Below are 113,125 nucleotides of genomic sequence, written 5' to 3' on the forward strand. Positions count from 1 at the left end.
TGGCGCTGCATCTCACTGGACGGCGCGGTCAGCCGGGTGGCCTGGCCGTCGTTGTTGACGGCGCTGCCGCGGATCACCGCGAGCACCCGGTCACCGGCGCGGCGCGCGTCCGGCAGCCGCTTCAGGAGCAGCGCGCCCGCGCCCTCACCCCGCACATAGCCGTCGGCACGGACGTCGAACGCGTGGCAGGCGCCCTGCCGGGACAGCAGCAACGGCGCCTCCATGTAGTGCGTCTGCGGCGCGACCATCAGCAGCACACCACCGGCCAGCGCCATGTCGCACTCCCCGAGCGACAGCGCCCCACAGGCGGTGTCCAGGGCCACGATGCCCGACGAACAGTGCGTGCTGACCACCATGACCGGGCCGCGCAGATCCATCGCGAACGCCACCCGGCCCGCCGCGCCCGCGGTGTAATTGCCGAACAGATAGGGGCTGTTGGGCGCGTCCTCGACCGGCCGGGCCTCCCGGAACAGGTTGTCCGGCGCGTAGGTGCCGACGTACACGCCGGTGCGTGAGCCGCGGATCCGGTCCAGCGGGATGCCCGCGTGCTCCACCGCCTCCCAGGCGACCTCCATCATCACCCGTGACTGCGGGTCGACCCACTCCCGTTCGGCCGGAGCCACGGACAACGCCTCCGGCTCCCACGCCCATAAGTCCCCGTCCAGGAAGCTGCCGACAGCGGCCCGCTCCCTCAACTCCGGTTCCTGTAGAGCCGATAACCGCTCGGCGTCCCACCGGTCGGCGGGCACCGGCCCCACGGTCGAGCGGCCGTCGGCCGCCAACTGCCACAGCCCGCCCGGGGTTTCCACCCCACCGGGGAACCGGCAGCCGATCCCCACCACCGCGATCGGGATGTCATTGTTCGCGGACATGCCTCATCACTTCCTCACTACCTCTGAACTGGACGTCTCCGGGCGGGACTTGCCTCGGACTACTCGGCGATCGCCGTGCTGTAGGTGAAACGGAACACCGGCACCGGCCGGTCCTCGACCAGCTCGGTCGTACCGGTCCGCTCGAAGTGCTGGTGCCGGCCGTAGTAGGCCACCACCCACCGGTCCGGAATCCCCCGCACGTCGATCCGGCGGACCCGGGCCATGCCCTCGGGGCCGCCGTCGACCACGATGGTGATCACCGCACACCACATCCTCGTCGTGTTGGGCCACCGCTCCCGGACACCGACGGCATCCGGTCACGCCGTAGCAAACACGCCTGGGGGCAAGCGAGTTAAGGGTGTGCGGGCGCCTACTGCGGGGAACCTGTTCACACCCTCGGAGCCCGTTCACACCGCGTCCCCGAACCCGGAGGCTCCGGTTCACGCACTGATCTGACGGTCCGTCAAGCAGCGGGATCGGAAGGGACTCCGGCGGTGGCAACGGGGTCCTGCACGCTCGCGGCGGGGACGAGATGGTGGGCGACGCTGCGCAACTTCTCACAGGTTTCCTCGTGTTCGCGTTCGGGCCGGGACTGCCCCACGACTCCGGCCCCGGCCTGGATCCAGCACCGGCCGTCCTGTCGGAAGACGCTGCGCAGCACGAGGGCGGCGTCGAGGGTGCCGTCGGCGTCGCAGGTCAGGACCGCGCCCGCGTACAGGCCCCGGGGCCTGCCTTCGAGGGACCGGATCAGGGGATAGGCCGGAGCCTTGGGGATGCCGGTCGCGGTGACCGCGGGGAAGAGGGCCGCGAACGCGTCCCAGGGGCCGCGGCCGGGGCGGAGCCGGCCGGTGACGGTGGAGGCCAGGTGCTGGACGGTGCCGCGGTCGAGGACGGTCATGTATGCGCTGACATGGGTGTCGTCGCACACCGTGTCGAGCTCTTCCAGCGCGAGCCGGACCGAGATGGCGTGCTCGTGGATCTCCTTGGGGTCGCCGAGGAGGGCGGCGCGCAGCCGGGCGTCGTCGGCGGCCGTTCCGGTCCTGGCCCGGGTGCCGGCCAGCGGGCGTGTGGTGACACGGCCGTCGGCGGTGACCTCGGCCACCGTCTCCGGACTGAACCCGGCCGCCTGGATGCCGCCGAGGTCGAGCAGGAACGAGCGTGCGGGGGTGTTGGCCCGTCGCCCCGCGACATAGCTGGCGACCAGATCCACCGCGGTCGGCACGGGGACCTGCCGGGAGAGGACGACCTTCTCCAGCGGGCCCCGCCGCCGCAGTTCCACCAGGGCCGCCGCGACCGCGGCCCGGTAGTTGCCGGTGTCCTCCAGGGGGAGCGCGATCCGTCCGGCGGGTTCCGGCGGCGTGCCCGTGCCGGGGGACCGGACCAGGTCGGCGATCAGGTCCAGCCGTTCGGGGGCGACGGACCGGACGAGGACCTCGGTCCCGTCGGTGCGCACCTCGTCGGTCGGCACGATCAGGTGCAGCAGGGGCCGCGCGGCGGGGTCCGGGTCTCCTCCGGACAGTACGGCGCCCAGTTCGAACGCGGCCCAGCCGTACGCCCGCCAGCCCCGCACCGGAGTCTCGGCGAGACGCGCTCCCAGGTGCCGGAGGTCCGCGGCGTCTTCCCCGGTCAGCCGGACCGAGGCCAGGACGCCGCCGGCCAGGGACCAGCCGGCACCGCTCTCGTACACGACGTACGGGTCGAACAGGCCGCTGCGGACCAGCCGGGCCATCAGCGCCGGCGGCTCCTCCCGCAGTGGCAGGCGCAGTTCCCGGTAGGCGTTGCCGGTCATCGGGGTCCGTCCTTCTCGCTCTCGTGCGAGCGGCGGCCCCGCGCGCTGATCAGGGGGTAGGAGTTGACGACGAATTCCGGGTGCCGCAACAAGGCCTGGAACCGGGCCAGTTCAGCGGCCGGCACACCGGACCGGGCCAGCCCGTCGGCGACCTGGTCGGCGTTGTGCCGGTGCAGGGCGATGCCCGTACCGCCGCCCGGCCAGGCCTCGGCGTAGGTGCCGGCGGCGATCTCGCGCAGCCCGGCGGCCGCCATCGCGCCCAGCGTGCGGCGCCCCCAGAGCGGATCGGCCCCGGCCTCCGCCAGCAGGCCCAGCAGGGCCGTGTGGACCCGCTCGAACAGGGCCGCCGACGAGGCGTCGGGCGCGGCCAGCACCGGTGTCCAGCCGCAGTCGAACTCCTCCAGCACCAGCCATCCGCCCGGTCGCAGAGCCGCCACGAGCCTGCCGAGCACCTCCAGCCGCTCCGGCAGGTGCAGCAGTACCAGCCGGGCGTGGACCAGGTCGTAGTCCGTGCCCGGCAGCGGATCGTGGACGATGTCGTGCCGCAACAGCCGTACGTGACCCGGACGGTGGCGTGACGCGGCCCAGCGCGGTTCGAGTTCGGTGACCGTCACCTCGCCCCGCGGTCCCACCCGCTCCCCGAGCCAGTCGCCCAACGAAGCGCTGCCGCCGCCGACTTCGAGGCATCGCCAGCCCGTGGCGAGCCCGGTCAGTTCCAACTGACGGCGGGAGACGGGGTCGTAGCACGACTCCAGAGCCGAGAAGCGGCCGACGGCCTGCGCGGCGGCGCTGTCGAAAAGGTAGTGGGACACGGACTGCCTCCACGTACTGGGTCCCGCACTGGAGGGAACAGTGCGCTCCCATGGTCACGGAGTGAGTGGGAGTCAAGACACGGCGCTCAAGGGGCCGCCCGGTCGGCAGGCGCACCCCAGCTCACTCGGACGAGCGGTTGGTAACAACTGGGCCTCCCGGTAACTGTGTGGTCACGGATCGCTTGACGTGTCCGTGGCCGGAGTTCCATGCTGGGGGCGAAAGAGTAGACTGATCAGTCTCGATCGACGTCTGAAGTATAAGAAAATATCGGACATTTAGCCCCACGTGAGATGAAGGTGCCGACATCAATCACCATTCAGCCCACCTTTCGGTCGAGGGAATAGCCTGTTTTTGTACGGGATATGGAGTATTGCGCCATGCCGGGATGTGGTCGATGGCCGCAGAACCGGATGAGACTACTCAGTCTCCTTGAGACGGAATAGTCTCCTAGTGAGGAGCCGACCATGACGGTCGTCCCGGCGCACCTGCGGCGGCCCCACGGCCGAGGCCCCCGGACCGCGACCCCATTCCGCCGGACCTGCCCGGCACCGCACGAACACACCCCCCGCACCCAGGAGACCGCCGTGCCCTCGCCACCCACCGACCGAGACCACGACACCCTTTCCAACCAGCCCACCACCGACATCGCGTACCGGACTCGCCCGGCCCGGCACGGCACGAACCGCGGACGGCAACGCGTCGGCCGCGAGCCGCGCCGCCCCGCACGGACGGCACCGGCACCGGCACCGGGATCAGGCAACAGCGGGGCCACCGTCCGCATCCCCGGCGCGCAGTCAGCACCCGAGACACCCGAGACACGTGTGGCGCCGGTTCACCGTCGCGCCAACGCCCCGGACGCTCCCGCCGACCTGCCTCCGTGACGCGGTCGCCGACTCCCCCTGTCCACACCCGCCCTTCCGTGCCGGAACCCACGGGCGGATCGACCTCCCGCTCAGCCGACCCCCATCCCGCACCCTCCACCCCAGTCCGCCGATCACCCCCACTCCAAGGACGACGATGGCACCCACCGCAGCAGCTCACCCCCTCCTGGTCCCGGGGCCGGGTCTTCAGGCCCACGGCGACAGTTCGTGGCGATCGATCCCGCGGACCGGGAGGCCGCCGCGGCGGCCGTCGACCAGGTCGCCGAACACACACCGCTCGCCGGAGTCCGCACGCGCACGGAGGACCACGTGGAGGTGACGGCACGGGCGGCGACACAGCCCCGGTTATCCAGTGGTTGCCCGTTGTCGGCGGCAGTCTGCCGACACAAGGACCACGGGCGTTCCAGTGACCATGGCGTGTTCCACGTCCGGTCCGCCCCGGCCCGTGACGAGGACGCGGCGGTCGAGCAGGCCCGGCGGCTCGGCTATCCGGTCGTCGTCAGGCCCGGAGGACAGGTGGGCGATGCCGCGACACTGCGGGCGGACAACGACGCGGAGGTCCGCGAGGCCTACCGCCAGGCGGGCTGGGAGACGCTCTTCGGGCTGGAGGACCCGGGTGTCGTCGGGGTTCTGATCGAGGAGTGCCCGGCCGGATCGGCGATCGGCGCCGAAATCGTCGTCCTCGACGGTGACTTCCACATCGTCGCGATCACGCGCGCACAACTGGGCCCGGAACCGCACTACTTGAAGACCGGCTGCACCGTCGACGCACGCGATCCACTGCTCGACGCCCCTGAGGTGACGGAGGCGGTCGACCACGCCGTGCGCACCCTGGGCATCGAACGCGGCGTACTGCACGTCGAGTTGGGGCCGACCGTGCCAGGGCCCGCGGTGACCGAGGTCGACGCGAACCCGGACGGCGACCTCGTCCCGCTGCTGGTGCAACTGGCCACCGGCATCGACCTCCCGGCGGCGACCGCCGCCCTCGCCACCGGCACCAGGCCCAATCTGACCCCGACCCGCAGGCGGGCCGCCGCCGCGTACTTCCTCCACCCGGCAGCCGCCGGCCGCCTCGGCCCCGTCCCGCCCCTGACCGCGCCGCGCACCCAGCCGTGGCTGGAGCGGCTCGTGTGGACCCGTCGCACGGGCGAGCGGGTCACCGCCCCGCCGCACACCTCGGTCGCGGACCGGTCGGCCCACTGGGTGGTCACCGGCGACACCACGACCGAGTGCCGGCAGCGCCTCGCCGACGTGCTGTCCCAGGTCGCCGATCCCGTGGGACGGACCACTCCGCACTGACCCGCCCACGTCACGTCTTCCCGCTTGTCGGAGCACGCCTTCATGGCCATCACCACCCAGGCCGCCGTCCCGCGGAACGGCGCCAGCCCGTCCCCGCTGCCCTTGGCCCGGCACGACTCGCGGACGACCGCCGACCTCCCGGCGACCGCGCGTCCACGTGCCCACCCGGACACAGCGGCGGCTGATCCACACACCGGCCCGGTCGTGCACCGTCGTGCGCTGCCGCCGATACGCCCGGAACCGGCTTCCGACTCCGTCGACACCCGCATGCGAGGTTTTTGATGAGCTTTTGGATACAGGCCGGCGCGACAGCGGTGCCGTGGGTGGCGGCCCTGGCAGGCGGTTCCGCGGCCTGGCACTACCGTGGCAGCGCCGCCGCGCACGAGCGTGCCGCGGAACGGTCGCGCAGGCAGGGCCAGTTGCTCGCCGAACAGCTGCGTGCCGTGGAGGAGACGGTCGGGACGCTGGCCCGGGACGTCGTTCCCGCGCTACAGGCGCGGGCCGCGGGCGGGGGGCGGCAGGACGGCTTCCCGATCTCGCTGCCGGGCGAGCTGATCGGCTCGGCCGTCGCCGACCAGCTGGGAAAAGTGGCCGAGGCGATGGCCCAGGCCGTTCGGCAGGTGCGGCACGAGTCGGACCTCGCCGGCAGCGCGCAGGTGGCCGAGGTGCAGCGGGCCGCCGAGGCCGCGGCCGCCGAGGCCCGGCGGAGTGCCGAGGAGACCACCCGGGCGGCCGTGCGCAGCGTGGCGTCCTCACTGGTCGCCATCACCTCCCGGCTGAGCAGGCAGGTCAGCGCGGGAGTTCGCAAGCACGCCGGTGACGAGGCGTACGAATCCCTGGTGACCATCGACCGGCACGGGCAGCAGCTGCTGCTCGCCGCCCAGAGCTATGTGGTGCTCAGCGGCGGCAAGTTGTCCCGCCGCTGGCCGGACTCCTCGGTCACCGACGTGGTGCGCGCCGCCATGGGACACCTGGACCAGTTCGAACGGATCGAGCACGAGGAGTCCGCCACCGCGGTGACCGCCCGTGCCGTGGGTCCGGTCATCCACGCGCTCGCGCTGCTCCTCGACAACGCCCTGAGGTATTCGCCGCAGACGGCCCGGGTGGAGATCCGGCTGCACGAGGGACATCACGGCATGACCGTGGCCATCGACGACGCCGGACTGGGCATGAGCCTGGAGCAGTTGCGGGCCGCGCGCCGGATCCTGTCGGCGGACCAGCTCAACGACGTCACCCGGCTCGGCGCACAACCGAGCATCGGATTCCGCGTGGTCGCCGCCCTGGGCCGCGACTACGGATTCCAGGCCGACGTGGAGGCGCCCAACCACTACCACGGGGTGCGCGCGCTGCTCTTCCTGCCGAACGCGCTGCTGACCACGCTGACCCCGGACACCCCCGCGGCCCCGGTGTCCCCGGCCCCGGCGGCGACTCCGGCGGTCACCACCGCGAACGGCCTGGTGGTACGACAGCGCCGCACACACGCGAGTACGACAGGCCCTGCCATCGAGCAGGACGAACACACCCCTGCCCAGCCGGGCCGTCCCGACGTGGCCGCGGCATGGGCGCGGGGCATCGCCCGGGCGCGCAGCGCTTCGACGCCGACAACAAGTAACGGGGAACGTCCTTCATGACCTACTTCACGTCCACGCACGCCAACGCTCTCGGCTGGCTGCTCGACGCCGAACTCGGCAGCCTCGACGGGGTCAGGTGCGCCGTCCTGATCAGCTCCGACGGTCTGCTGTTCTCCCGGACGGACTCCCTGACGCAGGAGGAGGGCGAGAAGCTGTCCGCCATGGGGTCCGGCTTCCTCGCGATCGCGCGGGAGTACGACAACTACTCGGACGGCGGCGGCGTCCGCCAGGTGCTGGTCGAACTCGACGCCCACCTCTGCCTGATCGGACAGGCCGGGACCAACATGCTGCTGCTGGTGGAGACCTCCGGCCCCGACGCCGACATCGCCACGATCGCCCAGCAGATGGCGGCGCTCGCCCAGCGCGTCGGCCACGAGATGGCGGTCGCCGACAGGCAGCCGGTGGAGGCCCCACGGACATGACCGGTCCGCGGCGAGACCCGGACATGATCCGGCCCTACGTCCGTACCGGCGGGCGAGTACGCCCCACCCGGCCGGACGTACGGCTGGAGACCCTGGTGAAAGCCGCCGGTGTCCCGAACAGCACGCTGCCGCCGGACGCCCGCCAAGTGATGACCCTGGTCGGCGACGCCCAGGGCGCGCTCGCGGTGGCGGACATCGCCGCGGTCCTGGACCTGCCCCTGTCCACGGTCCGCATCCTCGTCTCCGACCTGCTCGACAGCCGCGATCTGGCCACCCCGATCAGCGTCCGGTCCGACCAGCCCGACATCAGCGTCTTGCAGGAGGTACTGCGTGGGCTCCGCGCCAAGGTATGAACCCGTCCCCACGACCGCCGTGCGCTCGGCGAAGATCGTCGTGGCGGGCGGCTTCGGGGTGGGCAAGACCACCTTCGTCGGTGCCGTCACCGAGGTGGCGCCGCTGCGCATGGAAGAGCCGATCACCGAGGCCAGTGCCGGAGTGGACGATCTGCGCGGCACGCCCCACAAGACCACCACCACCGTCGGGCTGGACTTCGGCCGCGTCCACATCAACGACGACCTCGTGCTCTACGTGTTCGGCACGCCCGGACAGGCCCGGTTCAGATGGCTCTGGGCCAGCCTGACCGAGGGCGCCCTCTGCGCTCTCGTCCTCGTCGACACCCGCACCCTTGAGGCCTCCCACGAGGTGCTCGACCTCGTCGAAGAACTCGGCGTGCCGTACGCGGTCGCGGTCAACCGCTTCGACGGCGCACCCGGTTACCCGGCCGGGGAGGTCCGCCAGGCCCTCGCCCTGGAGGACGGCATCCTGCTCACCGAATGCGACGCCCGCGACCGCCGCTCAAGCCTCCTCGCCCTGATCGAACTCATCGAGCACCTGACCGCCCGTCATCTGGAGCCCCAGCCGTGACCCCGCCCCGCGCACAGACCGACACGTCCCTTCCCCCTCAATACCCGCTGTACGAGGAGGAGTTCGCCGCCGACCCGCACAGCGCCTACGCCCGCATGCGCACCGACCACGGCCCCCTCGTCCCGGTCGAACTGGCGCCGGGCGTGGCCGCGACGCTGGTGATCGGCTACGCCGAGGCCCTCCAGGTCCTCCGTGACGAATACCGCTTCCCCGCCGACCCGCGGGTGTGGCAGCGGACGGTCCCCGACAGCTGCCCGGTCAAACCGATGATGGAGTGGCGCCCCAACGCCATCCGCTCCCAGGGGGCGGAGCACGCCCGCTACCGCGAGGCGAACACCGCCGCCATCGACGCCGTCGACGAGCACAGGTTGCAGGACCTGGTCGAGCGGATCTCGCACCGCGCCGTCGCCGGGTTCCGCCAGGCCGGCCGGGCCGATCTGCTGACCCAGTTCGCCTGGCCGCTGACCTTCCAGGTGCTGAGCGACCTCCTGGGCTGCCCCGACTCCATCGGGCACCGCATCGCCGACGGCATGAACAAGCTCTTCGACGGCGGCGAGACCGCCCTCCGCGGCAACGAGATCCTCGGCCGGGCGGTGGCCGAACTCGTCGCCCTCAAACGGCACAGTCCCGGACCCGACATCACCTCCCGCCTCATCGCGCACCCCGCCCGGCTCGACGACACGGAGATGAGCCACCAGATCGTCACGCTCTACGGCGCCGGCATCGAGCCCGTGGTCAACCTGATCACGAACACCGTGCTGAGGCTGCTGACCGACGCCGACTTCTCCGGAGACGTCCACGCAGGCGACGCCTCCGTCCGCGAGGCCCTGGACTTCGTCCTCTACCGGGACCCTCCGCTGGCGAACTTCTGCTTCGCCTACCCGCCGCACCCGGTCAGTCTCGGCGGCTACTTCCTGCCCGCCCACCAACCGGTCGTCATCTCCATGGCCGGCTGCAACAACGACCCCGCCCTGGGCGACCCGCACAACGCCTCCGGCAACAGGGCCCATCTCGCGTGGAGCGCGGGACCGCACGCCTGCCCCGCCCGCTCCCAGGCCTACCTCATCGCCGAGAGCGCCATCACCCACCTGCTCGACGCCCTGCCCGAGATGGAACTCGCGTGTGCCCCGCGGGAACTGACCTGGCGCCCGGGTCCCTTCCACCGGGCCCTCTCCCACCTGCCCGTCGTCTTCCCCCGCGTCAACCAGTGAGGACCGTCATGCCGCCCCAGCACTCCGAGCCCCTCGTCCTCGACCCCACCGGCGCCGGCCGGCGCGCCGAGCACGCGCTGCTGCACGCCCACGGATCCGCCGCCCTAGTCGACATCCTCGGCGTGACCGCCCACGCCGTCAGCGACCCGGCCCTGCTGAAGGAACTGCTGACCAGTCCCGACGTCTCCAAGGACGGCCGCGCGCACTGGCCGCGCTTCGACGAGGTCGTCCGGACGTGGCCGCTCGCCCTGTGGATCAATGTCGAGAACATGTTCACCGCGGCGGGCGGCGATCATCGCCGACTGCGCCGGATGATCGCACCGGCCTTCGCGGCCCGCCGTATCGCGGCCCTCACCACCATCGTGGAGAGCACCGTCGACGGCATCCTCGACACCCTGGAGACCCGTCCCGCCGGCGAGATCACCGACCTGCGCCAGCGGCTCGCCTACCCGCTCCCCATCACGGTCATCGGCCACCTCCTGGGCCTGCCCTCCGACCGGCTGGACGGCTTCCGGACCATCGTCGACGGCGTCTTCGACACCACGCTCACCGGCGTTCAGGCGGACGACAACAACCGCGCCCTGTACGGGGTAATCACCCAACTCGTCGCCGCCAAGCGGGCCGCGCCCGGCGAGGACCTCATCTCGCACCTGATCGGTGTCCGCGACAGCGAGGGCGACGGTGACGGTCTCACCGAGGCCGAACTGCTGGGCACCATCGTGCTGGTGCTCAGCGCCGGCTACGAGACCACCGTCAACGTCATCGACCAGGCCATCAGCCTGTTGCTGACCCACCCCGAACAGCGGGCCCACCTCGCCGCGGGCGACGCCGACTGGACCGACGCCGTCGAGGAGACACTCCGCCTCGAACCGCCCGTCACCCACGTGCCCCTGCGGTACGCGATCAACCCCATCGACCTGCCGGACGGGACGTCCATCGCGCGGGGCGACGCCATCCTGGCCTCCTTCGGCGCGGCCAACGTCCACCCGAACTGGCACGGCACGACCGCGGGCGACTACGACATCACCCGCGCGAGCAAGGACCATCTGGCCTTCGGCCACGGCATGCACTTCTGCCTGGGCGCGACGCTGGCCCGCCTGGAGATCACCACCGTGCTGCGGGCGTTGTTCGACCGGTTCCCCGAGATCGAACTCGCCGTGCCCGCCGCCGAGTTGAAACCGCTGAACTCCCTCATCAGCAACGGACACCAGTCACTGCCCGTCCGCCTCCGCCCGGCCACGGTGTGAGATACATTTGCCCATTCCGATAAGGCTCACCGGCGGCAACCCTGCGGGTGGGGGAGAGGGGGAGACCGATTCAATGACTGAACAGCCCGAGCAGCAGAAGCCGCCTCGAAAAATCCAGAAGCGCACGATTGACGGCAGACAGCGCATCATCAATTCTGCGGCACGGAAATTCGTGGAGGAGGGCTACAGAGGGGCCAGCCTCAGCGACCTCATTCTTGATGCGGATTCCAATAAGAGGTTCTTTTACAATCAGTTCCCCGAAGGGAAAAGAGGCGTAGCCAGAGAAATCATGGCGAACACTCTGACCATGAACGGTCTGGTGCCGCAGCGATTGAAAGTCCAGGAAATCTACGATATCGGCATGATTTTAGCGTACAGAGTGGCCCGCGAGGACGCCCTGCTCGCCGCCGTGAAGCTGTCGTTCGAGTTCGGCTCCTACGAGGAGTACGGGACTCCGTGGGGCGACTGGGTCGCATTCAATACCGGCCAGCTTGAGGACGCCCAGCGACGGCAGGAGATCCGGCCGCATGTCGTTCCGGCGGACCAGGCCCGTCAGGTGTCCGGATTCTGGTCCGGTCTTGTGCTCACCGCGATCGTCGTCGACGGAGGTCTTCACGAGGTCGAGACGCACATATCGCGCGGGTATCAGAACCTGATGGCCGCGATCGCGGTACCCGAAGTCCTCCCCTTCGTCGACTTTTCGGTGGACCGGGGCGAGAAGCTCTATGTGAACTTCCTTGAAAGCCAGGCGCAGAAGGAGTCCGCCGAGGAGTGAGACGACGCCTGGATCGAGTGTGCCGTCATTCCCACTCCCCGGACGGAACGGTCTCGTGGCCTCAGAACCCCCGCCGCACTCCGCCGTCCACCGACAGCATCACCCCGGTGACGTACGAAGCCGCCGGTGACAGCATGAACGCGCCCGCGCGGCCGAACTCCTCCGGGGCTCCGTAGCGGCGGAGCGGGATCGCCGACTCGTTGGCGGCGCGCTTCGCGGCGGGGTCGGGGGCGAGGCCGTCGAGGTCGCGCATACGGTCCGTGCCGATGCGGCCGGGGAGCAGGCCGAAGACGCGGATTCCGCGGGGGCCCAGTTCGTCCGCGAGGGACTTGGCGAAGCCGGCGAGTCCGGGGCGCAGACCGTTGGAGATGGTCATGCCGGGGGTCGGTTCGTGTGCCGTGACGGAGAGGACGAGGCCGATCGCGCCGCCTTCCCGCAGTTCCGCGGCGGCTGCCCGCGCCAGGCGTACCGCGCCGAGGAACACCGACTCGAACGCCTCCTGCCACTGTTCGTCGGTGTTGTCCGCGACCCTGCCCGCGGGCGGTCCGCCGACGCTGACGAGGATGCCGTCGAACGCGCCGAACAACTCCCTTGCGGTGGCGATCAGTTGCCGCGGTGCCCGCGGGTCGGCGTTGTCGACGCCGACCCCGGCCGCGTTCGGGCCCAGTTCGGCCGCCGCCTCGACCGCGCGCTTCTCGTCGCGGCCGGTGATCACCACCTTGGCGCCGTCGGCGACCAGTTCACGGGCGACGGCGTGGCCGAGGCCGCGCGTCCCGCCGGTGACGACGTACACCCTGTCCTTCAGTCCGAGATCCATGAGTGCGGTCCTTTCCGTGTGACTAGCGGCCGAGGGTCGTGGCGACGACCGTGTCGACCTGTGCCGCCAGCTTGATGTCGTCCTGTTCCGTCCAGGCCCACGCGACATGCCCGTCGGGGCGGATCAGCGCGGCGCGTACGTCCTCCCAGGCGTCCCGGGTCTGCTCGGGCGCCCCGCCGTGCACGGTGATCCGCTGCTCGGCGCGGTCGGCGAGCGCGCCGTCGGCCGTGAGGTCGAGCAGGACGTACGAGTCCGCCCGCAGCGCGCCGAACAGGGTGCTGTCCGTGCCGGGGAGGGCGAGGTCGGGGGCGCGGGTGCCGGTCACCGGGTGGGCCGCGGGGTCGGCGCTCGGGTAGGCGACGTCGAGCGCGGTGAGCCGGCCGGCCAGTACGTCGCTGAACTCCCTTGATTCCGGGACCATTCGGCTCAGCAGGTCGCGCAGGGCGAGGCCCTCGGGCGTGAACGCGTGGAACAGGTAGGTCTGCGCGCGGCTGTGCTCCATCAACTGCTCGCCGACCGGATACCGGTCGGTGTGGTAGCTGTCCAACAGCCCCTCCGAGGCCCAGCCGTCGATGGTCGCGGCCAGCTTCCAGCCGAGGTTGAAGGAGTCCTGGAAGCCGACGTTCATGCCGACGCCGCCGGTGGGGTAGTGCTGGTGGGCGGCGTCGCCCGCGAGTACGACGCGGCCACGCCGGTAGTGGGAGGCGAGGCGGGTGGCGTTGCCGTAGCGGGAGAGCCAGGACGGGTCGTGCATGCCGAAGTCCTCGCCCGCGATGTCGACGACCTTCTGGCGCAGTTCCTCCAGTGTGAAGTCGCCGGGCCACTCGGTGGTCGCGCTGTCGGGGCTGGTGCCGGCGATGCGCCACCGGTTGTCGGGCAGCGGCACGATCATCAGGCCGCCGCGCTCGGTGAAGCGGTTGAAGCCGGGCGCCGGCGGGTTGTCGAAGAGCACGTCGCCGAGCCAGCCGAGGTAACGGGACTCCGTACCCGGGAACTCGATCCCGGCCGCCTGGCGCACGGTGCTCCGGGTCCCGTCGCAGCCCGCGAGGTACTCGGTCCGGATCTCGTACGGCCCCTGCGGCCCCTCCACTTGGACGGTCACCGAGTCCGGGTGCTCGGTGAGGCCCGTGACGCGGTGGCCGCGCCGGATGCTCGCGCCGAGCCCGAGGGCGTACTCCTCGAAGAGGGCCTCGGTGCGGGCCTGGGGGATGAAGAGCGTGTAGGGGAAGGGGGTGTCGAGGACGGAGAAGTCGAGCCGGTCGGCGAGGTTGGCGAAGTGGCCGGTGGAGATCTTCAGGCTCTCGTCGAGGAAGCGCTGATGGATCCCGCGTGAGGCAAGTACCTCGATGCCGCGCGGGTGCACGGTGAGCGCCTTGGAGCGCTGGTCGATGTCGGCGCGCGTTTCCAGGACGGTGACGGAGATGTTGTTCAGCCGCAGTTCGGCGGCGAGCCAGAGCCCGACGGGTCCGCCTCCGGCGATGACGACCTGCTGTGTTTCCACGGGACCACCCACTTCTTGGTCGCTGACCAATGCTTGTGGATGCAGTAAACTAGGTCGGTGACCAATAGGCAACAGAGCGACCGGCTGGATCCGGCCACGGTGATTCGCGCGGGACTCGACCTCCTGGACGAGAAGGGCCTCGACGCGGTGTCCACGCGCGCGGTCGCCGACCGGCTCGGCGTGCGGATCAACACCGTCCAGTGGCATGTGAAGACCAAGGCCCGGATGCTGGACCTGATGGCGGACGCCGTACTCGGCGAGATCCCGCTGACCGACCTGCCGGCCGAACCCGCCGAACGGGCCCGCGAGTTGGCCCGCCGCTTCCGCCGCGGCCTGCTGTCCCACCGTGACGGCGCGGCCCTGGTGGTCGGCACCTACCCCGCCGAACCGGGCACCCTCGCCTTCGCGGAGGCGCTGGTCGAGGCGCTGCTCGCGTGCGGCCTCGGTGACCGTGAGGCGGCCTGGACCTCGTGGGCGGTCATCTACTTCGCCCTGGGCCTCACCCAGGAGGAACAGGCCGTCGACCACCGTCCGCTGGGCGACATCCTGGCCCGCGCGATCTCCGACGCGACCCACCCCGCACTGCACCGCGTGGCCGGACACCTCGCGCCGGGGTCCTTCGACGAGCGGTTCGAGTTCGGGGTGGCGGCGATCCTCGCGGGGCGGTGAGGGGCGCAGGTCGGCGAACGGGCTTCGAAACATTCGCTCGAAACATTCGAGGACGGGCTCGTTCGGCTGTGTGAGCTGCTGATTGACAGTGATCCCACCTGCCCATACGTCAGCGAATATTTCGCACCTGCGACCGAAACTATTGACAGTTGACAGGGACGTACCAACACTGACGCGGCATGGAGAACACACCCGCACGCACGACAAACCGCTTACGGCTGTCGATCAGCGGTGCCTGCACCCTGCTGCTGGCCCTCCTCGCGGCGATGACCCTGCCCGGCACCGCCCGTGCCGCCACCGTGATCACCACGAACCAGACCGGCACCAACAACGGCTACTACTACTCGTTCTGGACCGACTCCCAGAGCACGGTCTCCATGACCCTCAACTCCGGGGGCAACTACAGCACCACGTGGAAGAACACCGGCAACTTCGTGGCGGGCAAGGGCTGGAGCACCGGCGCCCGCCGGACCGTGACGTACTCGGGCAGCTTCAACCCGTCCGGCAACGGCTACCTGTCGCTCTACGGCTGGACGTCGAACCCGCTCGTCGAGTACTACATCGTCGACAACTGGGGCACCTACCGGCCCACGGGCACGTACAAGGGCACCGTCACCAGTGACGGCGGCACCTACGACATCTACAGGACCACGCGGTACAACGCCCCCTCGGTCGAGGGCACGAAGACCTTCGACCAGTACTGGAGCGTCCGGCAGACTAAGCGCACCGGCGGCACCATCACCACCGGCAACCACTTCGACGCCTGGGCCCGCGCCGGAATGCCGCTGGGCAACTTCAGCTACTACATGATCCTCGCGACCGAGGGCTACCAGAGCAGCGGCAACTCCAACATCACGGTGGGCTGAACCAGTTCGGGAGGACACCTCGCATGAAGTCCGCACCGCACATCTCGTTACGATCCCGGGTGACCACGCCGGTCACCACGCTCGCCGTCGCCGCCCTGGTCGCCGCGGGCACCCTCGCCGTCGGCGTCAACACCCCGGCGCAGGCCGCCACTTGCGGCGGTTACGTCGGGCTCACCTTCGACGACGGTCCGTCCGGCAACACCCCCGCCCTCCTCAACGCGCTGAAGCAGAACGGCCTTCGGGCCACGACGTTCAACGAGGGCCAGTACGCGGCCGCTTACCCCGCACAGGTCAGGGCCGAGGTCGCCGCCGGCATGTGGGTCGGCAACCACAGCTACACCCACCCGCACCTCACCCAGCAGACCCAGGCGACCATCGACTCGGAGATCTACCGCACCCAGCAGGCCATCGCGGCCGCGGGCGGCGGCACGCCCAGGCTCTTCCGCCCGCCGTACGGCGAGACCAACGCGACGGTGAAGGCCGTAGCGGCCAAGTACGGTCTGACGCAGATCATTTGGGACGTCGACTCGCAGGACTGGAACGGCGCGAGCACCGACGCGATCGTCGCCGCGGCCGGACGCCTCACCGCCGGCCAGATCATCCTCATGCACGACTGGCCGCCCAACACGGTCGCGGCGATCCCGCGTATCGCGCAGGGGTTGGCCGCCCGAGGCCTGTGCGCCGGAATGATCTCCCCGGCGACCGGCCGCGCCGTCGCCCCCTGACCACGGCGCCAGTCGACCCCGCCCTCCCTAGGGGGCGGGCGGAGCGAGGGCCGTGGTGATCTCGGGGGTGACCGGGTGTCCGGCGAGGACGTGGCGGACGGCGTCGAGGGGGACGGCACGCTCGTAGTAGTCCTCGAAGTGGGCCCGGACGGTGTCGGGGGAGCGGTCGGTGAGGAGGTGGAAGAGGGAGTCGGACCCGTCCGGGTGCTCGTTGCCGACGGGGAACTCGATGGCCGGACCGGCGCGCCAGGCGGTGTCGCCGGTCTCGCGCCACAGGCAGACGGTGATCGGGTGGACGCCCGAACTCTCGTCGTGGAAGGCGGGGTCGTCCAGGAGCGGGCGCAGTGCGGCGGGCACGTCGTCGATGACGCCGGGCCAGACCTCCTCGTCGTCCGTCCCGTACGGGCTCATCTCCGACTCGTGGGCGAAGCCGAACACGAGCACACCGGCCGGGGTGAACAGGACGGCGAACTCGTCCCCCGAGCCGGTGACCATCCGGGCCGCCTCCGCCTCGGGGCCCCAGTCCGCGTGGAAGGTGTACTGGAGGAACTCCTCGTCGTCGCCGATCGTGCTGTCCAGGTCGGCCAACGCGCGCAGGTGGACGCGGAGTTCGGCGGGGTCGGGGAGGAGGGCGGCGGTGTCGTGCACGGTGTTCATGACGTCATGGAAGCAGCCGCCACCGACAATCCGGTGCCTCGGCTACGAGTTGATCCCGGGCAGTGCGATGCCCGCGTCCGCCAGGAGCCGTCGCTCCCCGGCCGTGAACGTCGGCCCGTCGAGCCGCGGTCGCAGCGGTCCGAGCAGCGCGGCCGTGACGACGCCGGGCCGCAGCAGCACCGTGCCCGGGGACTTGAGCGTCAGGACCTCCGTCATCGCCGTCGCCACGTGGTACGAGCCCGTCGCGGTGTGGGAGAGGCGGCTGACGTAGCGCTGGAGCAGCCGGTCGGCCGGGCCCGCGGTCCTGCCCTGGGTGGTCGCGTAGTGGATGTCCTGGCCCACCGCGAGACTCCAGGCGAGTTCGACGGGACCGGCGATGGCCCGCTGGGCCGCGCGGGACAGACCGTGGCCGAGGCCCAGGGAGGACAGCTGGGTGCGCAGGGCCACGGCGCCCAGGGCCGCCACCGACATGCCGTGGCCGTAGACCGGGTTGAACGCGGCCACCGAGTCGCCGAGGGCGATCAGGCCCTCGGGCCAGGACTTGAGGCGTTCGTAGTAGTAGCGGCGGTTGACCGTGCTGTGGGTCATGACGACGTCGGTGAGCGGTTCCGCGTGGGCCAGGAGGTCGGCGACGAGCGGGTGGCGCAGTGTGCGGGCGTAGGTCTCGAACTCGGCCGCGTCGCGCGTGGGTTGGCCGCCCGGGGTGCCCATCAGGCTGACGTGCCAGCGGCCGTCCTCGATCGGGACGATGCCGCCCGCGCGGCCGGGTCCGCCGCTCCGCGGGTCGGCCTGGACGTTGATCAGGGGCCAGTTGCGGGTGGGGACGGGGGCGCGGTAGATCCGGCTGGCGTAGGCCATGCCGGAGTCGATGCGGGCCTCGGCCGGGGCGGGGACGCCCAGTTCGGCCAGCCAGTGCGGAGTGCGCGCCGCCTTTCCGGAGGCGTCGACGACCAGGTCCGCGGTCAGTTCGCGCTCGGTGCCGTCGGCCGCGCTCAGCCGTACCCCGGTGACCCGGCGCGAACTCCCCAGCAGGGCCGTGACCTTGGTGTGCGGACGGACCCGGATGCGCGGGTCCTTCAGCACGTGCCGGCGTACGACGGAGTCGGTGAGGTCCCGGCTCGCGGCGATCAGGTAGTGGCTGTCCCGCTTCCAGCGGCGGTACCAGCCTTCGGGGGAGAACAGCACCATGTTGGTCGTCATGGGTACGCGGTTGGCGCCCGCGGCGAGCAGTTCGGCGATCGAGCCGGGCAGCAGTTCGTCGATCGCGTCCGCTCCGCCGGACAACAGGACATGGAAATGCGCCGCTTGGGGCACGCCCGGGCGTGACTCGGGGCCCTCCGGCAGCTCGTGCGCCTCGATGATCTCGACGCTGTCCACGTGGTCGCGGACGGCGGCCGCGGCGAGCATCCCGGCGAGACTGCCGCCGACGACCACGGCACGGGTGGACGTCCGGGACATCTGGGGCGGCCGCTGCGGCGATTCACTCATGAAGGGACGATAACAAGCCCAATTCGCCCGCCACAGAGGGCAGTTGGCCCACCGGTCCGGCTCCCGCGTCATGCGCCGTCGAGCAGCGAGGCGAGTCCTCGGTCGAGGGACGGCTCCAGGGCCTCCCGGCCCGGTTCGGTCACCCGGTAGGTGCGGCGCAGGAAGTGGTGCAGGGCGACCGAGTCGAAGCGGATCATCGCGATGCCCTCCGGCGAGTGGAACTCGACCGCCGTGTGGGCGGGGCCGTACGGCCTGATGTGCACGTTGCCCATCCCGGCGGGGGTGTCGAGACCCTCCTCAAGGAGTGCCCGCGCGAAGGTCCAGGTCACCTTCTTGCCGTCGAGCGATATCCAGGCGGGGAACAGGAGTTGGACGGCGAAGGGATCGCCGGAGGAGTAGCGGAGCGTGACCGTCACGGCCAACTCCTGGTCGTCGTCGGCGAGCAGGCGGGCGCCGGTGGGCTGTTCCAGGGTGACGGGGCTCATGGGCGGTCTCCGATTCGGGCGGGGGCGGCGGCCGTTGTGCCGACGCACCCTCCTTGATCTCGCGGAGGGGTCTTTGATTACGCCGTCGCACAAGGCAATTCATGTGACCTGTGTCACCTTGGGGGGCGGCTGCAACTTTAATTGAAAGTTTTGCCATCTAGGGTACAAGCCCATTCCCCCGCCCCACTGGCAACTGGAGCGTTGCTGCCATGAACGACGGCCCCACCGCCGCATACGCCCGGATCTACGAGGAGCAGCAGCCGCGCCTCGTCGCCTACGCCCGCTCGCTCACCCGCAACACCTGGGTCGCCGAAGACCTCGTCGCCGAGGCGCACTTCAGGGTGTGGCGCAGGCTGTCCGCCGGGCACGAGATCGACAACGTACCGGCGTACCTCATGACCACGGTGAAGCACCTCGCGAGCGCGGCGGGCAGCGCCGTACGCGAGACGCCGCTCGATCCGGAGGTCGGCGAGCGGGTCGGCGCTCAACGGGCGCACGACCAGGTCCATGGGGGCGATCCGGCCGAGCAGGTGTCCTCAACAGACTTGCTGGTGCGGGTACTTGAGCAGTTGCCGGAGCGCTGGGTGAAGGCGCTGTGGCTGGCCGAGGCGGAGGGGCTGCCGCTGGCGGCGATCGGACCCCAACTCGGCACCAAGCAGGGGGCCACGGCCGTACTGCTGCACCGCGCGCGGGAGGGCATGCGGCAGGCGTTCCTGCGGGCGCAGACCGGGGCTCCGGACGATCCCGCGTGCCAGGTGCACTGGGCCCGGATGCCCGCGTATGTGCGCGGCGGCGCCACCGAGCGGCAGTCCGAACGGCTCCTCGGCCATGTCGACGGGTGCGACGACTGCCGGGCCCGGCTCGCGGCCCTGATGCGCGCCAACGACCGGCTGCCCGCGCTCGTGGCACCGGCCCTGCTGGTGTTCGTGCTCGGCGGCGCGGGCAAGTTCCTGCTGGCCTTCGGTGCGGGGTCCGCGGGCGCGGTCACCGCGGCGAGCGGGCACGGCGGACTGCTGCACGGCGTACGGCACGCGGCGGTCGGCGCCTCCAAGACCCAGGTGGGGGCGGCGGTCGGCGCGGCCGTCGCGGGCGCCGTCGCGGTGATCGTCGTGCTCGGCGGCGGTGACTCCGCCGAGGTCCCGGTGGCGAAGGGCCCGGTGGCCGAAGTCCCGGTCACCCAGGCGCCGATGGCATCGCAGCCGGGGGCGGGAAAGCCCAAGAAGACGCCGGGCGGCGGCAGTTCGACCGCACCGGCACCGGACGGGTCCGCAACCGCCGTACCCCCGGCCGTACTTGGCGACCGCGGACCCGTGACGGTAGCGATACCGGTGGGCGACAGCAGTCCAACACCGGCTCCTACGCCCCCGGTTGCGACGCCGGCTCCCACGCCCGAGCCCACGCCGCCGGTGACTCCGGAGCCGTCGCCGACTCCGACGTCACCGGCTCCCTCGGATCCTGAGCCGACGCCCAGCTACCCGGCTCCGAGCGATCCCGTGAAGGAGCCCCCGGAGAGCCCGGAGCCCACCACCCCGTCCGAACCGTCACCGGAACCCTCCGCGGTGGCCCCGACTCCCGCCGAACCCACACCTGTTGAGACCCCGGGCGGCGGTGGCGGCCGTCCCTGTGGCCGGATGGCCGAGGTGGATCAGCCGATCGCGTAGGCGCGGTAGACCGTCTCCGTCGACGTGCCGCCGGCGGAGTCGGTCACCTGCGAGCGCAGGGCGACCGCGCCGGAGGCCGGGTTGTGCACGGCGGCCTTCCAGGAGGACCCGGAGCGGGTGAGGGACACGGCCTTCCAGGTCGTACCGCCGTCCGAAGACGCCCAGACCTTCAGGGACTTGACGGTCGACTTGGTGAACTTGACGTCGGGGAACTGGGATCCGCGGCCCGCGCTCACGGTGACCGACGTAATGCCGCTCGCCTTCGCCCGGTTGCGGCTGTCGAGGCCGGCCGGCAGGAAGCGGGTCATGAAGACGGGGGCGACCACCGACTTGGCCGGGTCCGCCTTGAACCGCCAGTCGAGCGTGACGCGCGACGACAGCATGCCGGACGGGAAGGTGATGCCCGGGCGGTAGCGGTGGGCGTCCACGGTCAGCCGGTACGAACCGGCCGAGTGGATCCGGGCCGTGAAACCGCTGTCGGAGGAAGCCCAGTTGGTCAGGGTCTGCTTCTTGACGGTGGTGCTCCCCTTGTACAGGACCACCGTCTCCTTCGTCGGATCGGCTCCGCTCGGGCCCACGTCGGGGTCGCCGATCAGCGCCCCCGGGAGGAAGTTCACCGACTTCTGCCAGACGGTCGGCAGGTAGTGCAGGGGGCTCCACACGGCACGCCCGAACGACTGGGTGAAGCTCTGCCCCGCCTTCAGCGTCCGCACCGCCGGGAAACCGCCCCCGACGTCGTCCCCGTTGCTCGCGTAGATGTCGTCGCGCGGCTGCCAACTCCCGGGCGTCACATGGGCGGTGGCGCTGTACGGCGCGTTGTCGTCGTCGACGTCGGCGTACATGTCGGTCGTGCAGTTGTCGACCTTGGGCGCGGCCTGGAGCGCGACGTTGTGCTCGTTCGCCATCTGCGTCCCGGCGCGCACCGAGAAACGCACCGTCGCCAGCTGGGACCGCTTGAACGACCCGCCGGGCGCGGCCGGGACACCGGTCGTGTTCTTCACCGCGATGTAGCTGTCGCCGCCGGACCACTGCGCCATGAACCCGAACTGGAGCAGCTTGGAGGAGTTGGGGATGGCGTAGACGGACCCCGCGGAGTTCCCGCCGCCCACGGCGACGGCGGAGGGCATGGTGGCGTCGGCGGCGCACACCCGCGTGCTGATCACGGCGGGCTCGGTCACATCGGCCGGGGCGTCCAGCGACACCTTCACGGCCTTGCCCTTACGGGCGTCCAGGGTCACGGACTTGGCCCCCGACACCGTCACGACCTGCGCGCCGATGGTGTCCGTGCCCCGGCCGTCCGCGGTGCTCTCGGAGATGTCGGCCATCACGAGGTACTTGCCCGCGGGCAGGCTGAGCTTCTTGCCGGACTTCACGCTGTACGTCTCGTCGGACGGCACGGCGACGACGGTCACCGTCGTCGCCACCTTCGCGCCGTGCCGCCCCAGCGTGGTGACGGTCAGCGAACCCGACGCCGCCTGCGCGGAAGCGGCGGGAACGACCAGCGGCGCCAGCAGGGCCACCCCGACGAAAGTGAACGGTATGCGTCTCGTACGTCCGACACGACCGGCGCCCATGACTACCCCCAAGATCCAGACTCCCCAAAGGGGATTCATAGTAGCCACGCGCCTCACCCCCCGTTCCCGACCCCCCGGCAGGCCTCCGCGTACGCCCTCACCAGCGGCTGTCCGCCGTTCTCGCGCCGCCACGCGAGGGCGTACCGGCTCGGCGAAACGCCGTGCACCGGGCGGGTGGTGACCCCGCCGAGGGTGATCAGATGCGCGTTGCCCGCGGCCACCAGGCAGATGCCCAGACCGGCGACCAGCGCCTCGTACGTCTCCTCCGTGCTCGCGATCTCCGCCCCGATGCGCGGGGGTTGGCCACCGCGTTCGGCGAGGGCGAGCCAGTGGTCGCGCAGCGGGCCCGCGTCGGGCGGCAGGGCGAGGAACGGCTCGTCGAGAAGATCCGCGAAGTCGGCCTCGGTGCGGGCGGCCAGCGGATGGGAGTCCGGGAACGCGACCAGACGGGGCTCCTCGGCGACCACCGTCCAGTCGTAGCGCTCCGCGTCGGGCAGCGGCAGCCAGACGAACGCCACGTCCGTGACGCCGTCCGCGAGGCCCGCCGTCGGATCGTCCCAACCGACCTGGCGCAGCCGCACGTTGGCCTCCGGACGCGCGGCCGTGAACCGGGAGCGGATCGCGGGCAGCAGACCGCCCCGGCCGGGGCTGGTGCTCATCCCGACCACCAGGGTGCTGCGTTCGGCCGCGCTGACCTCCGCCAGCGCGGCCGCGCCCTCCGCCCAGAGAACCAACACCCGCTCCGCGTACGGCAGTAGGGCCGCCCCGGCGGCGGTGAGCGTCACGCCCTGCCGGTCGCGGCGGAACAGTTCGGCGCCCAACTGCCGCTCCAGCGCCCGGATCTGCTTGCTCAGCGCGGGCTGCGACACGTACAGCTTCTCGGCCGCGCGCGTGAAGTGCAGCTCCTCGGCGACCGCGACGAAGTAGCGCAGGTCCCGTACGTGGACGTCCATCGTCATAACCAACGGTTATCAGAGTGGGTCTTGGACGGGCAACCGGGACCGGGAGCAGGCTGGTCCGCAGAGGGAAACGCGGATGAAAACGCGGCTGGAAACATGAATGGAAACACGGATCTCTAGGGGAGACGTCATGAACAAGGTGTGGCTCGTGACCGGCGCCAGCAGCGGGTTCGGGCGGGCGATCGTCGAGGCCGCGCTCGCCGCCGGTGACGTGGTGGTCGGCGCGGCCCGGCGGCCCGAGGCGCTGGACGACCTGGTGGCCGCCCACCCCGACCAGTTGGAGGCGCTGCGCCTGGACGTCACCGACACGGGGGCGGCGGAGGCGGCCGTACGGGACGTGGTGGCGCGGCACGGGCGGATCGACGTCCTGGTCAACAACGCGGGCCGGACCCACGTCGGGGCCTTCGAGGAGACCACCGAGCAGGAGCTGCGCGACCTGTTCGACCTGCACGTTTTCGGTCCTGCCGCGCTCACGCGCGCGGTGCTGCCGTCCATGCGGGAGCGGCGCTCGGGGGCGATCGTGCAGATGAGCAGCATGGGCGGGCAGATGTCCTTCGCGGGCTTCTCGGCGTACAGCGGGACGAAGTTCGCGCTGGAGGGACTGTCCGAGGCGCTCGTGGACGAGGTCGCCGAGTTCGGCATCAAGGTGCTGATCGTCGAACCGGGCGCCTTCCGGACCGCCCTCTTCGACGCCGGCCGGGCCGGGGTCAGCGCCGACAGCGGTGTGTACGCCAAGGTGACCGAGACCCGCGGCTTCGTCTCCGGCGGCGACGGCGCCCAGGCCGGCGACCCCGTGAAGGCCGCGGCCCTCGTCCTCGCCGCCCTCGACGCCGAGGACACCCCGCTGCACCTGCCCCTCGGCGACGACGCCGTCGACGCCGTGCTCGGCCACCTCGACCAGGTCCGCGCCGACATCGCGGCCTGGGAGAAGCGGACCCGGGCGACCGGCTTCGACGCCTGACGGCGAGCCCCCCCGGACGCCAACTGACTTTCCCCGTCAGGTCAGTTGGCCGTCACGAGCGCACGTCGAGTTCGGCGAGCGCGGCGTCCTTGCCGCCGCGCACGGTGACACGGACGTACCGGGCGGGCGTCCCGTTCGGGGCGTGCCACGTACGGCCGTCCGCCGAGACCTCGACCGTGTACGACCCCGGGCGCTTCGTCCACGTGGGCCGGACCGTCCCGACCCGCACCGGGCGGCCCAGGTCGACGGTGAGGGAGGCGCGGTCGGCGCCCGGGGCCCAGGCGGTCGCGGGGCTGCCGTCCACGGCGGCCTCCGGATAGCGGCCGGACTCCGAGGAGGTCGCCGTCGCGGGGCGGCAGCGGGCCAGGTCGGCGGTGGGTGCGAGGTCGGGGCGCCGGGTCTTCAGGGTGACCGTGCCGGAGAGGGTGCGGCGGCCCTCGGGGGTGTCCAGCACGAAGGGCGCCCCGGAGCGCAGCCGTACGGTCGTCGTCCTCGCGCCGATCGCGATGTCGTACGTACGACCGCGCCAGCGCAGGCCCGACAGGCGTACCCCGTCCGAGAGTTGGGGCGGCAGGCTCGGGTCCAGGTGGAGGGAGTCGGGGCGCAGCCGGAGGCCGGTCAGGCCGTGGGTGAAGACCTGGAGGTAGCCGCCCTTGCCGGTGAGGAAGTCCTGCGCGGGGGAACCGGCGAGCGGGTCGGAGGCGCCCGCCTTGTCGCCGCGCGACTCCGAGAAGAGGGCGAACGGGCCGCGGGCGGACGGCTGGTAGGCCCGCCGGAGGTAGGTGTACGCGGCACAGCCCGGCTCGCCGACGGCCGCCGCGTCGATCGCGTGGACGGCGTCCGTCATGGCGGGTCCGTCCGGGTCGGTGCGCTGGGCGTAGTAGTCGAGGGTGGCGGCCCCGGCACCGGCCGGCATCGGCCACTCCAGCGGGTAGATCAGCAGCACGGTGTCGGCCTGCTTGATCTGTGAGCCGTTGTAGCCGTTGTAGCCGTCGTACTGGAGGAAGATCTTGCGCTTCGGGTCGTAGGGGATGCGCAGGTGGTTCGCGACGGTGAGCCAGTCGGCGGGGGCGGATCGGCCCAGGGCGCGGGCCGCCTCGGTGGCGGCGCGGAGGGCGGTGGCGGCGACGGCGTTGGTGTAGACGGCGTCGTTCACACCGTTGCTGTACTCGTCCGGGCCCGCGACCTCCTTGATGGAGTAGGAGCCGTCGGCGTTCTTCGTGACCCGTGAAGTCCAGTACTGGGCAAGGCCGTTGAGGAGCGGCCAGCCCTCGGTGCGGAGCCAGGCGCGGTCGCCGGTGGCGAGGTAGTACTGGCGGGCGGCGAGGGCGATGTCGCCCTGGAGGTGGTTCTGGGTGAGGCAGTGCGGGGGCTGCCAGCTCTGGCACTCGTTCCACAGCAGACCGTGGCTCGCGCTGGTCCACGGGAAGAACAGGCCCTTCACCGCGGTCTTCGCCGCGTTCTCGGCGGCGGCCGAGCGGGTGCGGAAGCGGTAGTCGAGGACCGGGCGGGCGAGGTCGGGGTGGGTGGCCAGCAGGGACGGGAACATCCAGGTCTCGGCGTCCCAGAAGATCATGCCCGCGTAGTTGTCGCTGGTCAGACCGGCGGGCGCGACGCTGTTCCGGGCGCCGGGGCGCAGCGCGGACAGCAGCCCGTACTGGGCGGAACGGGCCCAGAGTTGCAGATCCGGATGGCCGGGCACCTCGATGTCGGACGACCACAGCGCCCGCCACGCGGCACTGTGCGCGGCGAGCAGCGCGTCCCACCCGCGCCGCGCGGCCCGCCCGGCGGCGTCCTGGGCGGCGGCCCGGGGATCGCGCGAGGTGAGGGAGGTGTCGACGCCGACGAACTTGGTCGCGGTGTAGGTACGACCGGAGCGCACGGGCAGGACGGCCGTCTGACTGGCGCTCAACTCCCCTTCGCGGAGGGCGTCGTCACGCCGTCCGGGCGCGTCCAGCACGGAGGCCAGCGCGCCGTCGACCCCGGTCCCGTCCGTCCGGAACGCGACGCCGATGGTGTGCGCGCCCGTCGGCCCGCCGGTCGTCCGCGTGACCCGGCGGGCGCCGTGGCCGTCGAGGCGGTCGGTGAGGGTGAGTTCGCCGTCCCAGTGCGGAGTCACGCGCAGGTGCACCGCGCCGGTGTGCTCGCTGTCACGGGAGGTGAGGACGTCGTAGACCAGGTCGGTACGGCGGCCGTCCTTCGTCGTCCAGGTGAGGGACGTACGGACGTAGCCGCAGCGGAGGCTCAGGGTCTGGCTGTACCGCGTGATCCGGCTGCCGCTGCCGTACGTCTCGGCGCCCGCCGTCACATCGAGGCCGGTCCAGGTCGGGAGCGCGGCGAGGGCCTCGCGGCCCGCGGTGTTCGCGGGGCCCCGGGCATAGAGCCCGGAGACGAACGCGCCGTCGTAGCGCGGGGTGTAGAGCGGCCAGCCGGTCTTCTCACCGGACGCCGCGTAGCCCGCACCGGCGGGCGGGACCCGGGTACCGAGATAGCCGTTGCCGACGTACGGGTGGTAGGTGTCGCCCGGGTCGACCCGGGCGGCCGAGGGCGCCCAGCCGGACGCCCCGCAGTCGTCGCGGGGGAGGGACGCGGCCGAGGCCGGGGTCAGGGGAAGCAACAGAGCGGCAGCGAGGAGCGGGAGCAGCCGACGGGGTGGCTTGGTCACCGTTCGACGATGGGGTGCGGGGAGGGACGGGGGCGGGAAGCGCGCGGGGAATTACCACGTACGGAGCGCACCGGGCCCCGGGCCCGCCGTGGCCCTGGTACGGCTTCGGCACTCAGCTGCGTGCCCCGGAGTCGTCGCGGGGCGGGGCGCGACCGATGACGGGATCAGGGGGAGCCGCGGACGGGGTGGCTTGGCGACCGTTCGACGATGGATGCCTGGTGGGACAGCGGCGGGAAGCGCGCGGGTGATTACCACGTACGGAGCGCACACGCCCGGAGCGCACCCGGCCCGACCCCGTCCGGCCCCGACCCCGCCTTACCCCGAGTCCGCCCCTACCCCCCTAGTACGGCAGCGGCTCGGTCACCCAGCCCGCTGTCAGGACGAGCCGGGACTCGCGGTCCACGGCCAGGAAGCCGAAGGGGCGGTCGAAGCGGGCCGTGACGATCGTGGTCGTGCAGCGGAGGTCGGGCCGGGCGCCGCCGGGGGCGGGTGCGACCGCGGTCACCGCTCCCGCGCGGAAGCCGAGCGCGCCGAACCGCGCCACCGCCGACTGTTCGGCCTTGCCGACGGCCAGCGGGTCGGGGCTGATGCCGGGGAAGTGTCTGTCGCCGGTGTCCACGGCCGTGGTGAGTCCGAACAGGCCTGGCTGGTCGAGGAGATCGTGCCGCGCGCCCATGTCGTACGCCACCGTCGTCACGGACAGTTCCGGCGGCTGCGGTGTGGCGCACCGCCGTTGCTCGACGCGCAGGCCCGGTCCCACGTCGCCGTACGGGAGTTGGCCGCTGGGCACCACCGGGATCCGCTGCGCCAGGATTCCCACGCCCGTGCCCAGCACCTGGCCGGGGGTCAACCGCTGTTCGCCGAGCAGGAGATGGACGTCGATGCCGTTGTCACCGGGGACCTTCAGCTCGGTGACGTAGCCGTGCGGGCCGTTCGCCACGCCGGCCCGGTCGAGGCGGACGCCGGTGCGGCGCAGGCCCACCAGCCGCCTCCCCTGCCAGGGCCCGGCTTCCGGACTGAGCATCAACTCCTCGAAGGGGCGCGGCCATTCGGTGTCCAGCGCGAGCGCGCTCGCCAGCACCATCACCACGTCCGCGTCCAGGGCGACCGGCATCCGCTCGATCAGCCCGTCCGTCCGCTCGGCCGCCCACGCGTCCAACGCCCGCTGCCCGGCCGGGAGATCATCGGTGAGCACGCCGTGCGTAGTCTCGGGCAGCCCGGCCCGCCACTCCTCGCGCAGCGCCAAGTCGTGCCTCGTCCACAGGCCGAGCGCGGAGCGCAGACCGGGCATCGACCCCATCGCGGCCAGCAACTCCCGTGCTGCGCTGGCCGCTTGGTCGGCGGGCAGACCCACCGCGTCCGCGAGTTCCGCCCGCGCGGCGCCCGACGCCCCGTCGGCGAGGAGGGCCAGCAGCGGCCACACCCCGGCCGCCGAGAACACCGTGCCGCCGGTCGCCGTGTCCGCCCAGCGTGCCGTCAGCCGGTTCACCGCGTCGACGGTCCCCCCGACCGCCGTCCCCCCGACCGCCGTGCCCTGAACCGCCGTCCCCTGGACCGCTCCCAATTCCGCCCCCGTCAGTGCCGTAGCGCAAGATCGCGCACGTGAAGGCTATCGTCGCCGCCCGGCACCGGATGATCAGCCCTGGTCCTCGGGGAACGGCTCCGGTTCCGTCACCCAGCCCGCCGCCAGTACCAGCCGTGAGTGGCGGTGCAGGGCGAGGAAGGCGAAGGGGCGGTCGAAGCGGGCGGTGACGGTGGTGGTCACGTAGCGGAGGTCGGGCAGGCCGACGGCGACGACGTCGAGGGCCGTCACCGCCGCCGCGCGGAAGCCGAGCGCGCCGAACCGCGCCGTCGTGGCCTGCTCGGCCGCGCCGATGGCCAGCGGGAAGGGGCTGATGCCGGGGAAGTGGCCGTGCGTGGAGTCCCGTGCCGTGGTCAGCCCGAACAGGCGGTGGAGGCGCAGCAGATCGTGCCGTGCGCTCATGTCGTACGCCGCCGTCGTCACGTCGAGCGTCGGCGGCCGCGGGCTCGTGCAGCGGGTCCGCTCCACCCGTAGGCCCGGTCCGGGGTCGCCGTAGGGGAGCCGGTCCCCGGGTACTACGGGATGACGGCGGTCCAGAATCCCCACGCCCGCGCCCAGCACCTGCGCGGGCGTCATCCGCTCCTCCCCGAGGAGGAGGTGGACGTCGATCGCCGTCCTGCCCAGCACCTTCAGTTCGGTGACATGGCCGTCCGGTGTGTCCGCCACGCCGATCCGGTCCAGGAGGGCGGACTCGCGCCACAGGCCGAGCGGGACCCGGTCGCGCCAGTACGCGCTCTCCATCGGCACCTCTTCGAACGGCCGCAGCCACTCGGTGCGCAGGGCCAGCGCGCTCGCCAGCACCAGTTCGGTGGTGTCCGTCAGCGGCAGCGGCATCCGCTCGATCAGCCCGCCGGTCCGCTTCGCCGCCCACGCGTCCAGGGCGGCGCGGTCGGCCGCGAGGTCCCCGGTGAGCACCCCGTGCGCCTCGGCGGGCAGCCCCGCCGCCCATGCCTCGCGCAGCTCCACGGTCCGCTTCGTCCACAGCCCGAGCGCCGCGTCGACACCGCGCATCGCGGTCAGCCCGGCCAGCAACTCCCGTGCGGCGGCGGCCGATTGGCCCGCGGGTAGCCCCACCGCGTCCGCCAGCTCCGCCCGTGCCGCGCCCTCGGCACCGTCCGCGAGGAGGGCCAGCAGCGGCCACACCCCGGCCGCCGAGAACACCGTGCCCCCACAGGCGGCCCCGGCCCACCGCGCGGTGAGCGCGTTCACCGCCCGGACCGTCGTCTTCGAAACCCGCATTCCGCCCCCGGTCACCACGTGCTTAACATGCGCGAGTCGTACGTCAGTTCCGCGTCTGAAGATCTCCGGCTCGGCGGGCGCAGTCAGCCCGCCCGCCGAAGATCCCCCGCCTGAACCAGGAGCACGGTACCCGTGTCCATACCCCCGCCGCCGGAACCCCAAGGGCCGCCCGGCCAGGACCCCGAAGGCCCCCAGGACCGGCCCCCGGGTCCGGCTCCTTTCCCGCAGGCGCCCGCCACCCCGTACAACCCGTACGCCCCGCCGCCCGAGGACGCCCCCGGGACGCCACAGCCCCAACCCCCTTACGGGGCACAGCCCCAGCCTCCTTACGGGGCGCAGCCGCAGAGCCCGTACGCGCCGCCGGGGACCCCGTACACCCCGTACCCCCAAGGTCCCCCGTCCCCCTACGCCCCCTACGGGCCCCAGCCCTACCAGACCTGGTCCCAGGGCTACAGCCCGTACAACAACCCGGCGCCCCTCAACGGCATGTCCATCGCCGCCCTCGTGCTCGGCATCCTCTGCTGCATCCCGGGCGTCGGTCTGGTCCTCGGGCTGATCGGGCTGAACCAGACGAAGAAGCGGGGCGAGCGCGGCCGGGGCATGGCGGTGGCCGGCATCGTGCTCTCGTCGCTCGGGCTGGTGCTGTGGGCGCTCGGGGTGGCCGGCGCGGGGACCGGCTTCTTCGACGACGTCGAGGTCAGCGGGGGCGACAGCGCGAGCGCCTCCCCCGGGAAGGGCCAGTGCTTCGACGCGCCCAGCGGTTCGCTGGAGGGCATGGCGTACGACTTCGACGTGGTGTCCTGCGCGGGCGAGCACGACGGCGAGGTGTTCGCCGTGGTGCGGATGAGCGGCGACTCGTACCCGGGCGACAAGAAGGTCACGGCCACCGCGGACGACAGGTGCTACGCGCTCCAGGACTCCTACGCGATGGACGGCTGGGCCGTACCCGACGACGTCGACATCTACTACGTCACCCCGACCTCGGAGAGCTGGAGCCTCGGCGACCGCGAGATCACCTGCGCGTTCGGAAACAAGGACGAGGAGGCGAGTCTGCCCGGCGGTTCGCTGCGCAACGACGCCACGACCCTCGACGCGGACCAGGTCGCGTATCTGAAGGCGGCCCACGTCCTCAACGCGGCGCTCGACTCGGCGCCCGACACGCGGTACGTCGAGGACGACCTGCCGGGGCACAGGGCGTGGGCGGGCCGGGTCTCGACCGCGCTGACGAAGCAGGCCGACCTGCTGGAAGGCCGTCAGTGGCCGAGCGCCGCCGCGAAACCGGTCGCGGACCTGGTCAAGGACCTGCGGGCGGCGCAGAAGCAGTGGGCGAAGGCGGCCGGGGCCTCCGACGCCGACGAGTTCTACGGGTACTACGACAAGGGCGCCGAGCTCATCGACCCCCATATGTCGGTCACCGCCCGCAAGGCTCTGGGGCTCGCCACGACCCCGCCCGCGTACGACGAGAGCGACGGCGGCGGGGACGGCGGCGGGGGCAGCGGGGGAGGCGATACCGGTCTGGAGGTGTGACGGCCTCTATAGCGGGGAGAAACTGCCTGGGTAAAGCCCACGCCGGGCACAAGTCATCACATCGAGTGATTCTCTGGCCTTTGCTTGCATGGCACAACCCACGGTTGCCAGGCTGTTGCTGTCTGTACAACCTGATGGGAGCGGCCAGTGACATTCGGTGAGCAGCCGGCGTATCTGCGCGTCGCGGGTGATCTCCGCAAGAAGATCGTCGACGGCAGGCTGCCCCCGCACACCCGGCTGCCCTCGCAGGCCAGGATCCGCGAGGAGTACGGCGTCTCGGACACGGTCGCTCTTGAGGCGCGCAAGGTGCTGATGGCCGAGGGGCTGGTCGAGGGCCGCTCCGGCTCCGGGACCTATGTGCGCGAGCGTCCGGTGCCGCGCCGGATCGCCCGCTCCGGGTTCCGGCCGCCCGCCGGGGCGACACCGTTCCGGCAGGAGCAGGCCGACGGCGAGGCGCGCGGCACCTGGGAGTCCAGCAGCGAGCAGACCGAGGCCGGCGGCGCGATCGCCGAGCGGCTCGGCCTCCAGACCGGCGAGCGCGTGATGCGCACGAAGTACGTGTTCCGGGACGCCGGCGAGACGATGATGCTCTCCACGTCCTGGGAACCCCTCGCGGTGACCGGCCGTACGCCCGTGATGCTGCCCGAGGAGGGCCCGCTCGGCGGTATGGGGGTCGTCGAGCGGATGCGGGCCATCGACGTCGTCGTGGACAACGTCACGGAGGAGGTCGGCGCCCGGCCCGGCCTCTCCGAGGAACTTCTCGCGCTGGGCGGAGTCCCCGGGCATGTGGTCCTGGTCATCCAGCGCACGTACTACGCCTCGGGGCGCGCGGTGGAGACGGCCGACGTGGTCGTCCCGGCCGACCGCTACCGGATCGCCTACCACCTGCCCGTGAAGTGATCGCCAGCCACCTTCCCCTGAGGTGATCGCCTACCACCTCCCCGTGAGGTGATCGCCTGCCGCCCGCCCGTGAAGCAATGCTCCGACTTCGCATGAAGTAGCGCGCCGAGTAGTGAGTTGGGCGCATTCCAGGTGAAGTAGCGCAACTTTCCCGGCACTTGTCGCCGGAACCGGTCAATCCGCCCTGCCCTGGGGGCCGTTGGATTCCGGTCTTTCTCGCAGGTCGCCCACGGGACCTGTACCGTGCCTCCGACCGGATGCATCGAGGTGCGCCAACGGCGCGTTCGTAGTCGTGCGCCCCCTCCGTCATGGCTGGTTGCGTACCTCTTCGTGAAAAGCCGTATTCGCTGCGTGAAGGTTAGGCGTAGGCTCCGGCATATGCGGATTGCGGTTTCCTTATGGGGTGGGGCACGGCACGAACCGCGAGCGGGAAGCGGAGGGGCGCGATGAACGACGGCACGATCACTCTTCCCTGGCTCGTGATACGGCAGGACGACAACGGCAATCGCTACCGCGTGGGCAGGTACGCGACCCGCGCCGAGGCCCAGAAGATCGCGGACAGCCTCGACGACCGCAAGCACAAGCAGCTCTACTGGGTCGAGCGGATCGGGCAGAACGGGGACGCCACCCGCAACTGACGCACCCCGTAGGCTCCCGCGCATGACGACACGGATCGTGGTGGTCGGAGCCGCCCTGTTCGACGGCGACCTCGATGACGGCGGTGACGGCGGTGACGGCCACGGCCGCCGACTGCTCGCCGCGCGCCGTAGCGCGCCCCCCGAACTGGCCGGGCGCTGGGAACTCCCCGGCGGCAAGGTGGAGCCCGGCGAGCGCCCCGACGCCGCGCTGGTGCGCGAACTCCGCGAGGAACTCGGCGTCGACGCCGAGACCGTCGCCCGCGTCCCGGGGGAGTGGCCGCTGAAGCCGCCGTACGTCCTCCAGGTCTGGACGGCCCGGCTGCTCCCCGGTTCGCCCCGCCCGCGCCCCCTCCAGGACCACGACGAGCTGCGCTGGCTCGCCCCCGCGGACGTCTGGACCGTCGACTGGCTCGACCAGGACGTGCCCGCCGTACGGGAGACGCTCGCGCTCCTCGACGCCGGGGCGCGCTGAACCCGTCGTAGGCGGGGACGAGCCGGGCGTGCCGAACTCGCCGTAGTTCGTGGCGGACGGGCGCGCCGGACGCACATGGGGGGCGGGAGGGCGGAGTGCGCCGGATGTGGTGTACGCCGTTCGTGCCACAGTGCGCCCTCTGGGGCGGTACCGGGCCCTTGATATCGGGTATGTGCCCATTAACCCCATGAAATCGGACATGGGTGTGCTGGGCCGGCCCGGGATGTGATCGGCTTGATCGACACCGAAGGCGGCCGCGCCGAGTGGACCTTTCCCGCCGACCCCGGAGCCGTCCGCACCGCGCGCTCGGCCGTCCGCGGTCAACTGCGCGACTGGGACCTCGGCGCCCTCGACGACATCGCGACGCTGCTGGTCAGCGAGCTGGTGACCAACGCGCTGCGGCACGCCACGGGCCCCATCGGCGTCCGCCTGGTGCGCCCCGCCCACCCGGGCGGCGTCCTGCTCGTCGAGGTCTCCGACCCGCTCCCCGACCCGCCCCGCGAACGCGTCGCCCGCCCCGAGGACGAGAGCGGACGCGGCCTCCAGCTGGTCGCCGACGCCTGCGTCCGCTGGGGCACCCGGCCCGGGGAGACGGGCAAGACGGTGTGGTTCGAACTCGCGGTGCCGGAATGAACCCGGGTCTGCGCGCGGGCGCACGCTCCTGTACGAACCGGACAGCTGTGTCCATCGATTGGTCAAGGCCTGTGACGGTTGTCGATCGGCGTGGTTCGACTGCGTGTCCGCTGGTTAGAAGACTGGGAGTGTTGTCGCGGGACGGTCCGAAATGCATCGGGATTGTCCTGTGATCGTGAACACCGTGTTGTGGGGCGCCGTAGTGCTGGATACTGCGGGCAGCCGCCCCCGGTGACCGGTGCCGGACGCGGTGAGCTGGAGGGGACGGTTCGCGTGAGCGAGATACCAGCGAAGGCCACGGAGTCCGAGGACCCGTCGGGCGGCGCGAGGGCTGATGCCGTGGGCTTCGCCGACGTGCCCTCCGTCGACGCCATGTCCGTCGGCGACGCCATGTGGCAGAGCAGCCCACCCGGCTCGATCTACGACTACATCAAGGTCGCCTCCTTCTCCATCGGCCCCGACGGGCTGGTCGACCAGTGGAGCCTGCGGGCCGAGCAGCTCTTCGGCATCTCCACGGAGCACGCGGTCGGCATGGACCCCATCGAGGCGTTCGTCGACCCCGAGCTGCGCGAGCACGGCCAGCGGAAGATGGCCGAGATCCTCGACGGCCGGGAGTGGACCGGAGTGGTGCCCTTCCGGGTGCCGGAGACCGCGGACGGCGATCCGGGCAAGGAGGGTCTCGCCGAGGTCTATGTGATGCCGACCCGGACCGAGGAGGGCGAGCGGGCCGCCGTCTGCATCGTCGTCGACGTCCGGATCCTGCGCCGGATAGAGACCGATCTCGCCGCCTCGCAGTCGATATTCGGTCAATCTCCGTTCGGTTTCCTGCTGATCGACCCCGACCTGCGGGTCCGGCGCGCCAACCAGCAGATCGCCAACACCTTCGGCGGCACCCCCGACGACCACCGCGGCAACAGCGTCCAGGACTATCTGCAGAGCCCCGAGGCCGAGCGGGTCACCGCGACCCTGCGCCGGGTCCTGGAGACCGGCAACTCGATAACGGACATGCAGGTCAGCGGATTCGTGCCCGGCTCCGAGGACCGCCGGCACTGGTCCATCAACCTCTACCGCGTGCACAGCGGCAGCGGGCGCCCCATCGGCATCGCCTGGCTCGGGACCGACGTCACCGCCCGCCGCGCCGCCGCCCGCGAGGCCGCCTCCGCACGGCGCAATCTCGCCCTTCTGAACGAGGTCGGCGCCCGCATCGGGAACTCCCTCGACCTGGAGACCACCGCCCGCGAACTCCTCGACATCGTCGTCCCGGGCTTCTGCGACCTGGCGACCGTCGACCTCTACCAGGGCCTCCTGGCCGGCGACGAGACCCCGCCCGGCCGGGCCGACGGCAGCGCGGAGGTGCGCCGGGTGGCCTTCGCCAGCGCGGTCTCCGACGCCCCCTTCGTCGGCGGCGGCGCACCCGTCGCCGTCAACGCGGTCCACCACTACCCCTTCAACTCGCCCTGCGCGGACGCCCTGCGCACCGCCCGCCCGCAGTACGTCCCCGCCGAGGAGGGCGGCCCCGTCCAGTCCACGCTGGCCGTGCCGATGGTCGCCCACGACACCGTCGTAGGACTCGTGCAGTTCGCCCGTACGAAGGGCAGCGAACCGTTCGGCGACCGTGACCGGGACCTCGCGGTGGAGATGGCGGCACGGGCCGCGGTCTGCATCGACAACGCGCGGTTGTACCGGCGTGAGCACGAACGGGCGTTGATACTGCAACGCTCCCTCCTCCCGCCCGGCGACCCGGAGGCGTCCGGCCTCGACATCGCCTGCCGCTACCTCCCCGGGAACGCGGCGACGGAGGTCGGCGGCGACTGGTTCGACGTCATCGAACTCCCCGGCCACCGCACGGCGTTGGTGGTGGGAGACGTGATGGGCCGCGGCCTGCGCGCGGCGGTCGCGATGGGTGAACTGCGCACGGCGGTCCGCACATTGGCCCTCCTGGACCTCGAACCGGCTGAGGTGTTGTCCGCGTTGGACGAGATCGCGCGCGGGCTCGGCACCCCCGGCGGCGTCCAGCAGGCCACCCGGGCCGCCCGCCGCCCCCGCGAGGCCGACCTCTCCGAGGTGTACCTCGCGACCTGCATCTACGCCGTCTACGACTCGGTGACCAGGCGCTGCACCTTCGCCAACGCGGGCCATCTCCCGCCGGTCCTGGTGGAACCCGGCGAGGCCGCGCTGATGCTCGACGTCCCGCCCGGCATGCCGCTCGGCGTCGGCGGCGAACCCTTCGAGGAGGTGGAGGTCGAACTACCCGAAGGCGCACTCTTGGCGCTCTACACGGATGGACTGGTCGAATCCCGCGACCACCCCCTCGACGAGGGCCTCCAGGCCTTCGTGGGCGCCCTGACCGACCCCAACCGCCCCTCGAACGACGGCCCCCCGTCCACGGCCGCCGCACTCAACGCCGAGACCCACCGCGACCTGGAGGACGTCTGCGACCACGTCCTCAGCACCCTCGACACCCACCACGGCGAGGACGACATCGCGCTGCTGATGGCACGTGTCCAGGGCCTGCCGGAGGACTCCGTCGGCGACTGGACGCTGCCGCGCGAGCCGCGCAGCGTGGGCCGCGCCCGCGAGTACGCGCGCGCCCGACTCCAGTCCTGGAACCTCGAACCCCTCATCGACACAACGGAGTTGCTGGTCAGCGAACTGGTGACGAACGCACTCCGCTACGGCGAGGACGAGATCAGGCTACGGCTGCTGCTCGACCGCACCCTGGTCTGCGAGGTCTGGGACGCGGGCCTGGTCCAACCGCGCCGCCGCCGCGCCCGCGACACGGACGAGGGCGGCCGGGGCCTCCAACTGGTCGGCCTGCTGTCGGCGGCCTGGGGCTCACGCCGGACGCCTCGCGGCAAGACGGTGTGGTTCGAACTCCCGCTGCCGGACGGGGAGACCGGGATGGTGGACCCGGCGGAGGCACTGCTCAGTCTGTTCTGACGGGGGTGACGGCTGGTCTGACGGGGGTGGCGGCCGGCTCACGTCGGGTCGGCGTTGCCGCCGCGCTTTCGGGTGTCCGGTCCGCCGAAGGCGAGGGGTGGGCCGCCGTCCGGGTTCTCGCCGAGCAGCACTCCGCCGAGGACCGCTCCGGCCGTGTGTTCGGCGGGACCGTCGTACGGGTTGCCGTGGAGGCGGACGTCCTGTTCGGCCGACTCGCGGGCCTCCAGCGCGGGTTGGTGGGCCGCGGCGGGGGAGGTTTCGAGAAAGTGTTGCGCTTCCGCCAGAAGTGTTCGGGCCCCGTCGCCGATCGCGCCCCGATGCGTTGCCACGAAGCCGTCCGCCGCGCGGACGTCACCACGGCCGACGAGCCACGCGGCGGTGCCGAGTACGCCGTCCTGCCCGCCGCCGAGCGACGCCACGGCCCGCACGACGCTCCGCAGCGCGGCGAGGGGGTCGTACGGACGGTCGCCGGTCACTTCCTCCCGTACGGCCGCGAGGGTGGCGTCGATGTCATGGGGCGGCCCGGTCGTCCTGGCCCGCTCCGCCTCCGCGCCGGTGAGCGCGGCCGGGAGCAAGTCGGCGGCTTCGGCCAGGGAGTTGGCGAGCTGGTCGACGCCGGTCAGCAGGGTGTCGGCCTGACCGATGGCGCCCTCGGCGGCGCGCAGCTCCCGCACCGCCTGCCCGATCCGTTCCAAGTCGGCGGCCTGGCGGGCCTGGTTGAGATGAGTCGTGGCGAACACCAGCCGGTCCTTGGCCTGTTCGACGTATCCGGTGACGGGGGCGGTGGCCGATGGTGCGTAGCGCGCGTGGAGGTCCGCGAGTGCGGACTCTACGGCCCCTGTACGGCCGGTGAGTTCGCGGAACCGGCCCTCCGCGACCTCCAGCGCCCCGCTCATCTCCCGCTCCAGCGACCGGAGTTGGTCGAACCCCGGGGCCACGGCGTCCAGTCGCCGTCCGGCCTCGGCGCACCGCCCGACGACGCCGGCGAGCGCGTGCCGCCGGGCGGCCTCCTCCTCGGGGAACCCTTGGCCGTAGCGCAGACGTATCGCGAACGCGGCGGACAACTCCTGCTCGGCCTCCCGCAGGGCGAGCGCGAACGGTTCTACGGCCGCCGCCCCGAACCGGGCCTCGGCGAAGGCGAGTTCGTTCCGGCTGGTACGGACGCAGTCGTCGGCCTGGACGAGCGCGGCACCGGCCTGGCGCTCCAGCAGGGGGAGTGGGGTCACGGGAGGCCGGGACGACACCACGGGCGGTTCTACGGGTGGTCCTACGGGGGGTGTCGCTACCCCGGGAGTCGTACGGGTACGGGCCCTACGGGTACGCCGTACATACCCGTACCCCGCGAGTATTCCCACCCCGCCGACCGCGACGAGCGGCAGGACGAGGTCGGCGGCGGACGTCCCGTCGGCCTCCGGCTCGGCAAGGGCCTCCTGCCCGGCCCGGGCGGCGGTGGGCCCGGCCCGGGTGGCCGCAACCGGAACCTCCGCGTTGATCGTCATCACCGGCAACACCAGCCACACGACCCCGGCCGCCCCACCCAGCACGGCATGCGCCACCCGCACGGATATGTGAGAGGCCGCGCGTCGCGGCCGGCCGCGTATCAAGGATGACGTCACATTTCGGAGCGTATGAGCAGAAATACGCGAGCGCGACCGGGATGCGCCCAGGATGGGACGGGGGACAGCGCCGGGGGCGAGTGAGGTGGGAGGTGTATGGCTACGGGGAGGGGAGACACGGGGATGACACCGACGGAGGGCATGGACGCGGGCACGGGCGCGGGGGCAGACACGGAGGAGAGTCTTGAGGGGGAGAGGAAGGGGGAGCGGGAAGGGGAGCAGGAAGCGCTGACCGGGGCGCAGGCTGGGGCGCCGACCGGGGCGCAGGTAGGGGCGCCGACCGGAGTGCAGGCAGGGGTGACGGACACGGGCGGGGGCACGGAAACTGCGCAGGCCGCCGAAGCCGCCGCGCCCGCCGGAGCCGCTGAGTTTGCTGCTCCCGCCGAGCCCGCCGAGCCCGCCGAGCCCGCCGCGCCTGCCGAAGCTGCCGAGCTTGCCGAACCTGTCGCACCTGCCGAGCCCGTCGCTCTCGCCGAGCCTGCCGAAGCCGCTGCTCCCGCCGGGCCTGCTGCTCCTGCCACTCCCGCCGAGGGCGCCGAGCCCGTCACGCCCGCCGAGTCCGTCGCGCCTGCCGCGCTTGCCGGAGCCGCCGGAGCCGTCGGAGCCGCCGAGCTTGCTGCTCCCGCTGAGCTTGCCGCGCTTGCCGGAGCCGCCGAGCTTGCTGCTCCCGCCGAACCTGCCGCGCCTGCCGGATCCGCCGAGCTTGCCGCTCCCGCTGAGCCTGCCGCGCTTGCAGAAGCCGCCGCGCCTGCCGGAGCCGCTGAGCTTGCTGCTCCCGCCGAACCTGCCGCGCCTGGCGGAGTTGCCGTTCCCGCCGAGCTCGTTGCTCCCGCCGAGCCCGCCGAAGCCGCTGCTCCCGCCGGGCCTACCGCTCCCGCCGAGGGCGCCGAGCCCGCCCCGCCCGTCAAGGGCGCCAAGGGCGCCAAGCGTCCCCGTTCTCCCCGGAAGTGGATCCGCCGGACCCGCCGTACCGCCCTAGCCCTCGTCCTCCTCCTGCTTCTCCCCACCCTCGGCGCCGAGATCGCCCTCCGGGTGAACTACACGGGTGACCCCGTAGACGGCACCTACACCAGGAACCAGGACGCGATCTGGCTGGGGCATGCCTGGGTGGACGGGCGGAAGAGTGATGCGGATGTCGCCGCGCTGGCCCGTCGGCTGAAGGGGACCGGTATTCGTGACCTGTACGTCCATTCGGGGCCCCTGGAGCACGACGGCACCCTTCCCGAGTCGGACTACCCAAGAGCTACCTGGCTGATCGAGTCGGTCCACCGTGCGCTTCCCGGGGTCCGGGTCCAGGCCTGGCTGGGGGACAAGCTCGCCACCGAGAGTCCGGACGGTCTGCGGCTGGAGCGCGCGGAGACCCGTACCGCGATCGTCGCCTCCACCCGCCAGATCCTCGCCGCCGGCTTCGAAGGCGCCCACTTCGACCTGGAACCCCTGCACTCAGGCGACGACAACTACCTCGACCTGCTCGACCGGCTGCACGACGTCACCGAGTCCCGGAACGCCCAACTCTCCGTCGCCGCCCACCAGATCGACCCGCTCCCCGCCTTCCACTCCTTCTGGGGCACCCTCACCAACCACCCCAAGTGGTGGTCGCAGGCGTACTTCGGCCAGGTCGCCCGCCGCGTCGACCAGATCGCCGTCATGTCGTACGACACCATGCAGCCCCTACAGAGCCTCTACGGCGGCTACGTCGCCCAGCAGACCTCGCTCGCCCTGGAGGTCACCCCGGACTCCACCGAACTCCTCATGGGCCTGCCCTTCTTTCACGAGAACCGCTTCGGCCACCGGGGCGCCGCCGAGACCGTCCCCGCCGCCGTCCGGGGCGTACGCCTCGGCCTGTCCCGTACGGACGCGGACCGTGCGAACTTCGGCGTCGCCCTGTACGTGGACTTCGCGGCGACGGAGGCGGACTGGACGGCGTACCGGGAGGGCTGGGCGGGCTGAGCACACCTCGACGGGCGGTCGCCCGCCCCCGCGCAGCCTACGAAGAACGCCTCCCGATCTTCGACCCCAGCCACACCAGCGGGTCGTACTTGCGGTCAACTGCCCGTTCCTTCAAGGGAATCAGCGCGTTGTCCGTGATGTGGATGCCCTCGGGGCAGACCTCGGAGCAGCACTTGGTGATGTTGCAGTAGCCGAGGCCGTGTTCGTCCTGGGCGGTCTTCTTGCGGTCGAGGCCGCTCTCGGCCGCCGCGTCCAGCGGGTGCATGTCCAGCTCCGCGACCCGCATCAGGAAGCGCGGGCCGGCGAACGCCGGTTTGTTCTCCTCGTGGTCGCGGACCACATGGCAGGTGTCCTGGCACAGGAAGCACTCGATGCACTTGCGGAACTCCTGCGAGCGGTCGACGTCCTCCTGCATCATCCGGTACTCGCCGGCCGCGACCCCCTCCGGCGGCACGAACGACGGAATCTCCCTGGCCTTCTGGTAGTTGAAGCCGACGTCCGTCACCAAATCCCGTACCACCGGGAAGGCGCGCAGCGGGGTGACCGTGATCGTCTCCTCGCGCGTGAACACCGACATGCGGGTCATGCACATCAGCCGGGGGCGGCCGTTGATCTCCGCCGAGCACGAACCACACTTGCCCGCCTTGCAGTTCCAGCGCACGGCGAGGTCGGAGGCCTGGGTGGCCTGGATGCGGTGGATGATGTCGAGGATCACCTCGCCGTCGTTGACCTCGACCTTGAAGTCCTCCAGGCCGCCGCCCTTGACGTCCCCCCGCCACACCTTGAAGCGGGCCTCGTAGCTGCTCACTCGTAGAGCTCCTCTTCGGCGAGGTACTTGACCAGCTCTTCCTTCTCGAAGAGGGCGAGCAGGTCGGCGCGGATGGGGTCGGTCGTCTCTCGGGTCAGGGCGATCTGCGCGGCCACCGGGTCCGAGCCGCCCAACCCGCCCGTGGGATCGGTGAGTTGGCAGATCAGGTTGATGCGGCGCCAGTCGCGGTTCATACCGGGGTGGTCCTCGCGGGTGTGTCCGCCGCGCGACTCGGTGCGCTCCAGCGCGGCCCGCGCCACGCACTCGCTGACCAGCAGCATGTTGCGGAGGTCGAGCGCGAGATGCCAGCCCGGGTTGAACTGCCGGTGGCCCTCGACTCCCGCCCGGCGGGCCCGTACGCGAAGATCCGCCAGCTTCTCCAGCGCCTGTTCCATCTCGCCCTCGCGGCGGATGATGCCGACGAGGTCGTTCATGGTCTGCTGGAGTTCCTGGTGGAGGGTGTACGGGTTCTCGGGTGGGCGCCCGTTCTCCTTGCCGGGTTCCGGTCCTTCGGCGGAGAAGGGGCGTAGCGCCTCCGCCGCCGCCAGGTCCACCTCGGTGTCGTCGATCAGCGGGCGGCTGTCCGCCAGGTCGGCCGCGTGGTCCGCCGCGTGCCAGCCCGCCCTGCGGCCGAACACCAGCAGGTCGGACAGGGAGTTGCCGCCCAGCCGGTTGGAGCCGTGCATGCCGCCGGCCACCTCACCGGCCGCGAACAGCCCCGGCACTCCGCGTGCCGCCGCCGTGTCCGACTCGACCGCGATGCCGCCCATCACGTAGTGACAGGTCGGGCCGACCTCCATCGCCTCCGCCGTGATGTCGACGTCGGCCAGCTCCTTGAACTGGTGGTACATGGACGGGAGTCGGCGCCGGATCACCTCCGCCGGCATACGCGTCGACACGTCCAGGAAGACCCCGCCGTGCGGTGAGCCGCGGCCCGCCTTCACCTCGGAGTTGATGGCGCGGGCGACCTCGTCGCGGGGGAGCAGTTCGGGGGGACGGCGGTTGTTGTCCGGGTCCTCGTACCAGCGGTCGCCCTCGGCCTCCGACTCGGCGTACTTCTCCTTGAAGACGTCGGGGATGTAGTCGAACATGAACCGCTTGTTCTCGGAGTTGCGCAGCACCCCGCCGTCGCCGCGCACCGACTCGGTGACGAGGATGCCCTTCACGGAGGGCGGCCAGACCATGCCCGTCGGGTGGAACTGCACGAACTCCATGTTCAGCAACGGCGCTCCGGCCAGCAGCGCCAGCGCGTGGCCGTCGCCCGTGTACTCCCACGAGTTGGACGTCACCTTGAAGGACTTGCCGATCCCGCCGGTCGCGATCACCACGGAGGGCGCTTCCAGGACGAGGAAGCGGCCCGTCTCGCGCTCGTAGGCGAAGACCCCCGAGACGCGGCTCCCGTCCTTCAACACCCTTGTGACCGTGCACTCCTGATAGACCTTCAGGCGCGACTCGTACTCGCCGGTCTCCTTGTGGTCCTCCTGCTGGAGGGACACGATCTTCTGCTGGAGCGTGCGGATCAGCTCAAGTCCCGTACGGTCGCCGACATGCGCGAGGCGCGGGTACTCGTGGCCGCCGAAGTTGCGCTGGGAGATCCGGCCGTCCCGGGTGCGGTCGAAGAGGGCGCCCCAGGTCTCCAACTCCCATACCCGGTCCGGGGCTTCCTTCGCGTGCAGCTCGGACATGCGCCACTGGTTGAGGAACTTGCCGCCGCGCAGGGTGTCGCGGAAGTGGACCTGCCAGTTGTCGCCGGAGTTGACGTTGCCCATCGCCGCCGCGATGCCGCCCTCGGCCATCACCGTATGGGCCTTGCCGAACAGCGACTTGCAGATCACCGCCGTACGGGCACCGCGTTCGCGCGCCTCGATGGCGGCCCGCAGGCCGGCGCCACCGGCACCGACCACGACGACGTCCCACTCCTGTCGCTCGACCACGGACATCAGAAGAACCTCGGATCGTTGAAAGCGCCGGAGGCGACCAGGTACACGTAGAAGTCGGCAGCCGCGACGCTGATCAACGACGCCCAGGCCAGCTGCATATGACGGTTGTTCAGTTTCCCGACGAACTTCCACGCCTTGTAGCGCACGGGATGCTTGGAGAAGTGCTTGAGCTTGCCGCCGACGATGTGCCGGCAGGAGTGGCAGGAGAGGGTGTACGCCCAGATCAGCACGATGTTGGCCACGAAGACGAGGGTGCCGAGGCCCATGTGGCCCCAGTGGTAGTGCTCGTCGCGGAAGGTCAGCACGGTGTCGTAGGTGAGCGTGCCCGCCACCAGGAGGGCCGCGTAGAAGAAGTACCGGTGGACGTTCTGGAGGATCAGCGGGAAGCGGGTCTCGCCGGAGTACTTCTTGTGCGGCTCGGCCACCGCGCAGGCCGGGGGAGAGGCCCAGAAGCCGCGGTAATAGGCCTTGCGGTAGTAGTAGCAGGTCAGGCGGAAGCCGAGCGGGAAGATCAGGATGATGATGGCGGGCGAGATGCCCCACCAGCTCCCGAAGAGATCGGCGTTCGGGCCCGCGTGCATGGTTCTGCACCGCTCGGCCAGACAGGGCGAGTAGAACGGCGACACATAGGGCGCCGAGTAGTAGTTCGAGTCCGCGAAGGCCCGCCAGGTCGAGTAGACGACGAAGGCGAGCAGTCCGGCGGCGGTGACGGCCGGGGCCAGCCACCAGCGGTCGGTCCGCAGATGCGGGGCGTCGATGGCGGCGCGCGTACCGGTGCGTACGCCGCCGCTGTTCGGATGGGGTTCCGTACCAGTGGCCAACTCAGGACTCCGGTCGGTTCAGGGTGCGTGGCGGTGATGGGCGCCGAGTCCTTCGTCGTCCGTATCCGTCCACAGGGTGTTGTCGTAGGGGGTGTCGGAGATGGGGACGAGATCGGGGCGCCGGGGGCGCTCGATCCCTGGTGCGGCGTCGCGCAGCAGTGCGACGCTCTCGCGCAGCCGGTCGGCGTCGGCCTTGACCCTGCGCATCTCCAGGCCGCCGCTGCCGAATTGGTTCTCCAGCCGTCCGACCGACCTGAACAGGTCGTCGAGACAGCGCTGGACTGATGTCAGTTCGTCGTGCACGGACATGACGTGACCTCGCTTCCGTGGGCCTCGGCCCTGGACGGCAACGTTCATGCGCCTGCGAGTGTTGCGCGTCACACCGGCCGGTGGGAAGCGGTGTGCACGGATTGGCCGGGGTGCGTTGGTGTGTACGGGGGCAGATTCGAACATTGCGCCGCACGGGTGGGCTTCCCGGCGCCCCTCGCCGTGTCGCCCCACAGGGCCGAACCGTTTCCTCTTCAGTGGCCGCATAGATCTGATCAGCTCCATATACCACCAAAAGCGATCAGAAGCCCGCGGCTTACCGGAGGTAGCAGTGATGTCCCACGACGGCGTCAGACTGCGCGCGGTCATGCGCTCGGTCGCCTTCCTCACCGCGGGCGCGCTCGCGGTGCCCACCCTCGCGGGGTGCGGCTCCGACGACGAGTCGGGCAAGCCGCTGGCCGGACAGGACATCGCGCCGGTAGCGCGTGACCTGGTCGCCGACGGCGGCACCCTGCGCTGGGCCGTCGACGACGTGCCCGAGACCCTCAACGCCTTCCAGTCGGACGCCGACGACGCCACCACCCGCGTCGCCCAGGCCGTCCTGCCCGCCATGTTCCGGCTCGACGCGCAGGGCCGCCCGCAGCGCGACGCCGACTACCTGGAGTCCGCGAAGGTCGTCGACACCTCGCCCAAGCAGGTCGTCCTCTACAAGCTCGACCAGCAGGCCGTGTGGAGCGACGGCCGCGAGATCGGCGCCGCCGACTTCGCCGCCCAGTGGCGCGCCCTGTCCGGCAAGGACTCCGCGTACTGGACCGCGCGCAACGCCGGTTACGACCGCATCGAGAAGATCGAGCGCGGCGCCAACAACCTTGAGGTCAAGGTCACTTTCAGCAGGCCGTACGCCGACTGGAAGTCACTGTTCTCGCCGCTGTACCCCAAGGACGTGATGGGCACCCCGGACGCCTTCAACGACGGGGCGCGCCGCAAGCTGAAGGTCACCGCCGGGGCCTTCGGGGTGCAGAAGGTCGACCGCAAGGACAAGGAGATCGTCCTCGCCCGCAACCCGCACTGGTGGGGCAGGCCCGCGAAGCTCTCCCAGCTCGTGCTGACCGCCGTACCGCTGGACAAGCGGGCCGCCGCGCTCGCCGACGGCACCGTCGACCTCGCCACGATCGACCCCGTCGACGCGAGCCGGATCGCGCTCGCGAGCCGCGCCAAGGGCACCGGCACCCCGCTCCAGGGCGCGAGCGCGAGCGCCACGGGCGACACGGAGAGCAAGGACGAGAGCAAGGACGAGAACAAGGGCGAGAACAAGGGCGAGAACAAGGGCGAGAGCCCCAAGGAGAAGAAGCTCAGCAAGAAGGAGCGCAAGGCGCTCGCCAAGTACCTGCGCCAGCAGGACGAGTTGAGGGCCTTCACCGTCCGCCGCTCCTTCGAGCCCGCCTACACGCAGCTCGCCCTCAACGGCTCAGAGGGCCCCCTCGCCGACGAACGCGTCCGGCGCGCCGTGGCCCGCGCGCTCGACCGCGAGGCGCTCGCCAAGGTCGTCCTCACCCCGCTCGGCCTGCCCGCCGTGCCGGTCGGCAGCCATCTCGCGCTCGCCGGACAGGCCGCGTACGCCGACAACAGCGGCGCGCTCGGCGACCACGACACCGCGGAGGCGCAGGCGCTGCTCACCGACGCCGGCTGGGTGGCGGGCGGACCGGTCAAGGAGAAGGGGGAGAAGGCGGCCGGCGCCGAGGGGAAGAAGGGCAAGAAGTCCGACGACGCGTCGGAGGGCGGCTCCGACGGGCAGTACATCGTCGGTGAGGACAACAAGGACCCGCAGGACCACACCAAGAAGCACGACAAGGCTTCCGGACACGGCGACGAGGGGTCCAAGCACCTCGCCGACGGCAAGCAGTACGACGGCCGCAAGGTGAGGCAGGGCGGGGCGCCCGGCGCGTACGCCCCGAAGGGCACGGCCGCCCCGGCCGGTGCGAGGACGGGCACGCTCGCCAAGGACGGCAAGCCGCTCACCCTGCGCTTCGTGCTCCCCTCCGGGACCGGCTCGGAGTCGCTGAGCGCGGTCGCCGACAGCATTTCCCGCATGCTGGAGAAGGTCGGCATCCGCACGGAGATCACCAAGGTCTCCGACGACAGCTACTTCAAGGACCACATCGCGTCCGGCCAGTACGACCTCGCGCTCTACTCCTGGCCCGCGTCCGCCTACCCCGCCACCGACGCCCGCCCGATCTTCGCCAAGCCGGTCCCGGCCGCGGACGGTTCCCTGAACGTCGAGCAGAACTACACCCGCGTCGGCACCGACCAGGTCGACCAGCTCTTCGACCAGGCCGCCTCGACCCTCGACGAGGACGAGTCCGCCGCCCTGGTCCGCAAGGCCGACGCCCGTATCTGGGCGGCGGCCGGCTCGATCCCCCTCTACCAGCGCCCCCAGCTCACCGCCGCCCGCAGGACCGTCGTCAACGCGGGCTCCTTCGGCTTCCAGACCCCGGTCTACGAGGACATGGGCTTCCTGAAGAAGGGGGCCCACCCCTCGGCGAGCCCGTCGGGCCGATAGCGGTCTCGCGCGCTCGGCGGCACGGGAGTCGTACAACGCGAACGTGGCCGGACCTCCGCCGAGGTCCGGCCACGTTCGCGGTCTCAGATCAGCAGTAGGCCTTCGCCGCCAGCTTGGCGGTTCCCGACGCCGGGCGCTCGGTGCACTTGACGCCGCCCTCGGTCTGGATGTTCCAGCTGTGCCCCTTGCCGGAACCCTTGTTGATGAAGCCCGTTCCACCGTTGTTGCAGGTCTTGGCGTCGTACCAGCCGGACGCCTTCTTGACCCCGCTGAAGACGACGTAGGTCCCCGGCTTGTTGAAGTTGAACCTGACCGATTCGCTCGACTCGCTGGTCTTCTGCCCCGACTTGGTGAGAGTCCCCGAGATGTGGGCGTCCATGCTGGAGATCACCCAGCTCGCCGAGTAGCTGGCACCGGCGGTCACCTCGCGTCCGGAGGTGACCGTCCTGCGGTACGTCGCCGTCTTGGTGTACGTCCCCGTGCTGTCCTGGGCGATGTTGATCTGCTTGGCGTGGGTGATCACCCAGGCGTTGCTGAGACTCGTCCAGGTGGCGGCCTTGTGTCCCGGTTCGCAGATGATGGGCCGCGCGCTGGCGGCCGAGACCGGTCCGAGCACGACCGAAGCGGTCGCGAGCCCGGTGACCGCCGCGAGAGACAGAAGCCTGTTCCCCATGATTGTTTCCCCGTTTCCGAAATTGGCATGGCCGTCCCGCTGGACGGTCGTGCCACGGCATTGCCCCGCCATCGGCAGGGCCACGTCAAATTACATCGGCGCGATCAGTGGGATCCAAGTGAATTGAGGGAGAATTGAGGTCGAAGGGACCGACCGCGACAGCCCTGCGAAAGCCCTGCGGAGGCCCTGCGACAGCCCCGCGGCAGCCCTGCGGAGGCCCCTTCCCCGTACGCCACGTACGATGGGGTAAGGCCGTGGCGTGTCCAGCCCGGCAGGGTCCGCGTAACGCAGACGTACGCGCAGGCCTTCCTCACTCTCCGGGAGTACGCCGCAATATGGCCACGCGCCACGACATCCGCAACGTCGCAATCGTCGCCCACGTCGACCACGGGAAGACGACCCTCGTCGACGCCATGCTGAAGCAGGCCGGTGCCTTCGCCGCGCACGCCGCCGAATCGCTCGACGACCGCATGATGGACTCGAACGATCTGGAGCGTGAGAAGGGCATCACGATCCTGGCCAAGAACACGGCCGTGAAGTACCACCCCAAGGATGGCGGCGACGTCATCACCATCAACATCATCGACACCCCGGGCCACGCCGACTTCGGTGGCGAGGTCGAGCGCGGTCTCTCGATGGTGGACGCGGTGGTGCTGCTCGTCGACGCCTCCGAGGGCCCGCTGCCGCAGACCCGCTTCGTGCTGCGCAAGGCGCTCCAGCAGCGCCTGCCCGTCATCCTCTGCATCAACAAGACGGACCGCCCCGACTCCCGGATCGACGAGGTCGTCAACGAGACCTACGACCTCTTCCTGGACCTGGACGCCGACGAGGAGCAGATCGAGTTCCCCATCGTCTACGCGTGCGCGCGTGACGGTGTCGCCTCGCTGACCAAGCCGGAGAACGGCACGGTCCCGCAGGACAGCGACAGCCTGGAGCCCTTCTTCTCCACGATCCTGTCCCACGTCCCGGCCCCCGAGTTCGACGAGGCGGCCCCGCTCCAGGCGCACGTCACCAACCTGGACGCGGACAACTTCCTCGGCCGTATCGCGCTGCTCCGCGTCGAGCAGGGCGAGCTGCGCAAGGGCCAGACCGTCACGTGGATCAAGCGCGACGGCACGATGTCCAACGTGCGCATCACCGAGCTGCTGATGACCGAGGCGCTCACCCGCAAACCGGCCGAGATGGCGGGCCCCGGTGACATCTGCGCCGTGGCCGGTATCCCGGACATCATGATCGGCGAGACCCTGGCCGACCCGGAGAACCCGATCGCGCTGCCGCTCATCACGGTCGACGAGCCGGCGATCTCCATGACCATCGGTACGAACACCTCGCCGCTGGTCGGCCGCGGCGGCACCGGCAAGGGCGCCACCGCGAAGGCGGCCGTCAAGGACCGCAAGGTGACGGCCCGTCAGGTCAAGGACCGCCTGGACCGCGAGCTGATCGGTAACGTCTCGCTGCGCGTCCTCGACACCGAGCGTCCCGACGCCTGGGAGGTGCAGGGCCGCGGTGAGCTGGCGCTGGCCATCCTGGTCGAGCAGATGCGCCGTGAGGGCTTCGAGCTGACCATCGGCAAGCCGCAGGTCGTCACGCAGATCATCGACGGCAAGGTGCACGAGCCGGTCGAGCGCATGACGATCGACGTGCCCGAGGAGCACATGGGCGCGGTCACGCAGCTCATGGGCGTCCGCAAGGGCCGGATGGACAACATGTCCAACCACGGCTCCGGCTGGGTCCGCCTGGAGTTCGTCGTCCCGTCCCGCGGTCTCATCGGCTTCCGTACCGAGTTCCTCACCGGGACGCGCGGCACGGGCATCGCCCACTCCATCCACGAGGGCCACGAGCCGTGGTTCGGTGTGCTGACGACCCGTAACAACGGCTCGCTGGTCGCCGACCGCGCCGGTGCCGTCACCGCGTTCGCGATGACGAACCTCCAGGAGCGCGGTGTGCTGTTCACCGACCCCGGCACCGAGGTGTACGAGGGCATGATCGTCGGCGAGAACTCGCGCGCCGACGACATGGACGTGAACATCACCAAGGAGAAGAAGCTCACCAACATGCGCTCGGCCGCCGCCGACTCGTTCGAGGCGATCGTGCCCCCGCGCAAGCTCTCCCTGGAGCAGTCCCTGGAGTTCTGCCGCGACGACGAGTGCGTCGAGGTGACCCCGGAGTCCGTCCGTATCCGCAAGGTCGTCCTCGACCAGAAGGAGCGCGGTCGCTCCGCGAGCCGCGCCAAGCACGGCTGACGCACCGCTACGGCCCCAACTGAGCCCGGGCGCCCCCTTCTTGGGGGTGTCCGGGCTCAGTTCGTTCCGCGCGCCCGGGACAAGTGCGCGACGGGCTACAGGGTTTTCCCTATGATTTCGCCATGGAGACCCCGGGGCCTGTGCCCATGGTTGTGTCTCGGTAAAGTCGTCCGAATGCGGACCGGCGTTCCGGCCGTCCGACGCTCTTCCGGCCTGTGACATGGAGGTTGACCCTCCGGCCGCCGGGGGCAAGCGATTTTCCCCTCCGTTCGTCCGCAATGCGGAGAGCCGTGTCCGAAAGTTGTGTAACAAGTCCGTTTCGCAGGCATCTTTCGCCAAACCCTTTGTCCGGATTTTGGAAGATGTGAGCGTCAGCTGTGACTGAATTGAGATTTAAAGACAGTGGTCGGCACCTGGCGCATGGCAGATAGTTAGCCGCGTAACGCTCGGGTCAATGGGTCATCGCGCCGTGGGGACGGCGCCGACTCGCGAGCACCAGGGGGTGTCTGACCCTCCGTCAGGGGTGACGGGGGAAAGGCGTCGACCCCCTCCTGTTGGTGAACACGTGGAGTCATGAGGAGGAGCCCCATGCGTGGTGTCACGAACGCCAGGTGGGACACGCCGTCCGTCAGTAGCAACTTCGGCCGCCCATGCGGAGATTGGCTCTGAGGAGTCGGCCGGCCGCTTAGTGCAGCCGCCCAACTACGCGCGTCCGGCTGCGGGATCTCCCGCCGCCCGGCACGTTTCGAACCTCTCTCCTGGAACCGACCGGCGATCGCGCACACCCCGCGCGGATCGCCCGCTCGGCACACCCACACCTGTGAAATGGGCCAACAGTGACAAGTCCTATCGACATTGAGGGCGGCGGAACCTCGGTCGTCGTCGACGGCGAACCAGGGCCGAAGACCGAACCCGAGGCCAAGAAGCTGGAGGGCCGGTCGCCCGGCCAGCTGATGTGGGTCCGCTTCAAGCGCGACCGCACCGGCGTCGTCTCCGCCTACGTGGTGGGCTTCTTCTTCCTCGTCGGACTCCTCGCTCCGCTGATCTCGAAGCTGTACGGCAAGGACCCGTACACCGTGTACGCGGACGAACGCCCCGAGCTCTTCGACAGCGCGGGTGTGCCACTGCAACCCAACGGCGGGATCAGCAGCCAGTTCTGGTTCGGCCTCGAACCGGGCAACGGCTACGACGTGTTCACCAAGCTGATCTACGGCATCCGCACCTCGCTGATGATCTCCGTCTGCGTGACGGTCGCGACCGTGCTCACCGGCATCCTGCTCGGTGTCGCGGCCGGCTATCTCGGCGGAAAGCCCGACTACTTCATCAGCCGGGTCATCGACTTCCTCCTCGCCTTCCCCGCCCAGCTCTTCTTCATCGCCAGCATGCCGGTCATGGTCTCCCTCTTCGTGAGCCCGACCGACGAGACACCGACCTACGTCCGGGTCGTGGCCCTCATCGCGGTGCAGTGGTTCCTGGGCTGGATGAGCCTCGCCCGGATCCTGCGCGGCACCAGTCTGGCGCTGCGCGAACGGGAGTTCATCGAGGCGGCCAGGGTCAGCGGCGCCTCGCCCTGGCGGATCATCAGCAAAGAGATCCTGCCGAACGTGGTCACGCCGATCCTCGTACAGTCCACGTACATGCTTCCGGGCTTCGTGACCGCCGAGGCCGGACTGTCCTACCTGGGCGTGGGCATCGTCGAACCGACGCCGGACTGGGGACAGATGTTCTCCAAGGCGTCCACCGAACTCGTGATGTCGAACGACATCACCTACATGTTCTTCCCGGGTGTCTCGATGATCATCTTCATCGTGGCCTTCAACCTGCTCGGGGACTCGGTCAGGGACGCCTTCGATCCCAAGACGGCACGCTGACCGTCCGTTGGTGGGCGTCCGCGCCCGGATACCGCACGGCAACACAGCACAGCAATCCAGCACGGCGATCCAGCACGGGAATTCCTTTGTGCACTGGTGACACACAGATGGGTGGAAACTGAGTGATGAGTAGGGGCGGACGCCACGTATACGCCGCGCTCTCCGTGCTCGCGGCCGGGGCTCTTGTGCTCACCGGTTGCAGCAAGGGCGGCAGCGACGCGAGCGACAACAACAAGCAGGACAAGGAGAACGCGGCAAGACAGCAGAAGTCGATCAAGTTCGGCAACGCCGCCGACTCCACCGGACCGGCCGCGGCCGTACCCGGCGCCAAGGCGGGCGGCACGATGGAGGTTCTCCAGCGTGACAGCTACGCCCACCTCGACCCGGCCCAGATCTACGTCTCCGACGAGGGCTCCCTGGCGACCCTGATCCACCGGGGCCTGACGGGCTACAAGGCGAGCGACAACGGCAAGACGCACGAGGTCGTCGGCGACCTCGCCACCGACTCCGGTACCCCCTCGGACGGCGGCAAGACCTGGAAGTACACGCTCAAGGACGGCATAAAGTTCGCGGACGGCACGCCGATCACGTCCACGGACTTCCGCCAGACCTTCGAGCGGCTCTTCGCGACCTACATCAACCAGGGCCCGACCTACATCCAGCAGTGGATGGCCGACACCTCCGGCGTCGACTACCGCAAGCTGCTGCCGGACGGCCCGTACAAGGGCAAGCACCTGCCGAGCACGGTCCTGGAGACCCCGGACGCCAAGACCGTCATCTTCCACTTCAAGTCCCCGCACGCCGACCTGCCGTACGCCCTCGCCATGGCGGGCTACGCCGTCGTGTCCGCCAAGGGTGACACCCAGGTCAAGTACGACAAGGCACCGGTCACGAGCGGCCCGTACAAGATCCAGTCGTTCAAGTCCGGCAAGTCGATGGTGCTCGTGAAGAACACCAACTGGGACCCGAAGACGGACCCGATCCGCAACCAGTACGTGGACCAGTTCAACTTCACGTTCAACCAGCAGTACGAGACCTCGACGAAGGCGCTCCTCGCCGACAGCGGTGCCGACCAGACCGGCCTCAGCTTCAACAACCAGGTCGACGCGGGCAACCTGTCCAGCGTGCTCAAGGACCCGAAGCTGAAGTCCCGCACGATCTCCGGCTACCAGCCGTACGTGGGCCAGATGAACATCAACCTGAGCCACACGGCCCTGAAGGACAAGACGGTCCGCGAGGCCATCGCCTACGCGCTGCCGGTCACGCCGTTCCTCCGTGCCTACGGCGGCACCGACGCCATGGAGACCGCGGGCGGCACGATCAGCCCGACCGTCTCCGGCTACAACGCCGCGTTCGACCCCTGGGGCAAGAAGAAGAACCCCGCAGGTGACCCGGCCAAGGCCAAGGCGCTGCTGAAGAAGGCCGGCAAGCTCAACATGAAGCTGACCTTCGGCTACATCAACACCCCCGAGGGCCAGCAGTACTCCACCGCCATGGCGGCGGGCCTGAAGAAGGCCGGCTTCGACGTCCAGCGCCAGGAGATCCCGGCCGAGACCTACTACGACCAGGTCAGCAAGCTCAACAACAACTACGACATCTTCCACAGCGCGTGGGGTGCCGACTGGCCGTCCGCCTCGACCGTCATCCCGCCGCTCTACGACGGACGCGTCATCGCCGACGGTGCGCAGAACTACCCGCAGGTCAACGACCCCAAGGTGAACGCCGACATCGACGCGGCGAACAAGATCACCGACCCGGTCAAGGCCGCGGCGGCCTGGGAGAAGATCGACGAGTACCTCGTGAAGGACGTCGTCGCCTTCGTCCCGACCGCGTACTACAAGCAGACCCAGATCGCCGGCTCCAAGGTCGGCGGCCTCGTCTACGACGACGTCATCGGCGGCGTCGACCCGCGTCGCCTGTTCGTCAAGTAACCGCCGTCCGTCCGGCACCCGGTGCTCCCGTCGCCTCCGCGGCGACGCACCGGGTGCCGGGCGGCCCGCCGACGTCAGAGAGCTGCCCCTGTCATGCTGCGCTTCCTCGTCCGCCGGTTCCTCGGCGCCGTCGTCATCCTGTTCCTGCTGAGCATCGTCACGTTCGTGTTGTTCTTCGGGATGCCACGTGATCCAGGGCTGCTGATGTGCGGCAAGACCTGCAATCCGACGAGCCTCGCGAACATCCACCATGTGCTCGGGCTCGACAAGCCGATCACCACGCAGTACTGGATCTTCCTCAAGAACCTCGTCGTGGGCAGCAACGGCTTCGCCCAAGGCCCGTGCCCCGCCCCGTGCTTCGGGTACTCGTACCACACCAACGACCAGGTCTGGGCCACGCTGATCGACCGGCTGCCCACCACCGTCTCGCTCACCCTCGGTGGCGCGTTCTTCTTCCTGCTCATCGGCCTCGGTACCGGACTGCTCGCCGCCTGGAAGCGTGGCACGCTCATCGACAAGACGGCCACGGCCGGGGCGATGGTGCTCAGCTCGATGCAGATCTACTTCCTGGGACCACTGGCACTGGCGCTGCTCGTCTACCAGACCCACATCTTCGACAAGCCGGCGTACAACGACTTCACCGCGAACCCGATCACCTGGTTCACGGGGCTGATCATCCCCTGGGTGGTGCTGTCCACGATCTTCGCCGCGCAGTACACGCGTATGGCGCGCTCCGCGATGATCGAACAGCTCCAGGAGGAACACGTCCGTACGGCCAAGGCGAAGGGGATGTCCCGCAGATACGTCTTCTTCCGCTACGCCTGGCGCGGCTCGCTGATCCCCATCGTCACCATCTTCGGCATCGACCTGGGCGCGCTGCTCGGCGGCGCCATCATCACCGAGTACACCTTCAGCCTGCCGGGCCTCGGCCAACTCGCCGTACAGGCCGTCTTCTTCAGCGATCTGCCGCTGCTGCTGGGCGTGATGATCTTCTCCGCCACCATGATCCTCCTCTTCAACATCATCGTCGACGCCTGCTACGCCTTCATCGACCCGCGCGTGCGGCTGGCCTAGGAGCACTCGTGACCACATTGACCAAGGAAGCCGGCGCTCCCTCGCCGGCCGACGCGGGTGCCCTTCTCTCGGTGCGGGACCTCTACGTCAGCTTCAAGACCGAGGACGGCATCGTGCGCGCCGTCGACGGCCTCTCCTTCGACGTCGCACGCGGCAAGACCCTCGGCATCGTGGGGGAGTCGGGCTCCGGCAAGTCCGTCACCAACCTGACGATCCTCGGCCTGCACAACCCGATGTTCACCACCGTCGAGGGCGAAATCCTCCTGGACGGCCAGGAGTTGACCACCGCCCGCGAGTCCGACCTGGAGAAGATCCGCGGCAACAAGGCCGCCATGATCTTCCAGGACCCGCTCACCGCGCTCTCCCCGTACTACACGGTGGGCCGCCAGATCGCCGAGCCGTACATGAAACACATGGGCGCCTCCAAACGGACCGCGTGGGACCGCGCTGTGGAGATGCTCGGCAAGGTCGGCATCCCCAACCCGAAGGAACGGGCGAAGGACTACCCCCACCAGTTCTCCGGCGGTATGCGCCAGCGCGCGATGATCGCCATGGCCCTGGTCTGCGACCCCGACCTGCTGATCGCCGACGAACCCACGACCGCCCTCGACGTCACCGTCCAGGCCCAGATCCTCGACCTGCTGAAGGACCTGCAACAGGAGTTCGGCTCGGGGATCGTCTTCATCACGCACGACCTCGGCGTCATCGCCGACATGGCCGACGACATCATGGTGATGTACGCGGGCGGCGCGGTGGAGTACGGCACCACGAACGAGGTGCTCCGCTCGCCCCAACACCCCTACACCTGGGGCCTGTTGAACTCCATGCCGCGGCTGGACTCAGACCTGAGCGAGCCCCTGGCGCCCATCCCCGGCACCCCGCCGTCCCTCCTGACCCCGCCCTCGGGCTGCCGCTTCCACCCCCGCTGCACCTTCCAGGACCGGGTCGGCGGCGCCCGCTGCGTGAACGAACGCCCGCTGCTCGCCCCTGACCGCGCCTCGGCATGCCACCTCACGGCGGACCAGAAGCGGACCATCTTCATCGAAGAGATCAAGCCCCGACTGGGCTAGGAGGAGACGTCATGACAGAGGACCTCGTCCTGCCCGCCCCGCGCGACGCGGCACCGGAAGCCTCCGGCGACCCGTTGCTGGTGGTGGAGGGCCTGACCAAACACTTCCCGATCAAGGGCGGCTTCCCGATCCGCCGCACGGTCGGCGCCGTCCAGGCCGTCGACGGCCTCGACCTGACCGTGCATGTGGGCGAGAGCTTCGGCCTGGTCGGCGAGTCGGGCTGCGGCAAGTCGACCACGGGCCGGCTGATCACCCGCCTGCTGGAGCCGACCCAGGGCAAAATCTCGTACCGCGGCCAGGACATCAGCCACGCCAGCCGAAAACAGCTGGCGCCGATCCGGTCCGAGATCCAGATGATCTTCCAGGATCCGTACTCCTCCCTCAACCCCCGGCAGACGGTCGGCAAGATCATCTCGGGCCCGATGGAGATCAACAACATCACCCCGCCCGGCGGCCGCGAGGCCCGGGTCCGTGAACTCCTGGAGATCGTCGGCCTCAACCCCGAGCACTACAACCGCTTCCCGCACGAGTTCTCCGGCGGCCAGCGCCAACGCATCGGTGTCGCCCGCGCGTTGGCCCTCGAACCGAAGCTGATCGTCGCGGACGAACCGGTCTCGGCCCTGGACGTCTCCATCCAGGCACAGGTGGTGAACCTCCTCCAGGAGGTCCAGAAGGAACTGGGCATCGCCTTCCTCTTCATCGCCCACGACCTCGCGGTCGTACGGCACTTCTCGCACCGGGTCGCGGTGATGTACCTCGGCAAGATCATCGAGGTCGGCGACCGCGACTCCATCTACACCCGCCCCCGGCACCCCTACACCCACGCCCTGCTGTCCGCCGTACCCGAGGTGAACCTCGGCGACGACGACACGGTGGGCCGTGAACGCATCCGCCTCGCCGGTGACGTCCCCTCCCCGATCAACCCGCCGACCGGCTGCCGCTTCCGCACGCGTTGCTGGAAAGCGCAGGACAAGTGCGCGGCCGAGGAACCGCCACTGATCCAGATCGAGGGCAACCGCGCCTCCCACCTGACGGCCTGCCACTTCCCGGAAGAGCCCACGATCGAGGCCCGGGACGAGGACATCGTGCTGGACCCGGCGCTGGCGGCGCTGGAGGAGTCGTCGGAGGAGTAGGCAAGCGGCCGTTGGGCCGCCCGTTGCCTGTACTGCGTCGCGGGCCGGTGGGGGGTCCGTAGAGTGTGGGGTCTTTTCTAACCAGTCATGGCGGATGTCAGTGGTTAGTCTGACGCCCACACCCTGGAGCCACCCCACCGGCGGTCGGCCGCCGAGACGGCCCGGCGTACCGTTCGACGACGACGAATCCGGCCTCGTGGAGGAAGCGGTCTAGGGCGTCAACGCCGAGGAAGCGCAGGGTGGTTCGGTCGACCTGTGGCCGTTGCCAGTGCGCGCCGTCGAAGGTCTCGGTGAACGTCACCCGTTCCCCGCCCGCCGCCACGAACTCGGCCTCGTGCCATACCCGTACGACCCCGCCGTCCCCGTCGGGGATCTCCCGCACCCGGTCCGGTGTCCATGTCTCCCAGGCCCGGGCCGCCGGATTCCGCGTCTCGAACACGAACCGCCCGCCGGGAGCGAGCGCGGCGCGTACGGCGGCCAGCGCTAGGCGCAACTCCTCGTCGGCGACCAGCACTTGGAAGGCGTGCCCGGTCATCACGGCGAGTTCGAACCAACCGTCCCACTGCCGCGACCGCAGATCCCCGAGCACTCACTCGACCCCGGGTTCATGGGCTCGCGCCCGCGCGAGCATCGCGGCGGCGGGATCGAGCCCCACGAGCCGCCCCCGGTGCCCATCCCGCCGGGCCCGCCCGAGCAGGCGCCCCGTGCCGCACCCGATGTCGAGCACGGCACCGACGGACATCACGAGTTCGAGGTAGAAGTCGTCGCCGGGCCCCCAAGGATTGAGGGTGTCGTACAGCGCGACGAGCGAAGGATCCGTGAACGAACGATCGACCACTGCGGCAGCTTGTCACATGGGAGGGGCCGTAAGGGCGCAGTGCCTTTAACCGGTCGACAACGGTGCCGCCCTCCGGGAAGCTCGGCGCGATGACAAATGTCCTGAACCCCAGCATCCGTACCCTCACCTTCGACTGCACCGGCGATCCCTATGAACTCGGCCTGTTCTGGGGCGAGTTGCTGGGGCGGCCGTTGGCCGACGACGACAAGCCCGGGGATCCGGAGGCGGTGATCGTGGACCCCGAGGGCGGGCCGACGCTGCTCTTTGTGCGCGTACCGGAGGCTAAGGCGGCGAAGAACCGGGTCCACCTGGACCTCCAGCCGCATGGACGGACCCGTGCGCAGGAGGTCGAGCGGGCGCTGGGACTCGGTGCCACGAAGGTCGCCGACCATACGCGCCCGGACGGCGGCGGCTGGGTCGTTCTCGCCGATCCCGAGGGCAATGAATTCTGTGTGGAGCGGGGCGAGTTGGGCTGAGCCCCGGGTATGGCGAAGGCCCGCGCCTGGGTGGGCGCGGGCCTTCGTCCCCTGGAACCGGACGTTCATGGGCTCGGGTCAATGGGCCGGTGAAAGTCCGTTCCTGAAGGGGGCGGCTGACTAAAGGGGTGTGTCAGGCCGCCGCCTCGGGGTCCTTGGCGAGACGGGGTGCCGGAACTGTGTCCGCCGTCTCGGGGTAGTGGCACGCGGTCAGGTGGCCGGGCTTGTTGCCCTCGACCTGCACCAGCGGAGGAGCCTCCGTCGCGCACTTCTCCGTCGCCTTCCAGCAACGGGTGCGGAAACGGCAGCCGGTCGGCGGGTTGATCGGCGACGGCACGTCACCGACCAGCCGGATGCGCTCCCGGGCGGGCGTCTCGTCCACCGTGGCCTCGGGCACGGCGGACAACAGGGCCCGCGTGTAGGGGTGGCGCGGGTTGCCGTACAGGTCGTCGCGGTCGGCGATCTCCACGATCTTGCCGAGGTACATTACCGCGACCCGCTGTGAGAAGTGCCGGACGATCGCCAGGTCGTGGGCGATGAACACGAACGCGATGCCGAGTTCCCTCTGCACCTTCTGGAGCAGGTTGACGACCTGTGCCTGGATGGAGACGTCCAGCGCGGAGACCGGTTCGTCCGCGACGATCAGCTTCGGTTCGAGGGCCAACGCGCGGGCGACACCGATGCGTTGGCGCTGGCCGCCGGAGAACTCGTGCGGGAAGCGGTTGTAGTGCTCGGGGTTGAGGCCGACGATCTCCAACAGCTCCCGGACCCGGGCCTCACGGCCGCCGGGCGGGGTGATGTTGTTGATCTCCATCGGGCCGGACACGATCTTGCCGACCGTCTGGCGGGGGTTGAGGGAGGCGTACGGGTCCTGGAAGATCATCTGGATCTCGGAGCGGATCGGCGCCAACTGCTTGCGGCCCGCGTGGGTGATGTCCTGGCCGCGGTAGGTGATGTTGCCGGCGGTCGGCTCCAGGAGCCGGGTGATCAGCCGGCCCGTGGTCGACTTGCCGCAGCCGGACTCGCCGACCAGGCCCAGGCTCTCGCCCTCGCCGACCTGGAAGTCGAGCCCGTCGACGGCCTGCACGGCACCGACCGTACGGCGGATCGGGAAGCCGCCCTTGATCGGGAAGTGTTTGGTCAGCCCGCTGACGTCCAGGAGGGGGGTTGTGTCGCTCATGATGGGAAGTCCCGTTTCTAGTACGTCAGTTGTGCTGGGCTACGGCGGTGAGGTCGGCGAAGAGCTCCTGGCGCTGCTCGGTGGTGAGGTGGCAGGCGGAGCCCCGGCCGTCGACCACCTCCAGCACGGGCCGTTCGCTGGAGCAGCGTCCGCCCGGGACCTTCTCGGCGAAGGCGCACCGCGGGTGGAAGCGGCAGCCGGACGGCGGGTTGAGCAGCGAGGGCGGCGAGCCCGGGATCGGCATCAGCGGTACGTCGACCGGTCCTTCGAGGGTCGGCATGGAGCTGAGCAGACCGAGCGTGTAGGGGTGCTGCGGGTCCGTCAGCACCTCCTTCTTGGTGCCGCGCTCCACACACCGGCCGCCGTACATCACCAGGACGTCGTCCGCGATGTCGGCGATGACACCGAGGTCGTGCGTGATGAACACGATGGCGGTGCCGAACTCCTGCTGGAGGTCCTTCAGCAGGTCCATGATCTGGGCCTGGACCGTCACGTCGAGGGCGGTCGTCGGCTCGTCGGCGATCAGCAGCTCCGGGTCGCAGACCAGCGCCATGGCGATCATCGCGCGCTGGCGCATACCGCCGGAGAAGAGGTGCGGGTAGTCGTCCACCCGGACCTCGGGCTGGGGGATCCCGACCCGCTTCAGCATCTCGATCGCGCGCGCCCGGCTCTCCTTCCGGGAGGCACCGGTGTGCTTGCGGTACGTCTCCGCGATCTGCTTGCCGACCGTGTGGTACGGCGACAGCGAGGCCAGCGCGTCCTGGAAGATCATGGCCATCTTGTTGCCGCGCAGCCGCTCCAGCTCCCGCTCGGAGGCGGTGAGCAGCTCCTTGTCGTCGAGCAGGATCTCGCCCTCGATCGCCGTACGGTCGCGGTCGTGGAGACCCAGGATCGTCAGGTTGGTGACGGACTTGCCGGAGCCCGACTCACCGACGATGCCGAGCGTCTTGCCCTTGGCGACGTCGAAGGACAGCCCGTCGACGGCCTTGACGACGCCGTCCTCGGTGGAGAAATGGACTTTCAGATCCCTGACGGAGAGGAAGGGCTGCTGATCGGTGCTCGTCACGGGGACGCTCCTGGGGGGTGATGCGGGGGGTAGGGGGTACGGGCGGAGGTCAGGCGAGCCGGATCCGCGGGTCGATGAAGGCGTAGGCGGCGTCGACGAAGATGTTGAAGAACACGATCGCGGCTGCGGACAGCACCGTGACGCCGAGCAGCATGGGCAGGTCGCTCTGGAGGACGGAGGTGATCGAGAGGCGGCCGACGCCCTGGAGGCTGAAGACCTGCTCGGTGATGATCGCGCCGCCGATCAGCGTGCCCAGGTCGATGCCGAACACGGTGACGATCGGACCCATCGCGCCGCGCCAGGCGAAGCGCAGGAACACGTTGGCACGCGAGAGGCCCTTGGCGCGGGCGGTGCGGACGTAGTCCTCGCTGAGCTGCTCGACCAGCTGGGAGCGCGCCATGCGGGTGTAGTTGGCGGTGAAGATGATCGACAGCACGATCCATGGCAGCAGCAGGCCCGAGAACCACTGGATCGGGTTGTCGGTCAGCGGCGTGTACGAGGGCTGGTCGAGGATGCCCAGCTTGAAGGTCAGGAAGTACAGCGCGATGTAGCCGACGAAGTAGATCTGGAGCGAGGAGCCGAGCAGCGAGGCCGAGGTCGCCAGCTTGTCCAGGAACTTGCCCTGCTTGAGCGCCGCGATCATGCCGGTGCCGACGCCGAAGATCAGGAAGATGACGGCCGAGCCGAAGGCGAGCGAGAGGGTCAGCGGCAGCCGGTCCATGATCGTGCCGAAGACGGGCTCGTTGTTGGCGAAGGAGTAGCCGAGGCAAGGCGCGTTGCAGTGCCCGAAGCCGCTGTAGTCCCGTCCGACGAAGATGCCCTTGAGCCAGTACCAGTACTGGACCGGTATCGGATGGTCGATGCCCAGGTTGTGCCGGATCTGCGCCAGCGAGGCCGGCGTGCAGTTCTTGCCGCAGGACATCATGGCCGGGTCACGCGGGACGGCGTAGAAGAGCCAGAACGTGATGGCGCTGACGATCAGCAGAATGACCAGCGCGCCGATCGTACGGCGGACAAGGAAGCGGAACATGGGGTCAGGACTTTCCGGACGAGGCGCCGTTGCCGGGGCGTGAGGGGTGTGGAGCCGGTGGGGGGCGGCCCGGTGGAGCCGCCCCCTGGTGCCGCGTGGCGCCTATGCCTTGGCGTAGAGCCTCGTGAGCGCGATGCCGGTGTTGCCGGCGTCGTAGACGAAGCCGCCGACCTTCGTACCGTGCATCCAGTTGCGGATGGCGTGGTAGTCCGGGACACAGGCCGCGAGTTCCATGACCTGCTTGTCGATCGCGCCCCAGGCCTTGTTGGCCGCGTCCGCGTCGGTGATCAGGGAGGCCGCCGCGATGGCCTTGTCGACGCCGGTGTCCTTCAGCTGGGCGTAGTTGCTGCGGCCGTCGCCGATGTTGTCGCCGTCCCAGCAGGGGTAGAAGACCGAGTAGCCGCCCGGCCAGTCCGGGCTCCAGCCGGCCGCGAACAGGTCGTACTGGTTGTCGATCTTGCCGATCTGGGTGTAGAAGGTCGACTTGTCGATCTGCTTGTTCACGACCGTGAAGCCGGCCGCCTCCAGCGCGTTCTTGATCGCCACGGCCTGCTTCACCGCGTTGTCCGACGTCTGGTAGGCGATGACCAGCTTCTGTCCGACCTTGCCGGCCTCCTTCAGGAGGGCCTTGGCCTTGACCGGGTCGCCGCCGGGCTTCGTGGTCTTGCCGTACAGGTCGAAGTCCGTGTAGCCGGGCGTCACCGGGGAGAAGATCGTGGTGGCGATCTCGCTGGTGGACGCGCCGCCGCGGATGGTCTGCAACTGCTGGTTCGGCCAGGCGTAGTTGATGGCCTGACGGACCTTGACGTCCGTGATGCGGGTGGTGTTGATCGGCCAGTAGTAGGTGACCGTGTCGACCGCGGTGAGCACCTGCTGCTTGAGCTTGGTGTTGGTGAGGACCGTGGCGATCCGCTCGGGGGCGACCTCGTTGAAGATCGACATCGTGTACTGGTCGTTGCCCTTGTCCGCGATGTAGCGGTCGGTCGAGGCCAGCAGCTCGAAGCCGAACTGGAAGAGGTACTTGTCCGGGTAGGCGTTGCGGATCGGGTCCGTCGCCGCGTCCCAGTGCTCGTTGCGGGTGTACGTCAGGGACTTGCCGACGTCACGGGCGGAGATCTTGTACGGGCCGCAGGAGAACGGCTGCTTGTCGTACTTCTCCTTGGTGTCCTTCGACTTCTTCACGAAGGAGTACGCGCGCTCGGCGAGCGTGAAGTTGAAGTCACCGCGGGCCTGGTTGAGGCGGAAGGTGATGGTCTTGCCGTCGATCTCTATGGAGTCGAGGTTCTTGCCCTCGTAGGGACCCGTGTACTTGTCGCCGCCGACCAGGAACTGCTGGACGTAGCGCGGGCCCTCGGTGACGAAGGAGGCGAAGAGGCGCTCGAAGGTCCAGCGGACGTCGTCCATGGAGAGGTCGGAGCCGTCCTCCCACTTGATGCCGTCCTTGATGGTGAACGACCAGGTCTTGCCGCCGTCCTTGGCGGTGCCCGCGTCCGTGGCCACGTCGCCGACCAGGGTCGCGCCGCCCTTGGAGTCGAGCTTGTAACCGGTCAGGCCGCGCATGATCGGCGTGGTGATGAGGATCTCGGTGGAGACGTAGATCTGCGCCGGGTCCAGGTGGTCCATGTCGAACTGGTCGAGCCCGTAGATCGTCCCGCCCTTGACCGCGCCCGCGACCTCGGGGGCGGGGCCCGTCGAGTCGGCCTTCGTGCCGACCGCGATCTTGCTCTGCTTGGCCTTGCCGACCGAGGGGACCTTGGTCTTCGAGGTCGAGTTGCCGCCGCCACAGGCGGTCAGCACCGAGCTCGACGCGGCCACCACACCGGTGGCGATCATGAAGTTTCTACGGGAAAAGGACACAGTAGCCCTGCCTTATGGGTGGGACGGGACCAGCCGGACGACATTGACCGGACCGGAGATGAGAGAGGGTCAGCGCTTGGACTTCGGGTCGAGCGCGTCGCGCGCCGAGTCGCCGAGCAGGTTGAACGCCAGGACGAAGATCACCATGGCCAGGCCCGGGAAGAGCATGAAGGTGAAGTCCTGGGTGTAGAACTGGGCGCCCCGCTGGATCATGACGCCCCAGTCGGGGGTCGGGTCGATCATGCCGACACCGAGGAAGGCCAAGCCCGCCTCCGCGGTCACGTAGGCCGGGAGCATGAGCGTGGACTGGATCAGGATCGGGGTCCACAGGTTCGGCAGCAGTTCCTTGAACACGATGCGCGCCGGTGACGCTCCGGTCACCTTGGCGGCCTCGACGAACTCCCGCTCGCGCAGGCCGAGTACCTGGCCGCGCAGCAGACGGGCGATCGACGCCCAGCCGAAGAGCGACAGCATGAGGATGATCGCGACGGCCCGCAGCCAGGTCGGGACGTTGTCGTCGGCGGCGACGAACAGCCCGAACACCACCGGCATGAAGGCGATGATGAACAGCGTCGAGGGGATCGACAGCACGATGTCGATGATCCGGCCGACGATGTAGTCGGTCTTGCCGCCCACATAGCCCGCGGTCACACCGACCACGACACCGACGACGGTCGTGAGCAGGGTGGCGGCCAGGGCGATGCCCAGCGAGGTCCGGATGCCGTAGATCAGGAAGGTGAAGACGTCGCGGCCCAGTTGCGGCTCGATGCCGAACCAGAACTGCGAGCTCATGCCGCCGTTCGCGCCCGCCGGGTACGAGAAGGCGTCGAGCAGGCTCGGGTCCTGGCTCGCGTACGTCGTGTACGGATCTTTCCCGTACAGCTTCGAGATCAGCGGCGCGGCCAGCGCGATCGCGAAGAAGAAGATCACGATGATCGCCGATATGACGCCCGTACGGTCACGCTTGAAGCGGCGCCACGCGAGCTGTCCCGGGGACCTGCTCTCGCCGGCCTTCGAGTCGGGAGAAGTGATCGACTTCTCGTCGCTCTCGTCGGTCACCTCAAGCGGGGCCGCGGATGGGGTTGGGGGGGTCATGATGCTCCTGGCCCAAGGGCGGGTCCGATAAGACTCCGCAGGGCACTCCCTACGGGCTACGCCGGACTTTTTCAACGCAATTCATGCAGGGTCAATAAAATCTGGGGCGACTTGTGCTTCTCTTTACCTATTTTACGTCTGCTTGATCGTTCCGTAGCTACGCGGGTAGCGCGCCGTGATCGGCCCGTGTTTTATGTCGGGCCAAACGTGCGAAACGGGCAATGGGTTCGATATGCGGACGTCCCTGTATCGGAATGCGTACATCGGGGCGTCGTGATCCAACGGTTCCGCATCGCTTCGCGGTGACCCATTGTGCGCTATGCCGAGGATCGTCCGAACGGGGGTCGGAGGTACCCCGAAAGGGTGGGCCCAAAGGCGATGTTCTCCTTTTTGTGTCGATATTGGCCGGTAACGGATCGATCTGGACCGGCTTGCCTGAGGAGGCACTCGATGCGTGGAGCCACGCACGCCAAATGGGCCGCTTGCGCGGCGGCGGTAGCCCTCGCGGCGACCGCCTGTGGGGGCAGCGGCGGGGGCAGCAGCAGCGGCGGCGGTGACGGCGGCGCGGTGCTCAGTGCCTCCTGGGGAGACCCGCAGAACCCGCTGGAGCCGGCCAACACCAACGAGGTGCAGGGCGGCAAGGTCCTCGACATGGTCTTCCGCGGCCTGAAGCGGTACGACCCGAAGACCGGCAAGGCCGAGGACATGCTCGCCGACAAGATCGAGACCACGGATTCGCAGAACTTCACGGTCACGGTGAAGAGCGGCTGGAAGTTCAGCAACGGCGAGGCGGTGACCGCCAAGTCGTTCGTCGACGCGTGGAACTACGGCGCCAGCCTCAAGAACAACCAGAAGAACGCGTACTTCTTCGGGTACATCGACGGCTACGACAAGGTCCACCCCGACAGCGGCTCGCAGTCCGCGACCACCCTCTCCGGGCTCAAGGTCACCGGCACCGACACCTTCACGATCAAGCTCACCCAGAAGTTCTCCACGTTCCCGGACACCCTCGGCTACGCGGCCTACTCCCCGCTGCCGTCGACGTTCTTCTCCGACCACGCGGCCTGGGTGAAGAAGCCGGTCGGCAACGGGCCGTACACGATCTCCTCCTACACCAAGGGCTCGCAGATGGAGCTCAAGAAGTGGGACGGCTACACCGGCGCCGACAAGGCGCAGAACGGTGGCGTGACCCTCAAGGTCTACACCGACAACAACACCGCCTACACCGACCTGATGGCCGGCAACCTCGACCTCGTCGACGACATCCCGGCCTCGCAGCTCAAGAACGTCAAGAGCGACCTCGGCGACCGGTACATCAACACGCCCGCCGGCATCATCCAGACCCTCGCGTTCCCGTACTACGACAAGAACTGGAACAAGAGCGGCTCGGACAAGGTCCGCCAGGGGCTGTCCATGGCGATCAACCGGGACCAGATCACCACCACGATCTTCCAGAAGACCCGCACCCCCGCTACCGACTGGACCTCACCGGTGCTCGGCACCGCGGGCGGCTTCCAGGACGGGCTCTGCGGGGACGCCTGCAAATACAACCCGACCGAGGCCAAGAAGCTGGTCCAGGAGGGCGGAGGGATCCCCGGCGGCCAGGTCAAGATCACGTACAACGCGGACACGGGCTCGCACAAGGAGTGGGTGGACGCCGTGTGCAACTCCATCAACAACGCGCTCGGCAACGACAAGGCGTGCGTCGGCAACCCGGTCGGCACCTTCGCGGACTTCCGCAACCAGATCGGCCAGCACAAGATGACCGGGCCGTTCCGGGCCGGCTGGCAGATGGACTACCCGCTCATCCAGAACTTCCTCCAGCCGCTGTACTACACCAACGCCTCCTCCAACGACGGCCAGTGGTCCAACAAGGACTTCGACAAGCTCGTGAACCAGGCCAACGCGGAGACCGACACCGGCAAGGCGATCAAGCTCTTCCAGCAGGCCGAGGGTGTCGTCCGGGACAACATGGCCGCGATCCCGCTCTGGTACCAGAACGGCAGCGCGGGCTACTCGGAGCGGCTCTCCAACGTGGCGCTCAACCCGTTCAGCGTCCCCGTGTACAACGAGATCAAGGTCGGCTGAGCCCGCATGGGACGGTACGTCGTCCGGCGTCTGCTGCAGATGGTCCCGGTCTTCATCGGCGCCACCCTGCTGATCTTCCTGATGGTCAACGTGATGGGCGACCCCATCGCGGGCCTGTGCGGAGACCGGCAGTGCGACCCGGCGACGGCCGCCCAGCTCAAGCGGGAGTTCGGCCTCGACAAGCCCGTGTGGCAGCAGTACCTGACCTACATGGGGAACGTCTTCACCGGTGACTTCGGTACGGCGTTCAACGGCCAGAAGGTCACCGAGCTGATGTCGACCGCGTTCCCCGTCACCATCCGGCTGACCGTCGTGGCGATCGTCATCGAGGTCGTCGTCGGCATCGCGCTCGGGGTGATCACGGGCCTCAAGCGCGGCCGCCCGATCGACACCGGCGTGCTGCTGTTGACCCTCATCGTCATCTCCATCCCGACCTTCGTCACCGGTCTGCTGCTGCAACTGCTGCTGGGCGTGGAGTGGGGCTGGATCAAGCCGTCGGTGTCCACGGACGCGACGTTCAGCGAACTGATCGTGCCCGGGCTGGTCCTGGCCTCGGTCTCACTCGCCTACGTCACCCGGCTGACCCGGACGTCCATCGCGGAGAACCGCCGCTCCGACTACGTCCGTACCGCGGTCGCGAAGGGCCTGCCGAGACGTCGAGTGATCATCCGCCACCTGCTCCGCAACTCACTCATCCCGGTCGTCACGTTCATCGGCACCGACATCGGCGCCCTGATGGGCGGCGCGATCGTCACCGAGCGGATCTTCAACATCCACGGCGTCGGCTTCCAGCTCTACCAGGGGATCGTCCGGCAGAACACGCAGACCGTGGTCGGCTTCGTGACGATCCTCGTCCTGGTCTTCCTGGTCGCGAATCTCCTCGTAGACCTCCTCTACGCCGTACTCGACCCGAGGATCCGCTATGCCTGAGCAGCCGTTCGAACCGGAGCGCGCCATCGCCGGGACCGGCATGGGCGGCGCGATGGACCTCGCCACGAGCGAGGCGGAGACCCTGGAGAAGACCCCTGGGGGACCGCAGGGCACGGGCCCCCAGGAGAAGCCCCGCTCCCTCTGGTCCGACGCCTGGCGGGACCTGCGCCGCAACCCCGTCTTCATCATCTCCGCGCTCGTCATCCTCTTCCTGATCGTCATCTCCCTCTGGCCGTCCCTGATCGCCTCAGGCAACCCCCTCAAGTGCGACCTCGCAAAGGCCCAGGAGGGCTCCCAGCCGGGCCATCCCTTCGGCTACGACGGCCAGGGCTGCGACGTCTACACGCGCACGGTCTACGGCACCCGTACGTCGGTGACGGTCGGCGTCCTCGCCACACTCGGCGTCGCGATCTTCGGCTCGGTGCTGGGCGGACTCGCGGGCTTCTTCGGCGGAATCTGGGACTCGATCCTGTCCCGCCTCACCGACATCTTCTTCGCGATCCCGGTGGTCCTCGGCGGCCTGGTCCTACTCTCCGTGGTCACCAGCAACACGGTCTGGCCGGTCATCGGCTTCATGGTGCTGCTCGGCTGGCCGCAGATCTCCCGCATCGCCCGCGGCTCGGTCATCACGGCCAAACAGAACGACTACGTCCAGGCCGCGCGAGCCCTCGGCGCCTCCAACTCCCGCCTCCTGCTACGGCACATCACCCCGAACGCGGTCGCCCCGGTGATCGTCGTGGCCACCATCGCGCTCGGCACGTACATCTCCCTGGAGGCGACCCTGTCCTACCTCGGCGTGGGCCTGAAGCCCCCCACGGTCAGCTGGGGCATCGACATCTCCTCGGCCTCCGCCTACATCCGCAACGCCCCCCACATGCTCCTCTGGCCGGCCGGAGCCCTCGCGATCACCGTCCTCGCGTTCATCATGCTCGGCGACGCGGTACGCGACGCCCTTGACCCGAAGTTGAGGTGACGGCGTGCTGACGCTGGAAGTGCGTGGTGTGGGGCGGGAGTTGCCGGGTGGGTCGGGTGCTCGGTGTGCTCCGGCAGGGGCGGCCCGAGGCGCGGTCGGGGTCGGTGTGTTCGGCGGCGCTGTGTGCGGTGCCCCTGATGCGAAGGTGAGGTGACCGGCGTCGTGCTGCTCGAAGTGCGGGATCTGCACGTGGAGTTCAGGACCAGGGACGGGGTCGCCAAGGCCGTCAACGGGGTCAACTACAGCGTGGACGAGGGGGAGACCCTTGCCGTGCTGGGGGAGTCGGGGTCCGGGAAGTCCGTGACCGCGCAGGCTGTCATGGGGATTCTCGATGTGCCGCCGGGGAAGATCACCGGCGGGGAGATCCTCTTCCGGGGCAAGGATCTGCTGAAGTTCAAGGAAGAGGAACGGCGCAAGGTCCGCGGTGCCGAGATGGCGATGATCTTCCAGGACGCGCTGTCCTCGCTCAACCCCGTGCTCTCCGTGGGCGACCAGCTCGGCGAGATGTTCGTCGTGCACAGGGGGATGTCGCGGAAGGACGCGCGCGCCAAGGCCGTCGAGCTGATGGAGCGGGTGCGGATCCCGGCCGCCAAGGAGCGCGTCCGCGACTACCCGCACCAGTTCTCCGGCGGTATGCGCCAGCGCATCATGATCGCGATGGCGCTCGCCCTCGAACCGGCCCTCATCATCGCCGACGAACCGACCACCGCCCTCGATGTCACCGTCCAGGCCCAAGTCATGGACCTGCTGGCCGAGTTGCAGCGCGAGCTCAACATGGGGCTCATCCTCATCACCCACGACCTCGGAGTCGTGGCCGACGTGGCCGACAAGATCGCCGTCATGTACGCCGGGCGGATCGTCGAGTCCGCCCCCGTCCACGACATCTACAAGTCCCCGGCACATCCGTACACCCGCGGTCTGCTCGACTCCATCCCGCGCCTGGACCAGAAGGGCCAGGAGCTCTACGCCATCAAGGGCCTGCCGCCGAACCTGATGCACATCCCGCCCGGCTGCGCCTTCAACCCCCGCTGTCCGATGGCCCAGGACGTGTGCCGGACCGACGAACCACCCCTGCACGAGGTGGACGAACACCGGGGCAGCGCCTGTCACTTCTGGAGGGAGTGCCTCAATGGTTGAGTCAACAGTTGAGCCGATCCTGGAAGTGACCGGACTGGTCAAGCACTACCCGTTGACCCAGGGCATCCTGTTCAAGAAACAGGTCGGTGCCGTCAAGGCCGTCGACGGTGTCGACTTCACGCTCAACAGAGGAGAGACCCTCGGCATCGTCGGGGAGTCCGGCTGCGGCAAATCAACTGTTGCCAAGATGCTGGTCAATCTGGAGCGGCCGACCGAAGGCTCGATCAAGTTCAAGGGCGAGGACATCAGCAAGATGTCCGGCCGCGCCCTGAAGGCCGCCCGCCGCAACATCCAGATGGTGTTCCAGGACCCGTACACCTCCCTCAACCCCCGGATGACGGTCGGCGACATCATCGGGGAGCCGTACGAGATCCATCCCGAGGTGGCGCCGAAAGGCGACCGGCGCAAGAGAGTTCAGGATCTGCTGGACGTGGTCGGGCTCAACCCCGAGTACATCAACCGCTATCCGCACCAGTTCTCCGGCGGCCAGCGCCAACGCATCGGTATCGCACGGGGGTTGGCGCTGCGCCCCGAGGTCATCGTCGCCGACGAACCGGTCTCCGCGCTCGACGTCTCCGTACAGGCCCAGGTCATCAACCTCCTCGACCGCCTCCAGGACGAGTTCGACCTCTCCTACGTCTTCATCGCCCACGACCTGTCGATCGTCCGGCACATCTCGGACCGGGTCGGGGTGATGTACCTCGGCCGGATCGTGGAGATCGGTAGCGACGAGCAGATCTACGACCACCCGACGCACCCGTACACCCAGGCGCTGCTGTCCGCCGTCCCGGTGCCCGACCCGGACGCGCGGGAGCACCGGGAGCGGATCATCCTGTCCGGCGACGTGCCGTCCCCGACGAACGTCCCGTCCGGCTGCCGCTTCCGCACCCGCTGCTGGAAGGCCCAGGAACGCTGCTCGCTTGAGGTGCCGCTGCTCGCCGTACCGGCCGAGTTCCGGCTCGCGAGCGGGCCCACGGCCCACGACTCGGCCTGTCACTTCGCGGAGGAGAAGACGGTCGTACCGAAGGACGAGACCCCTGCGGAACCGACGGACGATCTTGGGAATGGGGCGGAATAAGGGGGCAAACAGGTATCAACCGCGTTAACACGCAGGCAACTCGGCCGACCCGATCTCGATATACGGACGCGTCAACCTGAACAACGTACGGCCGTGCGGGTGCCGTAAACGGACCGGGGCGCGCCATGTCGCCCCGGTCCGTTGCCCGTTGTCAGCGGGCGAGGCCCAACGAACGCCGTAGGAAGTCCAGTTGCAGGAGCAGCAGGTTCTCCGCGACCGCCTCCTGCGGGGTCATGTGCGTCACCCCGGAGAGGGGGAGCACCTCGTGCGGGCGGCCGGCCGCGAGCAGGGCCGAGGACAGGCGCAGGGAGTGGGCGACCACCACGTTGTCGTCCGCGAGGCCGTGGACGATCAGCATCGGGCGGTGCGGTTCCGCCGCGTCCACCAGGCCCGCGTCGTCGATCACGGAGTTGCGCCGGTAGACCTCGGGCTGCTCCGCCGGGTGCCCGATGTACCGCTCCTGGTAGTGGGTGTCGTACAGGCGTAGGTCGGTGACCGGTGCGCCGACGACCGCCGCGTGGAAGACGTCGGGGCGGCGCAGCGCGGCGAGGGCGGCCAGGTAGCCGCCGAACGACCAGCCTCGGATCGCGACCCGGCCGAGGTCGAGCGGGAAGTCGGCCGCGAGCGCCTGGAGCGCGTCGATCTGGTCCTCCAGGACGACCGCCGCGATGTCGTCCCTGATCGCCTTCTCCCACGCCGGTGAGCGGCCCGGTGTGCCCCGGCCGTCGGCGACGAGCACCGCGAAACCCTGGTCGGCGAACCACTGCGAGGTGAGGTGCGCGTTGTGCGCGGCGACCACCCGCTGACCGTGCGGACCGCCGTACGGGTCCAGCAGAACCGGGAGCGGGCCGGCGCCGTCGTAGTCCCGTGGCATAAGCAGGGCGCACGGGACGCGCCGTGCGCCCCCCTCGGTGAACGTGATGCGCGGGGACATTCCCGGATCTTCGGCGTACGACGCGATCGTCACCGTCTTCTTGCCCTCGCGCAGCACCTGGACCCGCGTGCCCGGCCGGTCCGGCACCGCCGACAGCAGTACGGTCACGCCCCCGGCGCGCACCGCCGAGTGCACGCCGGGCTCCTGCGAGACGCGCTCCAAGCCGAGTTCGCTGACCCGGTAGACATGCACCTCGCCGATCTCCGGGGCGGGCGCGTCCTCGCCCGCCGAGGCCGCGACCAGCACATTGTCGTCCGAGACGTCCAACACCGCGCGGACGTGCAACTGCGGTCCGGTGAGCAGGCGTTCGCCGACCGCGAGCACCCGGGCGCCCCCCTCGTCGGCGACCCGCACGAGCCGCCCGGAGGGGCTCCAGCACGGCACACCGGGGAAAAGATCAAGCCAAACTGGATCTTCGTCGGCGTGCACCATCCGGGTCGCCCCGGTGTCCGGGTCCACGGCCAGGAACAGCTGACTGCGCTGGTCCCGGGCCTGCACGAGCAGCAGTGGCGCACCCGCCGCTGACCAGTGCACTCGCGCCAGATACGGGTACCGCGCCCGGTCCCAGACGACCTCCGTGCGCACCCCGTTCAACGCGATCACATACAGCCGTACCTCCGCGTTGGCCATCCCCGCCGCCGGATACGCGACCCGCCGCGGCTCGCGCTCCGGGTGGGCCGGGTCAGCGATCCACCAGCGCCGCACCGGCGTGTCGTCAGCGCGGGCGACCAGCAGCCGGTCCGAGTCCGGCGACCACCAGAAGCCGCGGTTACGGCTCATCTCCTCGGCCGCGATGAACTCGGCCAGCCCATAGGTGACTTGATCCGACTCCGGCTCGGCGAGCGCCCGGTCGTCCTCGCCCTCGGCTCCCACGACCCGCAGGGCGCCGCCGGTGACATAGGCGATGTGCCGTCCGTCGGGGGCCGGGCGGGGGTCGATCACCGGCCCGGGGACGGTGAGTTCACGTGCCGTGCCGGTCTGCAACTCGGCCGTGAAAAGCCGCCCTGACAAGGCGAAAGACGCCAACTCGACCGCGCTGTCGGTGGCGTAGCCGACGATCCCCGCACCGCCCTCGCGGGCCCGCTCGCGACGCGCCTGCTCCTCGGTCGAGAGGTGCTCCGAGGCGCCGCCCAGGAGGGCGCTCGGGTCGGCCGCGACGCGCTCCTCGCCGCCCGCCGGGTCGAGGACCCACAGCGAGTTCGCGCGGTCCGTGCCGGAGGAGGAGCGCAGGAACACGACCCGGGAACCATCGGGCGCCACGCTGAGAGCGCGCGGCGCGCCGAGCGTGAACCGCTGGGTGCGGGCGTGCCGTCGGGGGAAGGAGTCAGCCTCGGTCGTCATGCCCCGACCATATTGGCCATGCGCCCCCTTGTGCGGCTGTGCGCCGCGCGATGCGCGAGCGCGGATAGTTATGATCACTGGCGTTGCGTGGGTATGAACCTGCTGGCTGCTGTATGGATTTGCTCTACGGATCCACGCCATGGATCCATTGCCCCCATAGTCCGACCCCCCTAGTCCCTGGGATCATTGGAGGTGAGCCGCCGTGGCACTCTCGATTTCGGCGGTGGTGCTGCTGGCGATCGTCGTCTTCCTTCTGGTCAAGAAATCAGGGCTGAAGGGCGGACACGCGGTCGTCTGTGTCCTCCTCGGGTTCTATCTGGCCTCCTCGACCATCGCGCCCACGATCAGCGATCTCACGACGAACATCGCGAGCATGATCGGCAGCATCAAGTTCTGACGGCCCCCCTTTAGGGTGGGCACATGACCGAACCGCCCACCCGTCGTCTGTTGCTGGTGCACGCGCATCCGGACGACGAGTCGATCAACAACGGCGCGACCATGGCCAAGTACGCGGCCGAGGGTGCGCACGTGACGCTGATCACGTGCACCCTCGGTGAGCGCGGCGAGGTCATCCCGCCCGAGCTGCGGCAGTTGACGGGTGCCGCGCTCGGGAAACACCGGGCGGTCGAGCTCGGGGCCGCGATGGGCGAGCTGGGAGTCGGTGACTTTCGTCTCCTGGGCGGCGCGGGTCGCTACCAGGACTCCGGGATGATGGGCACCCCGGACAACGACGACCCCGACTGCTTCTGGCAGGCCGACGTCGACGAGGCCGCCGAGTACCTCCTTGAGGTGATCCGCGAGGTACGCCCGCAGGTCCTGGTCACCTACGACCCCGACGGCGGCTACGGCCATCCGGACCACGTCCAGGCCCACCGCGTCGCCATGCGGGCCGCCCAACTCGCCGCCGACGCCGGGCAGTCGATCGCCAAGGTCTACTGGAACCGCGTGCCCCGGACCGTCGTGGAGGAGGGTTTCGCACGGCTACGCGACGCGCTGCCGGAGCTTCCCTTCGCCGAGACCGCCGCCGTGGACGACGTACCGGGTGTCGTGGACGACGAGCGGATCACCACCGTGATCGACGGCAGCGCCCACGCCGCCGCCAAGACCGCCGCGATGCGCGCGCACGCCACCCAGATCGAAGTCGCCCCGGACGAGCCGTACTTCGTGCTCTCCAACTACCTCGCGCAGCCGATCCTCACCACCGAGTACTACGAGTTGGTCCAGGGCGAGGCCGGCGGCCCGGCGCCCGAGACCGACCTCTTCGAAGGGCTGGGCCTGTGATGAGTGCGAACAACGGTGTGAGTCTGCTCGCCCAGCCGCTGCAACGGCCTTCCGGGCCAAGGGTGTTGGCCTACCTCGGGCTCTTCGTGCTCGGCGCGGTCGTCGGGGCGGCGGGGGCGCTGGTGCAGGGCGGCTGGTTCCCCGGAGGGCTGCTGCTCGCGCTCGCCGGAGCGGGCGGACTCTTCCTCGGCGGGGCGAGAGCGGTCGGCGGGAGAGGCGGGGCGGTGGCGCCCGCGGCCGGCTGGATGATCGCCGTCATTCTGCTCACCGCCAGCCGTCCGGAGGGCGACTTCCTGTTCGGCGCGGGAGTCGGTTCCTACCTCTTCCTGCTCGGCGGAATGGCTCTAGCTGTGATCTGCGCCACGTTGGGTTTGGGGCGGCAACCAAGCAGCCCTGACGTCCGACTTGGCAAGTGACGTACCACTTCGCGGTGACGCGCGCGTGCGAGTCCGGTGTGGGTTTCCCCAGCGGCCGTGGGATACCGCCAAGAAGTGGCCAGTATGGTGGTGCGCGCCGCCGAGTCGCCCGTGGGTGTCGGGCGGCGGAGCCAACCGGGAGAACCTGCCTTGAGTCGTGAAACTGACACTCCGTCCTCCGGGCCCGACGGGCGCGGCGGAGCCGCTTACCCCTCGGGGACCCCGCCGTACGGGACGCCGGCGGCTTCCGACGACCGTACGGATGCGGGGCGTTCGGCCGCGCAGCCGGAGGAACGCAAGACCGAGACGACGCTGACGACCCGGATCCGGATCAACATCCCCGGATCGCGGCCCATTCCACCGGTCGTCGTGCGCACGCCCGTCGCGGACAGCGAGTCCGCCGACGGGTCCATGACCGCCGAGACACAGCTGCCGAGTTCCGCGCTGCCCACGGGCGTCGTCGAACCGACCGCCGAACTCGCCCTGCCCACGCCCGAGGAGAAGACCAGCGACTGGTTCGCGCCACGCAAGTCCGGCCCCGCGAAGGGCGGTCCGGGCGGTGGCGGCACCAACGGCGCCGGAATTCCCGGCGGTTCGGCCGCCGGAAACCCGAGCGCCCCGCCCGCGGGTACGCCCGGCGGTACGCGGCCGACCGGTGGCCGGCCCGGCGGTGTCGTCGGAGCGATGGGCCTGCCGAGCGCTTCCCGGCCGGGCGGGGCCAACGGCTCCACGAACGGTGCCGGGTTCGCCGGTGCCACCGGCGGCGGACCCGTGGCCCCCGGGCACGGCGGCGGCACCGGCTCCTTCGACGTGACCGAGGCGCTGGCGGCGGGCTCGCTGGGCAACGGCACCCGTCCGAACGGCGGCCCCGGCGAACCGCGCCGCGACGACCTGCCGTACTTCTCGGAGAACGGCCAGGGTGTCCAGGGCGGCGGCCAGCAGGGCGGTTTCCCCGGGCCCGGCGGCCAGGGTGCCCAGGGCGGCTACCCCGACACGAACGGCCAGGGTTTCCCCGGAACCGGGACCAACGGTCACGGCGCACACATCGAGCAGTTCCCCGGACCCGACGGCCAGGGCATGGGCCCCGGCGGCCCGGGCGGTCCCGGTGGACCCAGCGGTTTCAACGGCCCGAACGGGCACGGCGGTCCGGGCGGCCCTCAAGGTCCCGCGGGCCCGACCGGCGGCCCGGTCACCGGCGACGGTCTGATGCTGCCGCCCGGCCCCATGGGCGGAGCACCGGGTGCCTCCGGCGCGCCGATCGGCTACGCGGACGGCCCGGGCGGCCCGGCCAACGGCCCCGGCGGCCCGGGCGCGCCCTCCGGCCGACACGGCGGACGCGGCAGGGGCCAGGGCGGTCCCGGTCCCGGTGGTCCCGGCGCAGGCCCCGGTGGTCCCGGCGCAGGCACTGGTGGCCCCGCCATGGGTCTCAGCGGTCCCGGCACGGCCGGCGGTGCGAGTCTCCCCGGCATGATCCCCGGCGGCGGACTCAGCGACGACACCGCGATCCTCACCCCGCAGCAGCTGGCCCCCGGGCCCGGCATGTCCGGCTACGGCGCTCCCGCCGACCAGGTTTCCGGACACACCGTCACCAGCGGGATGCCGGTCGTCCCGGGCAACGGCACCGCGCCGTTCGGCACGGGCACCCACCCGGACGGACCGCTGCCGCACACGCCCCCCAAGCTGCCCGAGCCCGGCTCGGCACAGAGCGCGCCCGCCGCCAAGAACGCGGGCAAGAACGCGGGCAAGAACGCGGGCAAGAGCGCGGCGAAGAAAAAGAAGAAGGGCCGCAGCAAGCTGGTCCTGCTCGCCGTCGGCGTGATCGTCATCGGGGGCGGTGCCTACTGCGCCGGGCTGCTGATGAACCACACCGACGTGCCCAAGGGCACCACCGTGCTCGGCGTCGACATCGGCGGCGGTACCCGTGACGACGCCGTCAAGAAGCTCGACGACGCGTTCGGCGACCGCGTGAACAAGCCGCTGAAGTTGTCGGTCGGCGGCAAGACGGTCTCGCTGAAGCCGGACCAGGCGGGGCTGCAGTTCGACTTCGCGACCACCGTCAGCAAGGCCGCCACCAGCGACTACAACCCGGTCTCCGTGATCGGTTCGCTCTTCGGCCAGCACCGGGTCGTCCAGCCCGAGATGCCGACCGACGAGGAGAAGCTCCAGGCCGCCCTCACGAACCTCGGCGGCTCCGGGGCCGGCGCGGTGACCGAGGGCACGATCCAGTTCACGTCGGGCAAGGCGGTCGCCGTCTACGGCAAGGCGGGCAAGGCCATCGACGCGGCGGGCTCCGTCACGGCCGTGGAGGAGGCGTACCGCACCGAGGTGGAGACCAACACGGCCACCACGGTGACGGTCCCGACGACCACGAAGCAGCCGACGATCACCAACGCCGAGGTCGACCGCGAGATGAAGGCCTTCGCGGAACCCGCGATGTCCGGCTTCGCCACGGTCAAGACGGACACCGGCGTCACGCTGCTGCTCAGCCCGAAGAACTCCCTGTGGAAGTTCCTCAAGGTCAAGGCCGTGAACGGCAAGCTCACCGACAGCCCCGACCTGGCCGCCCTCAAGGACCTCTACGGCAACCTCTTCGACGACGTCAAGATCACCCGCGCCACCGGCCAGAAGACGGCCGTCACACCGCAGGAGGTCTACCTCGCCCTGCGCGGTGCCCTGATCAGCAAGACCAACCGGGTGGGGATCATCGACACGACCCCCAACTAGCGCACGCTCGAAGAACCGAGGGGGCATCCGGCACAGCGCCGGGTGCCCTCTCGGCGTTCGGCATCCCCCTCGGCGTATGGCATCCCCCTCGGCGTATGGCATCTCCTCGGTCGTACGACATGACATCTGTCATGCGCGACACCGGACCGCCGACACTGCCGGGGACCGGCTCCCGGCGGCGACGATGGGTGCCATGACGACAACAGCGGCGACCACCGCCACCCCGGTGGTCGGGTTCGACCAGGTGAGCAAGAGCTACGGCGACGTCCGGGCCGTCGACGGACTGTCGCTCGTGCTGCACCCGGGGGAGACGGTGGCCCTGCTGGGTCCGAACGGGGCGGGCAAGTCGACCACCCTCGATCTGCTCCTCGGCCTCAAGCAGGCCGACACCGGCAAGGTCAGCGTCTTCGGCACCAGCCCCCGTGAGGCGATCGTCGCCGGGCGGGTGGGCGCGATGCTTCAGAGCGGCGGGCTGATGGACGAGGTGACGGTCGGTGAACTGGTCAAGCTGGCCTGCGACTTGCACCCCAAGCCGTACAAGGTCGCCGATGTGATCGCCCGCGCGGGCATCGCCCAGATCGCCGACCGCAAGGTCAACAAGCTCTCCGGAGGCCAGGCGCAGCGCGTCCGCTTCGCCCTCGCGACCGCAGGCGACAGCGATCTGATCGTCCTCGACGAGCCGACCACCGGCATGGACGTCTCCGCCCGGCAGGCCTTCTGGGCCACCATGCGCGAACAGGCCGACCAGGGCCGTACGGTCCTCTTCGCCACCCACTACCTCGAAGAGGCCGACGCCATCGCGGACCGCGTCCTGGTCCTGCACCGCGGCCGACTGCTCGCCGACGGCACCTCCGCCGAGATCAAGGCGAAGGCGGGCGCCCGCCGGATCGCCTTCGACCTGGACGGCGAGATCGACGAGGCACCGCTGCGGTCCTTGCCCTTCCTCACCACCATCGACATCAGTGGCTCCACGATCCGCATCCAGTCCACCGACGCCGACGCGACCGTCCACGCGCTCTACGGCCTCGGCGTCTACCCCCGCAACCTCGAAGTCGCCGGACTCGGCCTGGAGCAGGCCTTCGTCGCCATCACCACCGCCGAGGAGGCCAAGCAGTCATGAACAGCCTGATAAAACTGGAACTCACCCGCGCCCTGCGCAACCGCAAGTTCCTGTTCTTCTCGGTGATCTACCCCTCGGTGATCTTCCTGCTGGTCTCCAACCAGACGGGCACGGTCGACGGCACCGGCCTGAGCATCGCGAAGTACGTCATGGTCTCCATGGCCTCCTTCGGCGCCCTGACCGCCGTCCTGATGGGCAACAGCGAGCGCATCGCCAAGGAGCGGGAGAACGGCTGGGTACGGCAGTTGCGGCTGACCCCGCTGCCCGGGCGTGGCTACGTCCTCGCCAAGACCGCCAGCGCCGCCGTGGTCAGCCTGCCGTCCATCGTGGTCGTGTTCATCGTCGCCGCCGTGCTGAAGGACGTACGGCTGGAGGCCTGGCAGTGGCTCGCGCTGACCGGCGCGATCTGGGCCGGCAGCCTGGTCTTCGCCGCGCTCGGAGTCGCCATCGGCTACCTCGCCTCCGGGGACGCGGTCCGCCCGATCACGATGATCGTCTACTTCGGACTGTCCATCCTCGGCGGCCTCTGGTTCCCGTCCACGACCTTCCCGACCTGGCTCCAGGACATCGCGAAGTGGCTGCCCACGCACGCGTACGCTGCGCTGGGGCAGGCCATCGAGCAGAGCCGGTCGCCCCACGCCAAGGACATCACCCTCCTCGTCGTCTACTTCGCGCTCTTCGCGGGCGGGGCGGCCTGGCTGTACCGGAAGGACACGCTGAAGGCGTGAGCGCGATGACGGAGGACCCGCGGTCAGAGGAGGAGGCCCGGGCGGACCGGCTGGTGCGGATCGGCCAGCCGCCCCGCAACCGTTCCGAGGCGATGCGCAAGCTGGTGTGGGTGGTGCCATGGCTGGTCTTCCTCAGCGCGCCGGTGCACGATCTGACGTCCGGCCGCCACACCACCCTGGCCACGGCGGCCGGCTGGGTGGGCTGGACGGCCTTCGTCGCGGCCTACCTGGCCGTCGTCTTCCGCACCATGGGCCGCCCCTACGCCGGCTGGACCGTCGCCGCCCTGGTCGCCCTGCTCGGCGTCCTCGCCACCACCCTGGCCCTCACCCTCGGCGGCTCCTGGATCGGCCTCTTCGTCTACGTCTCCGTCTCCTGCGGGGTGGCCCTCCCGCTGCGCGCCGCGTACTGGACGATCCCGCTGACCACCGCGGCCATGATGCTGACCGGCTGGCACGCCCACGACCTGGACGACGCCTGGGGCCTGTTCCTGGTGGTGCTGCTCATCGGCTACTCCATGACGGGAGTACGGCAACTCGTGCGCACGACGGTCGAGTTGCGCAAGGCGAGGGCCACGGTCGCCCAACTGGCCGCGAACGAGGAGCGGTTGAGGCTGGCCCGGGACCTGCACGACCTGCTGGGCCACTCCCTCTCCCTGATCACCCTGAAGAGCGAGTTGGCCGGGCGGATGCTCCCCGACCACCCCGACAAGGCGGCCCAGCAGGTCGCCGACATCGAACAGGTCAGCCGCCAGGCCCTGGTGGACGTCCGCGAGGCGGTCACCGGCTACCGCCGCCCCCGCCTCCCCGGCGAACTCGCGGGCGCCCAGGTCGCGTTGACGGCGGCCGGCGTCACGGCCGACCTCCCCGCCGAACCGGACCTCACCGACGTCCCCGAGGACAGCGAGTCCGCCCTCGCCTGGGCCCTGCGCGAGGCGATCACCAACGTCGTACGGCACAGCGGCGCCCAGCGCTGCGTCGTCGAACTGATCCGACGCCAGACCCTCGACGGCCCGATGCTCGAACTCTCCGTCGAGGACAACGGCTCGGGCGGTTCCGGCAAGGGCCCCGGCAACGGTCTGACGGGCCTCACCGAACGCCTCGCCAAGGTCGGCGGCTCCCTGGAGACGACCCGCCTCAAACACGGCTTCCGGCTGGTCGCACGGGTGCCCGCGGGCGTTCCGGTCGCATCGGCGGACGTAGGATCGCCCGCATGAGCCGTACGATCAAGGTCCTCCTCGCCGAGGACCAGTCGATGGTCCGCGAGGCACTGGCCGCACTGCTCGGTCTGGAGGACGACATCGAGGTCGTCGCCCAAGTGGCGCGCGGCGACGAGGTGTTGGCGGCGGCCCGGGAACACGCGGTGGACGTGGCGCTCCTCGACATCGAGATGCCCGGCTGCACCGGCATCGAGGCGGCGGCCCAGGTCCACAAGTCGCTGCCCGCGGTGAAACTGGTGGTCCTGACGACCTTCGGCCGCCCCGGCTACCTCCGCAGCGCGATGGAGGCGGGCGCCGACGCGTTCCTGGTGAAGGACGCCCCGGCGGCCCAACTGGCGGAAGCGGTGAGGAAGGTGCTGGCGGGCGAGCGTGTCATCGACCCCACGCTGGCGGCGGCGGCGCTGGCAGAGGGCGCCAACCCACTGACGGACCGCGAGCGCGAGGTCCTGCGGGCAGCGGCGGACGGTTCGACGAACGCCGAACTGGCAAAGGCCCTTCACCTGTCCCAGGGGACGGTCCGCAACTACCTCTCGACGGCTATTCAGAAACTGGCGGTGAGGAACAGGGCGGAGGCGGTGCGGGCGGCAAGGGAAAAGGGCTGGCTGTAAAAACGCACGCCAGGCCCGATTCTTCTAAGGGCGCGGGGCTGTATCGATTTGCGGCTCCGCCGCGTGGGCGCGACCAGCCCCAACGCACCGCACTCGCCAGCTCAGTTCAGCCTGGCCCTAGCTGATTGCGCCTGCCCCCGCACTCGATCAGCAGCAGGTTCATCCACCACCGCCACCACCTCCGCATACGCCTCCAACTCGGCCGCCCCCGTGAGGAAATCCCCCCGCTCAACCAGCAGTTGAGCCCGCTCATACCGCAACCGAGCCGAATGCGAGGGCAACAGCAACGCCAACTCGACGGCCCACAGGGCGACATCCGACCGTTCCGGCCGAGCCGCGGCCCACGCCCGGACGTTGTTCAGGACACGCGAAACAACCTCCAGCGGCGCCGCGGGCACAAGCATCGAGGGCTCCAGCGAAGCGCCCGTCGCCCCCGCGACCAGCAACTCCGCATCGCCGCCCGACAACACCCGCCCCCCGTCGAACGGATCGGCCAGCACCTGTTCCTCCGCCGGTCCGAACCCCACCACGAAGTGCCCCGGCAGGGCGACCCCGTACACGGGTGCCCCCGCCCGCCGGGCGACCTCCATCCACACCACGGACAGCAGGATGGGCAACCCGCGCCGCCGCCGCAGCACCTCGTGCAGCAGCGAGGACCCCAGCCGCTGGTAGTCGCCGGGCGTACCGCGGAACTCGAAGCGGACACCGAGGAGTTGACGCAGCGCGTTCGCCCAGGCGGAGGGCCCGCCGGGGCGGTACGGCAACTGCCCGGCCAGCCGGTCGAGTTCGAGCTGCGCCGCGTCGATGCCCGCGTCGTCCAGCGCCCCGTCCGCCGTCGCCCCCACCAGCAGGCACAGCGTGGTCAGATCGGGCCGTTCGGACCGCGCCTCCTCGGCGAACCAGGCACGTACGTCCGCCGACCGCTCGGGCGACGGGGGAGAGGGACAGGGAACGGGCATGGCGAACTCGAACTCCCTCACGACGAACCGTCGCGGCCGATGTCACCGATGTCACCGTCGCGGCCGATGTCACCGATGTCACCGTCGCGGCCGATGTCACCGATGTCACCGTCGCGGCCGATGCCACCGGTGTCACCGCTGTCATCGGTCGGGGCTGGCTCGCGATAGTGGTGGTAGGCGTGATGCGCCGCGAACCCCATCCCGGAGTACAGGGCCCGCGCCCCCGCGTTGTCCGTCTCGACCTGAAGCCACGCGGCCGACGCGCCCTCCGCCAGCGCCCGCGAGGCCAACGCGGCCATGACGAGCGAGGCCAGCCCCCGCCGCCGTAGCGCAGGATCGACCTCGACGGCGGCGAAACCGGCCCACCGCCCGTCGACGACGCACCGCCCGATCGCGGCGGGCTCGGCACCTTCCCCGGGCACGGTCGCGAACCACACCGAGGGTCCGCCGCCCAGCACCTTCAGGGCCACCTCACTCACCCCCTTGCGCTGATAGCGGGCCAGCCACGCGTCGTCGGCAGCCCGGGAGAGGGCTGCCCCGGCCGGGTCGGCCCGGTCGGCGATCGGGGCCAGCGCCCCGACCCACAGCTCGGCCGTCACCTCACGGGTCCAGCCGCGCCGTTCCAGCTCGGCACAGAGCAGCTCCTGCGTGCCCTCGGCGCCGGTCGCGGTCTGGACGTAGGCGGGCAGGCCGCGGTCGCCGTACCACCGTCGTACGGCGGTGAGCGCCGTGTCGAGAGGCAGACCGGGATCGCCGAGCGGGAGCACGGAGTTGGCGCGGCGGGTGAATCCGGCGGCGGCGCGTAGCTCCCACTCGCCGAGCCGCTCGCTCTCCACGGGCTGCCAGCCGCGCGCGGAGACCTGAGCCAACTCCCGGTACGTCGCCGAAGGCCCCCGCCGACGGGCCGGAGCGGCCGGTACGACCTTGCCCGCCATCAGCGAGGATTCCGAAATATGCACGGACTCCCCACCTTTCCGTGTGATCGTCAGCACACCGCTGTCCCATGATGTGAGAACGCCCACCGTGTCGGTGAACTTCTCCGTCGTGTCTTCAGCACCTGTCAAGCACCTGACGGACACCCGTTTGCCCACGTCAGCGGCGGTGATGCGGACCTCAAGACGTCCGGCCGCAGAGATTTCCACAGGTCAGTTCACCCCTCCTGTATGGATCACGCCCCGGAACGGAGATACTAGGTGCGGGCATGGACGACGCCGCGCTCCAGCGCGCCTGGCGGCGGAGCCAACGGGGCCCGCCAGCGCCCTACCGAGGAGGAACGACAGCGTGACCTACGTCATCGCGCAGCCTTGTGTCGACGTCAAGGACAAGGCGTGCATCGAGGAGTGCCCGGTCGACTGCATCTACGAGGGCTCCCGGTCCTTGTACATCCACCCGGACGAATGCGTCGACTGCGGAGCCTGCGAGCCGGTGTGCCCGGTCGAGGCGATCTTCTACGAGGACGACACTCCTGAGGAGTGGAAGGACTACTACAAGGCGAACGTCGAGTTCTTCGACGAGCTCGGCTCCCCGGGCGGCGCCAGCAAGCTGGGCCTGATCGAGCGCGACCACCCCTTCGTCGCCGCGCTGCCGCCGCAGAACGCGAGCGAGTAAGAGCGGCCCGCACAGACGCGCCGCCTCGGTCCCGTACGGCCTGATCACGCCCGATCAGCGCCCTACGGGACCGAGGCGTTTGCCGTACCGGGCGCACCCGGCGTACCCGGTGTACCGATCGCACCTTGCCGCACCGGCCGCACCGGTCGCATCGAAGAAAGTGAGCGAGTAACCGTGTCCGCAGTCACCGACCGCCTCCCCACCTTCCCCTGGGACAAGCTGGAGCCGTACAAGAAGACGGCGACGGCGCACCCGGGCGGCATCGTCGACCTGTCGGTCGGCACCCCGGTGGACCCGGTCCCCGATCTGATCCAGAAGGCCCTGATCGACGCGGCCGACTCGCCCGGCTACCCCACGGTCTGGGGCACCCCGGCCCTGCGCGACGCGCTCACCGGCTGGGTCGAACGCCGCCTCGGCGCCCGGGACGTCACCCACCACCACGTCCTCCCCATCGTCGGCTCCAAGGAACTCGTCGCCTGGCTCCCCACACAGTTGGGGCTCGGCCCGGGCGACCGCGTCGCCTACCCCCGCCTCGCCTACCCGACGTACGAGGTCGGCGCCCGCCTGGCCCGCGCGGACTACGAGGTCTACGACGACCCGACCACCCTGAACCCCGAGGGCCTGAAGCTCCTGTGGCTCAACTCGCCCTCCAACCCGACCGGCCGGGTGCTCAGCAAGGACGAGCTGACGAGGGCCGTCGCCTGGGCCCGCGAGCACGACGTCCTCGTCTTCTCCGACGAGTGCTACCTCGAACTCGGCTGGGAGGCCGACCCGGTCTCGGTCCTGCACCCGGACGTCAACGGCGGCTCCTACGACGGCATCGTCGCCGTCCACTCCCTCTCCAAGCGCTCCAACCTGGCGGGCTACCGCGCCGCGTTCCTGGCCGGCGACCCGGTGGTCCTGCGCCCGCTCCTGGAGATCCGCAAGCACGGCGGCATGATGACCTCGGCCCCGACCCAGGCGGCCGTCGTGGCGGCCCTCGGCGACGACACCCACGTCCAGGAACAACGCGACCGCTACAAGGCCCGCCGCGCACTGCTGCGCGAAGCGCTGACCGGCCACGGCTTCCGCATCGAACACAGCGAGGCCAGCCTCTACTTGTGGGCGACGAGGGACGAGTCCTGCTGGGACACGGTGGCCCACCTCGCCGACCTCGGCATCCTGGTGGCACCGGGCGACTTCTACGGCGAGGCGGGCGAGAACTTCGTACGAGTAGCGCTGACGGCAACGGACGAGCGAGTAAGGGCAGCTGTAAACAGGCTCAGCTGAAAGTCTTTTGCAGCCCTCACCAGCGGTAAGCCGAAAAGCAACGCGAAAAGGGGCCCAGGGAACTCCCTGGACCCCTTCAACGCAGGGTGCTCAGCCGAGCGGCAGACCCTTGAGGGGCAGCTCCTGAGCCGTCGGCAGCCCACCCTTGGTGACCGCGTCGGTCGGCAACCCGCCACCCGCCGTCGCGGTCTTCGCCGTCTCGCCGAGCAGGCCACCCGCCTGCCCCGCCGTGTCCCCGGCGACGTGCTGCGCGGCCGGAGCCACCGTCTTGGCGACCTTCCCGCCGGTCTTGCCTGCGGCCGGCACCGCCTTCTCCAGCGTCTGGCCACCGGACTTGCCGGCGACCCCCGTGACGTTCTGGCTCGCGCCGTCGACCGTGTTGCCGACGCTCGCCCCGTCCAGGGCGGTCAACGCGCCCAGGTTCGGGGTGGCCGGCAGGGAGGGGGCCGCACTGGCGGAGCCGGCCGCACCGACCCCGGCTGCCGCTCCCGCTGCGACGAGCAGCGCGGCACGGGCGATCCGGCGGGTCAGGGGGAGGGACATGATGCTCCTTGTGTTGATCTCCGGGCTCGGACGCAGTGACTACCGCTCGAAGCGCGCGAAGGTTGCGGAGCGCCAACGTAAAGAGTTGGCAATGCGTCGCATTATCAGCTACGGATAAAAACGGACAAAGGTCGCCCGTCCCGAAAGCCCGTCGAATGCTTGCAGCCCTTTGTTTTCAAGGACTCCGGCGCACCCGAGAGTGACCAGGCGAAAACCTGAGCACCCCCGGCCCCGGATCGACCACGCATGACCCCTACGGGTGAGGACCCGTACTACTGCCCGGTCGGCCCTACTGCCCGGTCGGTCCCTCCGTCTGGATGCGGACGCCGCCCGCGACCTTCGTGCCGGTCGAGTGCCACGGGTCGTTCGCGCTGCCCGCGGCCCACTCGCGACCCGCGTACGACACGCGGTCGATGTGCAGCGCCGAGGAGTTGGCGACCGCCCAGTGCGCGAGCTGCCAGCCGGTCTTCGTGCTGCCCGACCGCACGGGCAGGGTCACCGTGCTGCTCCCGCCCGCCGCACTCGCGCTCGGCGACGGCGTGGCCGCGGTCTTCGTCTTCGTCTTCGACGTGGACGTGCCCTTGGACGTGCCCTTGGAAGTCGTCGCGCCCCCGGTCACCTCCGCGCCGGTCTCCTTGAGCACCTCGCGCCCGAAGTCCCGTACCAGCGCGGCCCGTACGGCGTCCGGGCCGGTGGAGGTCTGTGTGGTGTCCGGGAGGCCCTGGCAGGTCAGCGTGGCGGCCGACTGCCCGGTGAGGGCGGCGGACAGCAGCGTGGCGTCGGGCTCGTGCTTGGCGTACGCCTCCGGGTAACCGCTGCGCTGCACCCGCTGCGCGGCGACCGTGAGAGGGAGCTTCTGGTAGTCGTCCACCTTGGCCAGGTGCTCGTAGAAGACGCTCGCCGCGTACGTCGGGTCCATGACCTGCTTCTCGGTGCCCCAGCCCTGCGAGGGCCGCTGCTGGAACAGGCCGAGCGAATCCCGGTCCCCATGGGTGATGTTGACGAGCTGCGACTCCTGGATCGCGGTCGCCAGCGCGATCGTCACGGCCCGCTCCGGCATACCGCGCCCGGTGCCGACGGCGGCGATCGTCGCCGCGTTCATCGTCTGCTCCTGCGTGAACTCGAACTCCTGGCCGTCGTCCTTCCCGGAGACCACCTTGCAACCGGGGCCGCCCCGGCCGCCGGTGACGTACTGGACGACCAGATAGCCCGCGACCGCGAGCAGCACCACGAAGGCGGCCGAGAACCGGAAGAGGCGACCGCGTCGACGCTTCTTTGGGGTGGGGGACTGCTCAGGCATCCCCACAAGGTAGCGGAGGCTCCTGTTACCGCTGAGCCGGGTGTGGACAAACGGTGGAGACGCCCTTCGCGTTAGGGTCGACGGCATGGCCGATACCCCACTTGACCTCACGTTGGACGCCGCACGCCTCACCGCGCAGCTCGTCGACCTCCCCTCGGAGAGCGGCAGTGAGAAGCCCCTCGCGGACGCCATCGAGACCGCGCTGCGCGCCCTGCCCCACCTGACGGTCGACCGGTACGGCAACAACATCGTCGCGCGCACCGATCTGGGCCGTACGGAACGCGTCATTCTGGCCGGTCACATCGACACGGTCCCGATCGCCGGGAACGTCCCCTCGCGCCTCGACGAGGACGGCGTCCTGTGGGGCTGCGGCACCTGCGACATGAAGTCCGGCGTCGCCGTCCAACTCCGCCTCGCGGCCACGGTCCCGGCCCCCAACCGCGACCTGACGTTCGTCTTCTACGACAACGAGGAGGTCGCCGCCCCGCTCAACGGCCTCAAGCACGTCTCCGAAGCCCATCCCGACTGGCTGGCGGGCGACTTCGCGGTCCTCCTTGAGCCGACGGACGGTCAGGTCGAGGGCGGCTGCCAGGGCACGCTGCGGATGTTCCTCAAGTTCAAGGGTGAACGAGCGCACTCCGCGCGCGCGTGGATGGGCTCCAACGCGATCCACGCCGCCTCCAGGGCACTGGCCAAGCTCGCCGCCTACGAGGCCCGCACGCCGGTCGTGGACGGTCTTCAGTTCCACGAGGGCCTCAACGCGGTACGCGTCGAAGGGGGCGTGGCCACCAACGTCATCCCCGACGCGTGCACCCTGGTGGTCAACTTCCGCTACGCGCCCGACCGTAGCGAGGCGGAGGCGGAGGCCTTCGTGCGCGAGTACTTCGCGGACTGCGGGGTCGACGAGTTCGTCGTCGACGACCACACCGGAGGGGCCCGCCCCGGCCTGACCCACCCGGCCGCGGCGGCCTTCATGGCGGCCGTCGGCGGCGAGGCCCGCCCCAAGTTCGGCTGGACGGACGTGGCCCGCTTCAGCGCCCTGGGAGTGCCCGCGGTGAACTACGGCCCGGGTGCCCAACTCCTCGCCCACAAGGTGGACGAGAGGGTCGAGGCGGCCCTCATCCCCGAGGCGGAGCGGCGGCTGCGGGACTGGCTCACCGCCTGACATCCGTATGTCCCCCCTCCGTAACCCGCGTAGACCTACGCTGAGGTACGAAACACCTGCAAGTGGAGGGAGCGCACATGGCTACAGGCAACCCCGAGGGCAAGCAGCAGCCACCCGAGGAGCAGCGCCTGGGACCGGTCCTCCGGAGGCGCGGTCAGGTGACCGCGAGCACGACCGACCAGCGTCTCCTGGACGCGGGCGGCCCCTCGGACTGGGTCCACACCGACCCGTGGCGCGTACTGCGCATCCAGTCGGAGTTCATCGAGGGCTTCGGCACGCTGGCCGAACTGCCGCCCGCGATCAGCGTGTTCGGCTCGGCCCGCACCAAGCCGGACTCACCGGAGTACGAAGCGGGCGTACGGCTCGGACACGCCCTCGTGGAGGCCGGGTGGGCCGTGATCACCGGCGGCGGCCCCGGAGCCATGGAGGCGGCCAACAAGGGCGCCCTGGAGGCCAAGGGCATCTCCGTCGGCCTGGGCATCGAGCTGCCCTTCGAGCAGGGGCTCAACCCCTACGTCGACATCGGCCTGAACTTCCGTTACTTCTTCGTCCGCAAGATGATGTTCGTCAAGTACGCCCAGGGCTTCGTGGTCCTCCCCGGCGGACTCGGCACCCTCGACGAACTCTTCGAGGCCCTGACCCTCGTACAGACCCAGAAGGTCACCCGCTTCCCGATCGTCCTCTTCGGCAGCGACTACTGGGGCGGCCTCGTCGACTGGCTGAAGAACACGCTGATCGCCCAGGGCAAGGCGTCGGAGAAGGACCTCCTCCTGTTCCACGTGACGGACGACGTGGACGAGGCGGTCGCGCTGGTGTCGAAGGAAGCCGGCCGCTAGAGGTGGTTGTCTTCAGCCCGTCCGGCGTTTGAGGACGAGGCCCCTTCAGGGCCGAAGGGGGGTCTGGGGGCGCAGCCCCCAGGGACGGGACGGGCAGGGGCGGCGGGGGCGAAAGAATCAGGCCAGCCCCCGCCGCGCCACGGCCGGAGGCCGAGTCCCGGCAATGGACGCCACCATGTCCAACACCTGCCGAGTCTCGGCGACTTCGTGCACCCGGTACACCTGCGCCCCCAGCCACGCGGACACCGCCGTGGTCGCGAGCGTCCCGACAACCCGCTCCTTGACCGGCTTGTCGAGCGTCTCGCCCACGAAGTCCTTGTTGGACAGCGACACCAGCACCGGCCACCCCGTGTCGACCATCTCCCCGAGCCGCCGCGTCGCCTCCAGACTGTGCCGCGTGCTCTTCCCGAAGTCGTGCCCGGGATCGATCAGCACCGACTCCCTGGGCACCCCCAGGGAAACGGCCCGCTCGGCGAGTCCCACGGTCACGCGCAGGATGTCGGCCATGACGTCGTCGTACGTCACCCGGTGCGGCCGTGTGCGAGGCTCGGCGCCGCCCGCGTGGGTGCACACCAGGCCCACGCCGTACCGCGCGGCGACCTCCGCGAGCCGGGGATCGACGCCACCCCACGCGTCGTTCAGGAGATCCGCGCCGACCTCGCAGACGGCCTCGCCGACCTCGTGCCGCCAGGTGTCGACGCTGATGACCACGTCCGGGAAGCGGCGCCGCACCTCGGCCACGAAACCGACCGTGCGCCGCGCCTCCTCCTCGGCGGTGACCTCCTCGCCGGGACCGGCCTTGACCCCGCCGATGTCGATGATGGCGGCCCCTTCGGCCACCGCCTGCTCCACGCGCGCGAGGGCGGGCTCGTCGCGGAACGTGGCCCCCTGGTCGTAGAAGGAGTCCGGGGTCCGGTTCACGATCGCCATGATCACCGGCTCGTGCGCGTCGAATTCACGCCTGCCCAGCCTGAGCATCCCCTGTGACCTCTCCTAGTGCCTACCGGTCTTCAGCCGCCTGTGACCCTAACTGTCAGCGTCGCATGGCACGATCGGACCCTGACACATTCGGCTTCGGCACGTCCGACATCGACGCCCGTGGAGACCTCAGAGATGTTCATGTTCCTGTTCCTGGTCGTCGGGCTCGCCGTCGTGGTCGGCGCCGTGACCCTCTCGGTGATCGGCGGCGGCGAGAACGCCCCGCTGCCCGACGTCGCGCCCGAGCGCCTCGACGACGCGCTGCCCCCGGACCGGCCCGTCGACCAGGCCGACGTGGAGAGCATCCGCTTCCCGCTCGCCGCGCGGGGCTACCGCATGGCCGAGGTGGACGACGCGCTCAACCGCATCGGCGCCGAACTCGCCGAGCGGGACGCCCGGATCGCCGACCTGGAGTCCGCGTTGGCGGGCGCGCAGAACCACCGTGTCTCGATCGAGAAGCCCGCGGAAGGCGACCACCAGTGAGCGACGCCGTGGCCGGTCCGGACGGCGCCCTGCGCTGCCCCTGGGCGTTGTCCACCGAGGACTACGTCACCTACCACGACGAGGAGTGGGGCCGCCCGGTCCACGGAGACGACGCCCTCTACGAACGGCTCTCCCTGGAGGCCTTCCAGTCGGGCCTCTCCTGGATCACGATCCTGCGCCGCCGCGAGGGCTTCCGGGCCGCGTTCGCGGGCTTCAGGATCGCGGAGGTGGCCACCTTCACGGACGCCGACCGCGAACGCCTCCTCGCCGACGCGGGCATCATCCGCAACCGCCTCAAGATCGACGCGACGATCGCCAACGCGCGCGTGCTGGCCGACTGGGCGCCGGGCGAGCTGGACGAGTTCATCTGGTCCCATGCCCCCGAGCCGGGCCCGGCCCCGAAGAGCCTCGGGGACGTCCCGGCGGTCACGGACGAGTCGACGGCCCTGTCGAAGGCCCTCAAGAAGCGGGGCCTGAAATTCGTAGGGCCGACGACGGCGTACGCACTGATGCAGGCGTGCGGGCTGGTGAACGACCACCTGGCGGACTGTGCGGCCCGCCTCCCTTGAGCCGTCAGCGACCCAAGTACTTCGCCGTCTCCTTGTTGACGAACGCCTCCACAGCGATCGCGTGGTCCTCCGACGCGCCCGCGCGAGCCTGGAGTTCGTCCTCCTTCTCCAGGGTCTCTACAAGGGTGTGCGAGAGGCCGTAGGCGACGGACTCCTTCAGCGCCGCATAGGCGACCGTCGGCCCAGCGGCCAACGCCCGCGCCACCTTCTCGGCCTCCGCGTGCAACTCGCCCGCGGGCACGAGACGGTTGGCGATCCCGAGGTCGTACGCCTCCTGGGCGGTGATCGTGCGCGGGAACAGCAGCAGGTCGGAGGCGCGCCCGGGACCGACGACCCTGGGCAGGGTCCAGGAGATGCCGGAGTCCGCGGTCAGCGCCACGCCCGCGAAGGACGTGTTGAAGCCGGCGGTCTCCGCCACCACGCGGTAGTCCGCGGCCAGCGCGAGCCCGAAGCCGGCCCCGGCCGCGACCCCGTTGACCCCGGCGACCACGGGCTTCGCCATCCCGGCCAGCGCCCGCACGATGGGGTTGTAGTGCTCCTTGACCGTGGTCATGGTGACCCCGGTCCCGGCCTCGCGGTCGGAGGCCAGCAGCGTGATGTGCTCCTTGAGGTCCTGGCCCACACAGAACGCCCGCTCCCCGGCCGCGGTCAGCAGCACCGCCCGTACGGCGTCGTCGCCCGCCGCGGCCTGGACCGCCTCCCGGAGGGCGACCTTGGTCGCGATGTTCAGCGCGTTCATCGCCTCCGGGCGGTTCAGCGTGATTTTCGCGAGTCCGTCGCTCACCTCGTAGAGCACGGTGTCGGCCATGGTGTGTCCCCTCCGGGTGTCGCCGCTCCGGCGTACCGGCCGGTACGCCCTACGTCCGTAGGACAGCATGGCGGAGATCGCCGTCCGAGCACCGGACCGGACGTGTGACCTGCGTCAAAGAATTCCGGGCCGGATTCGGTCGGCGGGGGTCCGCGCGGCGGCGAAGTATCGCAGTCGCGTCGGCGAATTGAGTGGTTTTGCTCGCGCGCGTTGCCCAAGCGATGCCGACTGATGTTGGTCATCGGGTGCTCAGATGCGGGATAATGGCTTGGAAGCAATGTGTTCGATGCCGGTGACGCGTGTCTCATTAGGGGCCGCGCGTGCCCTCCATGGGGCCGTCGGCGACGATGAGCTGGTTTCAGGAAGGGGAACGAGCATGGCGGCCATGAAGCCGCGGACGGGCGATGGCCCGCTTGAGGTGACCAAGGAGGGGCGGGGCATCGTCATGCGCGTTCCGCTCGAAGGCGGCGGTCGGCTCGTCGTCGAGCTGACCCCTGACGAGGCCGACGCCCTGGGCGACGCCCTCAAGAAGGTTGTCGGCTGACGCGGCGGAACGCGCCCATCCCCCTTCAGCTGCCCCGGCATCCGAGATGGTGCCGGGGCCGCTGCCTTCCCGGGTTCCCAAGGTGTCCTACCGCTTGACGGCGCACAGCAGTCCGTCGCCCACCGGGAGCAGCGACGGCACCAGCTCCGGGATCTCGCGGACCGCGCGCAGCAGGTCGCGCAGCCGCAGCACCTCGGTCGGCTGCGGGCCCGAGTCCACGGTCCGGCCGTTGGCGAAGACGCCCTCGAAGACCACCAGGCCACCCGGACGCAGCAGGCGCAACGATTCAGCGAGATAGTCCAGGAACTCCTGCCGGTCGCCGTCGCAGAACACGAGGTCGTAGCCGGCGTCCGCGAGCCGGGGCAGCACGTCCAGGGCGCGGCCCGGGATGAAGCGGGCCCGGTTGCTGGCGAAGCCGCAGGCGCGGAAGGCCTGGCGGGCGAACTGCTGGTGGTCCGGCTCCTGGTCGACGGTGGTCAGTACCCCGTCCGGCCGCATGCCGTGCAGAAGATGCATCCCGGACACGCCGGTCCCGGTTCCGATCTCCGCCACCGCCTTCGCGTCCACGGTGGCGGCCAGCATCCGCAGCGCGGCGCCCGTGCCGGGCGACACCGAGCGCAGCCCTGCCTCGCGGGCCCGGTCCCGGGCCCAGCGCAGTGCTTCGTCCTCGGCGACATAGGCGTCGGCGAACGCCCAGCTCGTCTGCCGGTTGCCGGTAATGACCCTCTCCTGTCCCCGTGGTTGCCTGGGCGTGACTGTATCCGTTGGTGCCGGGAACCTGCTGATGGGACCGGGCGTTTAGAGGGGGAGGAATGCACTGGGGGACGCGGCCGGAGGGGAGAGCGGGGGATGAGGATGGATCAGGACGTCGAGCAGCGGCGGGAGCAGGGGCCCGAGCATCGGCTCGTACCGGCGGAAGGTCGGTATGAGCATGTATCAAATTCTCGTAAAACCCCTTATCCGGAGCTAACGGGCGAGGTGGCTATGGTAGGGACTCCACTGGACACCACCAGAGCCGACAGGGGAGGTGCGGCTGTACCTGTGGATCGGGGAGGAGTGCTCCGGCGCTTTCTCGGATCGGCGGGCAGGCCGAAATCCGTGAACGACACCGCTGCTGACCACAGCCACGCCGCTGACCATGCCCAGACCGCGACCTTCTCCACCGACGCGGACGGGCAGGCGTGGACTCCGCCCACCTGGGAGGAGATCGTCAGCACCCACAGCGGCCGTGTGTACCGGCTCGCGTACCGCCTGACGGGGAACCAGCACGACGCCGAGGACCTCACGCAGGAGGTCTTCGTCCGGGTCTTCCGTTCCCTGTCGACCTACACGCCCGGCACCTTCGAGGGCTGGCTCCACCGCATCACCACCAATCTCTTCCTGGACATGGTCCGCCGCAAGCAGCGCATCCGTTTCGACGCGCTGGGGGAGGACGCGGCCGAGCGCCTGCCCAGCCGCGAGCCGTCGCCCCAGCAGGTCTTCAACGACGCGCACTTCGACGCCGACGTCCAGCAGGCCCTGGACACCCTCGCCCCCGAGTTCCGGGCGGCGGTCGTCCTGTGCGACATCGAGGGCCTCTCCTACGAGGAGATCGCCGCGACCCTGGGCGTCAAGCTCGGCACGGTCCGGTCCCGGATCCACCGTGGCCGCTCCCAGCTGCGCAAGGCCCTCGCACACCGCTCGCCGGAAGCACGGGCCGAGCGCCGTTCCTTCGTGGCGCGTGTGCCCGCGCTGGGGGGAGGGGGCGCGTCCGCGTGAGTGGATCACGTCCTACGCCTGCGGAGCAGCATCTGGGAGACCGACTTTCCGCCCTGGTGGACGGGGAGCTCGGTCATGAGTCGCGCGATCGCGTACTGGCGCACCTGGCCACCTGTACGAAGTGCAAGGCCGAGGCCGACGCACAGCGCCGACTGAAGAACGTGTTCGCGGAAATGGCCCCGCCGCCCCCTTCCGAGAGCTTCCTGGCCCGACTCCAGGGACTCCCCGGGGGAGACGGCGACCCGGACGACGAGGAACCACCCGGCGGGGGGCTCTTCGCCGGGGTCGGTCTCTTCGGCGTCAAAAGAGACGGCCCGCTCGACGCGTTCGAGTTCGGCTACGTCCCCGCGGGCCCGCATGCCGCGACAGCCCTGACCCCGTCATCCCCACCGGCCCGCGAGGGCTTCCGTATCCATGACGTCAGCCGGCACGACACCGACCGCTCCGCCTCGCGCGGAATGCGGTTCGCGTTCGTCGCCGCCGGCGCGGTGTCGCTTGCCGCGATCGCGCTGGGCGGGGTGGCCACGGTCACGCCGGGCGACACCGCCGCCGAGGCAAGGGGCGGCGCGGGCGTGACTCCGGCGCGCACCCAGGGCACGGGTGCCGCGACCGCCGACTCCGGGCGCCGCCGTGGCGTCGGGCCCCTGCTGGCCCAGGGCGCGAGCCAGCGCTCGATGCTCGGCGACACCCCGATGGTCCCGACCTCCGTCTCCGCACCGCTGCTGCCCGGGGTGCCGTCCCCGACGGCCGTCCGGGGCGACGACGAGGTCATGCACACGCTGACAGCGCCCGTGGTGGCCGGTGCGGCGGTCATGTCCCCGCTGATACGCCCGCTCAACACGAACCCGCCGGTCGCCCTCACCTCGTGGTCCACGGCCCCCGATGTCATGGCCCCCGGCCTGCTGCGCGCACCCGACGCCACCTCTTCCCCCACTCCGGCCCCCTCCGCCTCCTCCCGCCCCCACCGCTGACCGTCCCCTGCGCCACACCCCGCCGACCTGGTTGAATCCGGGGAGTACGGGGTGGCACGGCGGGCGGTGGGGAGCACATGAACGAGGGAACACCGGAACCCAGGGCCACGAAACCCAAGTGGTGGGGGCGAGGACGGGCGGAGACGCCTGACGTGGCCGTGAGCGGAGAAGTCCCTTCCGCCGAGGCCGACTTCGAGCTGGGGCATCCCGTGGAGGCGCCCGGAGCCACCTCACAGGCCCCCACGACGGCCTCCGACGCTCCCGCCCCACCGGCCCCCTCAACGGCTTCCAGCGACCCTGCCCCACTCGACCCCGGCCCCAGCCCCAGCCCCACCCCCGTTTCCGACCCCTGGCACCGCTACGACCCCTGGGCGCCCGTACCGCTGATCGCGCCCCTCCAGCACACCGGCGCCGCGACGCCCACCCACCAGCAGCGCCGCGACCGCACCCGGCGACTCCTCGTCGTCTCGGGGCTCGTGCTCGCGCTGGTCTCCGGGGGCGTCGGCGGTGTCGTAGGGGCATATCTGGAGCGGGACCGTGTCGGTGGGGACGTCGTGTTGCCGCAGGCCGGTGTGGAGAGTGGTGGGCGGGCGGTCGGGAGTGTGGCCGGGATCGCCGCTCGGGCGCTGCCCAGTGTCGTGACCCTGCATGTGAGCGGCGACGAGGAGTCGGGGACCGGCACCGGAATCGTGTTGGACACGCGGGGGCACATCCTCACCAACAACCATGTCGTGCAGCCGGCGGGCAGTGACGGCGAGATATCCGTGAGCTTCAGCGGGGGACGGACCGTCAGGGCGAAGGTCGTCGGACACGACACCGGGTACGACCTCGCCGTGGTGCGGGTGAGCGGGGTGCGCGGGCTCAGGCCGATGCCCCTGGGCAACTCCGACAATGTGCGGGTCGGCGACCCCGTCGTGGCGATCGGCGCGCCCTTCGGCCTCGACAACACCGTGACCGCCGGGATCATCAGCGCCAAGGACCGGCCCATCACGGCCGGCGGCGACGCGGCGGACGGGAGCGACGTCTCGTACGTCGACGCCCTCCAGACCGACGCGCCCATCAACCCGGGCAACTCCGGCGGGCCGCTGCTCGACGCCCAGGGGCGGGTCGTGGGGATCAACTCGGCGATCCGGTCCGCCGACGACGGGACCGACACGGGCGACGGCCAGGCCGGTTCCATCGGGCTCGGCTTCGCCATCCCCGTCAACCAGGCCAAGCGGGTCGCCGAGGAACTGATCAACACCGGGAAGGCCACCCACCCGGTCATCGGCGTCACCCTCGACATGGACTACACCGGGGACGGCGCCCGCGTCGCGACGAAGGGCACCGACGGGGATCCCGCGGTCGTCGCGGGCGGCCCCGGTGCTCAGGCCGGCCTCAAGGCGGGCGACGTCATCACCGAGGTCGACGGCGAGCGCGTCCACTCCGGCGACGAACTCATCGTCAGGACCCGCGCGCACCGCCCCGGCGACCGTCTGCGCCTGACGCTCCGGCGGGACGGCAAGGACTTGACCGTGTCGCTCGTCCTGGCCTCCTCGGCCCGCGATTGACAGAAACGTCACAGGTGAGAGCCCCGCAGCCGGTCCCACTAGGCAAACAACCCGGAAAACCGGTCCCGTACACCCACTCGTAGCCCACGGGACAGTACCGGTCGGGTGGGATCGCCGGGTACCGTGGACCCGGCCCGGACCACGGAAGACGCGCACTGACCACCGAGGGCCGCGGACCGAGGATCGCAAGGAGCTTCAGGTGTTCAATGACATAGGACCGCTAGAGCTGGTGACGATCATTGTCCTCGCCGTGCTCGTCTTCGGTCCGGACAAGCTCCCGAAGGTCATCCAGGACGTGATGCGGACGATCAAGAAGATCCGCGAGTTCTCGGAGAGCGCCAAGGCGGACATCCGCGAGGAACTCGGCCCGGACTTCAAGGACTTCGACTTCGAGGACCTGAACCCCAAGACGTTCCTGCGCAAGCAGTTGGACAACGACGAGCTGGGGCTCAAGGAGATCCGCAACGGCTTCGACCTCAAGAAGGAGATGGCCGAGGTCACGGAGGCGGTGCAGAGCGCCGACACCCCGAGTTCCCCGTCCGCTTCCGGTGGTCGTCTCGACATGACGAAGAAGCCCGAGGACCCCGAGAAGGACGAGCGCCCGCCCTTCGACGCGGACGCCACCTGACCCTCCCGCGCGGCTCCCGAAGTGCTTCCCACGTGACGCGTTTCATACCTCCGCCACGCCCTCGTACGGCCTGAACACGGCCTCCGGGCGCCTCACGCGCCGGGCGCTTTCCGGGCTGTCTCCCACGAGGTGGCTATGCTGCCGAGTTGTTGTGCGGACCGGGCGAGCCGCCCGAAGGGGGGCGGGCCGCCCCGGTCCGACGAGAGCGAGGAGGCGTCCGGCATGGAGACGACGAGTCGGGTAGGCGCGCAGGCGCCGGCCGCGGAGGGCGGACAACAGGTCCCCTCCGCCCGGCGCACGGTCGACGGCTATCTGCTGGCGCCCTTCCCGTGGTACGGCCTCGACGAGGCCTTCACGGGGCCGCGCTGGCTGATGCAGGTGGGCATGGCGGCGGACGGTGCCGTCGAGCACGGTTCGATCGGACACGGCGACGAGCCCTCCGTACGCAATGAAGTCGCGGCGGCGGCCGCAGGTGACGTCAAGGAGAAGTTCGCGGTGGTCGTCACCGTCGCGGGCAACCCCGCGCGCCGCACCGCGGACGGCACGGGTCTCCTGGAGGCCACGTCGGTGTCCTCGGCGGCCTGGCTCGCCGGGGTCGGACTGCTGTCCTTCACCTGGCCCGGCCAGATGGACCACACCCTGCGCGACGACTGGCTGGAGCAGCAGACCGAGACGGCCTGGGTCCTGGCCGACGACCTCGCCGGCGACGACTGGTCGACCCTGTCCCTGCCCGTGGACGGCGTCCCGACGCCCTTCCACTACCGCGAGTCCGAGTTCGGCTGGGTGCTCGCCGGTTCGACCCAGGCGGGCGTCCACGTGGGGGCGTACGGCCGGGGCATGAGCGCGTACGGGCTCGGCTTCGCCATGATCAAGGACATCGCGGCGTACGCCCAGTAGCTCCTACGACGATGGGGGCGCCGTCTCATCGGACGGCGCCCCCATCGTCGTAGGAAGAGCTCTAGAACTTGTTCTTGGGAGTGATCCCGAGTGACAGTCCCGACAAGCCTCGCTGGCGTCCCCCGAGCTTCCCCGCGATCGCGCGCAGGGCCGCGCCCGCCGGGGAGTCGGGGTCGCTGAGGACGACCGGCTTGCCCTCGTCGCCGCCCTCGCGGAGGCGGACGTCGATCGGGATGGAGCCGAGGACCGGGACCGAGGCGCCGGTCGTGCGGGTCAGGCCGTCCGCGACGGACTGGCCGCCGCCCGTGCCGAAGACGTCGACCATCTCGCCGCAGTGCGGGCACGGCAGGCCCGCCATGTTCTCGACCACGCCGACGATCTTCTGGTGGGTCTGTACGGCGATGGAGCCCGCGCGCTCGGCGACCTCGGCGGCGGCCTGCTGAGGGGTCGTCACGACCAGGATCTCGGCGTTCGGGACGAGTTGGGCGACGGAGATCGCGATGTCGCCGGTGCCCGGCGGGAGGTCGAGGAGGAGGACGTCCAGGTCGCCCCAGTACACGTCCGCCAGGAACTGCTGGAGCGCGCGGTGGAGCATCGGGCCGCGCCACACGACCGGGGCGTTGCCCGGGGTGAACATGCCGATGGAGATGACCTTCACGCCGTGCGCCGACGGCGGCATGATCATGTTCTCGACCTGGGTGGGAGTGCCGTCGGCGCCCAGCATGCGCGGCACGGAGTGGCCGTAGATGTCGGCGTCGACGACCCCGACCTTGAGGCCGTCGGCGGCCATCGCCGCCGCGAGGTTCACCGTCACCGAGGACTTGCCGACGCCGCCCTTGCCGGAGGCGACCGCGTAGACGCGGGTGAGGGAGCCGGGCTGGGCGAAGGGGACCTCGCGCTCGGCCTTGCCACCGCGCAGGGCGGTCGCGAGTTCCTTGCGCTGCTCGTCGCTCATCACGTCCAGGGTCACCTCGACGCCGGTGACGCCCTCGACGCGCGAGACCGCCTCCGTCACGCGCTGGGTGATCGTCTCGCGCATGGGGCAGCCGGAGACCGTCAGGTACACGGTGACCGCGACCGCTCCGTCCGCACCGATCTCCACCGACTTGACCATCCCCAGTTCGGTGATGGGTCGGTTGATCTCGGGGTCGTTCACCGTCGACAGCGCTTCACGCACCGCGTCTTCCGTAGCCATGGGTCGATGGTACGGCGCCGACCGGTCCCTTCGGCCAGCCCCTCAGCGGTCGTCTGCGTCACGCACGGCGGACCGTTCTGCCGGGAATACGACATGCCCGTCGTGCCGTACGTCCAGCTCCTTCACGAGGTCCTGGAGTTCGGAGCGGATCCAGTCCCGGGTCGCCACCTCGCCGAGACCGATGCGCAGGGCGGCGATCTCGCGGGTGAGGTACTCGGTGTCGGCGATCGACCGCTCGTTCTGCTTGCGGTCCTGTTCGAGGTTGACCCGGTCGCGGTCGTCCTGCCGGTTCTGCGCGAGCAGGATCAGCGGGGCGGCGTAGGAGGCCTGGAGCGACAGCATCAGGGTGAGGAAGATGAACGGGTAGTTGTCGAAGCGCACATCGCGCGGGGCGAAGATGTTCCACAGCACCCACGCGATGATGACGATCGTCATCCACACGATGAACCGGCCGGTGCCCAGGAAGCGGGCGATCCGTTCCGACAGCCGTCCGAAGGCCTCCGGGTCGTACTCGGGCAGCAGTCGGCGCCGGGGCGGGCGCGGCTGGTCGAGCCGGTTCCGCGACCGGGTGGTGGCGGTCGCGCCCGCCGGTGTCCGCTCCCGCGTGGTCTCGCGCTCAGGAGTCATGAGCCGCCACCTCCTCTGTCTCTGCGTCGGCCTCGGCCTCGGTCTCGTCTTCGTTCAGATGGAATTCCGTCTCCCGCCAGTCCTGCGGCAGCATGTGGTCCAGTACGTCGTCCACGGTCACCGCGCCGAGCAGCGACCCGGTCTCGTCGACCACGGGCGCCGCGACCATGTCGTACGTCGCGAAGAACCCGGCGATGAGCTGCAACGAGGCGTCCGGGTCCAGGGGTTGGAGGTCGCCGTCGATGATCGCGCTGACCAGGGTGTACGGCGGGTCGCGCAGCAGCCGCTGGAAGTGGACCGTGCCGAGGTACTTGCCGGTCGGGGTGTCGTCGGGCGGGCGGCAGACGTAGACCTGGGCGGCGAGGGCGGGGGAGAGGTCGGCGTTGCGGATCCGGGCGAGCGCGTCGGCGACGGTCGCGTCGGGCCGTAGGACGATCGGCTCGGTCGTCATCAGGCCGCCGGCCGTGTGCTCCTCGTAGGACATCAGGCGGCGGACGTCGGCCGCTTCGGAGGGCTCCATCAGGTTCAGCAGCCGCTCCTGGTCCTCCTCCGGCAGTTCGCCGAGCAGGTCGGCCGCGTCGTCCGGGTCCATCGCCTCCAGGACGTCCGCCGCGCGCTCCTCCTTGAGCTTGCCGAGGATCTCGATCTGGTCGTCCTCGGGCAGCTCTTCGAGGACGTCGGCGAGGCGGTCGTCGTCGAGGGCGGCGGCGACCTCGGCCCGCCGCTTGGGGGAGAGATGGTGCAGGACGTTGGCGAGGTCGGCGGGGCGCAGCTGCTCGAAGGTGGCCAGGAGGCTCTCCGCGCCCTGTCCCTGCTCCTCCAGGGAGAAACCGGTGACGGCGGACCACTCCACGGTCAGCGTCTCGCCCTTGGCCCTTCTGAAGGCTCCGCCGGTCCTGCCCTTGCGGACGAAGATCCGGCCGATCTCCCAGTCGCGGCGGGCGGGCAGCTGCTGCACCGACAGGTCGAGGACGGTGACCTCCTCGTCGGTCTCCACGAGGGTGACGCGCCGGTCGAGGAGTTCGCCGAACACCAGCCGCTCGGTGGGCCGTTGCTCGAAGCGGCGGACGTTGAGCACCCCGGTGGTGACGACCTGGCCGGACTCGATGCCGGTGACCCGGGTCATGGGGAGGAAGATGCGGCGCCGGGTGGAGAGTTCGACGACCAGGCCGAGCAGGCGCGGGGGCCGTTGACCGACGCGGAGCATGGCGACGAGATCGCGGACGCGGCCCACCTGGTCGCCGTTGGGATCGAAGACGGCGACACCGGAGAGGTGCGAGACGTAGACCCTGGGGGCGCCCCCTGCCATGGCTGCACCTCCCTTTCTTTTCCTGGTTTCCGGATGTTCCGATTTGCCCGCTCGGACGGGCTTCAGGCTAGCCCGTCCGTATGCGATCCGCGCAGGTGGGCGGTCCGGACGGACTGGCTCCGTCGCGCTCCGGGGACCCCGGTACGCTGCCGTACGCCATCGCCCCCCTGCGCACGAAAGGCCCCCCACCTGTGACTGCGATTCCCCAGGTCCGAAACCGTCGTGCGGCGCTGCTAGGCGCGGTCTGCGTGCTGGCTCTGGCGGGTTGTAGTGAGGATCCGGACGCGGGGACCAACGGGGTCGGCAAGCTGGCCGCCGACAAGATCCAGTCGAAGTCGGTGACGGCCGCGGGCGCCGCCGAGGCGGTACGGCTGTCGGGGACCGTCGTCACCAGCGGGCGGACGTACAAGCTCGACATGCGGCTGAAGTCCGACGGCGGCAGCGGCTCGGTCACCTCCCAGGGGTCGACGTTCGGGCTGCTGCGGGTCGGCGAGCAGCTGTATCTGAAGGCCGACGCCGACTTCTGGAACAGCAACGGGGACTCGGGCGCCGGCGGCGCGCTCCACGGCAAGTACGTGAAGGTGCCGCAGGGCGACCCCTCGTACAAGAAGTTCAGTGGTTTCACGGACAAGGACGTCCTCCTCTCCAGTCTGCTGACCCTGCACGGGTCGCTCGCGACGGACGGACACCACGACCAGAACGGCGTCCGCACGATCCGTATCACCGGCGACGACGGCTCCGGCGGCACCCTCGACGTGTCGCTTGAGGGCAAGCCGTATCCGCTCCGGCTGGTCCGTGCGGGCGGCGCGGGCACGCTGACCTTCTCGGACTGGGGCAAGAGCTTCGCCGTGACGGAACCCGCGGACGACGACACTGTCGACTACGGCAAGCAACTGCCGTCCTCGTGACGGCATTTGATGGCGGTTACCGGCGTTTGCGTTTCTTCAGGAGCAGGCGCGGCAGCGCGGCCGGGGCCGGTTGACGGGTCGTCGCGGGCGACGGCAGCGGCGGCCGAGCCAGCGAATCATCCGTCAACTCGCCCGTGGCGCCCGTCGGTTCGAGCCGCAGCACCCGGCACTCGCGTGCCCAGCGCTCCGTCATCGCCTCGCCGTCGGGCGCGTTGAGCCGCTTGCCCTTCAGCTCGCCGACGGCCGCGGTCCAGGCCTCGGAGCCCGGCGCCAGTTCCACGACCTTCGCCGTCCAGACGACCAGCCGGCCGCCCTTGTCCTTGCTGCGGACCGTGACCTCGGCGGCGCCGCCGTCGGTCAGCCCCGGCAGCGGCTGCTCGCCGGGACCGTCGCCGATCAGACAGGCCGCGCCCTCGTGCCAGACGTGCCACAGCCCGCGGGCCGGGACGCCGGGGCCGTTGACCCAGACGAGGCCGGACTTCTTCGTGGCCTCCTCGACGAGGGCCTGGTCGAGCAGCTCACCGCTAGTCATGGCGCTCAGCCTATCCAGCCCGCTCACAGCCAGCCGTTGCGCTTCAGCGTGCGGTGGATCGTCAGACAGACGGTCACGGTGAAGGCGAGCACCGTCGGATACCCGTACCGCGCGTGCAGTTCGGGCATGTGCTCGAAGTTCATGCCGTACACGCCCGTCACCATCGTCGGTACGGCGATGATCGCGGCCCACGCGGTGATCTTCCGCATGTCCTCGTTCTGCGCGACGGACGCCTGCGCCAGGTTGGCCTGGAGGATCGAGTTCAGCAGCTCGTCGAAGCCGATGACCTGCTCGTGGACCCGGGCGAGGTGGTCGGCGACGTCCCGGAAGTACTTCTGGATGTCGGGGTCGATCAGCCGCATCGGCCGCTCGCTCAGCAGCTGCATGGGACGCAGCAGCGGCGACACCGCGCGCTTGAACTCCAGTACCTCGCGCTTGAGTTGGTAGATCCGCGCCGAGTCGACACCACGCGAGACCCCGCCCTTGCGGCCCGGCGTGAACACCTCGGTCTCGACCTCGTCGATGTCGTCCTGCACCGCGTCCGCGACCGCGACATAGCCGTCGACGACATGGTCGGCGATCGCGTGCAGCACCGCCGAGGGACCGCGCGCGAGCAGCTCGGGGTCGTCCTGGAGGCGGTGCCGCAGCGCCCGCAGCGAGCCCTGCCCGCCGTGCCGCACGGTGATGAAGAAGTCCCGCCCGGTGAAGCACATGACCTCGCCGGTCTCAACTACCTCGCTGTTGGCGGTGAGTTGGTCGTGCTCGACGTAGTGGATGGTCTTGAAGACGGTGAACAGGGAGTCGTCGTAGCGCTCCAGCTTGGGTCGCTGGTGGGCCTGTACGGCGTCCTCGACGGCGAGCGGGTGGAGTCCGAACTCCCGGGCGATACCGGCGAATTCGGCCTCGGTCGGCTCGTGCAGCCCGATCCACACGAAGCCGCCGTCGCGCCGCACCTGGCGCATCGCCTCGTGCGGGGTGAGCGGCTTGCCGGTGTCGACGCGGGCACCGTCGCGGTAGACGGCGCAGTCGACGACGGCCGAGGGGGTGCCGGGGTCACGTGTGGTGTCGTACGCGCCGCCGTCCTTGCGGAGGGAGGGGCGGGACGGGCGGACCACGGCACGCAGGTCGCGGATCATCGACATGGCGGGCTCCTTCGCGACGAGCAACGAAAGGCGCCAACGACGGTTGGAACTGCCCGGAATGGGGACGTCCTGTGTGCGGATGTTTGGCACGTCCACAAAGCGGGGAGCACCGCACCGTCGCGGTGGCGAGTTTCGCTACTGATACAGGCACTGACTTCGGAACAGACAGATCGGTCGGATCGGAAACACCGGACAGATCAGGCAGATCAGGAAAAAGAAACGAAGTGCTCTTCCGCGACAGTGAAGAAGTGCGAGAGGCGGCAGCCGCCTGGAGGGGCTAGAGCCAGAACGACGACATCAGCGGGAAGAGCGGGTGGTACTGCCAGGCCGACTTCGGTCCATTGCAGCCCCACCTCCTCCGGCCGGTCCCCCTTGAGGGAGTCTCAACGGCGTCGGGACTTGATCGCGACGCCTCTGCGTGCTGCCCGAACGACCGGCCCAGACTATCAGCAGGCCGAAGTGTCAAGGCGCTGCTTTGCCCGGTACTGACGAGTTCTATGCTCCCCGCATGGTTGATGTTCTTGCTCTGGTCGAGGCGCGGTTGCGCACCGCGCTGGGCGAACCGGACGCGCGCGCGGCGGTCACCTTCCTGGGCACGGACCGCGTCGAGGTACTGCGTTTCCAGGACGCCGGACAGGACGGCGGCATCGTCCGCTACGCCACGCTCGGCATGTCCGCACAGCCCATGAGCGACCCCACGTCGATGCTCGCCGACCCGGTCGCGGGCCCCCGCGCCGAACTGGTCCTCTCCGTGCGCGGCGGCCTCGCCGACACCGACAAGGTGCTCCGCCCGCTCGCCGTCCTCGCCGCATCCCCGCAGGTCGAAGGCGTGGTCGTGGCCCCGGGCGCCTCGCTCGACGTGGGCGAGCCGCTGTGGCCCGGCGCCCCCTTCACCTCCGTACTCGTCGCCGAACCGGGCGGCCTGATCGAGGACCTGGACCTCGACGCGCCCCTCGACCCGGTCCGCTTCCTCCCCCTGCTCCCCATGACCCCGAACGAGGCCGCCTGGAAACGCGTCCACGGCGCCCAGGCCCTCCAGGAGCGCTGGCTGACGAACGGGACGGACCTCCGGGATCCGTCCCGCAAGTCCGTCCCGCTGGAGTGACCGGGCCGAGTGACCGATCTCACCAAGCCCCGGCCGGAATCGGCTAGTTGGCGAACACCGCGACACCGTCCTCGGTCGCGTGCTTCGGCTCCAGCACCTCGGCGTCGTGCGTGAGCGCGTTCCGTCGTACGACGACCACCAGCGCGCCGAGCCCCGCGGTGACCGCCGCGACCACGAACGGGATGTGGATGTTGCTCCAGCCCTCGATCTTCGGCGCGAAGAACGGGGCGGCCGCCGCGGCGAACCAGCGGACGAAGTTGTAGCCCGCGCTCGCCACCGGGCGCGGTGCGTCCGAGACGCCCAGGGCCAGCTCGGTGTACACGGTGTTGTTCACGCCGATGAAGGCGCCGGACAGGATCGTGCAGACGACGGCGGTGGTGTGACTGCCGTAGCCGAGGACGAGCACGTCGACGGCGAGCAGTACGAGAGAGCCGCCGAGCACCTTCAGGGAGCCGAACCGGGACTGGAGGCGCGGGGCGACGAAGACCGAGAAGACGGCGAGCAGCACACCCCAGGCGAAGAACACGGCACCCGACTTGTAGGGGGTCATGTTCAGCACGAACGGGGTGAAGGCCAGCACGGTGAAGAACGTGTAGTTGTAGAAGAAGGACGAGACCGCGGCGGAGGCGAGGCCGCCGTGGCCGAGCGCCTTGAGCGGGTCCAGCAGCGAGGTCTTCCGGGCGGGCTTCGGCTGTTCCTTCAGGAACACCGTGATGCACAGGAAGCCGATCGCCATCAGGAACGCGGTGCCGAAGAAGGGGTAGCGCCAGCTCTGGTTGCCCAGCAGGGCGCCGACCAGCGGGCCGCAGGCCATGCCGAGGCCGAGGGCGGACTCGTAGAGCAGGATCGCGGCGGCGCTGCCGCCGGCCGCCGCGCCGACGATGACCGCGAGGGCCGTCGAGACGAAGAGCGCGTTGCCGAGGCCCCAGCCGGCCCGGAAGCCGACGAGTTCGCCGACCGAGCCCGAGGTGCCGGCGAGACCGGCGAAGACCACGACGAGGGCGAGGCCGAGCAGCAGGGTCTTCTTGCCGCCGATCCGGCTGGAGACGAAGCCGGTCACCAGCATCGCTACGGCGGTGATCAGGAAGTACGAGGTGAAGAGCAGGGAGACCTGGCCGGCGGTGGCGTCCAGGCCCTTGGCTATCGACGGCAGGATCGGGTCGACGAGCCCGATGCCCATGAAGGCGACGACCGAGGCGCCGGCGGTGGCCCATACGGCCTTCGGCTGCCGCAGCAGGCTGCCGGCGCCGGGGCCGGCTCCCGTGTCGAAGGGGTCGTCCGTCCCGTCCATCCCGTCCATGCTTCCTCCCAAGTGGTTGGTGTATGCACATAGTAAGTTAGGCAAGGTAATGAATGCAAGGTGCATCTAGTTTCGTTCCGTGAGTGGTCCCTGCCGGACGGGTGATCGTCCTTGACGTGGGGGTGCGAGGGTAGGACCGTGGGGCCCTATGAGGGGCGAACCCAGTTGCCCGAAGTGTGGTGGCCGGGTCAGGGCTCCCGGACTCTTCGCCGATTCCTGGCAGTGCGATGTCCACGGCACGGTGCATCCGGTGCAGCCTGTGATCCCGCCCAGCGTCGAGGCCCTCAGTGTCGTCGTGCATCGCACGCAGGTGCCCGTGTGGATGCCGTGGCCCCTGCCGGTCGGCTGGCTGTTCACGGGCGTGGCGTGTGCGGGGGACGACCGGAGCGGGGGTCGTGCGACGGCTGTCGCGTGCTCGGGCCCCGGGCCGCTCGGTGGGATGGGCGAGCTGATTCTCGTCGCGGAGGAGCTGGGGGTCGGGCTCGGGGCGCGGTACGCGGGGATCGACGGGCCGGATCCCGGGCCGTACATGAGCGTCGAGAAGCCGCCGCAGGCGAAGCTGCTTGCGGCCGGGCGGCCTACGCCGTTGTGGCATGTGGCCACGGCGCCGGACGATCGGGCCGTTTTCGCCGGTGAGGCGTTGGGGTTGTGGCTGTGGGCGGTTGTCTGGCCCGAGCAGTCGGGGTTGCTGATGTACGACGAGCTGGTGCTTACGGATTTGCGGGATGCGGGGGCGGAAGTGGATCTCGTGCCGTGCGGGGCGCTTTCGCCGCGCTTGCTGGAGCCGTAGCGCCTAGGGGGGTGCCTCGGTCGGTGGTGGGGCGGGTGCGGGTGCGTGGGGGCTTGTCGCGCAGTTCCCCGCGCCCCCTGGGTGGGTGTGCCTCAGGTGTGTCCATGAGGGTCCCGGGGTTGCCGTTACCCTTGAGTGGTCCCTTTTTGAACTGTCGCCGTCTGGAGCTTGCGCGTGCGTATCGATCTGCACACCCACTCCACGGCCTCCGACGGTACGGACTCGCCCGCTGAGCTGGTGCGGAATGCCGCTGCCGCCGGGCTGGACGTCGTCGGGCTCACCGATCACGACACCAGCCGCGGGTACGGCGAGGCGATCGACGCGTTGCCCTCGGGGCTCACGCTCGTCACCGGGGCCGAGATGTCCTGTCGGATCGACGGGATCTCGATGCACATGCTGGCCTATCTCTTCGATCCCGAGGAGCCGGCGCTGCTCGCCGAGCGGGAGCTGGTGCGGGACGACCGGGTGCCCCGGGCCCGGGCCATGGTGGAGCGGCTGCGGGAGCTGGGCGTGCCGGTGACCTGGGAGCAGGTCGCGCGGATCGCCGGTGACGGGTCGGTCGGACGGCCGCACGTCGCCACCGCGCTGGTCGAACTGGGTGTCGTACCGACCGTGAACGACGCCTTCACCGTGGACTGGCTGGGCGACGGCGGCCCGGCCCATGTGGCGAAGCACGAGACCGATCCGTTCGAGGCGATCCGGCTGGTCAAGGGCGCGGGGGGCGTGACCGTGTTCGCGCACCCGGGGGCCAGCAAGCGCGGGCGCACCGTGCCCGAGTCCGCCATCGCCGAGATGGCCGCGGCCGGGCTCGACGGCATCGAGGTCGACCACATGGACCACGACGCGGAGACGCGGGTGCGGCTGCGCGGGCTCGCGAAGGAACTCGGGCTGCTGACCACCGGTTCCAGCGACTATCACGGGAGCCGCAAGTCCGTGCAACTCGGTGAGTACACGACCGATCCCGAGGTCTACGGCGAGATCACGCGGCGCGCGACCGGTGCGTTCCCGGTGCCGGGGGCCGGGGGAGTCTGACCCCCGCCGCCGACCGTTCGTCTCCGCTCATCTCTCCTCTGCAAGGCTTGTGGCTCACCCATGTTCGACGTCGCCGTCTTCGGCTCTCTCTTCCTGACCCTTTTCGTCATCATGGATCCCCCCGGGATCACCCCGATCTTTCTCGCGCTGACCGCCGGACGACCGGCCAAGGTGCAGAAGCGGATGGCCTTCCAGGCCGTGTGTGTCGCGGGCGGGGTCATCACCGTCTTCGGGCTGCTCGGGCACCAGATCCTCGACTATCTGCATGTCTCCGTGCCCGCGCTGATGATCGCGGGCGGACTGCTGCTCCTGCTGATCGCGCTCGACCTGCTCACCGGCAAGACCGACGAGCCGAAGCAGACCAAGGACGTCAACGTCGCCCTCGTACCGCTGGGCATGCCGCTGCTCGCCGGGCCCGGTGCGATCGTGTCCGTCATCCTCGCCGTGCAGAAGGCCGACAGCGTGGCCACGCAGGTGTCGGTGTGGGCGGCGATCCTCGCCATCCATGCCGTGCTGTGGGTGGTGATGCGGTACTCGCTGCTGATCATCCGGGTCATCAAGGACGGCGGGGTCGTCCTCGTCACGCGGCTCGCGGGGATGATGCTGTCGGCCATCGCCGTGCAGCAGATCATCAACGGGGTCACCCAGGTGATCCGGGCGAGCTGAGGCCCGGGAACGCGGAACCCCCGTACGGCGTCGGTGCCGTACGGGGGTTCTGAAGTCTCGTCGAGAGTCTGGTCGAGCTCTGCGTGTATGGCGGGTATGCCGTCGGTGTTACGAGGTCTTGGTGTCGGCGGGGCGGATCCACAGTCGCTGTCCTATGGCGGCGGCCTGTTGCACGATCCGGTTGACGGAGGCGGCGTCCACGACGGTGCTGTCCACGGTGGTGCCGTCGACCTCGTCAAGACGCATGATTTCGAAGCGCATTAGCTTCTCCCTTCGTCTGGTCATCCTCCTGAGGAGAACTACTTGGTTACTGATGTAGTCAACGGGATGCGTGTTACAAACATTCCCTACGCTAAGGAAATTTTTCGCACGCCTAATTACTGACCGGTAAGAGATCGGCACGAGACTGACCGGGACCGGTTGTGTTCGCAGCGTGACCGCCGGGACAATGGGGGCGATGAACGACGACCTCGCGGCCCTCAGCGCCCGCATCGACCGCACGAACGAGCTGCTTCAGCGCATGCTCGCCGAAGTGGCGAAGACGCCCTCGACGCATGCGATCTTCGTCGACGCCGGGTATTTGTATGCAGCCGCGGGCCGGCTCGTCTCCGGGACCGAGGACCGGCGCACCTTCGACCTCGACACCGAGGGCCTCATCGAGGCGCTCATCGACAAGGCCCGCACGATCTTCGCGGACAGCAGACTGCTGCGCGTCTACTGGTACGACGGCGCCCGCCGCCGCATCCACACCGCCGAGCAGCAGGCCATCGCCGAACTCCCGGACGTGAAGGTGCGGTTGGGCAATCTCAACGCCAACAACCAACAGAAGGGCGTCGATTCACTCATCCGCTCCGACCTGGAGTCCCTCGCCCGGCACCGCGCGATCAGCGACGCGGCCCTCATCGGCGGCGACGAGGACCTGGTCTCGGCGGTCGAGGCGGCCCAAGGCTACGGCGCCCGCGTCCACTTGTGGGGCATCGAGGCCCCCGAGGGACGCAACCAGGCCGAGCCGCTCCTCTGGGAGGTCGACAGCCAGCGCACCTTCGACCTCGACTTTTTCAAGCCGTACGTCTCCCGCCGCACCGCCGCCGTCTACGAGGCCGCCGCCACCCGGCCCACCCGCGACGACGTCCGCTTCGTGGGCGCGCAGATCGCCGCGAAGTGGCTCTCCGCGCGGGGGCGGGAGGCGCTGGTGGAGTTGCTGCCCGGGCATCCGTACCTGCCCGGCTCTGTCGACCAGGAACTGCTGGTGGAGGCGGAGGGACTGTTGCAGTACTCCCTGCGCGGGCAGTCCGATCTGCGGCGGGCGCTGCGGGACGGGTTCTGGGAGCACCTACAGACGCAGTACTGACCCCTTCCTACGGGGCTGCTGTGTCCCAGAAGTCGGCGATGGCCTTCGCCGTCGCGGCCGGCTGGTCCGTGTTCGGTGAGTGCTCGGCCCGCGCGATGACCGTCCGCCGTGCCTGTAGCCGTACGGCCATGTCGTCGAGGAGCGGCACCGGCCAGGTGTCGTCGCGTGAACCCGACAGGACGTGGAACGGGAGCGGGAGGGCGGCCAGTTCGGCGACCCGGTCCGGCTCGTCGCACAACTGGCGTCCCGTGGCGATGAGTTGGGCCGGCTTCGTGCCCATCCAGCGGCGCCGCAGATCGTCCTGGTCGTCGAGCCCCTCGTCCAGCGCACCGCCGGTCTCGGTCTCCTCGGGCGTCTCCATCGCCTGGATCGCCTCCCACACCTCGGCCATCGACATCACGGCGAGCGCGTCCCGCAACAGCTTCACCCGGTCCTGCTGGGACACGGAGATCTGCGCGGGACCCGACGCCATGAGCGTCAGCGACAGGAACGGCGCGTGGTCGAGGAGTACGGCGGCACGCGCGATCTGTCCGCCGAGGGAGTGCCCGAGCAGCTGCACCGGCGCGCCGACGGCCTCGGCCAGCGCGAGCACGTCCCGCGCCAACTCGTCCTGCGCGTAAGGGGATTCGTCGTCCTCGGGCCCGTCCGTCTCGTACTGGCCCCGCCCGTCCACGGCGACCGTCCGATACCCGCGCGCACCGAGCGGCACATGCAAGGGGTTGAAGTCCTCCTTGCTCCCGGTGAATCCCGGCAGCAGCAGGGCGACCCCCCTCGGCTCGACACCGTCGGCCACGGGCGAGTCCACGACGGCGAACTCACCGCGACCGGTCCGCAGCGGGTACGCGCGAGCGCCGGGGGGCGGGACGAAGGAGGGGGGCCTACTCATGGCCCGAGGTTATCCGGCGAAGCTGAGCGAGGTGGGGACGGGAGGGTGTAACCGGGGTTAACGGGGGAGCGGGAGCAGCGAGCGGTGAGCGGCGGGGGGAACGCCGACGGCCCGGCCCACGTGGAGTGGGCCGGGCCGTTCGGTGTATTGACCGTCGGGGGACGGGTCAGCTCTCGCCGGCCTCCGCCGCCGTGGTCGCCGTCGCCGCGGTCTTGCGGGGACGACGCACCCTCGGCTTGGCCTCGGACGTCTCCGCCGTCTCGGTGGCGACCGGGGCCTCGGCGGCCTTACGGGTCGTACGGCGACGCGGCTTGGCCTCCGACTCCTCGGCCGCCTGGGCCGGGATGTCGGCGACGGCCTCGGCGGGAGCCGCGGTCTTCCGGGTCCGGGTGGTGCGCGGCTTGGTCTCGACGGCCTCGGGCGCCTCGGTGGCGACCGCGGCGGCAGCCGTCTTGCGCGTCCGACGCGGCCTGACCTCGGCGGCCTCCGGTACCTCGACGGCCACCGGAGCGGCGGCCGTCTTGCGGGTCCGACGGGGCTTCGCCTCGACGGCCTCGACCGTGTCCAGGACGGCCTCGGCGACAGCCGCGGCCTTCCGGGTCCGGGTGGTGCGCGGCTTGGTCTCGACGGCCTCCGGCGCCTCGGCGGCCACCGGCGCGGCGGCGGCCTTGCGGGTCCGGCGCGGCTTGGTCTCGACGGCCTCGGCCGTGTCCAGGACGGCCTCGGCGGCGACCGCGGCCTTCCGGGTACGGCGCGGCTTGGCCTCCGCGGCGACCGTCTCGTCCGCCGCGACCGGGGCCTCGGCGGCCTTGCGCGTCGTACGGCGACGGGGCTTCGGCTCCGTGCCCTCGGAGGCGTCGCCGCCCTGTACCTCGGCCGCCTGGGCCGGGATGTCGGCGACGGCCTTGCGGGTCGTGGCGCGACGGCGCGGCTTGGCTTCCGTGCCCTCGGCCGTGTCCAGGACGGCTTCGGCGACGACCTCGGCCGGGGCCGCGGTCTTCCGGGCCCGGGTGCGGCGCGGCTTGGCCTCGACGGCGGCCTCCGGAGTGGCGACTGCCACGGCCTCGACCGGCTCCGGGGCCACTACGGCCTTACGGGTCCGGCGGCGCGGCTTCGTCTCCTCGACCACCGGGGCCTCGGCCACCGGCGTCTCGGCGACCACCGTCTCGGCCGTCGCGATCGCCGGCTCCGCGGCCTTGCGGGTACGGCGGCGGCGCGACGGTGCGGGGGCGTCGAGGGCCGGGCCCTCGGCCGTGGCCACGGCGTTCTCCGCGGCCTCGGGTGCGACCGCGGAGGTGACCGCCGTGGCCGGCAGCTGCTCTCCCGTCGCTCCGGTGCGGGTGCGGCGACGGCGGCGCGGAGTGCGGCCCGCGGTCTCCTCGGAGGCCGCCAGCGCGGTCTCCTCCGACGTGGGCGTCACGGCCGTAGCGGCCGAAGTCCCTTCCATCGGGGCGCCGTTGCGCGTACGACGGCGGCGGCGCGGGGTGCGTGCCGGGCGCTCGGCGTCGACGGCACCCGAACCGGCACCGGCGCCGGAACGGGACTCGTCCCGGGTGCGGGTGTCCCGGCCGGCGTCACGTCCGCCTCGGCCGCTGTCACGACCGCCCCTGCCGCTGTCACGGCCGCCATCGCGACCGCCACGGCCACGCGGACCGCCGCGACCGCCGGTCTCGCCGAGGTCTTCGACCTCCTCCGCGGCCAGCCCGGCGCGCGTGCGCTCCGAGCGGGGCAGGACACCCTTGGTGCCCGCGGGGATGTTCATCTCCTCGAAGAAGTGCGGGGAGGTGGAGTACGTCTCCGGCGGGTCGTTGAACTTGAGGTCCAGCGCCTTGTTGATGAGCTGCCAGCGCGGGATGTCGTCCCAGTCGACGAGGGTGACCGCGATGCCCTTGGCGCCCGCGCGGCCTGTACGGCCGATGCGGTGCAGGTAGGTCTTCTCGTCCTCGGGGGACTGGTAGTTGATGACGTGTGTGACGCCCTCGACGTCGATACCGCGGGCGGCGACGTCGGTGCAGACGAGCACGTCGACCTTGCCGTTGCGGAACGCGCGCAGCGCCTGCTCGCGGGCGCCCTGGCCGAGGTCGCCGTGGACCGCGCCGGACGCGAAACCGCGCTGCTGGAGCTGGTCGGCGAGGTCGGCCGCGGTGCGCTTGGTGCGGCAGAAGACCATGACCAGGCCACGGCCCTCGGCCTGGAGGATGCGGGCGACCAGCTCGGGCTTGTCCATGTTGTGCGCGCGGTAGACGAACTGCTTGGTGTTCGCGACCGTCTTGCCCTCGTCGTCCGGCGCGGTGGCGCGGATGTGCGTGGGCTGCGACATGTAGCGGCGCGCGAGGCCGATGACCGCGCCCGGCATGGTCGCCGAGAACAGCATCGTCTGGCGGCGGGCCGGCAGGAAGTTGATGATCTTCTCGACGTCGGGCAGGAAGCCCAGGTCGAGCATCTCGTCGGCCTCGTCGAGGACGAGCGACTTGATGTGCTTCAGGTCGAGCTTCTTCTGGCCCGCGAGGTCGAGCAGT

General features: G+C 70.3%; 105 protein-coding genes and 1 pseudogene (2 of these 106 cut by a window edge). 61 read left to right on the plus strand and 45 right to left on the minus strand.

Features of this window, described 5'->3' with window-relative positions; genetic code table 11:
* The 4 genes from ACWIHT_RS07545 to ACWIHT_RS07560 all read right to left on the minus strand — a co-directional run.
* Positions 1-872 carry the 5' portion of a type I polyketide synthase gene (locus ACWIHT_RS07545; protein ID WP_456165411.1) on the minus strand. Its footprint begins 4,504 nt before the window's first position, so only the first 872 of its 5,376 coding nucleotides appear in the window; it begins with the start codon at positions 870-872; its stop codon lies off the left edge, out of view.
* Between the two features lie 59 nt (positions 873-931).
* Positions 932-1,132: a DUF5988 family protein gene (locus ACWIHT_RS07550; protein WP_456165413.1), complete on the minus strand. Its 201-nt coding sequence runs from the start codon at positions 1,130-1,132 to the stop codon at positions 932-934.
* A gap of 203 nt (positions 1,133-1,335) precedes the next feature.
* Positions 1,336-2,661 carry a salicylate synthase gene (locus tag ACWIHT_RS07555; RefSeq protein ID WP_456165415.1) on the minus strand — a complete coding sequence of 442 codons (1,326 nt, stop codon included), beginning with the start codon at positions 2,659-2,661 and terminating at the stop codon, positions 1,336-1,338.
* Positions 2,658-3,473, minus strand: coding sequence for a class I SAM-dependent methyltransferase (locus tag ACWIHT_RS07560; protein WP_456165417.1), 816 nt, complete (start codon positions 3,471-3,473; stop codon positions 2,658-2,660). The genes ACWIHT_RS07555 and ACWIHT_RS07560 overlap by 4 nt, the downstream gene beginning before the upstream one ends.
* A 465-nt stretch (positions 3,474-3,938) precedes the next feature.
* Here ACWIHT_RS07560 and ACWIHT_RS07565 point away from each other — a divergent pair, with 465 nt between their 5' ends.
* The 10 genes from ACWIHT_RS07565 to ACWIHT_RS07610 all read left to right on the plus strand — a co-directional run bounded on the left by ACWIHT_RS07565 (position 3,939) and on the right by ACWIHT_RS07610 (position 11,864).
* The gene (locus tag ACWIHT_RS07565) at positions 3,939-4,355 is read left to right on the plus strand and encodes a hypothetical protein (protein ID WP_456165419.1); all 417 of its coding nucleotides are present in this window, start codon (positions 3,939-3,941) and stop codon (positions 4,353-4,355) included.
* A gap of 207 nt (positions 4,356-4,562) precedes the next feature.
* Entirely contained in the window at positions 4,563-5,654 is a 1,092-nt protein-coding gene (locus tag ACWIHT_RS07570) for an ATP-binding protein (protein WP_456165421.1), read from the plus strand.
* A gap of 42 nt (positions 5,655-5,696) precedes the next feature.
* Positions 5,697-5,936 carry a hypothetical protein gene (locus tag ACWIHT_RS07575; protein ID WP_456165423.1) on the plus strand — a complete coding sequence of 80 codons (240 nt, stop codon included), beginning with the start codon at positions 5,697-5,699 and terminating at the stop codon, positions 5,934-5,936.
* The gene (locus ACWIHT_RS07580; RefSeq protein ID WP_456165425.1) at positions 5,936-7,285 is read left to right on the plus strand and encodes an ATP-binding protein; all 1,350 of its coding nucleotides are present in this window, start codon (positions 5,936-5,938) and stop codon (positions 7,283-7,285) included. The genes ACWIHT_RS07575 and ACWIHT_RS07580 overlap by 1 nt, the downstream gene beginning before the upstream one ends.
* A complete protein-coding gene (locus ACWIHT_RS07585; RefSeq protein WP_456165427.1) occupies positions 7,282-7,707 on the plus strand; it encodes a roadblock/LC7 domain-containing protein in 426 nt (141 codons plus the stop codon). Before ACWIHT_RS07580 ends, ACWIHT_RS07585 begins: the two co-directional genes overlap by 4 nt.
* The gene (locus tag ACWIHT_RS07590) at positions 7,704-8,060 is read left to right on the plus strand and encodes a DUF742 domain-containing protein (protein ID WP_456165429.1); all 357 of its coding nucleotides are present in this window, start codon (positions 7,704-7,706) and stop codon (positions 8,058-8,060) included. Before ACWIHT_RS07585 ends, ACWIHT_RS07590 begins: the two co-directional genes overlap by 4 nt.
* A complete protein-coding gene (locus ACWIHT_RS07595) occupies positions 8,038-8,631 on the plus strand; it encodes a GTP-binding protein (RefSeq protein WP_456165431.1) in 594 nt (197 codons plus the stop codon). Before ACWIHT_RS07590 ends, ACWIHT_RS07595 begins: the two co-directional genes overlap by 23 nt.
* On the plus strand, positions 8,628-9,842 hold the full coding sequence (locus tag ACWIHT_RS07600) for a cytochrome P450 (RefSeq protein ID WP_456165433.1): 1,215 nt from the start codon (positions 8,628-8,630) through the stop codon (positions 9,840-9,842). Before ACWIHT_RS07595 ends, ACWIHT_RS07600 begins: the two co-directional genes overlap by 4 nt.
* 8 nt (positions 9,843-9,850) lie before the next feature.
* Positions 9,851-11,089: a cytochrome P450 family protein gene (locus ACWIHT_RS07605; RefSeq protein WP_456165435.1), complete on the plus strand. Its 1,239-nt coding sequence runs from the start codon at positions 9,851-9,853 to the stop codon at positions 11,087-11,089.
* Positions 11,090-11,162: 73 nt separating this feature from the next.
* Positions 11,163-11,864, plus strand: coding sequence for a TetR/AcrR family transcriptional regulator (locus ACWIHT_RS07610; protein WP_456165437.1), 702 nt, complete (start codon positions 11,163-11,165; stop codon positions 11,862-11,864).
* A 61-nt stretch (positions 11,865-11,925) separates the two neighbouring features.
* Here ACWIHT_RS07610 and ACWIHT_RS07615 read toward each other — a convergent pair whose 3' ends face one another.
* Positions 11,926-12,681, minus strand: a complete 756-nt coding sequence (locus ACWIHT_RS07615; RefSeq protein ID WP_456165439.1) for an SDR family oxidoreductase — start codon at positions 12,679-12,681, stop codon at positions 11,926-11,928.
* Positions 12,682-12,703: 22 nt separating this feature from the next.
* Positions 12,704-14,182: an FAD-dependent monooxygenase gene (locus tag ACWIHT_RS07620; RefSeq protein WP_456165441.1), complete on the minus strand. Its 1,479-nt coding sequence runs from the start codon at positions 14,180-14,182 to the stop codon at positions 12,704-12,706.
* A 57-nt stretch (positions 14,183-14,239) separates the two neighbouring features.
* Here ACWIHT_RS07620 and ACWIHT_RS07625 point away from each other — a divergent pair, with 57 nt between their 5' ends.
* The 3 genes from ACWIHT_RS07625 to ACWIHT_RS07635 all read left to right on the plus strand — a co-directional run bounded on the left by ACWIHT_RS07625 (position 14,240) and on the right by ACWIHT_RS07635 (position 16,442).
* Positions 14,240-14,851 (plus strand): TetR/AcrR family transcriptional regulator C-terminal domain-containing protein, encoded by a 612-nt coding sequence (locus ACWIHT_RS07625; protein WP_456165443.1) that lies wholly within the window; start codon positions 14,240-14,242, stop codon positions 14,849-14,851.
* Between the two features lie 179 nt (positions 14,852-15,030).
* Entirely contained in the window at positions 15,031-15,717 is a 687-nt protein-coding gene (locus tag ACWIHT_RS07630) for a glycoside hydrolase family 11 protein (protein ID WP_456165445.1), read from the plus strand.
* 23 nt (positions 15,718-15,740) lie between these two features.
* Positions 15,741-16,442, plus strand: coding sequence for a polysaccharide deacetylase family protein (locus ACWIHT_RS07635; protein ID WP_456165447.1), 702 nt, complete (start codon positions 15,741-15,743; stop codon positions 16,440-16,442).
* Positions 16,443-16,469: 27 nt separating this feature from the next.
* On the opposite strand, the gene ACWIHT_RS07640 is transcribed toward ACWIHT_RS07635, so the two are convergent.
* The 3 genes from ACWIHT_RS07640 to ACWIHT_RS07650 all read right to left on the minus strand — a co-directional run bounded on the left by ACWIHT_RS07640 (position 16,470) and on the right by ACWIHT_RS07650 (position 19,072).
* Positions 16,470-17,099: a hypothetical protein gene (locus ACWIHT_RS07640; RefSeq protein ID WP_456165449.1), complete on the minus strand. Its 630-nt coding sequence runs from the start codon at positions 17,097-17,099 to the stop codon at positions 16,470-16,472.
* A 42-nt stretch (positions 17,100-17,141) separates the two neighbouring features.
* Positions 17,142-18,557, minus strand: a complete 1,416-nt coding sequence (locus ACWIHT_RS07645; protein ID WP_456166017.1) for an NAD(P)/FAD-dependent oxidoreductase — start codon at positions 18,555-18,557, stop codon at positions 17,142-17,144.
* Positions 18,558-18,655: 98 nt separating this feature from the next.
* The gene (locus tag ACWIHT_RS07650) at positions 18,656-19,072 is read right to left on the minus strand and encodes an SsgA family sporulation/cell division regulator (protein ID WP_456165451.1); all 417 of its coding nucleotides are present in this window, start codon (positions 19,070-19,072) and stop codon (positions 18,656-18,658) included.
* A gap of 209 nt (positions 19,073-19,281) precedes the next feature.
* Here ACWIHT_RS07650 and ACWIHT_RS07655 point away from each other — a divergent pair, with 209 nt between their 5' ends.
* Positions 19,282-20,733, plus strand: a complete 1,452-nt coding sequence (locus ACWIHT_RS07655; RefSeq protein WP_456165453.1) for a sigma-70 family RNA polymerase sigma factor — start codon at positions 19,282-19,284, stop codon at positions 20,731-20,733.
* Here ACWIHT_RS07655 and ACWIHT_RS07660 read toward each other — a convergent pair.
* Both ACWIHT_RS07660 and ACWIHT_RS07665 read right to left on the minus strand, forming a co-directional pair.
* Positions 20,718-22,253 (minus strand): hypothetical protein, encoded by a 1,536-nt coding sequence (locus ACWIHT_RS07660; RefSeq protein ID WP_456165455.1) that lies wholly within the window; start codon positions 22,251-22,253, stop codon positions 20,718-20,720. The two genes, ACWIHT_RS07655 and ACWIHT_RS07660, sit on opposite strands and share 16 nt — an antisense overlap.
* Positions 22,254-22,360: 107 nt before the next feature.
* Complete coding sequence (locus tag ACWIHT_RS07665; RefSeq protein WP_456165457.1) at positions 22,361-23,266, minus strand: LysR family transcriptional regulator; 906 nt, start codon at positions 23,264-23,266, stop codon at positions 22,361-22,363.
* Between the two features lie 130 nt (positions 23,267-23,396).
* Here ACWIHT_RS07665 and ACWIHT_RS07670 point away from each other — a divergent pair, with 130 nt between their 5' ends.
* Positions 23,397-24,227, plus strand: coding sequence for an oxidoreductase (locus tag ACWIHT_RS07670; protein WP_456165459.1), 831 nt, complete (start codon positions 23,397-23,399; stop codon positions 24,225-24,227).
* Positions 24,228-24,279: 52 nt separating this feature from the next.
* Here the strand turns inward: ACWIHT_RS07670 and ACWIHT_RS07675 are convergent, their stop codons facing one another.
* The 3 genes from ACWIHT_RS07675 to ACWIHT_RS07685 form a co-directional block, all read right to left on the minus strand.
* Positions 24,280-26,892: a discoidin domain-containing protein gene (locus tag ACWIHT_RS07675; RefSeq protein ID WP_456165461.1), complete on the minus strand. Its 2,613-nt coding sequence runs from the start codon at positions 26,890-26,892 to the stop codon at positions 24,280-24,282.
* A gap of 340 nt (positions 26,893-27,232) precedes the next feature.
* On the minus strand, positions 27,233-28,381 hold the full coding sequence (locus ACWIHT_RS07680) for a serpin family protein (RefSeq protein ID WP_456165463.1): 1,149 nt from the start codon (positions 28,379-28,381) through the stop codon (positions 27,233-27,235).
* A gap of 147 nt (positions 28,382-28,528) precedes the next feature.
* Complete coding sequence (locus ACWIHT_RS07685; protein ID WP_456165465.1) at positions 28,529-29,713, minus strand: serpin family protein; 1,185 nt, start codon at positions 29,711-29,713, stop codon at positions 28,529-28,531.
* Positions 29,714-29,845: 132 nt separating this feature from the next.
* Here ACWIHT_RS07685 and ACWIHT_RS07690 point away from each other — a divergent pair, with 132 nt between their 5' ends.
* The 6 genes from ACWIHT_RS07690 (at position 29,846) to ACWIHT_RS07715 (ending at position 36,823) form a co-directional block, all read left to right on the plus strand.
* A complete protein-coding gene (locus ACWIHT_RS07690) occupies positions 29,846-31,240 on the plus strand; it encodes a DUF4190 domain-containing protein (protein WP_456165467.1) in 1,395 nt (464 codons plus the stop codon).
* A 147-nt stretch (positions 31,241-31,387) separates the two neighbouring features.
* On the plus strand, positions 31,388-32,140 hold the full coding sequence (locus ACWIHT_RS07695) for a GntR family transcriptional regulator (RefSeq protein WP_431252763.1): 753 nt from the start codon (positions 31,388-31,390) through the stop codon (positions 32,138-32,140).
* 446 nt (positions 32,141-32,586) lie between these two features.
* Positions 32,587-32,778, plus strand: a complete 192-nt coding sequence (locus tag ACWIHT_RS07700; protein WP_019072018.1) for an SPOR domain-containing protein — start codon at positions 32,587-32,589, stop codon at positions 32,776-32,778.
* 22 nt (positions 32,779-32,800) lie between these two features.
* Positions 32,801-33,250 carry a (deoxy)nucleoside triphosphate pyrophosphohydrolase gene (locus ACWIHT_RS07705; protein ID WP_456165470.1) on the plus strand — a complete coding sequence of 150 codons (450 nt, stop codon included), beginning with the start codon at positions 32,801-32,803 and terminating at the stop codon, positions 33,248-33,250.
* A gap of 225 nt (positions 33,251-33,475) precedes the next feature.
* Positions 33,476-33,883, plus strand: coding sequence for an ATP-binding protein (locus tag ACWIHT_RS07710; RefSeq protein ID WP_456165472.1), 408 nt, complete (start codon positions 33,476-33,478; stop codon positions 33,881-33,883).
* 273 nt (positions 33,884-34,156) lie between these two features.
* Positions 34,157-36,823, plus strand: a complete 2,667-nt coding sequence (locus ACWIHT_RS07715) for a SpoIIE family protein phosphatase (RefSeq protein ID WP_456165474.1) — start codon at positions 34,157-34,159, stop codon at positions 36,821-36,823.
* Between the two features lie 38 nt (positions 36,824-36,861).
* Here the strand turns inward: ACWIHT_RS07715 and ACWIHT_RS07720 are convergent, their stop codons facing one another.
* Positions 36,862-38,439: a hypothetical protein gene (locus ACWIHT_RS07720; protein WP_456165476.1), complete on the minus strand. Its 1,578-nt coding sequence runs from the start codon at positions 38,437-38,439 to the stop codon at positions 36,862-36,864.
* A 957-nt stretch (positions 38,440-39,396) separates the two neighbouring features.
* Here ACWIHT_RS07720 and ACWIHT_RS07725 point away from each other — a divergent pair.
* A pseudogene (locus ACWIHT_RS07725) lies at positions 39,397-40,389 on the plus strand (hypothetical protein); the annotation flags it as partial.
* A gap of 37 nt (positions 40,390-40,426) precedes the next feature.
* Here the strand turns inward: ACWIHT_RS07725 and ACWIHT_RS07730 are convergent.
* From ACWIHT_RS07730 to ACWIHT_RS07745, 4 genes are read right to left on the minus strand one after another with little or no spacing between them, the layout of a single operon-like run.
* On the minus strand, positions 40,427-41,197 hold the full coding sequence (locus tag ACWIHT_RS07730; RefSeq protein ID WP_456165478.1) for a succinate dehydrogenase/fumarate reductase iron-sulfur subunit: 771 nt from the start codon (positions 41,195-41,197) through the stop codon (positions 40,427-40,429).
* Positions 41,194-43,137 carry a fumarate reductase/succinate dehydrogenase flavoprotein subunit gene (locus ACWIHT_RS07735; protein ID WP_456165480.1) on the minus strand — a complete coding sequence of 648 codons (1,944 nt, stop codon included), beginning with the start codon at positions 43,135-43,137 and terminating at the stop codon, positions 41,194-41,196. The genes ACWIHT_RS07730 and ACWIHT_RS07735 overlap by 4 nt, the downstream gene beginning before the upstream one ends.
* On the minus strand, positions 43,137-43,958 hold the full coding sequence (locus ACWIHT_RS07740; RefSeq protein WP_456165482.1) for a hypothetical protein: 822 nt from the start codon (positions 43,956-43,958) through the stop codon (positions 43,137-43,139). The genes ACWIHT_RS07735 and ACWIHT_RS07740 overlap by 1 nt, the downstream gene beginning before the upstream one ends.
* 18 nt (positions 43,959-43,976) lie before the next feature.
* Entirely contained in the window at positions 43,977-44,267 is a 291-nt protein-coding gene (locus ACWIHT_RS07745) for a hypothetical protein (protein WP_456165484.1), read from the minus strand.
* Positions 44,268-44,559: 292 nt separating this feature from the next.
* Between ACWIHT_RS07745 and ACWIHT_RS07750 the strand changes: the two genes are divergently transcribed.
* The gene (locus tag ACWIHT_RS07750; protein ID WP_456165486.1) at positions 44,560-46,785 is read left to right on the plus strand and encodes an ABC transporter family substrate-binding protein; all 2,226 of its coding nucleotides are present in this window, start codon (positions 44,560-44,562) and stop codon (positions 46,783-46,785) included.
* Between the two features lie 88 nt (positions 46,786-46,873).
* Here ACWIHT_RS07750 and ACWIHT_RS07755 read toward each other — a convergent pair whose 3' ends face one another.
* A complete protein-coding gene (locus ACWIHT_RS07755; RefSeq protein WP_456165488.1) occupies positions 46,874-47,458 on the minus strand; it encodes a hypothetical protein in 585 nt (194 codons plus the stop codon).
* A gap of 335 nt (positions 47,459-47,793) precedes the next feature.
* Here ACWIHT_RS07755 and typA point away from each other — a divergent pair, with 335 nt between their 5' ends.
* From typA to ACWIHT_RS07785, 6 genes are all read left to right on the plus strand, one after another.
* Positions 47,794-49,701, plus strand: coding sequence for a translational GTPase TypA (typA, locus tag ACWIHT_RS07760; protein WP_456165490.1), 1,908 nt, complete (start codon positions 47,794-47,796; stop codon positions 49,699-49,701).
* Positions 49,702-50,537: 836 nt separating this feature from the next.
* Complete coding sequence (locus ACWIHT_RS07765) at positions 50,538-51,572, plus strand: ABC transporter permease (protein ID WP_456165492.1); 1,035 nt, start codon at positions 50,538-50,540, stop codon at positions 51,570-51,572.
* A 125-nt stretch (positions 51,573-51,697) separates the two neighbouring features.
* Entirely contained in the window at positions 51,698-53,503 is a 1,806-nt protein-coding gene (locus ACWIHT_RS07770) for an ABC transporter substrate-binding protein (protein ID WP_456165494.1), read from the plus strand.
* A gap of 93 nt (positions 53,504-53,596) precedes the next feature.
* Positions 53,597-54,577 (plus strand): ABC transporter permease, encoded by a 981-nt coding sequence (locus tag ACWIHT_RS07775; protein ID WP_456165496.1) that lies wholly within the window; start codon positions 53,597-53,599, stop codon positions 54,575-54,577.
* A gap of 8 nt (positions 54,578-54,585) precedes the next feature.
* Positions 54,586-55,647: an ABC transporter ATP-binding protein gene (locus ACWIHT_RS07780; RefSeq protein ID WP_456165498.1), complete on the plus strand. Its 1,062-nt coding sequence runs from the start codon at positions 54,586-54,588 to the stop codon at positions 55,645-55,647.
* 11 nt (positions 55,648-55,658) lie between these two features.
* Positions 55,659-56,780 carry an ABC transporter ATP-binding protein gene (locus ACWIHT_RS07785; RefSeq protein ID WP_456165500.1) on the plus strand — a complete coding sequence of 374 codons (1,122 nt, stop codon included), beginning with the start codon at positions 55,659-55,661 and terminating at the stop codon, positions 56,778-56,780.
* Positions 56,781-56,877: 97 nt separating this feature from the next.
* Here ACWIHT_RS07785 and ACWIHT_RS07790 read toward each other — a convergent pair whose 3' ends face one another.
* Positions 56,878-57,369, minus strand: a complete 492-nt coding sequence (locus tag ACWIHT_RS07790) for a hypothetical protein (protein WP_456165502.1) — start codon at positions 57,367-57,369, stop codon at positions 56,878-56,880.
* On the minus strand, positions 57,370-57,618 hold the full coding sequence (locus tag ACWIHT_RS07795) for a class I SAM-dependent methyltransferase (RefSeq protein WP_456165504.1): 249 nt from the start codon (positions 57,616-57,618) through the stop codon (positions 57,370-57,372).
* Between the two features lie 89 nt (positions 57,619-57,707).
* Here ACWIHT_RS07795 and ACWIHT_RS07800 point away from each other — a divergent pair, with 89 nt between their 5' ends.
* A complete protein-coding gene (locus ACWIHT_RS07800) occupies positions 57,708-58,094 on the plus strand; it encodes a VOC family protein (protein WP_456165506.1) in 387 nt (128 codons plus the stop codon).
* A gap of 133 nt (positions 58,095-58,227) precedes the next feature.
* Here the strand turns inward: ACWIHT_RS07800 and ACWIHT_RS07805 are convergent, their stop codons facing one another.
* The 5 genes from ACWIHT_RS07805 to ACWIHT_RS07825 all read right to left on the minus strand — a co-directional run bounded on the left by ACWIHT_RS07805 (position 58,228) and on the right by ACWIHT_RS07825 (position 64,322).
* A complete protein-coding gene (locus ACWIHT_RS07805; protein ID WP_456165508.1) occupies positions 58,228-59,274 on the minus strand; it encodes an ABC transporter ATP-binding protein in 1,047 nt (348 codons plus the stop codon).
* Between the two features lie 25 nt (positions 59,275-59,299).
* Positions 59,300-60,340, minus strand: coding sequence for an ABC transporter ATP-binding protein (locus ACWIHT_RS07810; protein WP_456165510.1), 1,041 nt, complete (start codon positions 60,338-60,340; stop codon positions 59,300-59,302).
* Positions 60,341-60,389: 49 nt separating this feature from the next.
* On the minus strand, positions 60,390-61,370 hold the full coding sequence (locus ACWIHT_RS07815) for an ABC transporter permease (protein ID WP_456165512.1): 981 nt from the start codon (positions 61,368-61,370) through the stop codon (positions 60,390-60,392).
* Positions 61,371-61,472: 102 nt separating this feature from the next.
* The gene (locus tag ACWIHT_RS07820; RefSeq protein ID WP_456165514.1) at positions 61,473-63,203 is read right to left on the minus strand and encodes an ABC transporter substrate-binding protein; all 1,731 of its coding nucleotides are present in this window, start codon (positions 63,201-63,203) and stop codon (positions 61,473-61,475) included.
* Between the two features lie 93 nt (positions 63,204-63,296).
* Positions 63,297-64,322, minus strand: coding sequence for an ABC transporter permease (locus ACWIHT_RS07825; protein WP_456165516.1), 1,026 nt, complete (start codon positions 64,320-64,322; stop codon positions 63,297-63,299).
* 450 nt (positions 64,323-64,772) lie between these two features.
* Between ACWIHT_RS07825 and ACWIHT_RS07830 the strand changes: the two genes are divergently transcribed.
* The 5 genes from ACWIHT_RS07830 (at position 64,773) to ACWIHT_RS07850 (ending at position 70,528) form a co-directional block, all read left to right on the plus strand.
* The gene (locus ACWIHT_RS07830; protein ID WP_456165518.1) at positions 64,773-66,410 is read left to right on the plus strand and encodes a peptide ABC transporter substrate-binding protein; all 1,638 of its coding nucleotides are present in this window, start codon (positions 64,773-64,775) and stop codon (positions 66,408-66,410) included.
* Positions 66,411-66,416: 6 nt separating this feature from the next.
* Entirely contained in the window at positions 66,417-67,340 is a 924-nt protein-coding gene (locus tag ACWIHT_RS07835) for an ABC transporter permease (protein ID WP_456165520.1), read from the plus strand.
* Entirely contained in the window at positions 67,333-68,313 is a 981-nt protein-coding gene (locus tag ACWIHT_RS07840) for an ABC transporter permease (RefSeq protein WP_456165522.1), read from the plus strand. The genes ACWIHT_RS07835 and ACWIHT_RS07840 overlap by 8 nt, the downstream gene beginning before the upstream one ends.
* Before the next feature lie 162 nt (positions 68,314-68,475).
* Complete coding sequence (locus ACWIHT_RS07845; protein ID WP_456166019.1) at positions 68,476-69,450, plus strand: ABC transporter ATP-binding protein; 975 nt, start codon at positions 68,476-68,478, stop codon at positions 69,448-69,450.
* Positions 69,443-70,528 carry an ABC transporter ATP-binding protein gene (locus tag ACWIHT_RS07850; RefSeq protein ID WP_456165524.1) on the plus strand — a complete coding sequence of 362 codons (1,086 nt, stop codon included), beginning with the start codon at positions 69,443-69,445 and terminating at the stop codon, positions 70,526-70,528. Before ACWIHT_RS07845 ends, ACWIHT_RS07850 begins: the two co-directional genes overlap by 8 nt.
* A gap of 151 nt (positions 70,529-70,679) precedes the next feature.
* Here ACWIHT_RS07850 and ACWIHT_RS07855 read toward each other — a convergent pair whose 3' ends face one another.
* Positions 70,680-72,803 (minus strand): prolyl oligopeptidase family serine peptidase, encoded by a 2,124-nt coding sequence (locus ACWIHT_RS07855; protein ID WP_456165526.1) that lies wholly within the window; start codon positions 72,801-72,803, stop codon positions 70,680-70,682.
* A 202-nt stretch (positions 72,804-73,005) separates the two neighbouring features.
* Here ACWIHT_RS07855 and ACWIHT_RS07860 point away from each other — a divergent pair, with 202 nt between their 5' ends.
* The 8 genes from ACWIHT_RS07860 to ACWIHT_RS07895 all read left to right on the plus strand — a co-directional run bounded on the left by ACWIHT_RS07860 (position 73,006) and on the right by ACWIHT_RS07895 (position 80,897).
* On the plus strand, positions 73,006-73,200 hold the full coding sequence (locus tag ACWIHT_RS07860; protein ID WP_019058412.1) for a hypothetical protein: 195 nt from the start codon (positions 73,006-73,008) through the stop codon (positions 73,198-73,200).
* Between the two features lie 23 nt (positions 73,201-73,223).
* Positions 73,224-74,084 carry an N-acetyl-1-D-myo-inositol-2-amino-2-deoxy-alpha-D-glucopyranoside deacetylase gene (gene mshB, locus ACWIHT_RS07865; RefSeq protein ID WP_456165528.1) on the plus strand — a complete coding sequence of 287 codons (861 nt, stop codon included), beginning with the start codon at positions 73,224-73,226 and terminating at the stop codon, positions 74,082-74,084.
* A complete protein-coding gene (locus ACWIHT_RS07870) occupies positions 74,084-74,500 on the plus strand; it encodes a DUF6113 family protein (protein ID WP_456165530.1) in 417 nt (138 codons plus the stop codon). The genes mshB and ACWIHT_RS07870 overlap by 1 nt, the downstream gene beginning before the upstream one ends.
* Positions 74,501-74,650: 150 nt before the next feature.
* Positions 74,651-77,224 (plus strand): hypothetical protein, encoded by a 2,574-nt coding sequence (locus ACWIHT_RS07875; protein ID WP_456165532.1) that lies wholly within the window; start codon positions 74,651-74,653, stop codon positions 77,222-77,224.
* Between the two features lie 193 nt (positions 77,225-77,417).
* Positions 77,418-78,344 carry an ABC transporter ATP-binding protein gene (locus ACWIHT_RS07880; protein ID WP_456165534.1) on the plus strand — a complete coding sequence of 309 codons (927 nt, stop codon included), beginning with the start codon at positions 77,418-77,420 and terminating at the stop codon, positions 78,342-78,344.
* Complete coding sequence (locus ACWIHT_RS07885; protein ID WP_359602636.1) at positions 78,341-79,072, plus strand: ABC transporter permease; 732 nt, start codon at positions 78,341-78,343, stop codon at positions 79,070-79,072. Before ACWIHT_RS07880 ends, ACWIHT_RS07885 begins: the two co-directional genes overlap by 4 nt.
* Entirely contained in the window at positions 79,069-80,286 is a 1,218-nt protein-coding gene (locus ACWIHT_RS07890; RefSeq protein ID WP_456165537.1) for a sensor histidine kinase, read from the plus strand. Before ACWIHT_RS07885 ends, ACWIHT_RS07890 begins: the two co-directional genes overlap by 4 nt.
* On the plus strand, positions 80,283-80,897 hold the full coding sequence (locus ACWIHT_RS07895) for a response regulator (protein ID WP_399114777.1): 615 nt from the start codon (positions 80,283-80,285) through the stop codon (positions 80,895-80,897). The genes ACWIHT_RS07890 and ACWIHT_RS07895 overlap by 4 nt, the downstream gene beginning before the upstream one ends.
* 101 nt (positions 80,898-80,998) lie before the next feature.
* Here ACWIHT_RS07895 and ACWIHT_RS07900 read toward each other — a convergent pair whose 3' ends face one another.
* Both ACWIHT_RS07900 and ACWIHT_RS07905 read right to left on the minus strand, forming a co-directional pair.
* Positions 80,999-81,856: a transglutaminase family protein gene (locus ACWIHT_RS07900; RefSeq protein ID WP_456165539.1), complete on the minus strand. Its 858-nt coding sequence runs from the start codon at positions 81,854-81,856 to the stop codon at positions 80,999-81,001.
* A 17-nt stretch (positions 81,857-81,873) separates the two neighbouring features.
* Positions 81,874-82,998, minus strand: coding sequence for a GNAT family N-acetyltransferase (locus ACWIHT_RS07905; protein WP_456165541.1), 1,125 nt, complete (start codon positions 82,996-82,998; stop codon positions 81,874-81,876).
* Positions 82,999-83,137: 139 nt separating this feature from the next.
* On the opposite strand from ACWIHT_RS07905, the gene fdxA reads away from it, so the two are divergent.
* Complete coding sequence (fdxA, locus tag ACWIHT_RS07910; RefSeq protein WP_456165543.1) at positions 83,138-83,464, plus strand: ferredoxin; 327 nt, start codon at positions 83,138-83,140, stop codon at positions 83,462-83,464.
* A 174-nt stretch (positions 83,465-83,638) separates the two neighbouring features.
* Positions 83,639-84,733: a bifunctional succinyldiaminopimelate transaminase/glutamate-prephenate aminotransferase gene (locus tag ACWIHT_RS07915; RefSeq protein WP_456165545.1), complete on the plus strand. Its 1,095-nt coding sequence runs from the start codon at positions 83,639-83,641 to the stop codon at positions 84,731-84,733.
* A gap of 90 nt (positions 84,734-84,823) precedes the next feature.
* Here the strand turns inward: ACWIHT_RS07915 and ACWIHT_RS07920 are convergent, their stop codons facing one another.
* Entirely contained in the window at positions 84,824-85,276 is a 453-nt protein-coding gene (locus ACWIHT_RS07920; protein ID WP_262055831.1) for an ATP-binding protein, read from the minus strand.
* 289 nt (positions 85,277-85,565) lie between these two features.
* On the minus strand, positions 85,566-86,576 hold the full coding sequence (locus ACWIHT_RS07925) for a heavy metal transporter (RefSeq protein ID WP_456165547.1): 1,011 nt from the start codon (positions 86,574-86,576) through the stop codon (positions 85,566-85,568).
* 85 nt (positions 86,577-86,661) lie between these two features.
* On the opposite strand from ACWIHT_RS07925, the gene dapE reads away from it, so the two are divergent.
* Together dapE and ACWIHT_RS07935 are read left to right on the plus strand one after the other, a co-directional pair.
* Entirely contained in the window at positions 86,662-87,741 is a 1,080-nt protein-coding gene (gene dapE, locus ACWIHT_RS07930; RefSeq protein WP_456165549.1) for a succinyl-diaminopimelate desuccinylase, read from the plus strand.
* Positions 87,742-87,818: 77 nt separating this feature from the next.
* Positions 87,819-88,577, plus strand: coding sequence for an LOG family protein (locus ACWIHT_RS07935; protein WP_019072068.1), 759 nt, complete (start codon positions 87,819-87,821; stop codon positions 88,575-88,577).
* Positions 88,578-88,694: 117 nt separating this feature from the next.
* Here ACWIHT_RS07935 and folP read toward each other — a convergent pair whose 3' ends face one another.
* Positions 88,695-89,555, minus strand: a complete 861-nt coding sequence (gene folP, locus ACWIHT_RS07940; RefSeq protein ID WP_456165551.1) for a dihydropteroate synthase — start codon at positions 89,553-89,555, stop codon at positions 88,695-88,697.
* Positions 89,556-89,696: 141 nt separating this feature from the next.
* Here folP and ACWIHT_RS07945 point away from each other — a divergent pair, with 141 nt between their 5' ends.
* Together ACWIHT_RS07945 and ACWIHT_RS07950 are read left to right on the plus strand one after the other, a co-directional pair.
* Positions 89,697-90,038 (plus strand): DivIVA domain-containing protein, encoded by a 342-nt coding sequence (locus ACWIHT_RS07945; RefSeq protein WP_456166021.1) that lies wholly within the window; start codon positions 89,697-89,699, stop codon positions 90,036-90,038.
* Positions 90,035-90,607 (plus strand): DNA-3-methyladenine glycosylase I, encoded by a 573-nt coding sequence (locus tag ACWIHT_RS07950; RefSeq protein WP_456165553.1) that lies wholly within the window; start codon positions 90,035-90,037, stop codon positions 90,605-90,607. Before ACWIHT_RS07945 ends, ACWIHT_RS07950 begins: the two co-directional genes overlap by 4 nt.
* A gap of 4 nt (positions 90,608-90,611) precedes the next feature.
* On the opposite strand, the gene chcB is transcribed toward ACWIHT_RS07950, so the two are convergent.
* Complete coding sequence (gene chcB, locus ACWIHT_RS07955; RefSeq protein WP_456165555.1) at positions 90,612-91,415, minus strand: 2-cyclohexenylcarbonyl CoA isomerase; 804 nt, start codon at positions 91,413-91,415, stop codon at positions 90,612-90,614.
* A gap of 376 nt (positions 91,416-91,791) precedes the next feature.
* Here chcB and ACWIHT_RS07960 point away from each other — a divergent pair, with 376 nt between their 5' ends.
* Complete coding sequence (locus ACWIHT_RS07960) at positions 91,792-91,959, plus strand: DUF3117 domain-containing protein (RefSeq protein WP_003966491.1); 168 nt, start codon at positions 91,792-91,794, stop codon at positions 91,957-91,959.
* An 87-nt stretch (positions 91,960-92,046) separates the two neighbouring features.
* Here the strand turns inward: ACWIHT_RS07960 and ACWIHT_RS07965 are convergent, their stop codons facing one another.
* Positions 92,047-92,745 (minus strand): O-methyltransferase, encoded by a 699-nt coding sequence (locus tag ACWIHT_RS07965; RefSeq protein ID WP_078532585.1) that lies wholly within the window; start codon positions 92,743-92,745, stop codon positions 92,047-92,049.
* Positions 92,746-92,757: 12 nt separating this feature from the next.
* Positions 92,758-92,892, minus strand: coding sequence for a hypothetical protein (locus ACWIHT_RS07970; RefSeq protein ID WP_456165558.1), 135 nt, complete (start codon positions 92,890-92,892; stop codon positions 92,758-92,760).
* A gap of 51 nt (positions 92,893-92,943) precedes the next feature.
* Between ACWIHT_RS07970 and sigE the strand changes: the two genes are divergently transcribed.
* The 5 genes from sigE (at position 92,944) to ACWIHT_RS07995 (ending at position 97,763) form a co-directional block, all read left to right on the plus strand.
* Complete coding sequence (sigE, locus tag ACWIHT_RS07975) at positions 92,944-93,717, plus strand: RNA polymerase sigma factor SigE (RefSeq protein WP_235029434.1); 774 nt, start codon at positions 92,944-92,946, stop codon at positions 93,715-93,717.
* On the plus strand, positions 93,714-94,688 hold the full coding sequence (locus ACWIHT_RS07980) for a zf-HC2 domain-containing protein (RefSeq protein WP_456165561.1): 975 nt from the start codon (positions 93,714-93,716) through the stop codon (positions 94,686-94,688). The genes sigE and ACWIHT_RS07980 overlap by 4 nt, the downstream gene beginning before the upstream one ends.
* Positions 94,689-94,765: 77 nt before the next feature.
* Positions 94,766-96,238, plus strand: a complete 1,473-nt coding sequence (locus ACWIHT_RS07985) for a S1C family serine protease (protein ID WP_456165563.1) — start codon at positions 94,766-94,768, stop codon at positions 96,236-96,238.
* Between the two features lie 199 nt (positions 96,239-96,437).
* Complete coding sequence (locus ACWIHT_RS07990; RefSeq protein ID WP_456165565.1) at positions 96,438-96,866, plus strand: sec-independent translocase; 429 nt, start codon at positions 96,438-96,440, stop codon at positions 96,864-96,866.
* A 222-nt stretch (positions 96,867-97,088) separates the two neighbouring features.
* The gene (locus ACWIHT_RS07995) at positions 97,089-97,763 is read left to right on the plus strand and encodes a hypothetical protein (RefSeq protein ID WP_456165567.1); all 675 of its coding nucleotides are present in this window, start codon (positions 97,089-97,091) and stop codon (positions 97,761-97,763) included.
* A gap of 61 nt (positions 97,764-97,824) precedes the next feature.
* Here the strand turns inward: ACWIHT_RS07995 and ACWIHT_RS08000 are convergent, their stop codons facing one another.
* The 3 genes from ACWIHT_RS08000 to ACWIHT_RS08010 are packed head-to-tail and all read right to left on the minus strand — an operon-like array spanning position 97,825 to position 100,894.
* Entirely contained in the window at positions 97,825-98,958 is a 1,134-nt protein-coding gene (locus ACWIHT_RS08000) for an Mrp/NBP35 family ATP-binding protein (RefSeq protein WP_456165569.1), read from the minus strand.
* Positions 98,959-99,000: 42 nt separating this feature from the next.
* A complete protein-coding gene (locus tag ACWIHT_RS08005) occupies positions 99,001-99,585 on the minus strand; it encodes a DUF1003 domain-containing protein (RefSeq protein WP_456165571.1) in 585 nt (194 codons plus the stop codon).
* Positions 99,575-100,894 carry a magnesium transporter MgtE N-terminal domain-containing protein gene (locus tag ACWIHT_RS08010; protein WP_456165573.1) on the minus strand — a complete coding sequence of 440 codons (1,320 nt, stop codon included), beginning with the start codon at positions 100,892-100,894 and terminating at the stop codon, positions 99,575-99,577. Before ACWIHT_RS08010 ends, ACWIHT_RS08005 begins: the two co-directional genes overlap by 11 nt.
* 191 nt (positions 100,895-101,085) lie before the next feature.
* Between ACWIHT_RS08010 and ACWIHT_RS08015 the strand changes: the two genes are divergently transcribed.
* Positions 101,086-101,802: a hypothetical protein gene (locus ACWIHT_RS08015; protein WP_456165575.1), complete on the plus strand. Its 717-nt coding sequence runs from the start codon at positions 101,086-101,088 to the stop codon at positions 101,800-101,802.
* 16 nt (positions 101,803-101,818) lie between these two features.
* On the opposite strand, the gene ACWIHT_RS08020 is transcribed toward ACWIHT_RS08015, so the two are convergent.
* Together ACWIHT_RS08020 and ACWIHT_RS08025 are read right to left on the minus strand one after the other, a co-directional pair.
* The gene (locus tag ACWIHT_RS08020) at positions 101,819-102,334 is read right to left on the minus strand and encodes a hypothetical protein (protein WP_456165577.1); all 516 of its coding nucleotides are present in this window, start codon (positions 102,332-102,334) and stop codon (positions 101,819-101,821) included.
* 23 nt (positions 102,335-102,357) lie between these two features.
* Positions 102,358-103,476, minus strand: a complete 1,119-nt coding sequence (locus tag ACWIHT_RS08025; protein ID WP_456165579.1) for a magnesium and cobalt transport protein CorA — start codon at positions 103,474-103,476, stop codon at positions 102,358-102,360.
* Between the two features lie 508 nt (positions 103,477-103,984).
* Between ACWIHT_RS08025 and ACWIHT_RS08030 the strand changes: the two genes are divergently transcribed.
* Positions 103,985-104,581 carry a suppressor of fused domain protein gene (locus ACWIHT_RS08030; protein ID WP_456165581.1) on the plus strand — a complete coding sequence of 199 codons (597 nt, stop codon included), beginning with the start codon at positions 103,985-103,987 and terminating at the stop codon, positions 104,579-104,581.
* A 43-nt stretch (positions 104,582-104,624) separates the two neighbouring features.
* Here the strand turns inward: ACWIHT_RS08030 and ACWIHT_RS08035 are convergent, their stop codons facing one another.
* Positions 104,625-105,872 carry an MFS transporter gene (locus ACWIHT_RS08035; RefSeq protein ID WP_456166023.1) on the minus strand — a complete coding sequence of 416 codons (1,248 nt, stop codon included), beginning with the start codon at positions 105,870-105,872 and terminating at the stop codon, positions 104,625-104,627.
* A 157-nt stretch (positions 105,873-106,029) separates the two neighbouring features.
* On the opposite strand from ACWIHT_RS08035, the gene ACWIHT_RS08040 reads away from it, so the two are divergent.
* From ACWIHT_RS08040 to ACWIHT_RS08050, 3 genes are all read left to right on the plus strand, one after another.
* On the plus strand, positions 106,030-106,671 hold the full coding sequence (locus tag ACWIHT_RS08040; protein ID WP_026179063.1) for a DUF6758 family protein: 642 nt from the start codon (positions 106,030-106,032) through the stop codon (positions 106,669-106,671).
* 174 nt (positions 106,672-106,845) lie between these two features.
* The gene (locus ACWIHT_RS08045) at positions 106,846-107,703 is read left to right on the plus strand and encodes a PHP domain-containing protein (protein WP_456165583.1); all 858 of its coding nucleotides are present in this window, start codon (positions 106,846-106,848) and stop codon (positions 107,701-107,703) included.
* 60 nt (positions 107,704-107,763) lie between these two features.
* Positions 107,764-108,369 carry a MarC family protein gene (locus ACWIHT_RS08050; protein WP_262055812.1) on the plus strand — a complete coding sequence of 202 codons (606 nt, stop codon included), beginning with the start codon at positions 107,764-107,766 and terminating at the stop codon, positions 108,367-108,369.
* Between the two features lie 108 nt (positions 108,370-108,477).
* Here ACWIHT_RS08050 and ACWIHT_RS08055 read toward each other — a convergent pair whose 3' ends face one another.
* The gene (locus ACWIHT_RS08055; protein ID WP_450514202.1) at positions 108,478-108,630 is read right to left on the minus strand and encodes a hypothetical protein; all 153 of its coding nucleotides are present in this window, start codon (positions 108,628-108,630) and stop codon (positions 108,478-108,480) included.
* A 196-nt stretch (positions 108,631-108,826) separates the two neighbouring features.
* Between ACWIHT_RS08055 and ACWIHT_RS08060 the strand changes: the two genes are divergently transcribed.
* A complete protein-coding gene (locus tag ACWIHT_RS08060) occupies positions 108,827-109,720 on the plus strand; it encodes an NYN domain-containing protein (RefSeq protein ID WP_456165585.1) in 894 nt (297 codons plus the stop codon).
* A gap of 7 nt (positions 109,721-109,727) precedes the next feature.
* On the opposite strand, the gene ACWIHT_RS08065 is transcribed toward ACWIHT_RS08060, so the two are convergent.
* Together ACWIHT_RS08065 and ACWIHT_RS08070 are read right to left on the minus strand one after the other, a co-directional pair.
* Positions 109,728-110,606 (minus strand): alpha/beta fold hydrolase, encoded by an 879-nt coding sequence (locus tag ACWIHT_RS08065; RefSeq protein WP_456165587.1) that lies wholly within the window; start codon positions 110,604-110,606, stop codon positions 109,728-109,730.
* Positions 110,607-110,772: 166 nt separating this feature from the next.
* A protein-coding gene (locus tag ACWIHT_RS08070) for a DEAD/DEAH box helicase (protein WP_456165589.1) crosses the window boundary here: on the minus strand, positions 110,773-113,125 show its 3' portion. Its footprint extends 338 nt past the window's final position; only the last 2,353 of its 2,691 coding nucleotides appear in the window; the start codon falls outside the window, past its right edge; the stop codon is at positions 110,773-110,775.

The organism is Streptomyces sp. NPDC002276 (genome assembly GCF_053891435.1).

Excerpts from the sequence above, each read along its gene's own strand:
- ACWIHT_RS07825 (WP_456165516.1), bottom strand. The coding sequence starts at position 64,322 with ATGACCCCCCCAACCCCATCCGCGGCCCCGCTTGAGGTGACCGACGAG.
- ACWIHT_RS07610 (WP_456165437.1), top strand. The coding sequence starts at position 11,163 with ATGACTGAACAGCCCGAGCAGCAGAAGCCGCCTCGAAAAATCCAGAAG.
- ACWIHT_RS07935 (WP_019072068.1), top strand. The coding sequence starts at position 87,819 with ATGGCTACAGGCAACCCCGAGGGCAAGCAGCAGCCACCCGAGGAGCAG.
- ACWIHT_RS07885 (WP_359602636.1), top strand. The coding sequence starts at position 78,341 with ATGAACAGCCTGATAAAACTGGAACTCACCCGCGCCCTGCGCAACCGC.
- ACWIHT_RS07580 (WP_456165425.1), top strand. The coding sequence starts at position 5,936 with ATGAGCTTTTGGATACAGGCCGGCGCGACAGCGGTGCCGTGGGTGGCG.
- ACWIHT_RS07555 (WP_456165415.1), bottom strand. The coding sequence starts at position 2,661 with ATGACCGGCAACGCCTACCGGGAACTGCGCCTGCCACTGCGGGAGGAG.
- ACWIHT_RS07820 (WP_456165514.1), bottom strand. The coding sequence starts at position 63,203 with ATGATCGCCACCGGTGTGGTGGCCGCGTCGAGCTCGGTGCTGACCGCC.
- ACWIHT_RS07770 (WP_456165494.1), top strand. The coding sequence starts at position 51,698 with ATGAGTAGGGGCGGACGCCACGTATACGCCGCGCTCTCCGTGCTCGCG.
- ACWIHT_RS08030 (WP_456165581.1), top strand. The coding sequence starts at position 103,985 with ATGGTTGATGTTCTTGCTCTGGTCGAGGCGCGGTTGCGCACCGCGCTG.
- ACWIHT_RS07925 (WP_456165547.1), bottom strand. The coding sequence starts at position 86,576 with ATGCCTGAGCAGTCCCCCACCCCAAAGAAGCGTCGACGCGGTCGCCTC.
- ACWIHT_RS07785 (WP_456165500.1), top strand. The coding sequence starts at position 55,659 with ATGACAGAGGACCTCGTCCTGCCCGCCCCGCGCGACGCGGCACCGGAA.
- ACWIHT_RS07800 (WP_456165506.1), top strand. The coding sequence starts at position 57,708 with ATGACAAATGTCCTGAACCCCAGCATCCGTACCCTCACCTTCGACTGC.
- chcB (WP_456165555.1), bottom strand. The coding sequence starts at position 91,415 with ATGGCCGACACCGTGCTCTACGAGGTGAGCGACGGACTCGCGAAAATC.
- ACWIHT_RS08005 (WP_456165571.1), bottom strand. The coding sequence starts at position 99,585 with ATGACTCCTGAGCGCGAGACCACGCGGGAGCGGACACCGGCGGGCGCG.
- ACWIHT_RS07920 (WP_262055831.1), bottom strand. The coding sequence starts at position 85,276 with ATGTCCCTCCCCCTGACCCGCCGGATCGCCCGTGCCGCGCTGCTCGTC.
- ACWIHT_RS08025 (WP_456165579.1), bottom strand. The coding sequence starts at position 103,476 with ATGTCGATGATCCGCGACCTGCGTGCCGTGGTCCGCCCGTCCCGCCCC.
- mshB (WP_456165528.1), top strand. The coding sequence starts at position 73,224 with ATGACCGAACCGCCCACCCGTCGTCTGTTGCTGGTGCACGCGCATCCG.
- ACWIHT_RS07840 (WP_456165522.1), top strand. The coding sequence starts at position 67,333 with ATGCCTGAGCAGCCGTTCGAACCGGAGCGCGCCATCGCCGGGACCGGC.
- ACWIHT_RS07645 (WP_456166017.1), bottom strand. The coding sequence starts at position 18,557 with ATGTCCCGGACGTCCACCCGTGCCGTGGTCGTCGGCGGCAGTCTCGCC.
- typA (WP_456165490.1), top strand. The coding sequence starts at position 47,794 with ATGGCCACGCGCCACGACATCCGCAACGTCGCAATCGTCGCCCACGTC.
- ACWIHT_RS07745 (WP_456165484.1), bottom strand. The coding sequence starts at position 44,267 with ATGTCCGTGCACGACGAACTGACATCAGTCCAGCGCTGTCTCGACGAC.
- ACWIHT_RS07895 (WP_399114777.1), top strand. The coding sequence starts at position 80,283 with ATGAGCCGTACGATCAAGGTCCTCCTCGCCGAGGACCAGTCGATGGTC.
- ACWIHT_RS07605 (WP_456165435.1), top strand. The coding sequence starts at position 9,851 with ATGCCGCCCCAGCACTCCGAGCCCCTCGTCCTCGACCCCACCGGCGCC.
- ACWIHT_RS07960 (WP_003966491.1), top strand. The coding sequence starts at position 91,792 with ATGGCGGCCATGAAGCCGCGGACGGGCGATGGCCCGCTTGAGGTGACC.
- ACWIHT_RS07705 (WP_456165470.1), top strand. The coding sequence starts at position 32,801 with ATGACGACACGGATCGTGGTGGTCGGAGCCGCCCTGTTCGACGGCGAC.
- ACWIHT_RS07945 (WP_456166021.1), top strand. The coding sequence starts at position 89,697 with ATGTTCCTGTTCCTGGTCGTCGGGCTCGCCGTCGTGGTCGGCGCCGTG.
- ACWIHT_RS07685 (WP_456165465.1), bottom strand. The coding sequence starts at position 29,713 with ATGCGGGTTTCGAAGACGACGGTCCGGGCGGTGAACGCGCTCACCGCG.
- ACWIHT_RS07635 (WP_456165447.1), top strand. The coding sequence starts at position 15,741 with ATGAAGTCCGCACCGCACATCTCGTTACGATCCCGGGTGACCACGCCG.
- ACWIHT_RS07650 (WP_456165451.1), bottom strand. The coding sequence starts at position 19,072 with ATGAGCCCCGTCACCCTGGAACAGCCCACCGGCGCCCGCCTGCTCGCC.
- ACWIHT_RS08035 (WP_456166023.1), bottom strand. The coding sequence starts at position 105,872 with ATGGACGGGACGGACGACCCCTTCGACACGGGAGCCGGCCCCGGCGCC.
- ACWIHT_RS07630 (WP_456165445.1), top strand. The coding sequence starts at position 15,031 with ATGGAGAACACACCCGCACGCACGACAAACCGCTTACGGCTGTCGATC.
- ACWIHT_RS07855 (WP_456165526.1), bottom strand. The coding sequence starts at position 72,803 with ATGACGACCGAGGCTGACTCCTTCCCCCGACGGCACGCCCGCACCCAG.
- ACWIHT_RS08050 (WP_262055812.1), top strand. The coding sequence starts at position 107,764 with ATGTTCGACGTCGCCGTCTTCGGCTCTCTCTTCCTGACCCTTTTCGTC.
- ACWIHT_RS07655 (WP_456165453.1), top strand. The coding sequence starts at position 19,282 with ATGAACGACGGCCCCACCGCCGCATACGCCCGGATCTACGAGGAGCAG.
- ACWIHT_RS07830 (WP_456165518.1), top strand. The coding sequence starts at position 64,773 with ATGCGTGGAGCCACGCACGCCAAATGGGCCGCTTGCGCGGCGGCGGTA.
- ACWIHT_RS07750 (WP_456165486.1), top strand. The coding sequence starts at position 44,560 with ATGTCCCACGACGGCGTCAGACTGCGCGCGGTCATGCGCTCGGTCGCC.
- ACWIHT_RS07835 (WP_456165520.1), top strand. The coding sequence starts at position 66,417 with ATGGGACGGTACGTCGTCCGGCGTCTGCTGCAGATGGTCCCGGTCTTC.
- ACWIHT_RS08055 (WP_450514202.1), bottom strand. The coding sequence starts at position 108,630 with ATGCGCTTCGAAATCATGCGTCTTGACGAGGTCGACGGCACCACCGTG.
- ACWIHT_RS07575 (WP_456165423.1), top strand. The coding sequence starts at position 5,697 with ATGGCCATCACCACCCAGGCCGCCGTCCCGCGGAACGGCGCCAGCCCG.
- ACWIHT_RS08010 (WP_456165573.1), bottom strand. The coding sequence starts at position 100,894 with ATGGCAGGGGGCGCCCCCAGGGTCTACGTCTCGCACCTCTCCGGTGTC.
- sigE (WP_235029434.1), top strand. The coding sequence starts at position 92,944 with ATGGTAGGGACTCCACTGGACACCACCAGAGCCGACAGGGGAGGTGCG.
- ACWIHT_RS07850 (WP_456165524.1), top strand. The coding sequence starts at position 69,443 with ATGGTTGAGTCAACAGTTGAGCCGATCCTGGAAGTGACCGGACTGGTC.
- ACWIHT_RS07585 (WP_456165427.1), top strand. The coding sequence starts at position 7,282 with ATGACCTACTTCACGTCCACGCACGCCAACGCTCTCGGCTGGCTGCTC.
- ACWIHT_RS07805 (WP_456165508.1), bottom strand. The coding sequence starts at position 59,274 with ATGAGCGACACAACCCCCCTCCTGGACGTCAGCGGGCTGACCAAACAC.
- ACWIHT_RS07775 (WP_456165496.1), top strand. The coding sequence starts at position 53,597 with ATGCTGCGCTTCCTCGTCCGCCGGTTCCTCGGCGCCGTCGTCATCCTG.
- ACWIHT_RS07735 (WP_456165480.1), bottom strand. The coding sequence starts at position 43,137 with ATGTCCGTGGTCGAGCGACAGGAGTGGGACGTCGTCGTGGTCGGTGCC.
- ACWIHT_RS08000 (WP_456165569.1), bottom strand. The coding sequence starts at position 98,958 with ATGGCTACGGAAGACGCGGTGCGTGAAGCGCTGTCGACGGTGAACGAC.
- ACWIHT_RS07640 (WP_456165449.1), bottom strand. The coding sequence starts at position 17,099 with ATGAACACCGTGCACGACACCGCCGCCCTCCTCCCCGACCCCGCCGAA.
- ACWIHT_RS07970 (WP_456165558.1), bottom strand. The coding sequence starts at position 92,892 with ATGCTCATACCGACCTTCCGCCGGTACGAGCCGATGCTCGGGCCCCTG.
- ACWIHT_RS07565 (WP_456165419.1), top strand. The coding sequence starts at position 3,939 with ATGACGGTCGTCCCGGCGCACCTGCGGCGGCCCCACGGCCGAGGCCCC.
- ACWIHT_RS07985 (WP_456165563.1), top strand. The coding sequence starts at position 94,766 with ATGAACGAGGGAACACCGGAACCCAGGGCCACGAAACCCAAGTGGTGG.
- ACWIHT_RS08060 (WP_456165585.1), top strand. The coding sequence starts at position 108,827 with ATGAACGACGACCTCGCGGCCCTCAGCGCCCGCATCGACCGCACGAAC.
- dapE (WP_456165549.1), top strand. The coding sequence starts at position 86,662 with ATGGCCGATACCCCACTTGACCTCACGTTGGACGCCGCACGCCTCACC.
- ACWIHT_RS08065 (WP_456165587.1), bottom strand. The coding sequence starts at position 110,606 with ATGAGTAGGCCCCCCTCCTTCGTCCCGCCCCCCGGCGCTCGCGCGTAC.
- ACWIHT_RS07670 (WP_456165459.1), top strand. The coding sequence starts at position 23,397 with ATGAACAAGGTGTGGCTCGTGACCGGCGCCAGCAGCGGGTTCGGGCGG.
- ACWIHT_RS07615 (WP_456165439.1), bottom strand. The coding sequence starts at position 12,681 with ATGGATCTCGGACTGAAGGACAGGGTGTACGTCGTCACCGGCGGGACG.
- ACWIHT_RS08040 (WP_026179063.1), top strand. The coding sequence starts at position 106,030 with ATGAGGGGCGAACCCAGTTGCCCGAAGTGTGGTGGCCGGGTCAGGGCT.
- ACWIHT_RS08020 (WP_456165577.1), bottom strand. The coding sequence starts at position 102,334 with ATGACTAGCGGTGAGCTGCTCGACCAGGCCCTCGTCGAGGAGGCCACG.
- ACWIHT_RS07880 (WP_456165534.1), top strand. The coding sequence starts at position 77,418 with ATGACGACAACAGCGGCGACCACCGCCACCCCGGTGGTCGGGTTCGAC.
- ACWIHT_RS07755 (WP_456165488.1), bottom strand. The coding sequence starts at position 47,458 with ATGGGGAACAGGCTTCTGTCTCTCGCGGCGGTCACCGGGCTCGCGACC.
- ACWIHT_RS07995 (WP_456165567.1), top strand. The coding sequence starts at position 97,089 with ATGGAGACGACGAGTCGGGTAGGCGCGCAGGCGCCGGCCGCGGAGGGC.
- ACWIHT_RS07815 (WP_456165512.1), bottom strand. The coding sequence starts at position 61,370 with ATGTTCCGCTTCCTTGTCCGCCGTACGATCGGCGCGCTGGTCATTCTG.
- folP (WP_456165551.1), bottom strand. The coding sequence starts at position 89,555 with ATGCTCAGGCTGGGCAGGCGTGAATTCGACGCGCACGAGCCGGTGATC.
- ACWIHT_RS07700 (WP_019072018.1), top strand. The coding sequence starts at position 32,587 with ATGAACGACGGCACGATCACTCTTCCCTGGCTCGTGATACGGCAGGAC.
- ACWIHT_RS07900 (WP_456165539.1), bottom strand. The coding sequence starts at position 81,856 with ATGCCCGTTCCCTGTCCCTCTCCCCCGTCGCCCGAGCGGTCGGCGGAC.
- ACWIHT_RS07870 (WP_456165530.1), top strand. The coding sequence starts at position 74,084 with ATGAGTGCGAACAACGGTGTGAGTCTGCTCGCCCAGCCGCTGCAACGG.
- ACWIHT_RS07665 (WP_456165457.1), bottom strand. The coding sequence starts at position 23,266 with ATGACGATGGACGTCCACGTACGGGACCTGCGCTACTTCGTCGCGGTC.
- ACWIHT_RS07590 (WP_456165429.1), top strand. The coding sequence starts at position 7,704 with ATGACCGGTCCGCGGCGAGACCCGGACATGATCCGGCCCTACGTCCGT.